The organism is Lactiplantibacillus sp. 3062 (assembly GCF_055413545.1).
Genome location: NZ_JBVAYE010000001.1, coordinates 173,014 through 288,045, shown reverse-complemented (window position 1 = coordinate 288,045; position 115,032 = coordinate 173,014). Strand labels below are relative to the sequence as shown.

Genomic DNA, 115,032 nt, shown 5'->3' with positions numbered 1-115,032 from the left:
GACAAATTATGCAACGAGATTTAAAGCCGTATCGTGATGAGCTCGTCATCACGACTAAAGCCGGATATCCGGCCTGGTCAGGGCCGTATGGGGCTTTCGGCTCACGCAAAACGTTGATCAGTTCATTGGATCGTAGTCTTAAGCAAATGCATTTAGATTACGTCGACATTTTCTACTCACATCGTCCAGACCCTAACATCGATTTGTATGAAACTGCCGCGGCCCTTGACCAGTTGGTTCGTCAGGGGAAGGCGTTGTATGTCGGAATTTCAAATTATGACCGCGACCAAACAGCAACGATGGTTAAGTATTTTAATGAGATGCACACGCCGTTTACGGTTAATCAGTACTCATATAACATGTTGAATCAACAGGCTCAAACAACGGGCCTGATTGACTATCTCGGCCAGCATAATGCGGGCTTGGTGGCATATGGTCCATTAGCTGAAGGATTATTGACGCAGCGCTACTTACAAGGAATTCCAGCCGATTTTCCGATTCATCGAACGAATAAATATTTATTTGATCAGGGGACTGCAGCCGTTGTCAATCAGTTGAATGCCCTGAACAGAATCGCTGAGCAACGGGGACAAACCTTGGCCCAAATGGCTTTGGCTTGGCTACTACGGTCACAGGTCGTCACGAGCGTCATCATTGGTACGACCAATGTCGACCACTTGCACGCTAATCTTGAAGCAACGCACAATTTAACCTTTAGTGATGATGAAGTAAAAGCTATTACCGCGATTCTAAAGTAAATTGCATTAAAGGCCACTCCCCCAATATGCCGGGGAGTGGCCTTTTTATTAGCGCGTCCTGTTTATTAAGGTCAAAAATAGCTCACTCTTAGGCTCGTTAGGTAGACTCCTGTTCTTCAGCAATAATCGCCCTATTTCCGACCTCCGGGGCGGAGCGACAATTGCTGGAACGTAAACCGACATCGATTTGAGCCCGAACCCGCCCAGTCTCAAATACGAGACTTATTCTAAGCTGGCGGCTTTTGAATTTAATGACGGTCATGTTTTGAACTGAGCCATAGCCGTGCGCTAACTTCAACTGACCGAATCCGGGCAATTTTAAAATAATTTGGGCGAATGTTCGGTAACCTCGGTAGTTAACGGCATAATTAGTTAGCTGGTGAAATTACTGATTGGTACAAGTGACCGGTTTATCAACGTCATCAAAATGTAATAGTTTTTATCGAACGTACGTTCTAAAAATGTGCTATGATGGAGCTACTATTTCGATGAGGTGATCTAATGGAACAGCTGAAACCAATTGAAGCGTCGTTATTGCAAGCTTATGAGTTAAACTGCGTGGTTCGGTTAACTTTAAGTGATGGTCATCAGCCGAGTGGCTTAATTGCGGCTGTGGACGACCAGCAGCTTTTTTTGAATCAACAAGCGGGAGTCGTTAAGCCGATTGCGTTGAGTGACGTAACCGCCATTGATTTTCTTAAACAGTCTTGGTGGCAGCGGTAATCCTAAAGGTCGTATTTCGCTATGATTTCGTGACGACGGAATTCGGTAATAGCAGTAATCAATTCAAGTGGTAGGGGCTGATCCAGCGGAAACTGGATGGCCCCTTTGCTTGTTTTATAGGTGATTAATTGATCATGAAAAGTCTCAATTGCACTTGACGTTGGGTACAAGCCAAAGTGATGTTTGAATAAAGCAAAATGGATGACGTTTTCGTGCCAATAGAAGGTCGGCATCTGGTACTTTCACTGCTCTTGCGCCTCTGGTAAGACCGTTGCAATGGTTTGCTGTAAGGCTATTAATTGCGATTGATAGGCTTGTGGTGTGTTAGCAATATAGGCCTCAATCGGCGTCATGGTGAATATCTTCCTGGTCACGTAATTCAGCGGCTAAAGTAGCATCAGGGACAACGGTGATCGTGCGTGCAGGACCACTAAAGGTGACAAGCCCAGCCTTAGCACCCTTGGGTTTACGCATCTGGCCAACGGTGAGCACATCAACAGGTACGCGGTTCATCTGACGACCCTTACTGTAATAGGCCGTCAGTACGGCCGCTTCCTGCAAGGTTTGTTCACTCGGATGATTACTGTGAATAACCACGTGTGAACCGGGAATTTCACCACCCGCGTGCATCCAGTAGTAATCTTTACGGGCCGTCAATGTTAGGTGGTCGTTTTGAAGACTATTTTTACCAACTTCAACCAGCACGTGGTCGTGCGTGTAAAAGCGGCGGGGATGGGCGGGTGTTGGGGCCTTAGATGAGTGTAAAACGTGGGTATGAATCGCGCCCGCAGCAATCAGTGTTTGCTTAAGCGCGGCGACCGCTTGTGGATCATTAGGGTCGAAAGCTGCTTGAGTTGCTAATTGCTGGTATAGTTCGGTCTTGGCCGTCGCCAAATTTTGTTGAACGGTCGCTTGACCGCGTTTGCTTTTGTGATAACGATGAAAATAATCCTCGGCATTTTCAATAATTGATTTTTTAATATCGAGTTTAATACTGAGTTGGTGGCCTTGATAGTCGGGCAATTCGACGAAATGATGGTGCCCCTCAATCTGGCTAGCATACGTCTTCAATAACGTGCCCTTGAGTTGTAAATCACTGACATCAGGCAGGTGGTCTAATGCTTTAGTTAATGATTCGATTTGTTTACGCGTGTGGTGAATTAAGTGCGCTAATCCAGTTTGGACTAGGTCGACATCGGTTGTGGTCGTCATTAATGGGTTCCTCTAATCTGTAAAAGTTAACGTCTTAATAATAACATGTTCTGGTTAGTTAACAGTGGAAGATTGGGACTAGCGAATGAATTAAGATGTCAAATGACACGATTGAAAAAAGTTGAGCAATTTTCAGAAAAGTTCGGTATTCTATTACATGGGAGTTGATTGAGAAATGCAAAAAACATTAATTATTAACGCAGGTAGTTCATCATTGAAATGGCAATTATTTGCTATGCCTGCTGAAACGGTGGTTGCTAGTGGTCTCGTTGAACGGATTAGTATGCCCGGTTCAATTTTCACCATCAAGTATGGTGACCATCAAAAGTTTGAAACGACAGTCGATAATTTAGATCAAAATCATGCGGCGCAGATGTTATTGGCTGAATTACAGCGATTAGCAATTATTGACTCATTAACGGAAATTACGGCAGTTGCTCACCGAGTCGTTGCGGGTGGCGAAACGTTCAAGCAAGCAGTTGAAGTGACGCCAGCGGTACTCGAGGCCATTAAGGGGCTTAGTGACTTTGCACCATTGCATAATCCGATGGAGGCACGTGGTATTGAGACGATGGCTCAGGCTTTACCGACCGTTAAACAGTACGCGGTATTTGATAGTCAATTCTTTACCGATTTACCAGAAATGAATGCAATTTACAGTTTGCCATATGAATTGACCCAAAAATACCATATTCGCCGTTACGGTGAACATGGTATCTCGCATGGTTACTTAACCGGTCGGGCTGCAGAACTGCTGGCTAAGCCGAAAGATGACCTCAACCTGGTGACGTTACACTTAGGTAGTGGTGCGTCATTAGCTGCCGTAAAAAATGGCCGGGCCTTCGACACATCGATGGGCTTTACGCCATTAACGGGTGTCACAATGGGAACGCGCGCGGGTGACGTTGATCCGGCCGTATTGCCATTTCTCATGAAAGCTTTAAAGATCGATGATCCGAATGAAATCATGATGATGCTTAACAATCAGTCTGGGTTGTTAGGAATCTCAGGAATTTCACCAGATATGCGTGAAATCCGTGCGCAAGAAGCCACGAATCCCCAAGCCCAACTAGCTGTTGAAATTTTTGTCAATCGGATTGTTAAGTATGCCGGTAGCTATTTGACAGAATTAAAACGGGCGGATGCGCTGATTTTTGCGGGCGGCATTGGCGAGCATAATGCGACCTTGCGCCAGCAAATTATTGATGAACTGAGCATCTTTGGTGTGACCCTGGATCCGAAATTAAATGAAGCGGGTCAAGAAGGACTCATCAGTGGCGCAGATTCCAAGATTAAAGTGATGTTGATCCCAACTAACGAAGAATTAGCGATGGTGCGACAAGTTGCGGCGTTGCAAAATTAAGCTTCTCTTAATTTACGACTGCAATCAGTCTGCCGCTGCATAGCGCGTGCTATACTAACTGGCAAGGTACCCATGATGGGACTTGTAAGGAGGGAAGCTCTCTTCGCAGAGCGCATAGATGATCGGTTTATTGATTGCTTTAGTAATTGGTTTATGGTTGCTCAAAGTTATCTTTAAAATTGGTTTTAAAATTATCGGTTGGGTGTTCATGATTGTGATTGGGTTGTTTTTATTTAAAATCGCATTATGGTTAGGCCTGATCGTCGTGGCGATTGCCGGCGTTGCATTATTCGGAAATGCCACCACGTAATTTGAAAGATAAAGATGAGCGTTGTTAAAACTAGTGTCATCGGCACGCTAGCCGTAAAGGCGGCTTGTTGGAACTAAATAGTCATTGAACAAAAACAGGAAATCTCAGTTAGTTTTGTGAGACTTCCTGTTTTTTGAGTTAGATTAAAGTTCCGAGATAAACCATGACTAGGCCACCGACGAGACTCAAGCCAAAGTATTCCAAGGCGACCCGTTGATGGTGGTTACGGCCGAGCAACACGAGTTCGTTGATCATTGTTGAAAAAGTCGTATAGCCACCCATAATCCCAGTTCCTAGAAAAATCTGCCAATTGGGCGGTAATGAGCTGGTTAAAATCCAACCGAGCAATAAAGCGCCGGTTAGATTGATAAATAACGTGGCAATTGGTAACGGCCATCGATTGAGAGGTAGTGCTAAGCGCATGATGCCGTAACGACTTAAGGCCCCTACAGCTGCGCCGGCACCGGCCAATCCGACTAGGACTAACATTAAAATTCCTCCTTTGGTAGCCAATAGGTGCTAAGGAAGTTTCCAGCTAGCCCCGCTAGCAAACCCAACCCTAAGCTAGCAGCGACATAACTTAAAGCTAAAACGCTATGACCACTTTGAAACGATTGTAGCGTTTCAAAAGTGAAGGTGGAAAAAGTAGTAAAGCTACCAACGAACCCGACACTCATACCGATAACAATATCTTCAGAGACGGGTAACCGCGCTGGTAACAAGTTAGTAATCAGGCTAAGAACAAATGCTCCCACAATATTAATCAGACACGTTATCCAGAAATGCTGTGGCCAAGTGACGAGCAAACTAAGCCCCTCCCGGAGACCACCACCTAGCATTGCGAAGCCGGTAATTGCAATGATCTTTTTCAAGCTGACACCTGCTTTCTGAAAGTAATTTTAGTTTACTGAAAAAACTTTTAAAAAACAATGGTTCTTGCAAATTGAAATTAAACATGCTAATCTACAAAGTAACTTATAAAACACGAGGTATTCAGCCAATGCGCAACTAATTAATTCTAGTAACTGAACAGAGCCATGCCTAGCATAGGGGTGGACTGTCCGTTTTGGGATTAATTAGGGTGCTGGTGGAATCAATTGCCAGCGTTCTCATTTTGAGGACGCTTTTTTGTGCCATAAATTAGTCCCTGCAACTAAGGGGATGCTTATTAATGACAATGATTAATTTAAAAAATATTCAAAAAGATATGGCGGGACGGCCACTATTTACAATTGACCGGTTAGTCGCCAATGCCGGGGATAAAATCAGCGTGGTTGGCCGGAACGGTGCTGGTAAATCAACACTGGCCCATTTACTGACGGGTACTGATCGTGATTATACGGGGCAAATTATGGTGGACGAGCCAGTCAGCTATGTCGCCCAAATCGCACCGACTTTTGACCAAAGTGGTGGTCAAGCTATGCTAACCAGAATTCGGCAGGCTTTGAGCGCCCGGCCAACAATTTTAATTCTAGATGAACCGTCATCTAATTTGGATGAAACACATCAGCAATGGCTTATTAATCAGTTACAACGTTTTCGTGGGTTGCTGTTGTTGATTTCACATGATCGGCAATTATTAAATGCTGTGACGACACAGACTTGGGCGGTTGAACACCAAAAATTCACCGCATATGCAGGCAATTACGCATATTATCAGACGGTAAAAGCGCAGCAACTCGCAACTCAGGAAGCCGCGTATCAGCGCCAAAACACTCATCAGCGTGAGTTACTAGCAGCGCAGCGTCAACGTAATGAAAAAGCCCAGCGGATTCGAAAAGGCAATCGGCGAATGTCGCAAGTAGAGCGTGCCAAGACGAAAACGACTAGGGAAGCTACTGCGGCCAAGATGGAACGAACGGCTAAACGCATGGTCGCCCGAGGACAACGGGAACCGCAAGTTGCTAAGCCCTTTACGACTTCAGGCTTTAAGTTAGTCGCGACAGATTTTCCGACGTTTACAGGTAAGACCGTGGTAACTGGTCTTAATGTCACATTGGCTGAATATGGAAAAACGTTGTTAGCACACGCTGACTTTCAAATCAGGCCACATGATCGGGTCGCTATCGTGGGGCCCAACGGTAGCGGTAAGACCACATTACTGCGTGCAATTTTAGGTGGCCGGGTGTCAGGATTACGATTGGCTCCGGCGGCACGAGTCGGAGTATTCAACCAAGATATGACAGTGCTCGACGGTAAACAGTCAGTGTGGCAAACGGTGCGGCAAGTCAGTCAGCTACCGGATCAAACGATCCGTAACGTCATGGGCGCGTTGGGCCTGCCAGCACGATTTTATCCGCAACTAGTATCGGCGTTAAGTGGTGGTGAACTAGTTAAATTACAGCTAATTTGTATTTTAGTCGGTCAATATAACGTTTTAATGTTAGATGAACCAACCAATTATTTGGATGTGGACGCGCTGGATGCGTTGGCCGATTACTTACAAAATTATCCTGGAACCGTAATTTTTGTTTCACATGATGAACCGTTTCGCCAGGCCGTTGCTACTCGGGTGTTGCAATTCGAGACGCACCAATTAGTTGATCCTGACAAAGTTGTTAAAGCGCCGCAACCGGTAGAAGCTGACTTAGCAGTACTTCAGTTCAAGTATGATCAATTAATGGCAGACCCGACGTCTTCTACAGCTGCTATTCAGGCGTTACGGCAACAAATTGATCGGCTGAAAGCATGAATTAAGGTCAACTTGTTATTGTTGTGTCCCGACCTAAGTGGGGAATATTACCCAAAAACAGGTTTTCTCATAATTGAGAAAACCTGTTTTAATTTAGTGTTTATTCAGTGAATGAGACCACTAGCGCCACGGAATGACGAAGGCGCCGACTTGTAAAAGCAAGACGCCGCTAATCACAATGGTCCAATCCAACTTAGTCAGTGGAATCTGACGATAGTGAGTGCGGGGTGCATCTTCGACAAAGCCATGGGAGCGCATGGCCCGGGCAAGGTTCTGCGACCAATTGATAGAGACCAAAATTGCTTTAAAGTAGAGCTGTGGCGACCAGAAGGACAGGACCTGCCCACGCATCAGACCAGCAGCCCGAATCACTTGAACTTCGTGCTGAATCCGTGGTACCAAGTTATACGCGGCGAGGACGCCATATGAAAATTTGGCGGGTAAATGCCAGTTTTGCTCAAGCGAATCGGTTAATTGTAAGACGTCAGTCGTGAGCGTAAAAGTAGCGCCCGTAAAAACAAACGCATAGATTCGTGTGAACAGGACCCAGGCCATCAAAGTCTTGTCACCGCTACCGTTAATGTACTGGGTACTCCAAAGTCCAATTGCTGGTAGCAACGGAATGAGTAGCAACCACCCTAATGTTCGAAGCCGAGTTCGGTGACCGAGCAGGTAAATCAGTGCCAGAATAATCAGTGCCACGTTCAAACTTACAATTGTCGTGAATGAAATTTCTAGCGCAATGATGAGTAGTAATAATAATTTCATGCTAGGATTCATGATCGCACCACCCAATCTAAATGGTGATTTTCAAAGTGTAGCTGATAGTCAATCAATGGCATCAGGCCGGTTAACTGGTGACTAATAATAATCAGCGTCTGCTTAGTTGCCGCTTGGGTGGTCTGTAATAACGCGACCAGGGCATTGATCGAATGCAAATCTAGCCCTTTTAAGGGTTCATCCATGAGTAGAACTGGTGACTGCATGATTAACATGAGCAGAATTTGTAGTTTCTTTTTCTGTCCCTCACTCAAAGTATAGATGACTTGTTCATCACGACCGGATAAGTTGAGTTGCACTAAGGCCGTTTGAATACGGTCTGCGGTAAAGTAGTCGCCATACGCATAGCGTTTACTTTGAGCCAGTTCTTCAGCGACCGTGATGTTTAAAAACTGGGTCTCAGCGTCCTGAAAAAGCAAGGCGACGTGGCGAGCATAGCGTTTGCGTTTTAGCTTGTCGATAGGTGTCCCTTCGTAACGAATTTCGCCAGTATAAGGGTGCAGACGGACGAGGGCTTCAAATAACGTGGATTTACCGCTACCGTTAGGACCCGTGATCAGCGTATTGTGTTGTGCTAACAATTGACGCGTTGTCGGTACTAATAGTTGACGATCACCTGCCTGTAAAGTGACGTGATCAAGTTGAAAACAAGGGCGTTCAACGCGTTGCGGTGCTGACCATGACCGTTGTGGCTGCTCAGTAAAGGCTGCAAATAACTCAGACCAGGTGGTGCGATCAATGAGCTGTAAGTGCTGGTCCTTGATTTGGACGACTTGATCGACGAGCTGTTCGTAACCTGTTAGGTCATGATCCGCCAAGATGATTGTCTTCCCATGTTGATTGCGTAGTTCCACGAGTCGGTCTAACAAGACGGCTCGTGCGGTCGGATCGACACTGGCAAAGGGCTCATCTAGTAGGATGACATCGCTATCCATAGCGACAATGATTGCAAGGGCCACTTTCTGTTTCTCGCCACCGGATAAATGATTTAATAGTCGTGACTGTAAATTTCGGATACCAACAAAGTCAAGCGCACTAAGTAAGCGGGCCGGTATTTGGTCACGGGGCACTTGTAAGTTCTCAAGTGCGAAAATTAGTTCATTTTCAACGGTATCCATGGCAAACTGCTGATTAGGATTCTGAAACATCATGGCAACGTGCTGAGCGCGCTGATTAGCGGTGCTAGCAGTTAATGACTGACCATCAAAGGTAATGGTGCCGTAATCTGGAGTCAGGGGTAGTAAGCCTGCAATCAGCTTTAGGAGCGTCGACTTACCTGTTCCCGATGGCCCTGTCAATAGGATGAAGCTTTGCCGTGGTAGTGTTAGGTTAACGCGATCCAGAATGGGTGTCGACGCCTGTGGATAGGTGTAAGTTAAATTATTCAGCGCGATACTAGCCATTCGAGAAAGCCTCCATTTTATAAAGTGTATTAATGCGTTGATTTTAAAACATGACTGCGATCAAGTAGGTCCGTGATGGTTTTAGTTAACAGACCCCCGAAAACAAACATCGAAATAAAGCGAACGACCACGTATAAAATCAAGAGCCATAGCTGTAATTTATAGTAACCATTACGGGCAAGGTCCCAGCCAAAGGTGACCACAGTAGTTGTTGCGGCCGCAGCCGTTAAGCCTAACCAGTCATAGTGTTTGTAGCCAGTGACGATATAACCTAGTTCGGCCCCAAATCCTTGCACGACACCAGAAATCAATGTGGTGATTCCCCATTGACCACCGAAAAACATTTCGACGGTTGCTGCGAGGAGCTCACCTAGCGTTGCCGAACCCTTTAGTCGAATGAGGTAGCCAGCTAACATGCCGGGCATGCACCATAAGCCAAGTAGTAGTTCATTAGCCAGACCGCTTAGACCAAATGGTGTCAGGGCCGCACTTAAAATGTTATAAACAAAATTAGTCCCCATAAAGATGGCACCAAAGAAAATACCAATTAGTGCCAGTAAAATAATATCGTTCAAGTACCATGATTTAACCCATTTCATTGTTAAATCCTCCCAAAAGTAGTTTGTCATTCACGCATCCAAGCGACAAAAAACGCCTACCACGATTATCGGTGGCAGGCGGCTAAGTCTGAATTGATGGTTCCCCAAATAAAAGCATTGCTCCCTGCGCTGGCATTGTCCAGATTCAGGTTCAATGGGTATTATCTCAGCCGTGATGGCACCCCAGTTGCTATGAATGATACGTTTAGTGTAACGGATAATGACATTCAGTGCAATCAATTTTCCGGAAACTAAAGCAAAGTATGATGAAAAGTCACAATTTTGTGGTTTACTATGGATAAAGCAATGTATTTGGTTAATATTCTTAGGAGGGATCTCGATGGCAGAATCAGTGTATGATTTTACAGAAACTGAGATGAGTGGTGCGCCACTTGACTTGTCACAATATCGCGGTCAGGTCTTGCTAATCGTGAATACGGCTAGCAACTGTGGCCTGGCGCCACAGTTTAAAGGATTAGAAGAACTTTATCAGAAGTATCAGCAGGAGGGCCTAGTGGTCTTGGGATTGCCATCCAATCAATTTCATCAAGAAAAGGCGGATGACGATGAGACCCATGACTATTGTCAACGGCACTACGGGGTAACGTTTCCCATGACCAAACGGGTGATGGTTAATGGTGATGACGCTGATCCGTTATTTACTTACCTCAAACAGGCGGCGGGACATGGTCGAATCAAGTGGAATTTCACAAAATTCCTGATTGGTCGTGATGGCCGTGTGCTCGAACGCTATGCCCCAACGACACGGCCGGCAACATTTGAAGCAGCGATTCGTGATGCCTTGGCTGATCGTTCAGAAGATTAACGATAAATTTAACAATGATCGTTTAATTTAAAAGAAAGAAGTGGCTTAAGTTGGAAACTTATACGTTACGTGATGGTTTAACAGTACCTAAAATTGGCTTTGGAACATATAAACTGAATGGTGCTCATGGTGTGCAAGTGATCGACTCAGCGATTGATCGCGGCTACCGATTATTAGATACGGCCTTTAACTATGAAAATGAAGGTGCTGTTGGTGAAGCGGTTCGGCGTTCGTCAGTACCGCGTTCGGAACTCTTGATTTCATCAAAACTTCCTGGTCGCCACCACACCTACACGGAAGCTATCAATACGATTCAAGAATCATTATATCGAGCTGGCCTGGATTATTATGATTTATATCTAATTCATTGGCCTAACCCTAAGGAAGATCATTATGTTGAAGCTTGGCAGGCACTGATTGATGCCCAGAAGTTAGGCTTGATTCGTTCGATTGGGGTCTCAAATTTCTTACCAGAACATTTAGAACGATTAAACAAAGAAACGGGTGTTTTACCCGTCATTAATCAGGTCGAATTACATCCGTACTTTAACCAGCAGGCACAACGGGATTATGATCAAGCACACGGTATTTTGACGCAAGATTGGAGTCCCCTTGGCCGGGCCAGTGAGATGCTTCAAAATGAGACGCTCAAAGAGATTGCAGTGCACTACCATAAAAATGTTGGTCAGTTGATTTTACGGTGGGAACTACAGTTAGGGACCTTGCCGATTCCAAAGTCGTCAACGCCGAGCCGTCAAGCAGGTAATATGGACGTGTTTGATTTTGAAATCAGTGCAGCTGATATGGCAACAATTAATGGTTTGAGCCAAGTGGATGGTCGCTTGAATAATCAAGATCCAGCAGTGTACCAAGAATTTTAATTTGAATGATATAAAAAGATAGCGACGTTGTGATGATAACTCGTCGCTATCTTTTTATGGGCAACTGCTTGTTGATGATTGGTTTGTGATATCAGCGTAATCGCAATACATGGTGCAGTAGCGATTGGCTGTTTTCATCTTGAAAGGTCGTGGTAGTATGACAAATACGTTTCCCACACTAGGAAAGGTTTTCAGCCGTGGTCACTCTACCTGTTCGGTTTGCTTTCTTGCAAATCATTTTGAGCATCGCACTAGCGATGTATCAGGTATGGAACTCCAGAAACAAAAAATAGCCACCCCAAAACTTTGGCCGGTATTGGGTGACTGTTCTTTGATTATCTAAATTTAAAGCCAACTGCTCTTAGAGCGGGCCTTGATTCAAGTCGGTATTAACGTACCGGCTTTTTTACTGCCTTTATTTTAGCACGTATACGCTTCAGAAAGTGTATTTTTGATTCAAAAAAATAAAGATAAGCTTCCGATCGATTGGCATAACTATTTTATTACGCGCGCTTAACCGCGATTACCTTAACTTGATAAGCCCCGTTCGGTGCGTTCACAGTGACCACATCGTCAACAGTATGATTAGCGAGCGCTTGACCGATGGGAGATGTGAATGAGATTTTTTGTTGTTCGAGATTGGCTTCCTGTTTTCCAACTAATTGATAGGTGATTTGGTCATGATCATCCAGAAATTCGATGGTCACGAATTTACCGATATCGAGTTGATTGTTGTCAGCTGGTTGAACGATTTGGGCGTATTGCAACTGCTTGTTGAGATAACGCAGGCGGCTTTCTAAGCGACCTAAGTCCCGTTTGGCACTACTATATTCGGCATTCTCAGAACGGTCACCTAGTGCCGCAGCCGCAGCCAGAATTCTGATTCGCTCGGGCCGTTGTTGCTTTAAGTCTTCAATTTCCTGTTCGATGGCATGGTAACCAGTCGCAGTCATTTTGTTAAAAGTTGGTTCCATAGCAAAAACCTCGTGTCCGTTGAATTTCTGGGAATAGTTTACCGCAAATGTGATTAGAATGGTACCGTCTAGGTGATATCTGATGTTAATCACGATCGCGCAGGTGGTTGCTATACAGCATGATACCGCTAGTGACGGTGGTCAGGGCGATACCAGCGATCAGACTAATGAACGGCTGATTTATCGCAATCAGGAAGTAGAATAGGGCGGTGAAACCGATTAGTTCAATGAGTGCCCACAGGCCAAGGTAGCGCCATAACCGTTTGGGTTTGTCTTCTATTGGGGTGCTGACATTAACAGACAAAATGATCATGGTAAAAACGGCAATCATCAGGACAATATACAACGGATTGTCGTACGTAAAGGCTTTCTGAAGATTGTTTTTTTGCCAGCCTTGCCAAAATAAAATCAGTAAGATAGCACTATTTTCAATTAACAACGTGGTACGGATGTTCTTGAAATTTTGTAAAATTAAACGTTCGTCACGAATCTTTTTCATGGCAGGGATCTCCTAACTGGGTTCGACCCAAAAGACAGTATCGAGTGTTTGGTTGAGTGCGTGACAGAGGTTGAGGCAGAGTTTCAGTGATGGGTTATAGGTGCCCTTTTCAATCAAACTCAGGGTTTGACGGGTGATGCCAGTCTTGCTGGCGAGTTCTTTTTGTGAGAATCCGGCCATTAACCGGTATTGCTTGACATGATTCGCGGTTAACATCTCCCTTTATGTAATATATATCTTCCATACAAAGCTAATTTTAGCAGTTACCAATTGCAATGTAAATGTTGGATAGTTTGATTGAAATGTGAACAAATAAATGGTTGGCGTAGAGGTATGAGCGCAAAAAAATAGCCAATGACTTTGCAGCCTTGGCTAGTCGTGGAATTTCTCACGTTCCACGGAGTTACGAACATGTTAAGTATAGGCAAAATTATCGAAAAATACAATTAATTTATTAAAGGAGTTTGGCTTGACAGTTTAACAATGATAACGATTGCAAAAAATAAAAGTGAAATATTTCAGACAAACCTCTTGAATTTTAGTCTAGACCAATATACAATTGGACTATACCAAACAAAGAGGGAGTCAGTTAATTATGAAAGTTATCGTAGTAAAGGATCAAGCTGCCGGCGGAAAAGAAGGTTTCAAAGTATTTAAGAATGCTTTAGACAATGGTGCGAAAGTATTTGGGTTGGCAACTGGTTCGACACCCGTTACAACTTACAAAGAAATCGTTAATAGTGACTTAGATTTCAGTGACTGCACATCCGTTAACTTGGATGAATACGTTGGGATTGCACCAGACAACGACCAAAGTTATAAATACTTCATGCAAACTCATTTATTCAATGACAAGCCATTTAAGGAATCATTCTTGCCAAACGGTTTAGCTTCAGATCCAGAAGCTGAAGTTAAGCGTTACGACAAAGTGATTGACGAACACCCAATTGACTTACAAATCTTAGGGATTGGCCGTAATGGTCACATTGGTTTTAACGAACCAGGTACTCCTCGCGATATTACGACGCACGTGGTTGATTTAACTGAATCAACGATTGAAGCTAACGCGCGGTTCTTCGCCAGCGAAAATGATGTTCCTAAGCAAGCCTTCTCAATGGGCTTAGCTTCCATCATGAAGAGCAAGCACTTATTGCTCGAAGCATTCGGCGAAAACAAGGCTGATGCGGTCAAGGGTATGATTGAAGGCCCAGATACCCCTGAATTACCAGCAAGTATCTTGCAAAACCATCCAGACGTTACCGTTATCATTGACGAAGCGGCTGCTAGCAAGTTAAGCAAGAAGTATTAATTTTAATTAAGTTAAAAATGAACTGAAAGCCGTGCTTCATAACGATTGCGTTGTGAAGCACGGCTTTTTAATTGTGTCGGTCAAGTCGGTTATTGTGCCGCCGTTACTAATTTTTTCTGGAACTGAAATCCCATACATAGTACACCTAGGATCAGCGCAATAACGCCGCTGACTACGAAGACGTTAATACCCATACCAGCAACTAATTTAGTCAATGGATTAACGATGAAAGGACTGACCACACCCCCGATTGAGTAAATCGCGACGTACACACCTAGGGCCATCGAAACACTGTTTTTGCCAACTGAAATTGAGATCAAATATGGAAATTGTCCCATGGCGATACTCATTGCGGCACCCACGATGAAGCTACCTACAAAGGCTAACCATAGCGAATGTCCAAGACCGATTAACAGGTAGGACAGGCCGTATAAGATAAACGAGATTGTGATGGATGAGTATTTGAACCGCTTGCCGATAACGCCAACAATCAAGCCGCATAGCATCCCCCCAATTAATGAAACGGTTGACGTCAGAGCGGCTTGTGAGGTTGCGCCAAGTTCTTCTTCAGCAACAAATAGTGAAATGTTGTTGTTCAAAACATTATTTAAGAGTAACGTGCAGAATCCCCAGAAGGCACAGTAAAAGACGTATTTGTTGAGCTTAATCTGTTCACCGGTGTCCTGATCGTTGGCTGCATTGACTGCTGCCGGATGCATCGGCACTAATGTTAAGATCACAATCAAAATAAGTGCTGAGAATAAGTAAATCCAATAATTATTTACCCAACCGTTCGTTGCAGCTAGCTGGCCGCCACCCATGATGAAGACAATACCACCGAGATTGGTGAAGGTGGTTGTTAAACCCATAGTGGACTGGCGTTCGGTTTCTGGTAGCATTTGAGAAATTAAGACTTGTGATAAATTGGTGCAGGCGCCTTGACCTAGACCGACTAAGCACGAGCAAAATAACAAAAACATAAAGTTTGTGTGAAAGGCTAATGGTAGAAAACCACCGATAATTACTAAGATTGCCGCACTAAGGGTTAATGTTTTGAGATTGAGCTTGGTTGCCGTTAGTTTGCCAATAATCAACCCTGCTAACATCATAAATAGATTAGGCAATGATGTTAGCATCTGGACACTCGTATTACTGAGTGAAAAATTGGATGCGATTGCTGCATAGGATGGGGTAATTGCGAGTGCCGCCATACCCATTGAACTGACTGCAAGAACCCCAATCCGGGTCTTAGAAACGTAGCTTTTACTTGGTCCCGATATCGATTTTGTTGTTTCCATGCTGGACATCCCCTTAAATAAAAGAATCAATATTGGATTTATGATTTAGTTGACAGTGGCGAACTTTGCTTTGACGTAAGCCGCGGCACTTGTTCCTGCAATTCGGCCCGACGTCCAAGTAAAGCCAGAGGCAAGTCCTTCAAATGCAGGATAGCTGTGTCCCTCATAGTAACCGCCAGCATTGGCGCCACCAGTATAAAGACCGGGAATAGGTTTGAAATCGTCATCTAAAACGGCGAGATTTCGATTGACCCGAACACCACCGACCGTACCAAGATAAGCGGCTTGGCAGATGAAGGCGTAGAAGGGACCATCACTAATTGAATAATCCAAAGACTGCAAGCGCTTACTAAATTCACTGTCGTTTTTAGATGCGACAGCTTGATTATAAGTAGCGACGGTCTGGCTCAATGTTGAAGGATCCATACCAGCATTAGTGGCTAGCTCAGTGAGTGTGTTCCCCTTAAAAGCTGTTTTACCAGTGACAGCTTCTTCAGCTAATGCGGTAAAGTCACCACTGCCAGTCGCTGCGCCCGGTCCTGCTTGAGAAACTTCTTCGCGATTGCGGTTGGTGGTGAATGTATTGAGCGTGGCCTGATCCACGATAAAGAGATATTGACCACCCTGAGACCAAGCAGCGTTCGCCCATTCAACGGTATCGTAGACCACATCTTCGTTGGTGAATCGTTGTCCCTGCATGTTGACCCATAGTTGAGGGGTTAATAATAATTGGGTTAATGGATTACCGGAAAAACCAGCAAGGTGTTGCTGAGAAGCCTTTTGAGTGACTTGGGATTTAGCTAGTTGCGCAGCATGAATGAGCGCATGGCTGTCGATGTCAGTACCGCCAGCTTTAACCATAGCAGCCAGACCTTCACCGTTATTTGGAACACCTAAGGTTCTTAGATGCGTGGTGTGCATGGTTCGAGCAACTTTTTCACGATCACCACCGTACCCACCGGTTGCCACAACGACTGCGTGGGCGGTGATTGTTAGCTGGTCACCTGAAGCGGTCATGGCTGTTGCACCAGTGACTGCTCCGTTGGTGATTACCAGGTCAGTAAAGGTCGTATTAAAGTGAAAATCGACACCGGCAGTCGTTAATGTTTGTTGGATGCGCTGATAGCTCTCGTCTTTATGTTGGTACATATGGTAGGAACCCCCACGATAATCATTATTACGATGCGCAAACTGAGTCGTATTGGCAGTTGGGTTGAGTTTGATTTCCATTCCCATTTTTTCCAACCAGGCTAAGGTATCTGCCGAGCGGTTAACGATCCGCGCAAGTAGGGTACCATTGGACAAATAGTGATTGTAGTCGGCTAATTGTGCAATGGCCTCCTGAGTTGTTAGGTGCATACCGGCTTTCCGTTGTTCACGGCTATTAATGGCGAAAAATCCACTTGAGATTTTTGTGTTACCGCCAATTTGTGATTGCTTTTCAATAACGGTGACTTTAAGTCCATGGGTCACGGCTGCGTACGCAGCGGCTAGTCCTGTACCACCTGTGCCTGCAATGAGGACATCAGTATCAATTGTTTGATTAGTCATAATAGTTGCACTCCCTTATTCGAATTTACAAAGTTAGTATAAAGCTAAAATATGCACAAGTTGATAGTGTATAATATCCTTATTAATATGTTTATATATCTTTTAAGGGATTGACAGGTGATAGTGATGGCTTCTATAAAGACGGTAAATAGCAATTATCAATTGAAAGAAAGCGATTTTATTGGTCTACGCCGTAATGATCTTTCAAGTTCACCAAATTGCAGTTCAGAGTTTCACATTCGCTTTATCGTGAGCCACGATTTCGCTGAATTAACATTAGCCGGAAAGTACGTGGCACTGTCCCCAGATGATATTGTAATGGTTTCATCTGCGCAGCCAATTAATATTATTAATAGGGGGGCACCAGTAAAGTTAAGTGTTTTTTCGGAACGTCTGCATGCGCCCACGCCATTAAACTTGGTGGTTGTCGGTGATAACCCAATGGTTCATGATTTAATGAATGCGGGTGAGCGGACATTGCGGTTTATTGTTTATCGCCAATTGCGAAATCAGATAACCCAACGGTACTTTGATTTGTTGACGGAGTTAGAACGGCAAGATTTGCAAGATGTTTTTATTGATTATCAACGAGAGATGACGGTGGGATTGTTAATGACGGAACTATTGCGGCATCATGAGGAACGCATCTCGATTACGGATTCTTATTTTCCTGGTAAAAATATTCGACATGTTAATGCTGATACGCAATCAGGGATGATTTTTACGTATTTAGTCGCACATAACGCAGATGCGACGTTAAAAGAAACGGCATGTTACTTTGGATATGACAAAAATTATTTTTCAAGGCTGTGTCGACGACTGTTCAACAAGAGCTTTTCGGAACAATTAACATTTATTCGTATTGAACTGGCCAAACGAATGCTGGCATTTTCTAATAAGCGAATTGAACAAATTGCAGCTGAATTAGGCTATAAAAATAATAGTAGTTTCTTTACTGCGTTCAAACGCGAAGTGGCGATAACTCCCAATGATTATCGTGAGCAGCATGGGTATCGGTTAGCACATCAGCATATCAATGATAATTAAAAATACAAAACGGCGTGCTACTGAAATGTTCCAGTAGCACGTCGTTGATGATTTTTTTATAGATTTTGTCCTTTTTCCCAAGTCGTTTTCGATAACAACAGCCCTTGCTTAACTAAAGTATCAAACAACGCATGGGTCCGGTTGGAAATTTCGGCGGCGGTTTCGCTATTGGCTTTGGTCAAGAAATCGGTCGGATTGCCGGTAATGGCTGCGTCGGTTGCGGCAACCCGGCCACGGGCATATGATTGGCACCCGTCGCGATAGGCATTGACCGTTTCAGAAAATTCATGCCAGTGTGGTTCAATCAAGACGGAGAGCGTTTTTGATAACCAGTAGACGTTATCAACGCTGACCGTGCTAGTTGTATTGCGATAATCAATCGGCGTGTCATTGATGTTGGTAAAGAAGGGCACGTATGGGGCGTAAGCGAAGAAACCTAGTGCGATCCATTGAATGGCGGCTTGCTTAGCAGGCACGTCATTCCGGATTTGCAGAATAGATGAGCACTGATTGCGATCCATCGCGATAGACCGGTAACGTGTTTGTTCACGGGCGTTACCAGAAGCGAAAGTGCCAAATGGATCGTAAGGCGTCCCGTTATAGTGTGAAGATAAGAAGAACTGGACGTCTTCAATAGCCAATTTTTTGCTTGGTTGTCGGAATAGCGGCATGTTTTGATCAGTGGGATTCTGTTCGATTTCGGGATTAAATAGTTTTTGACCATACCATGTTCGCGGAGTGTTGTAATAAGCATCCGCCTCACTTTGGGTACCGAAGATTTCACGGAAATTAAAGTGACCGGGTGTTGGGTTGAGGTGATACTTTTCAACGAAGTCCATTAAATCACTGGCACCTAGGAAATTGTCGGTATCGTTGAGATCCATCTCTTGCACCACGGTTTGGTTGGGAACAATTGCGTAGGTGTCTTCGGGCATCCGAACTGCCCCCCAATGGTGACCACCAGCGGTTTCGAACAACCAGATATCGTCGTGATCGTTAAAGGCGATACTGTTGCTTTCACCAGTTCCGTATTTTTCAATTAGGGCACCTAAGCGTTGGACACCTTCCTTAGCACTTTTAATGTAGGGTAAAACGAGGGTGACCATGGCTTCTTCATCTACGCCATCATGGACGAGCGGATCGTAACCGAGTACGCGGGCATTGGTGGCAGTGGTTTCAGTTGCGCTCATCCCGACATTTAATTCGTTGATCCCAGCTTCTTCGTACTGCCCATCGCTTTGATCGGCTTGGGGGGTTGCGGTGTAGCGGTAGGCATGGTCAGGCAGCGGAACGGTGACGCCGGTAGTTACGGAAGTGTAGCTGGCGTTAGTTTGGTCGTGGGCTTCGTGCACAATAAACTTAATCGGATTAATTGGGCCGTAGCCATCTTCGTTGCGGGCAACGATGGTCGAACCATCCATGCTAGCAGCTTTCCCAACCAATATTTCGGTACAATCAGTGTCTTTTTTCATTACATAGGTCACTCCTTAGTTAATTATAAGTATAGGAGCTTGCGGGGGGATTTCAACGTTAAATCGTATTCGTAATCATTTAAATAATAAAATGATGAGAGAATTGCCAGGTGTTTTCTGCATAAAATGTTGAATTTGATTGTGAAAATTAAATCATAGCTGACGAAAAAAGTTTAATTAGTCTGCTGGTATTGCCGATATAAAAGTTTTTATCGATACTGTGCCAAATTTTAACTTTGTGAATTAGTGAGTTTAATTGTGGCACAGTTTCCTGTGCCACGGGTCTAACTAGAAGTTCTTGAAACCGCTTACCCCGATGGATATGATTAAGTTGTTAAGAAAAAGGAAGGAGCTTTACCTAATGAGTGAAAATGTAAATACGAATGCAACCCAAAGCGCTCCTGTTGCGAAAAAGAAACTGGGCGTTAAGGCACGCGTTCAAAAATTTGGGAGTGCACTAAGTAATATGGTTATGCCGAACATCGGCGCCTTCATTGCTTGGGGCTTAATTACCGCCATCTTTATGGCTGGTGGTTGGTGGCCTAATGCTGGATTAGCTAAGATGATTCAACCAATGGTCCATTATTTATTGCCATTATTGATAGCGTTTACTGGTGGGACTTTGTTTGCCGGTCATCGTGGTGGGGTCGTTGGTGCGATTGCCACTATGGGGGTCATCGTTGGTTCTTCAATCCCAATGTTTATCGGTGCCATGATTATGGGGCCTTTAGGCGGTTGGTGCATTAAGAAGTGGGATGACGCCATTTCCGATAAGATTAAGAGCGGGTTTGAAATGTTGGTTAACAACTTCTCCGCTGGGATTATCGGGATGTTACTAGCAATCCTGGGTTACTTTGCAATCGGCCCATTGGTTGCTGGTGCAAGTGCTGCTATGGCTGCCGGTGTTGACTGGATCATTAAGATGAAGCTATTGCCATTAGCCAACGTCTTCATTGAACCAGCCAAGATTTTATTCTTAAACAATGCGATTAACCAAGGTATCTTAACACCGCTTGGGATTCAGGCTGCATCTAGTGCGGGTAAGTCAATTCTGTTCTTGCTCGAACCAGATCCAGGTCCAGGTCTTGGGGTCTTATTAGCCTTTGCCTTGTTTGGTAAAGGGACTGCTAAGGCTTCTGCACCCAGTGCGATTATTATTCATTTTCTTGGTGGGATTCATGAAATTTATTTCCCATACGTATTAATGAAGCCAGCATTGTTCCTAGCTGTTATCGCTGGTGGGGTTACTGGGACAGCCACATTCAGTTTACTAAACGTTGGTTTACGTTCAACACCTTCACCTGGTTCCATTATTTCATTACTATTAATGTCACCAAAGAGTATTTCTAACTACATTGGTTTAATTATCGGGGTAACGTTAGCAACCTTAGCATCATTTATCGTTGCCGCAATTGTCTTGAAACGTGACAAGTCGACCAGTGATGATGACTTAGCCGCTGCTCAAGGTAAAATGAGCGATATGAAGAGTGGCAATGCTGAAGCTGCTAGTGCGACTGACGCTGAACCAGCTGATGTGATTGCTTCATACAAAGATGTTGACCATATTATCTTTGCCTGTGATGCCGGAATGGGATCATCCGCAATGGGGGCTTCCTTATTACGGGATAAAGTCAAGAAGGCTGGCATTAGCATGTCCGTCACCAACACGGCGATTAGCAATTTGAAAGACGAACCTGGTTTATTAGTGATTACGCAAAACGAATTAGCTGATCGGGCGGCTCAAAAAGCACCACACGCCTTACGGTTAGCCGTTGACAACTTCTTGAGCAGTCCAAAGTATGACCAAGTTGTGGTTAACTTAAAGGCTCGTGATCAAGTTAGCGATGCTGCACCTGCATCCGCAGCACCACAAGCAACGACGGCTGCACCCGACGACCTACCAGCTAACTTAGATTTGAGTGTTGTTGATGAAATTGTCTTTGTTCACCACGATGGTCATTTAGGAACAGCCACAATGGCAACGTCCTTGATGAAGGATCGGGTCAAGAAAGCCAACAAGCATGTGAGTGTTAAGAACTTAGGAATTGACGAATTGGCTGATAATAATAGTTTATTAGTTGTTTCAAGTGCAGAAGCAGCTAAAAACTTAAAGACCCGTTACACGCAGGTCCAAGTATTAATTACTGACGATCTATTGAGTTCACCTAAATATGATAAGATGGTATCAGAATTGAAATAAAATGATATTATTACCATTATCGTATGAGGTGGCATCATGGTTAAGTTTACACAACGTCAAGATGAGTTGCTACAGCTGCTACTAGCGAATCCCGCCGGCCTTTCAATGAGTCAGATTGAAACCGGTCTCAATAGTAGTCGCCGAACAATTTATCGCGAGTTCAGTAATTTGGAATTGGTATTAGCCAATGCTGATTTGAAAATTGTTAATGAGAAGCATCACTTTCAACTAAGTGGATCACAGACGGCCCTGGCCAAGTTTCAAAGCCAATTGACAGCAGAGCGGAAGATTGCACCGGCGTTTGACTCACAAACGCGGCAAAACGCCCTAGCTTGTCGGTTACTGATGACGGGCCATTCCGTAAAATTAAAAGAACTTGCGCTTGACTTTGATGTGAGCGTTGCAACGATTTCAAACGATTTGACGGCATTAGCAACGCCATTCGCCGACTACGACTTATCAATTGAACGGTTGAAGTCCCGGGGGATTCAGGTGGCGGGGACTGAGGGTAGTATTCGCAATCTGTTTGCCACCATTTTGAATAATGAAATCAACGACTACGAGTTTTTTAAAACAATCGGGAAGTTGAACCAAGGCTTAGCAATATCAGCAAGTGATGAGCAATCGTATTTTTTGAACTTACTGGACGCCCAAACGTTGATTATCTGTTATCAAGCAGTGCGAAGTTTGAAGAAAAAGTACTTTTCTTCGGTGCCGGATGGTCAGCTACAACAGTTGATCATCACGTTGACGACGGGAGTAATGCGGTTACAGCATGAACGTCGGGTCACATATTTGCGCGGGATCAATCGGGATGATTTCTTGAAATATCAACGGATTGCTCTGGCAATTATGACCCAACTACCCGCTGAGATTAAGACGGTGGTGACGGGAGCTGAAATTGATTTTCTCGCCCAGCAAATTAAGGGCTTGACGTTTCGAATCGATCAAGACGCGTCGCTATCGAATTATGATTTGCAACTAACGTATCGGGTCAAAAAGTTTATTGACGCGGTTGCGACTAACTTTAACTGGTCGTTTGGGACGGATGACCGCTTGTTGAATAACTTGACGGCACATATGCAAATTGCCCTACAACGTAACGGTGTTAATGGTCCCGTGCCGCCAACCACTGAGTTACAAGAGGTCCGTGAACAGTATCCTAAGCTGTATTCGGCGGTGGTGCGCGGCTTCGCAACGATTTTTAAAGACCAGGATTTTACAACTGATGAGTTGACGTACTTGTTGATTCACTTTGCTAGTACGTATGAGCAACAGTTGAGTCACCAAGCACTCAAGGTTTTGGTCCTGTGCCCGAATGGGATGACGACGGCGCGAATTTTGAAAACGCGACTGATGCGGTTAGTACCTGAAATCACGGCTATCGAGGTTGCGCGGATTGGTAATTTAGGCCAAGTTAATTTACAAGACTTTGACATGATTTTATCCACGACAACGTTACCGGGATTTAAGTTGAATTACCGCGTTGTCAGCCCACTGTTACTAGAAAACGAAGTCACTGCCTTACGGGAATATATTCATCAGTATTTTCCAAGCACCAAAGTGATCGATTCACCGGTTGATGAGCCGACGAAAATCAACTTGGATTTTGACACCGTTTACCAACAGATGACGATTGCTAAACAGATCTTAGACCGTTTCACTATCACGCCGATTCGCAACGATGATGAGACGGTGGCCGAGATGCTGGTTAAGATCACGCGGCATATTGATTCGAACTTGATTCATGATCCGCTAGAAGTTGCGGGCCGGTTGTTACACCGCTTAGGACTGGCGCCGGTCGGTATTCCCAATACGAACTTGGCGTTGGTGCATACGTTAAGTCAGGAAGTCACCGCACCATATTGTGCGATTTTCGAACTTGACCAGCCATTACCATTTAAGAGTATGGACAACCAATCGATTCGGTTGCAGCGAATCGTCCTAATGCTCGGGCCCGCCAATATCAGCGATTTTGAAAATCGGTTGATGGGTAAGTTAAGCGCACTAGTCATTGAAAGTCAGGCCAATACGCAGACGTTTATGACTGGCGATCGCCAGCAACTTTATCAATTAATTAGTAAAGCATTTTTGAACGAACTAACGAAATAGCGTAGGTGAAAACAATGGAAGCTTTAGATAAGAAAATGATTGCGTTGAACCAGCAAGTGGCTACGCAAGAAGAAGGCATCCGCTTAGCCGGTCAACTATTGGTCGATGGCGGTTGTGTCGAACCAGAATACATTGATGCAATGCAGGCTCGTAATCAGGATGTCTCCGTATATATGGGTAATTTCATTGCCATCCCCCATGGTACTGAAGATGGCATGAAGTATATTAAAAAGACCGGGATTTCCGTGGTCCAAGTACCAATGGGTGTGAGCTGGGGTAATCCAGATGATAACGATGATGATAAGACTGTAACGGTTATCTTCGGGATCGCTGGGTTGAACGGTGAACACTTGAACCTCTTGTCTCAGATTGCCATATACTGCAGCGACGTTGCCAACGTTGCTAAGTTAGCGGACGCTCAATCTGAAGATGAAATCATAAATCTATTAAAGGAAGTTGATTAGCATGTTAGACGTACATTTTGGCGCAGGGAATATTGGTCGGGGCTTCATTGGCGAAACCTTGGCTGACAACGGGTTTAAGATTACTTTCGTTGATGTTAATGATACTTTGATTGACGAATTAAACAAACGGAATGGTTATACCATTGAATTGGCTGCAGAAGGTCAAAAACATATTGAAGTTCACGATGTTAAGGGTATTAACAACGGTAAGGATCCTAAGGCGGTTGCTGAAGAAATTGCCCAAGCCGATATGGTTACGACTGCGATTGGACCTAAGATCTTGAAGTTCATCGCGCCATTAATTGCTGACGGGTTAAAGTTACGGCAAGCTAACAACAATACGACACCAATTGATATCATTGCTTGTGAAAACATGATTGGCGGGAGTCAGTCATTAAAGAAATCCGTTTATGAATCATTAAATGAAGACGAACAAGCTTGGGCTGACCAAAATGCGGGCTTCCCTAATGCCGCTGTTGACCGGATCGTACCGCTTCAAAAGCATGATGATCCATTGTTCGTTTCAGTTGAACCATTCAAGGAATGGGTTATCGACAAGTCCCAGATGAAAAACCCTAAGATTCAATTAAAGGGTGTTGATTATGCTGACGACTTGGAACCATACATTGAACGGAAACTCTTCTCCGTTAATACTGGTCATGCCACCGTAGCCTATACTGGTAACATGAAGGGCTACAAGACGATTGGCGAAGCGGTCAAGGATGACAGTGTTGTTGACCAAGCTAAGCACGTTTTAGGTGAAACCGGCGACTTGTTGATTCAAAAGTGGGGCTTTGATCCTGAAGTACACCATGCTTATCAAAAGAAGATTTTGAGTCGGTTTGAAAACCCATATATCTCTGATGATATTGAACGGGTCGGCCGGACACCAATTCGGAAATTAGGTTTCAACGAACGTTTCATTCGCCCAATTCGGGAATTGAAGGAACGTGGTCGCGATTACAGCGCCTTAGTTGATACAGTTGGTGAAATGTTTTTCTTCAACTATCCTAATGATAGTGAAAGTGTTAAGTTACAACAATTATTGAAGGATGAACCAATCGAACAAGTCATTCGCGAAACAACTGACTTGAAAGATGAAGATTTAGTTAATGAAATCAAAGCTGCGTACGAAAAGCACTTAGCTGCAGCAAAGTAGTTCGATAAAAAAACTAATTACTAACCGCCATGGTAATTAGCTACAAAAGGCGCCCAGAAATTTAATTCTGGGCGCCTTTTGCGTCTTGCCTGACAAAGAGCCACTTGATAGCAGCCATCGCTGGGCGAGTTAACTGGAACGATGAACGTGTAGGTAGCTTATTTTTAAGACTGGCAGCACACGTTAATTTGGATGGTAGGTAATGCTAACTGTTGCCCTACCGAAGTAAGTCTAATGAGCAAGTATGTTGACCAGCATACGGCTACTTTTCCCAGAAATGCCACCAAGGTTTGGCCGCTTGACTGGCTTGTTGATCAAGTTGGTCAAGGACTTGGTTTAAGCGGTCACTGAGTGAATCTAAGCGCCGGATGATCATTTCTTGCTGCTTATAGAGCTCAGCATTAGTCGGGCCATCTGGCTTGGCCGCTGGTGCCATTTTGCTGGGATCGACGGTGGTTGTCGTGATGAGGGGCGACTTGGTGGTAGTTGCAGGCGCTGGTTTCTCAGACTGAGTCGTCGTTGCTGCCGGTTGTTTGGATGTCGGGACCTTAGCACCAAACGCCCGTCCTAGCGCAGTGGCTAACGTTGTGCCCTGTTCGGCGAGTTCGATGGCCGCCTGAAAAGTTTTTAAATCAGCGGCTGTATATAAGCGATGACTGTTATCGGCCGGGCGGAAGCGATTTTCATCGTTAAGCTGTTTTTCAACCATGGTGCTATATTTGCGCAACGTCACGGCTTTAATACCGAGTTGTTCAGCGGCGACGGAAGCGACTAATTCGGAGTCCTGTTCGGGACTGATTGTTTGTGTGGACACAAAAATTCCTCCTTTAGGTTATATCGTTTCTATAACGCTATTATATCGAATTTTTGATTGGTAGAACACCGATATACCAAGATTTTGTGACCTATGTACGTGATTCAGACCCGGAAGTCATAATTTTGTGGGAAAACATGCTATGATAGAACGGAAATTAATTGGAAATGAGGATTAGATATGATCGAACCAGTCGATAAGACGACTTTTGCGACGGTGGCTGATGGTACCGCGTTAACTGTGGTTGACTTTTGGGCGGATTGGTGTGGCCCTTGCAAGATGCAGGAACCAGTGCTTGAAGCGTTAGATGAACTGTACGATGGGCAAGTGAAATTTGCTTCGCTCGACGTTGATCAACATCAGGAAATTGCGCAGCAATTTGAGATTATGAGTATTCCGGCGTTAGTGATATTCAAGAATGGCCAGCCCGCTGAAAAGGTGGTTGGTTTTCATCCCCAAGCAGCATTGAAGAAATATCTGGATCAAAAACTAGCCGAAGTGAAGCCTGCCTAACGAGCGTTATTTAACGGTAGCTGTTGAAGCAATCAATAAGTCCCCCAGAAACGGTTACCGCATCTGGGGGACTTATTTTTCTTGGTGAGTAATTTACGCGTTATGACGTAATTGATAAGCTGCCCATGTGCTGAAAATGGCAATGCCAAGAATTGCGAGGTTAATGAGAATCGTTTCTGTCAGTGGCTGGGTTGATGGGGAGAAATACCTTTGTTCTAGTAAAAAAGTGTACAAAAACACGGGTGCGTAGAAGAAGCGGAGCCATCGTTGCTGGCGGTGTAACCACACCAGCGTAATTCCCGACAACCATATCAGTACTGATATAACAACCGTTGTCAGTGGACTAACTAGCATCGTCAGTGTGGCGATTATGGCTAGCAGATAGGGTGTTGTCATAAGTGGGTTCTTGAATGAGTTCATCAGTAGTGCCTCCTTATTGAAAAAGCTAATGCTCGTCTAAGTATATCGCGATAATCAAAATGTTTGTATTGCCATCATAAAATAAAATATTTAAATAGTGATTTTGACAATAAATCAGTTTAGCTGTCAAGTTAGAAATCGTTAATAGTTTAAGGGGAAGCGCAACTAGAAATGGCGAGTTGGTGCGACTGCCCTATTAATAATTAAATTATTACCGGCTTTGCCAATATAATTAGCTAAGACCATGTTAAATTAAGTAGCGTAATTATGGTAAAGTGGGGGGCTAATCATTGAAAAAATTGATTTGGGCATTACGGGTCGGTATCGTCCTCTTTGGTGCTTGTTTGGTGTGGGAACAAGTGCAGCTTGAACGGCATACAAGCCAGCGTCGGACCTATCATCAACGTCGGCTGCAGCGTAGTACCGCAGCAACGTTTAAGGCAATCCGTCAGCCACAACTTAGTGATTTTCCGGCAGCTAAGGTGGAAGCCGCACAAGTTTGGCTACACCTGAAGGGGACTCGGGTCATCAACGAGGCAACCCCGTTACATATCCGCAAAATTGCGGCCGGACAGCGAATTCAGCCAGACGATCCGCACAGCGCGGTCTATCATCACCAAATGACCCAGATTTATAGTGATGATTTACAAGATGCTACTAATAGTGTGATATACGCGCGGAATGCGGATAATACCGTATTGGTTGCGCATAGTCGTTCGGGGCAACGCTCGCAAGTGGGTCCGGTCGCCCAAAATGTTCACACAGCAATGCCAGCCGTTCAAAAGATGAAGATTCCGGCTAAACCATCCGCGACACTGCTTAAAGTCGTTCAACTGATCATTTAATATGGGGCAATTTAAAAGGCTAACCCACACGGTGGGTTAGCCTTTGGTGCGTGATGCTGGCCAGCTAATAGTGGTCATAGAGTTGCTCAATTAAGTCATCACTATTGGTAATGAGCTGGCGATTTAGTGAAATCAGATAGTCTGGTTGTGCTGGGTGAACGGCGTTGTAGAGCGTGTCTTCAATGAGACAGCCAGTCAGCGTGAACGACCGCTGCCGACCTTGAACAATGATGGTGAAGGAACGTCCACGACTAGTTACGATGACATTCAATCCCATTAAGTGGGTTAGGTTCAAACCTAACGTTGCAGTTGAATCAATTAATCCTGGTGTGCCAGTACGTTTAATCAAGACTAGGCATTCATCAATCCGTCGTAGCGAATTAAACATCGAAAATTTACTGGTGTTGCGCGGGTCCGATTTGACAGCCCGCGGCCGCCGTACATATGGTCCAACGACTATGTTCATAATGATTCCCCCAAACCATTTAGTTGATTGGTTTAATCATAACTAGTGCGAACGATTAGTGCGAAAATTTCGGCGCGTGTTGGTAGTTAGTGGGGCCAGTTTACGAGTTATCTTTGGAAGCTTTACTAACGTTGTGACGGAAAACACCCAGTGTATACAAATTCGCAATTACTGGACGCAATGGCGTTCAGACCATTGATCAGTAATTGCGAATTGAGTAATCGTGATGTTAAAAATGAAGCTAGGCTTTTACTTTGTTGTCTGCTTTTCGTGCTTTGACAGCTAATTCGGGAAACCAAATTGCAATTTCGTGATGCGCATTTTCACGGCTATCTGAGGTATGGATAATATTTCGTAAAATACCGTCTGGATATTCATGAGAGAAATCCCCCCGAATTGTGCCAGGTTGTGCTTCGGCAGGCCGGGTGCTACCAGCTAAACGATGCACCGCTTTGACGATGCCAGTACCACTTACGATAATGGCGACGAGTGGACCTTCCATCATGTAGGTCTCGATTTCCTTAAAGTAAGGCTTACCAACCTTCTCACTGTAATGTTGTTGAAGTTGCTCCGCGGTTGCTTTAATAACCTTTAAGGCGGCAATTTGATAACCCTTGCGTTCTAACCGGGTGATAACCTCACCAATGTGTCCTTCACTGACACCATCGGGTTTAACTAGGACCAATGTTTTTTCAGAATTTGCCATAATACGTGACCTCCTCGCTTTTTGAAAGCGGTATCATTTATAACTTAAATTGTAGGTGACTTTGAGGGGTACGTCAACTAGAATCGCCGTTTTATCATGAAAATTGCTTGTAAATTGGCGTCAGCTGGTCAATAATTGGGACGCGAGAAGCGGGCTCAACTAGCTGAATTATTTTCTATCGTTGGAAGATATCGCTATAATAAAATTAGTAAATCATAAAAGGATTTGATACTCATGCCACCACTTGATTTAACTCATATTCGACAACATCATACGGTTGCTGAATTAATTGCGCTAGGAAAGGCGCGGCGCCAAGTCACCCCATTTGAAAAATTAGGGACATTTACACCGGTGAAGCGAAACGCCAGTGATTATCTGAAACATGTGCGGGAGATGCTGGTACCAGAACTATTACCATTGCGGCGTGAACGAATGTCCGCTTCGGCTTTTGCATTCTTCCGGGGATCAGTTGAGTTAATGGATTACGATTTGGATTACCAGTCGTCCACTGAAATTCCCGCCGTAGTTTGTGGCGATGCTCATATTGGTAACTTTGGATTCTATGCGTCACCAGAACGGCGACTGGTATTTGACTTAAATGACTTTGACGAAGCTGGCGTCCATCCGTGGGAATGGGATTTACGTCGGTTATTAGTTAGTGTGTTGCTAGCTGCTCGTGATTCTAACTTTAAACCAAAAAAGGTCGAAAAATTGATACAGGCGGCGAGTGCGAGTTATCGGGAAGCACTCAAACGGATGTTTGATCAGACGACGTTAGACCGTTTTTATCGCGATAACGAAGTTCAGGCTGTCTTGAACTTCGGTGGTGCTCCCGAAGATACGGCCGATTTAATTGCATCCTTGGTTAAAAAGGCTCAAAAACGTAATTCAGAACAAGTTGTGCGTAAGTTTACGGTCACTAATAGTCGCGGTGAACGGCAATTTAAGGAGAACGCGCCCCGTTCTGTCCATATTGATCGGCAAACTTATCAAGGGCTAAAGGCCGGAATTAGCGAGTATTTATTGAACGTACGGACCGATGTCGCTTTGCTGTTGTCGCAATATGAAGTTACTGATATTATTCGGCATAGTGTGGGCGTCGGGAGTTTTGGGTCACTATGTTACTTGGTTCTTCTGACGAGTACGGATGGTAGCCATATGGTGTTACAAATCAAGGAAGCTTTACCAACGCGGAAAGTCGGGAGCCAGTCGCGGCCAGCGTTAACGGCCGCCATGGAATTGACGGAAGGGCAACGGATCGTCAGTTCGCAACGCATTTTACAAGCAACCTCGGATGCGTTCCTGGGCTATTTCCAAATGGAAAATAAGAGTTTTTATGTCCGTCAATTTCGGGATATGAAGGAATCCATCGATATTCCAACCCTAGACTGGGGTCAATTCCAAGCCTATGCAAATACGTGCGCAATGATTTTGGCAAAGGCTCATGCGCAAAGTCCAACGGCGGCCATGATTCGGGGATACGTTGGTAATTCGGCGAAGTTTGATGAAGCCATGGCTAAATGGGCCACGGCGTATGTTGAACAAGTTGATAATGATTATCAAGATTTCTTAGATGTTTGATGGTTTAAACGAAGAGTTGATCAAATATCGCGCTGAAACGCGTGACGATTAGACGTGTATTGAAAATAAAGAAAGGGTCATCGGAATCATTGATACTCCGATGACCTTTTCTGTCGGTAATTAGACATAGACTAAAATATTTTTCTGGAGCGTAAGTCTTGATTTAACAACGTTTTTTGGCGATTGAACAAGTGATTTTGAAAATTGATAGGCTAAAATGGTTGCACTTTTTCAGCAACTTGATATACTTACTATTAGTAAGTGAAACGAAGAAATTAGTTTTGAAAGGATTGTTTGATATGACAAAATATGGTGTAATTGTAGGTTCTATTCGTAAAAATTCTTATTCTAAAGGGGTCGCTGAAGCCATCGTTGCTGGGTTACCGGACGACGCTGAAGTAACGTACTTAAATATCGCTAAGTTGCCACTATATAACCAAGACTACGATGCGGATTCACCCGTAGAATATACAGAATTTCGTCAGGCCGTTGCGGCTCAAGATGCGTTCATCTTTGTCACACCTGAACATAACCGTAGCATCCCAGCAGCCTTGAAGAATGCTTTGGACGTTGCTTCACGTCCATGGGGTCAAAGTGTTTGGGGCGGCAAGCCTGCTTTGGTTGCTTCCCAATCGATCTCTGGTATCTCTGGCGTCTTAGCACACCATGTTTTACGTCAATCCTTGGTCTTCTTAGACATGCCAACGATGCAACAACCAGAATTGTACATCGGTAATACTGATAAGTTGGCTGATGAAAATGGGCATATCACAAATGAAGGCACCCAATCATTCTTAGCTGGTGCTGGTAAGCAATTCAGCGAATTTGCAGCGAAGTTTATTGGCTAAATAAGTCGTTAAATATTTATGAATAAGGTCTATCAGTGAAAGCACGTTTAGCCACTGATAGGCCTTATTTTTTATTAAGACTTTGTGCGTGGCACTCAAAAAAATTATTTATACAAATAATTATGAAGTGCTGACAGAGTCTGACGGCCAAACTTGATTGTTAAGTCCGCTTAATAAACCGATTTTGACAGTTTTGTAATCTGGTGTTTTAGATCGAAATGTAATAGAGTTATATTAATAATTTATGTACGTGAAAGGTAACGATAGCATGGAAACAAAAATTCTATATCAAAAAGTTGCCGCAGATCTTAAACGACGGATTCTAGATGGTGACTATGAAGTAGGCGGCTTAATTCCAAGTGAAGGGGAACTTGAACGTTACTATCAAGTCAGCAAGATTACCATTCGCAAGGCGGTCGAAGTTTTGGTCAGTGAGGGCTACTTGGAGAAGAAGAGTGGTATTGGCACGCGCGTTATTAGTAACGATCTATTTAACAAGTTGACGCAGACGCAGTCGTTTACGGCAACGGTCGGCCAGCAAGGAAAGTTGACCAAAGAGTTGATCAAAATTGAACGCGTGCCAGCTGTCCCTGCATTGCTACCCAGCGAGTCTCAAGGGACGATGTTACGTATTAAGCGCCGTTATTTATTAGATGGAAAACCATTTGCGGTTGTCGATCATTATTTACCGAATACTTTGGTTCCTACTAAACTAACGGCCCTTCGGCATCGTTCACTGTATAAGATTTTACAGGAGAATGGTCAGACGATTACACATTTTCAAGATAAATTCAGTGCTGTCACCCTGGCGGATAGTGAGCGGGCGTTGCTTGAAAGTCAAACGCCATTAGCGATTCGGCGCGAACGTAAGGGGTATGATGGTCACCAGCGGCTAGTTGAATTTTCTATTGCGACTTATCAAACGGATGTTGTCCCGTATCAAATAAATTATGACGTTTTATAAATTGAACCGATACGCGGTCTGATATGCGCTGATGCACTGTGGTGGTCAGCGCATTTTTATCAGGTCGGAAGTTCAGGCGGATGCTATGCAGATAACAGTTGCCGAATATGTTGGGTGAAGTCTGGGGCCTTGCCGTTAATGTTGGGGCAATGGCCTTATTTCAGCGGACCTTAAAAGGTGTGTTCAGACATTTAGAGATAGGCGAGGGATAAAAATGGTGTTTATATCAGTTGGCCCAACCAACAAGTTTAAAATACGATTGGGTTTCACTATTTTTTACATCATAACATTATAATGTTATGATGTTTGCCAAAAGGAGGGAACGCCATTCTGAAAATAATACGTGAATTTTGTCGAAACCAGCACTGAATCTGTTCCATGAGAAAGTAAATATGGGGTGGAACGGATGTTGATTATTAGCTCAGCGACCGTAGCAGCATTGGTTGGTCAGGATTGCTGATGTTGCGTAATTAACAATACACTCATTGGTAAACTCATGAAAGGAAATGTACAAACTTTCTTGGCGCGGAGGACACTAAGACTTCTACGCATACCATATTTGTATGACTGGTGTAATATGGATAACTTTATCAACATGTTAAATGCTAAAGTTTTGCCAGTAGCGAATAAAGTCGGCACGCAGCGGCATATGACCGCGATTAGAAAAGGAATCATCTCAACGCTGCCATTAACGATTGTCGGATCGTTCTTTACCATTCTCAATAATATGCCGATTGAAGCGGTGGCTAACTTTTTGGCGCCTTACGCTGAAATTTTGGACGTGCCGTTTCGTTATACGGTTGGAATCTTGGCCTTGTACGCAACGTTTGGAATCGCATCTTCACTTGCCGAAAGTTATCAGTTAGATAAATTAACTAATGGTGTTTTAGCCGTCTTAGCATTTCTCGTGTCGACCGCAGTACCAGTTCACGTGACTAAAAATGTTAGCGGTGTCATTAGCAGTGGGCGATACATTAACATTGCTAACTTGAGTGCCTCGTCGTTGTTCGGCTCGATTATTACGGGATTATTGACGGTAGAAATTTTTCGTTATTTAAAGAATCGCAATATTACCATTAAAATGCCAGAAGGGGTACCACCAGAAGTTTCTAATTCCTTCGTAGCCTTAGTCCCAGCTGCCGTTATCCTAGTGTTGTTTTGGGGCATTCGCTATCTTTTGGACTTTAATATTTCCTCATTTTTAAGCACGCTACTGATGCCCCTCAAAGGTGTTTTGGTCGGCAATAGTTTGTTTGGTGGTCTACTGACGATTTTTCTCATTACTGGATTTTGGACATTAGGAATTCATGGGGCTGCGATTATGGACCCTGTTATCCGGCCGTTCTGGGAAATGTCGATTGCCCAAAATATGAGCGAGTTCACTAGTGGCACGAGCGCCCATAATCTGTCGACCATTTTTACTGAACAATTTTTGCAATGGTTTATTTGGATTGGTGGAGCCGGAGGGACGTTAGCGTTGGTTGTGTTGTTTATGTTTTCTAAATCGACCTATTTGCGCGATCTAGGCAAGTTGTCCTTGTTACCCGGTCTGTTTAATATTAACGAACCGATTATTTTTGGGGCACCCATCGTGATGAATCCGATTCTAGGGATTCCGTTTATTATTGGTCCTTTAATTACTGGAAGCTTAGCTTACGTGTTGACAATCACCGGCGTCGTTCCGATGATGATGGCCAGGTTACCGTTTACTGTTCCGGGACCACTCGGTGCGTTTATTAGTACAAATTGGAGTGTTCCGGCGCTGATACTCTCTTGTGTTAACTTTGTCATTGACCTTGTTATCTATTATCCGTTTTTCAAAGTGTTTGAGAAGCAACAGCTTAGCAAAGAATAGAGGGATAGCATGTTTGGAATATTGATGTTAGCAGCATTCGTAATCGGCAGTGAATGGTTAGTGAGTCGGGGGGTGATGCCAGCATATTTGATCAAAGCACGAACGGGTCAGACTTTGTGGCGTGCTTTACTGAGTATCCTTGTAACGGTCGGGCTAGTCGGCTGGCTTCATTTACCAGCTGTGATTGCCATAGTAGTGACGATTTATTTTGCAACAATTATTGCGAACCGCTACCTGCAAGTTTTTGAAGCAATGGAACGGGGGAAACGCGGATGACGAAGCGGACATTAGGAATTTCGTTGTACCCAGATCACAGTGTCTTTGAACGCGACCAGGCTTATTTAAAGGTCGCTGCCAGTTATGGGTTTACGCGACTGTTCGTCAGTATGTTGGAAGTACAAGACGGTAAAGAACGAGTTACGGAGAAATATCAGCGGATTATTCAGTCGGCGCATCAGCTGGGCTTCACCACGACCCTAGATGTGTCCCCGAATATTTTTGACCAACTAGGTGTGTCCTATCAGGATCTAAGCTATTTTGCGTCATTAGGAGCGGATGCAATCCGATTAGACGCCGGCTTTGATGGGCATCAAGAAGCCTGGTTATCGTATAACTCACAGGGACTTAATCTTGAACTGAACATGAGTAACGACGTTGAGTATTTGTCTAATATTTTGTCATACAGTGCCAATCGACCGTTTCTTTATGGCTGCCATAACTTTTATCCGCAACGTGGGACGGGGTTGCCCTTTGATTTTTTCGTTGCGTGTTCACGCCGGTTCAAACGAGCTGGAATTGAAACGGCAGCGTTTGTCACGGCGCCAGGCGCAACAATCGGTCCATGGGATATCAATGATGGCTTACCAACTTTAGAGATGCACCGTGACTGGCCGCTACAAGTACAGGTACAGCACCTCTTTTCGACAGGATTAATTGATAGTGTGCTCATTGGTAACGCCTATGCGAAGCAGGAAGATTTGCAAAAGCTCGGCGCGCTTAACCGCTATCAAATCACGTTTGCGGTGACCCTTAGTGCGGACATCCAGCCCGTAGAACGCCAGATCTTACTCGATAATTTGCACGAGCGGCGTGGCGATATCAACGATATAACGATTCGGTCAACAGAGGTTCGCAAACGCTATCATGATTTTAATCGTGTCAACGATGACCGGCACACTTTTCAACGCGGTGATGTTGTGATTGGCAATGAGCAGTTCGGTAAATATCAGCATGAATTACAAATTGTGCAACAGCCACACACAGATACTCGGAAGAATCTGGTGGCAACGATCAATCCTGACCAACTCGTATTATTGGATGCAATCGGGCCGTGGGCGAAATTTTCCTTTGAGGTCGCTCATGACTGAGTTATATATTCATAATGGCCGAGATGTTAGCGGTGCGCCCGTGGCAGTTTTAATCACTGACGGAGTCATTGCGGAAGTGGGGACTGAACTGACTGTCCCAGTCGGCTGTCCAACTTTGGATGCCCAGGGATGCTATATTACAGCTGGCTGGATTGATGATCATACGCACTGCAATGCGCACGCGGCGCTTTATTATGACGACGCCGATGCAATCGGTTATCGAACGGGTGTGACCACCGTTATTGATGCGGGCTCCACCGGTGCGGATAATGTGGCTGATTTGTACCAGCAGGCGCATCGGGCGGCTACTAATGTTTATGCCTTGCTTAATATTGCGCGTACGGGCATTGTGGCTCAAGATGAGCTGGCCGATTTGAACCAGCTTTCATTTTCAGCCCTACGAACAGCGATTAAACGTTATCCAGACTTTATTGTAGGACTGAAAGTACGGGTCAGTAAATCAGTAGTTGGCGACAATGGTGTCGAGCCACTCCGAGTAGCGAAACAATATCAAGCGGATCTGACGGCTCAGTTGCCGTTAATGGTTCATATTGGTAGTAATCCCCCTGAATTGGCGGCTATTATCGCGTTAATGCGGCCTGGCGATGTCTTAACACACTGTTTTAACGGCAAGCCGAACGGTATTGTGAATTCCACGGGTGAAGTCGCACAGTATGTTCGGAAGGCGTATCAAAAGGGCCTTATTTTTGATGTCGGTCATGGGACCGATAGCTTCAGTTTTCGAACAGCAGCGCTTGCCCGTACCGCACACCTATTTCCACAAACATTAAGTTCAGATATTTATTATCGTAACCGTCTGAATGGACCAGTTTATAGTCTAGCAGTTTGTGTGGAAAAGCTACTATTGCTAGGATATCGGCTTGAGGAAATTATTCCTATGATTACCACCAATCCGGCACGTATTTTCAAATTAACCCATAAGGGGCAGCTTTGTCGGGGTTACGATGCTGATCTTACAATCTTTCAGACAGTGACGGCTCCCCAGATCGTTGTTGATTCAACGGGAGAAGAGCGAATTGCGCCCACCCAAGTCATACCCACATACAGTGTTATTGCCGGAAGGGTCTACACGTGTGGTGTAGACAAGTGAAACTAATTATGACGAAAGGAAACCGTGCCATCGGTGAGATAGTTACTCACTGGGGACGTTAGTGAATACATGGATATTTATGAGAAATACGGGTTGAAGCCCGTAATTAATGCGGATGGGAAGATGACGATTTTAGGCGTTTCTCAAGTCAGTGATCAAGTTGCGGCCGCCCAAAAGCAGGGCGCCCAGAACTTTTTTGAAATGGCCGAACTGACCGTTCAGACGGGTCGTTATTTGGCAGATTTAATCGGCAGTGAGGACGCGTTGATCGTCAATTCTGTTTCGGCCGGTATTGCGCAAGTGCTGGCCGGTATTATTGGTCGTGGTAATGCCTATCATGTGACTCATCCATATACAACGCAGATCACGCAACGGGAGGTTATCATGCCACTTGGACATGATGTTGATTATGGGGCCCCTGTTGATGTGATGCTCGCGGTTGCGGGAGCCCAACCCGTGTTGGCCGGTTATGCTAATCGATGTACGGCTGAGCAGTTGGCAATGCAGATCACGCCACAAACGGTCGCAATCCTTTACATTAAGAGTCACCATACTGTTCAAAAGAGCATGCTAACGATTGCGGATGCCCTGCAGGTGGCGCATGATCATCATTTACCGCTGGTGTTAGATGCAGCGGCAGAAGGCGATCTTCGTCGGTATTTACAATTAGGCGTGGATGTTGTGATTTACAGTGGCGCTAAGGCAATTTCGGGGCCGGCATCTGGGCTGGTTCTAGGACGTCAAACGTACGTCGAATGGGCACGACAACAGAACTACGGTATCGGTAGGGCCATGAAGATCGGTAAGGAAAACATTCTTGGTTTGGTAGCTGCCGTCGAACAATATTTAACAACCGGTCCCGAGAGTGGCGCATCGATGAAAGCCCGCTTAGCCCCCTTTATTGCGGAATTACAAACGCTACCGAATGTCCAGGTTGAAATGGTTCAAGACGGCGCTGGGCGTGATATTTTTAGAGCGAGTGTGCGGATTGCTGAAGCGGCCAAAATCTGTCAGGCGTTACGGAAAGGTCGACCAGCCATTTATCCACGAGAATATCGTGTTAACGAAGGACTGATTGAATTTGATATCCGCGCTTTGACAAGTGCTGAAATGACACAAATTGTTGAACGATTACGAACCATTATTGAGGAGGAAAGCACATGCAACTGACACCTAATTATTTACCAAATGGGATTTGTTTGAACGTATTGGCTAATTCAGTGACGAACGCGGAAGCTTGTTATGCAGCTGCGGAAGGACACGTGGTGTTGGGTGTCCTCACGAAAAACTATCTGAGTGATGAGTTTGCCATTACTGATATGCGGCGTTACCAAGCCGCAGTGAACAATGCAGTTTCGGTTGGTTTAGGTGCTGGTTCACCGCAACAAAGTGCAATGGTGGCGCGAGTTGCCGCAGAAATCTAGCCACAACATGTTAATCAAGTCTTCACTGGTGTGGCGACTAGCCGGGCGTTGCTAGGTCAAGCCGATACTGTGATTAATGGGCTAGTCGCGCCGAGTGGTGAAGTCGGTTTGGTCAATGTGGCAACGGGGCCACTTAGTTCGCAGTCAGCAAAAGCGAATATTCCCGTTGCAACCGCAATTACAATGCTCAAGGATATGGGCGGGACGTCACTGAAGTACTTTCCAATGCAAGGAACGGCTCACCTGGAAGAATTTAAAGCAGTGGCTGCGGCGTGTGCTGACAATGAATTTGGTCTAGAACCAACCGGTGGACTGGATCTCACTAATTTCCAACAGATTGTACAGATTGCGGTCGCCGCTGGGGTACGGCAGATTATTCCCCATGTATACAGTTCGATTATCGATGCAACTACTGGTGAGACGCAACCGGAAGCGGTCGCCCAATTGCTGACGATAATGAAACAATTCTAATGGGCGGTGACTTATGAAAATCCTAGCGTTTGGGGAAGTGTTACTTCGCTTGACTGTGCCCGAACATTTAATGCTGACACAGACTGATGAGCTGAGAATGAGCACCGTTGGCACTGGCGTCAATCTATTAAGTAGTTTGACACACTTCGGTTATCGCACGCGACTACTGAGTCGTCTACCAGACAATGCACTTGGTCAACGAGCAGCGGGCGAACTTCGACGATATGGCATTCAGGATGACTACGTTACCTTTGGTGGACAACATATGGGTGCTTATTTCGTCGAACTTGGGTACGGGTCGCGGCCGGAGCGGGTCACTTATCAGGACCGGCTCAGTAGCGCATTCTGTCAGCAGCCTCCTGATGATCAGGAAATTGCGGCGGCGTTGGTTGGCTGTCAGTTTGTGCATATCTGCGGTATCACGCTGAGTCTGACTGCGCCAGTTCGCCAAGCCGCGCTACGGTTAGCACAACAGGCTCATGCGAACGGACAACGCGTTTGTTTTGATTTCAATTATCGTCAGCAGCTCAATACGGGAGTCGCCCATGAGACGCTTAAAGCGCGATATCAGGAAATTCTGCCATATGTGGATATTGTATTTGGGAGTAAACGAGACTTGACGGCGTTATTAGATTATCCCGATGATGAAGATCGCACTCAATCTGCAAATCGTGAATCCGAGGCAGCACTCTATGAACAATTTGTGCGTGATTATCACATTGACTATTTTGCGGGAAGTTATCGTTATCAAGTTGGCCAGCAAAAGTGGTTTGCTGGTTTTAGTTATCAGCACCAACAACTAGTTGTCGGCAAAGCTCGGCCATTGATGATCTTGGATAGAATCGGCAGTGGTGACGCCTTTGCAAGTGGCATTATTACTGGCCTGATTGAGGGGTGGTCACTACAAAAAACAACGGATTTTGCAATTGCTACGGCGATACTAGCGCAAGCGACAGTTAATGATGCGCCCGAATTCACTAAAGAAATGGTTTTGGCGGATATGGCTAGTGACGGACAATTAGAACTAATTCGCTGATGACGGTGGTTGTCACTTGATAAGCAACATGAAATTAATGAATTTTCAAAGTAACGTAAAAACGTACTTATAAAATCAATTTTGATTTTATAAGTACGTTTTATTGTTGATACAATAACTGATACCAGCAACCGGTTATTATAAGCTGCAGTTTTGATAAGAATCAAGCTTGATTGCTGGTTGCTTCATGATAAGCATGTAATTGAGTGGCAACTAGATGGGCCGGGTTACCGACCGCAGTAACGTGGGCGGGAACGCTGTCTAAAACAATCGCACCAGCACCAATTTTACTGTTGGCGCCAATCTTAATAGGGCCCAAGAGTTGGGCGTGGGCACCAATGAAAGCACCGCGACAAACATAGGGATGCCGGCGCCCAGCTTGTTCGGTTTTACGTGCGCCTAAAGTGACGCCGTGTAAAATTGTAACGTCGTCTTCAATGACCGCCGTTGCACCAATGACAGTACCAATACCATGGTCAAAGAAGACCCGGTGACCAATTTGCGCGGCCGGGTGAATCAGAATCCCGGTACGCCGGGCCGCATGTTGGCTCAGCAAGGCGGCCAATAATGGTAAACGGTGTGTTTCAAAATAATGGGCAACCCGGTACCAGGCGAGCGCGTGAATACCAGGATAGGTCAACATAACTGTCCGCAAATTGATCGCGGCGGGGTCACGATTGAGAATGGCACGAGCCGTCTGAAACACCAGCTTAATCTGCCTGAATGCTAGCGAACCCGCGCTCAAGGTCTGCTAACAAATCGTCACTGGCTTCAACACCGACTGATAAGCGAATCAGCTCGTCTTTGATGCCATTCTGTAGCCGAATTGTGCGTGGGATGGCACCGTGAGTCATTAAGGCTGGAATTTCAATTAAACTTTCCAATGCTCCGAGACTTTCGGCGAGCGTGATGACTTGTAAATGTTCAACGAAGGTCTGGGGGTTCATTCCTGGTTGTAATTCAAACGAGATCATTGCGCCGAAGCCATTCATCTGTTGCTTGGCAATCGAAAAATCGGGATTATCAGGATCGCCTGGATAGTAAATCTTAGTAACTGCTGGGTGAGACTTTAAGTAAGTAAAGATTTTAGCGGCATTATTCAGGTGGGCTTGCATGCGCAATGCCAGAGTCTTCATACCACGTTGTAATAGCCAGCTTTCTTGCGGGGCCAAAATACTACCGATGGCATTTTGCAAGTAGCCGATTTTTTCGCCAAGTGCTGGCGTCTTGGTGACAACCAAGCCACCGATAACATCACTGTGACCACCGAGATACTTGGAAGCACTGTGTAAAACAATGTCAACGCCTAAATCCAGGGGCTTCTGGACGTATGGGGAGGCGAAGGTGTTGTCGATGATACTCAGTAAATCGTGTGCTTGCGCGAGCTTCGCAATGGCAGCAATATCCGTAATGTGTAATAACGGGTTCGTCGGTGTTTCCAAATAAATCGCCTTAGTTGTGGGGGTAATTGCGGCTTCAACGGCGGCCAAGTCACGCGTATCTACGGCTGTAAAAGTCATGCCAAAGTGTTTCAAAACGGCGTCGATCAAGCGGAAGGTGCCACCGTAGACATCATTTCCCACAATAATGTGATCACCAGCCGAGAATAGTGAGAAGACGGTATTAATGGCAGCGGAGCCAGAAGCAAATGCGAAGCCAGCGCTGCCATGTTCGAGGGTGGCAATTAATGCTTCGACGGCGGCCCGGGTTGGATTTCCCGTCCGTGAATATTCGTATTGATTTTGACCGATTTTTGTTTGGCGGAAGGTCGAGGCCATGTAGATGGGTACCGAAGTCGCGCCAGTAGTGGCGTCCTCACTGATACCACCGTGAATTAATTGGGTTTCAAATTTCATTGTTAAAGTCCTCATTTCGTATAGATTTTTTGGCTCAGATAACGCTCACTACTGTCTGGAAAGATGGTCACGATATGACTATTGGCAGGCAGGTTGGTGGCAAGTTGTAAACTAGCGGCTAGCGCAGCGCCGCTAGAACTGCCAATCAGTAAACCGTGGTCACGGGCTAGGTGTCGAACTTGGGCAAAGGCATCATTGTCCGCGATGGTCAGTGTCTGGTCGATGCGAACCTGATCGAAAAATGGTGGGATGAATTCGACGCCGATTCCCTCGGTACGATGTGCGTGAGCTGGTCCACCATTTAAAATGGAACCTTCTGGCTCAACGACTACGGCTTTGGTTGCTGAATCTTGGGCTTGAAGATAAGCCGCTACTCCGGCAAATGTCCCACCGCTACCGGCTCCAGCGACGAAGGCGGTTATAGGTGCAGGCATGTCCGCCAGAATTTCTGGTGCCAGTGTGTGGTAATAAGCCGCGGGATTAGCCGGATTCTTGAATTGCATGGGGACGTAACTGTTGGAAATCGTTGCGGCTAGTGCCTCAGCTTTGCGAATGGCACCTTTGATTCCTTCCTCGCTAGGTGTATGAACAATTTCAGCACCCAATGCTTGCATTAAAACTTGTTTTTCCATACTGAACTTTTCTGGGACGACTAAGATGGTACGTAGGTGGTGCGCTTGAGTTGCTAAGGCTAAACCAATTCCGGTGTTACCAGCAGTTGGTTCAATAATCGTTGTCTTGGCGTTAACCCGGCCCCGTTGCAAGCCGTCTTCAATCAGATAGGCTCCCAGCCGGTCCTTAATACTGCCGCCGGGGTTGAACATTTCAAGCTTGGCATAGATGTGACTGTGATTTGGAACCTCGATGGGTAACGCCATCAGGGGGGTGTGGCCGATAAGTTCTTGAACGTGCTGAATGAGCATATAAATTCCTCCAATCGCTGCGGTGGGGTGCCAAAAGCGACAAAAAAGGCGCGAGAATTCGAATGAATTCCTCGCGCCCAGTACAATATCCAGCCATGCTGGACATTGATTTTTAGGATGACACTCCTCAAAAAGTCAATGCTTAACAGGCCGAACATCGCGATAAGCGCGCAGTTCGGCAACAACAGTTATTCAAAGCACTACTTGTTAATTGAGTCATGTCTGATCCTCCTCTGGATTGATTGGGACTAACTATACAAGATGATTTTGAGCGCGTCAAGTGGTGAATGACGATTTGCAATAAGCGGTAAGAGATGAAGATTGGCTGAGAACGTTATTGAATCAGCGTTAGTTTTGCCAAACGGTTGTCATTAAAATAAATATATTAGGTGGTTGAATCAGTTGATTGTGACCGAGGATAAAGATGTTAAAATTTATCCAATATCAGTTTTTCATGTCTTATAATCAAGACGTTTTCCAAGACACATATAACTAGTTTTATTCTGACAATAGCTAGTGAACGTGCTGTTGATAATAACTAAAACAATCCCACCCTGATTAGCAAGTGACTAAACTAGGGTGGGATTGTTCGTGATTATAATTTAAATGATATTACTTATTCCATAAGTATTTAGCATCAAAATCATTATCGAATGATGATAAAATCTTAGGACCGTCATCGGTAACGACAAGGGTGTGCTCGTATTGGCAGCTAAGACTGCCATCTAAAGTGCGAACAGTCCAACCGTCATCGGCAGTTTCGCCAGAACGCCAGTCACCAATATTGACCATTGGTTCGATAGTAATGGTCATACCAGCTTTTAGACGGGTGCCGTGACCAGCTTCGCCATAATGTGGAACATCAGGCTTTTCGTGCATCGTCGGTCCAATACCATGACCAATGTATTCGCGTACAACGCCGTAACCCATTTCGTTTTCAGCGTAATTCTGAATAGCCCAGCCGATATCACCAATTCGGTTGCCAACAACGGCTTGGTCAATACCGAGGTATAGCGCTTTATGGGTCACTTCCATGAGTTTTTTAACTTCGGGTGATGGTGTACCAGCAACAAAGGCGTGGCAAGAGTCACTAAGGTAGCCATGGTAGTTAATAACGGTATCAACTTTTAATAAGTCTCCATCTTTGACCAAGATATCTTTACTAGGACAGCCGTGACAAATCATGTCATTGACGCTGACACAAGTTGAGTACTTATAACCTTCAAAGTTGAGTTCGCCAGGAGTAGCGTCGTGTGCAACGATGTATTCGTAGGCAAAGTGGTCAACATCCCAAGTCGTAATTCCGGGCTTGATGTAGTCTTCAAGGGCGTGAAACAGGCCAACCATGATGTCACCGGCAGCTTGCATCCCTTTGATTTCGCGATCTGATTTAAGCGTAATCATGAGGTTCCTCCAAAAAAATTAATTATATTGTGATGCTAAAAGTTTGTTCCTCTCCAGTATACTGCAAGCATTGTATTGCGACAAAACGCATTGTTTTGACCTGATATTGATAACGCTATCAGTAGGCCGAAATCAAAAAAATATAAAAAAATCAGCACGCCAAAAATACCAAATTGCCGGGGCGCAGTTGGATTAATTGTAAACAATTCAATATAAATTTGGAATTTTACCCTTTTCATCGGCCAAGATAATGATACAATATATTGTGTTGTTTTAAACGGAAACACTACATGTAGTAGTGTGACGTGACTGGTTGGCCAACTAGATACCTACAACCGCATATGAAAACGGAAAGAGGAGCATGATTTTGAGTAATTATTTTAAATTCTTATCACACCAACTAAAAGGTTGGCCACAACAGAACTACTATCTATTCTATTTTAGCCTAGGATGTCAAGTAATGACGTTAGTAAGTGCGCCAATTACAGCATTGTCTATTTTAACATTTATTGGGACCACTTTGGGTGTTCTTTGTGTGTTAGCCATTAATGCGGCTAAGTCAGTCAATGGATTATTAGGCGTCATCTCCGCCGCTTGCTTCATCGTAGTTGGTTTTTCAGCTAAGAACTATTTAAGCATTGGGGAACAATTAGCCTACGTCGTAACGCTTGATATTCCAGTACTATTAAGTGCTAATTGGAACGTCAACATGGTTTCAAAGATTCGGAAGTTTACGGGTAAGACGTGGATCGTCGCAATTGTCGCAACTTTAGTTGTTTATGCCATCTCCGGCTATCTTATTGGTGCCTTAACTGATGATCCCCGGCCATGGGTCGATGCCATTAGTTTTGCGATTTGTTTAACGGCCGGCGTTATTTGCTTCCTCCGTTACAACAACCAGTATTTCTGGTGGATTGCCTCTGGTTTAGCACAAATGGTCCTCTGGTTCATCTCGTTCCGTCAAGGTTCGGCGACACTAGCAATGTTCATTAATAGTTCCGTTTATCTGATGAACGATGTCTTGGCTTTCACTGTTTCACCTTGGTATAACAAACATGAACGCGCTCGGTTGATGGCCGAAGAACAAGCAGCTAGTGATGCAGCTAGCGCGGATGCTAGTGATAATCAGGCATTTGGATTGAATCACTAAAGGTCAGCTAATAAATTTACTGAGACTAGTAGCGTTAATATTCTAAATAAGGCGAGTACTGTAATTCTTTTGGATTAGAGTACTCGTCTTTATTTGAATAGCTCCGGATTGTATCAGTTATCAAATATATGCTTTTTTATTGACATTATAATAAACAATGTTAAAGTTTAATAAACAATATTAAAAAAGAGGGATGCTATGGACTGGTTTGTGAATTTAGAACGTGAGGATCAGGAATTTGTTAAACAATTGGTTATTGCCTCAGGTTCTCTAAAACAACTCGCTAAGATTTATCAAGTGAGTTATCCAACCGTGCGAATGCGGTTAAACACGATTATTCAAAAAATTAACTTTATTGAGGACAACGGTGCAAATACGTTTGAAACGAAGGTTATGAAATTGGTAATCGATGAGAAATTATCGTTAGAGGTAGCAAAACAGATTATTACTGACTTTAGGGAGGAACAACATGAGTGATTTTAAAGGAATTCTGATTGGTATGTTGGTCGTTGCAGTGCTCTATATGTTAGATCGATACTTACCAAGGTGGTTTGGGGCAATTCCGGGAGCTGGCTTTTTAGGCTTTATTATTTACATTGTTTTTACAAAAGAGGTCTCTTTATTATCAATAGTAACCGTATTGTTAGTTGGCGAAGCCGTGCTGAATGGTATCTGGATAGATGCACTCGTGAACCGAAAGAGAAAAATGAAAAAAGAAGTAGCAACAATGAAAGCGAAAGATTTATTGCGAAAATAGTAATATTAATGAAATCATCAGATATAGAATCGACATTGGTTGGAGATTGCTGTTAGCGCTCTGCGAATGTCGATTTTTTATTGTGGTGCGGACTATCCTGCTAGTTCAACCAATACTGTATAGGTGTTGGCACTTATTATGAAGCAGTTATTGAATACTGAAATATAAGCTCGAATTTTGTGAACTCTAGACATGTCTAGACTTGATCTGTCTGGTATAATCTACAAATTTAATTGGGTTATTACTTAAATATTGACAACTTGTCTAAACAAGTCTATATTCATAAATGAAAACGATAACAAAGGGGTGGTTGCCGTGAATAAAGCGGCCTTAGTTTATCAAGATTTGCTCCAGAAAATTGATGCGGAGGTTTACCCGATCGGGAGTTATTTGCCGAGTGAACATCAACTTTGTGAGCTATATGGGATTTCACGTGAGACTGGGCGCAAAGCATTAGCGACATTGGCTGAGGATGGCTATATTCAAAAAATTCGTGGTAAAGGGTCCATTGTGATTGAGCATCGACAGTATGAATTTCCAGTTTCTGGCATTGTGAGTTATAAAGAGTTAGCCGAAAAGTTACACATTAAGACGCAAAATATTGTTTATGACTATCAACCGGATGCAACGTTACCGGTTGCTGACTTTACGTCACTTGGTACCGAATTGACGGAAGCGCCAGTGACGGCCATCAAACGAGTCCGAGTGATCGATGGCGAACCAGCTATTATTGATAAGGATTATATTTTGAAATCGATCGTTCCGAAAGTTCCCAAGCAAGCGGCGGAAGACTCACTGTACGCGTATTTTGAAAATCAGCTTGGGTTGACGATCGGTTACGCGACGAAGGAAATTACGATGGCGCCGGCAACTGATGAGGACCGCGAACACCTCGCTATTAGTAAGGGCGCCTATGTGGCAGTTGTTCGAAGCGTGACGAGCCTCACGGATGCGCGAGCGTTCCAGTATACGGAATCACGACACCGGGCGGACCGCTTTAGTTTCCGCGATTTTGCTCGGCGAACTAAGAAATAAGATGTGGCATGAGAGGGATAGCGCATGAAATTATCAGAACAAGTGATTTATCAGATTTATCCGAAGTCGTTTTACGACAGCAATGGCGATGGCGTCGGTGATTTACGAGGTGTTATTGAAAAGATCGACTACCTCAAAAAGTTGAATATTGACATGATTTGGTTTAATCCGTTTTTTGTCTCACCACAAAATGATAACGGTTACGATATTGCAGATTACTACCATATTGACCCCATGTTTGGCACGATGGCTGATTTTGAAGAACTCGTTGCAAAGCTGAAGGCAAATGGTATCGGGGTCATGTTGGATATGGTTCTTAATCATACTTCAACTGAACACGAGTGGTTTCAAAAGGCTTTGGCGGGTGATGAGAAGTATCAGAAGTTTTACTATCTCCGTCCTCCCAAGGCTGATGGTAGTCTACCGACCAATTGGGAATCTAAATTTGGTGGTCCGGCCTGGGCGCCGTTTGGTGATACTGGTTTGTACTATTTACATTTATATGATCCGACTCAGGCCGATTTGGATTGGCATAATCCGGCCGTACGACAAGCGTGTGCCGCCGTTGTCAATTTCTGGCGGCAAAAGGGCGTGCAGGGTTTTCGTTTCGATGTCATCAACGTTACCGGTAAAGCTGAGAAGTTGGTGGACGCACCTAAGGGGGTCCCTAGCAAGACGTTGTATACTGACACCCCCGTTGTTCATGATTATTTAAAGCAATTGAACGCGGCAAGCTTCGGCCAGGATGTAGATAGCGTCACAGTGGGGGAGATGTCTTCAACAACCGTTGCGAACAGTGTTGGTTATACTAATCCGGCTAATCACGAACTCTCAATGGTCTTTAATTTCCATCATTTGAAGACGGATTATGTTGATGGACGGAAGTGGTCCCGAATGGCCTTCGACTTCCCACGATTGAAGCAATTATTAGATAGTTGGGCCGGTGGAATGGCAGCTGGTGGTGGCTGGCAGGCTTTGTTTTGGAATAATCATGATCAGCCACGAGCGCTGAATCGCTTTGGTGACGCCGGTCGTTATCGTGTCAAGTCCGCTGAAATGCTGGCGACGGTCATTCACCTCTTGCGTGGGACACCATTTATCTATATGGGTGAGGAACTCGGCATGACTGATCCGGACTATGACAATATGGCTGATTACGTGGACATTGAGGCATTAAATGCTTATCGGGCTTTAATTCGTAGTGGGTACAGTCATCACGATGCGTTTACGATCGTTAAGACCAAGGCGCGCGATAACTCGCGGACGCCGATGCAATGGGATGATAGTGCCAAGGCTGGTTTCACTACTGGTAAACCGTGGTTGACACCGACTAATCAGGCGACGATTAACGTGGCCCATGAATTGGCTAGTGGCGAGATTTTTGACTATTATCAACGGCTCATTAAGCTAAGAAAAACGATGCCGATCGTCGCGGATGGTGGTTATCAATCGTGGCGCTTAGATGATCCGCAAGTCTTCGGCTATTGGCGGACATATCACCAACAAAAGTTATTAGTGCTTAATAATTTTTATGGTCAGTCAACAATGGTGACACTTCCGGAAGAAATGGTCGGTGCACAGGTGTTACTTTCCAATTATCAAGATGTTAATGTCACAGCACAATTGACGATGCAACCCTATCAAGCGGTTGCGCTGTTGTTAGGTTAAGAATGGAGGAATGGGTATGGCAAAGGCACAAACAGTAACAATTTTGTCGCCGGTCAATGGGGACGTTATTGCGTTAAATAAGGTTAAAGACCCGGTCTTTTCAGCCGGTATGATGGGACTGGGCTTTGGCGTTCAACCTTCAAGTGGAGAAGTTGTTGCACCAGTCAGTGGTCAGGTCACGATGGTGGCTGAGACGAAACACGCGATTGGGTTCACAACGCCTGATGATCATTTGGAAGTATTAGTGCATCTCGGAATCGACACGGTCGACTTAAAGGGTGCCCCGTTCACGGTCAAAGTGGCCGCGGGCGATGATGTTCAGGTGGGGGACGTGATTGCCACCCTGGATTTAGCTGCTATTCAAGCCGCTAATCGTCAGACCACAGTGATTTTAGCAGTGACTAACACTAGTGATAAATTAGAATCGTTGGACGTCGTTACGGGGGCAAAAGCTGCCGGTGACGTGACAGCTACGGGCCGTCTGAACGCCAACACATTTAATGCTAAGCGGCAGAATCGATTACCAAAAGCGGGTAAATATGATCAGTTAGCCGCGGACATCGTGGCTAATGTTGGTGGTGTCGAGAATGTTAGTAGTTTGATTCACTGCATTACTCGCTTGCGTTTTTATTTGAAAGATGAGAGTAAAGCCAATGATGACGTCGTGCGGGACTTAAAAGGGGTCATCGACGTAGCAAAAGCGGGCGGTCAATATCAGGTCGTGATTGGTCCTGCTGTCACGGATGTCTATGATGCGATCATCAAGCAAATCGGACCGGGATTTTCAAATGATTCGGAGACGGCTAAAGCTGTTGCTGAGACTGCCGCAGCAGCTCAGCGGCCAACGACGCCGTGGGGCAAAGTTAAATGGGGTATCAGTAATTTAATTGGTGTTATCACGGGTTCAATGATTCCCGTCATTGGATTATTAGCAGCCTCTGGTATTTTAAAAGGAATTCTTGCGTTACTTACCACGTTTAATTTAGTTAGCCCGACCGCACCAACGTACGTGATTATTAATGCGATGGGCGACTCGGTCTTTTACTTCCTGCCAATCTTCGTCGGTTTTACGGCTGGTAAAAAGTTAGGGGCAGATCCGGTGATTATGGGAATCATCGGTGGGGTGCTGACTTATCCAGCTATTGTAACGATGGCAAGTGGTAAAGCGACGAGTACGCTTTTAGGAATGGGAATCAACGCGAACTTCTTTGGCTTGCCGGTACACGTTGCCTCGTATACGTATTCAATTTTCCCGATGATTGCGGGGGCCTGGCTAGCAAGTAAGTTGGAACCATGGCTAAAACGGGTGATTCCAACGGTATTACGAATGATTTTTGTGCCATTATTTGAAGTTGTGATTGTTTCCGGTGCGATTCTATTATTCCTTGGTCCAATTATTACTGTGCTTTCAACGGGATTGGCAAATATTATTGTGTGGGTCTACAATTTGAGCCCTGCGATTTCTGGCTTAATCATTGGTGGCTTCTATCAAGTATTGGTGATCTTCGGGTTGCACTGGGCGGTTATTCCGATTGTGGCCAACGATATTGCAACGACGGGTCACAGTTACTTGAACGCGATTGTTTCAGCGACGATGGTTGCCCAGGGGGGCGCAGTATTCGCAATCGCCTTAAAGTCAAAGCTGGCTAACATTCAAGAACTTGCTTGGCCAGCAACGATTTCAGCCTTCTGTGGTGTTACCGAACCAGCCATGTACGGGATCAACTTGAAATATGGTCGGGCCTTTGTGACTGCCAGTATTGGGGCGGCAGTTGGTGGCTTCTTGACCGGCTTGATGAATGTCAATATGTGGGGCTTTACGGGTTCACTGATTGGCTTCACGTCCTTTGTTAATCCGAAGGGCTTGGACTTTAGTTTTTATGGTTTCTTGATTGCATCCGCAGCCACGATTGTCGTGTCCTTCGCCTTAACTTGGATGTTTGGTTTTAAGGATGAGGATGCAAATGCAGTTAAAGTAGCGCCTAAAAAGCGACACTTAGGTGCAACCGCCTAGTTAATGGCGACGTCAAATAATTAATCAACGTTAGGATAAACAAGTATTTTTCCGATTCGGAAAAATACTTGTTTTTGATATTTAGTCGCCCTAACGAAGTGATGGTAAGTGATGGAGATTGGTCTAATTGTGATGATAGAATTTTAATGGATCATGATTGGACGTGAGACGGTCGTCTTAAGGATTTTTGAAGGTTAGGTTAAGGGTTTTACATGGGGGATGACGATTATGGGAAAAATCGATGAAGTATCCATTTTAGCACCAGTTACTGGTCAAGTATTGTCATTGGCAACGGTTCCGGATCCTGTTTTTGCGGCGGGAAGGGTAGGGCCGGGATTTGGTGTTCAGCCGACAGCTGGTCACATCTTGGCACCAGTTAGTGGTCGAATCACAGTAGTCGCAACAACCAAACATGCAATTGGCATGGTGACTACGACTGGCCTCGAAGTGTTGGTACATCTGGGTGTCGATACGGTGGCACTCAATGGGGCACCGTTTGAAGTTCACGTGAAGGTCGGTGATGAGGTGACGGCTGGCACACTACTAGTCGACATGGATTTAGCTGCTATCGAGCAGGCCCACAAACCGACCACGGTGATCATTGTCGTGACGAACGCTCAGCGGGTACTCACTGACTTGACGCTAGCCCCACTGCCACAAGCTGTCGCGGCCGGTGCAGTCGTCGCAACGGCTCACTTGATAACAGTGACAACAACCGCGTCACCGGTAGTGGCAGCGGTACCGCAGTCAACGACGCGTTACTCGGCATTAGCCACGGCAATTGTAGCTAATGTGGGCGGGCAGCAAAATATTAATAGCGTGATTCATTGCATAACACGGTTGCGATTTTATTTGAAGGATGAAGCACTAGCGCACGATGCGGTTATTGCGAACTTGGACGGCGTCATTGATGTTGCAAAGGCCGGTGGTCAGTATCAAGTTGTGATTGGTCCGGCAGTCAACGATGTTTTTGATGCAGTGATCGCACAACTAGGGCCTGAATTTGCGGACGGAGTGCCAGTACCACCGGTTCAGGAGGCATCAAGTGACGTTAATTGGCTAAGCCACGTGCGTAATGGCATTAGTGGTGTCATTGGTGTTATGACCGCGGCAATGATTCCGGTGATTGGCATTTTGGCAGGTTCAGGGATTTTAAAAGGAATCTTGGCCGCGTTAACGGGCTTCAAAGTCTTGGCGGTCACGAGTGGGACGTACATGGTATTGAACGCGGTAGCTGATGCAACGTTTTACTTTTTACCAGTTGTCCTAGGCTTTACTGCTGCCAAAAAGTTAGGTTCAGATCCAATCGTGCTGGCGATTGTCGGTGCTATTCTTATCTATCCAAGTCTGATAACGGCAGCTAGTAAGGGAGCCACGGCCCAAATCACGTTCTTAGGTGTTCCGACGCATTTAATGTCGTATTCGGCATCCGTGTTCCCGATGATTGTGGCCGCATGGCTAGGCGTGTACGTTGAGCGGGGGTTAAAACGAGTTGTTCCGCTGTATTTACGGAGCGTCTTTATTCCGATTATCGAAGCCCTGATTTTGGCGATAGTGGTATTAGTGGTGGTCGGTCCCTTAATTACGATTATCAGTAAGGGCTTGGCCAACGGTTTGGTCGCCGTCTATAATTTTAGCCCGGCCTTATCAGGATTGGTTATTGGTGGTTTATACCAGACGATGGTCATTTTCGGGCTCCACTGGGGCATTATTCCCATTGTGATCAATGATATTGCGACGAATGGGCACAGTTATTTGAATGCAATCCTCTCGATTACCATGGTCGCTCAGGGTGGTGCGGTGTTGGCCGTCTTCTTAAAGTCTAAGGATAAGCACCTAAAGGAGATCTCACTGGCAGCTGCAATTTCAGCCTTTTGTGGTGTTACCGAGCCGGCGCTATACGGGGTCAACTTGAAATACAAACGGGTCTTTGTCGTTGCTAGCATTGCGAGTGGTCTAGGTGGCTTACTGACCGGCCTGTTGCGCGTTAATAACTATGCTTTGTCAGGGTCGTTGATCGGTTTCCCCGCGTTTATCACCCCGGGTGTCGGCATCGGGTCAAACTTTTATGGTTATTTGATATCCCATTACGGGACACTAGTGATTGCAACGATGTTAGTTTATGTATTTGGTTTTTCGGATAAGTTGTTAGGTCCTAAGGAAAACTTAAAAGCGACTAATAGTCAGTAACTAAAATAAGGCTCCTGCTGAACGTAGCGGGGGTCTTATTTTTATGAACTAATCGCTTGCAAGCGTGCTTGTTGTCGAATCGCTTCAACATAAATGCGGACAAAGTCGGTGCCATACAGGACTGCTAGTTGCTGTTCCAGATTTGGTGTGGGTGGCAACACCTTTAGTAAGGGTCGAATCCATTGATTGGTGGGCAATAGTCGCAATAGATGGTGGCTGGTGAACTGTGAGAATAGGAGATTGCGGCCGAAGTATTGTCCAAGATGATTTTGGAAAGCTGGTTGCTTAACTGGCACCAGTTGGAGACTACTGTTATTCATGTTGCCTAGTAACAATTTGGCCTGACCAAAGTCGTCACGAAGGTCAAAATGCTGATTCTTGTAGGCCTTAGCGATTTCAGGTGCTAATTGGACCAACCAAATGAGCTGATGTTGTTCCAAATGCAGAATCAAGCGCAGTGTCATAATATCAGTTGTCGTGAGTTGATAACTGTATTGTTGCAGAGTGGCTGGTGTTAATTCTTGACGCAAGGTCCGTTGAACGGCGTCAAAATTACCAGCCTCCCAACTAATGGTTAATTGATCATGGTTCGTCAGCCATAGCAAATGATCCGCGATCCGCAAGGTCAAAAAGCGCGGGGCAGCCGTCCCCGGCGTCTTTAGCATTAGTAGCCAGTAAGAGCTGGCACTAGAACGCGCAAAATTGCGTGCTAAGACGTGCGCACAGGTTGGCAAGGCTAATTGGACAGCCAATTGTAAGCGTCGCCGGTCAGTAGCAGTATTAACAAACTGGTGTGGGTCGTGTGTGATTCGTCGTTTTGCCATAGACATCCCTCCCTCATTAATACACTACCTTAATTATAGGCCAAAAAACGTGGTGTGGCGCATTGAATGTCTGGTTTTAACGATAAATCATTGTGGATTAGCTTCTTGGGAATTTATGCGGATTGCAACATAAAAGGCACGGGTGAATAAATGACAAATTGCAATGATGATTACCGCAATCCGGGCAAGTCTTTGCGCGATATATGCATTTCGCTTGTTTTAAAATATAAAATATACAAAGCGCGGCTCATTAAGAATTGTATAATGATGGGTGTAGTCAATCTTTTCATGATATAATAGCCTTGTTTACATTCAGGTGTGTACATTGAACTTAATAAAAATTAACGAAGGAATTTTAGGAGGAGTTTTACTATGAAGCGAGTTATTACGTACGGAACTTTTGATTTATTACATTATGGGCATATTGAATTACTTAAGCGTGCCAAATCACTAGGGGATTACCTAATTGTGGCCCTATCAACGGATGAGTTCAACTGGGACAGCAAGCAAAAGAAGGCCTATTTTTCATACGAAAAGCGCAAGGCATTACTAGAAGCAATTCGCTATGTTGACTTAGTGATCCCTGAAAAGTCGTGGGATCAAAAAGTGAGTGACGTGAAATTATACCAAATTGATCGCTTTGTAATGGGTGATGACTGGACTGGTAAATTTGATTTCGTGGGTGAACAAACTGACGCTGAAGTCATCTATTTACCACGGACTCCTGAAATCTCAACGACTAAGATTAAGCAAGACTTGAATTTCAATCAAAAATAAACGTGTGACGGGGAATTCAATAAAATGGCATTAAAAGATATTATCAGTCAGGTTTATCGCCGACTGTTCAATGTAATTGCGACTGTGTGCCCAGTGAGAAAACACGTTATTTTATTTGAGGCGTTTAATGGTAAAGTTCCAATGGATAACCCGCTATACGTTTACGAAGCACTTCAGACCGCGCATCCAGATTGGAAGCTAGTCTGGGGTGTTAAGCGTCAGTTGGTTGCGGAAGCCCAGGAAAAGTATCCTAAGTTGAATATTATTCCACGCTTTTCAGCCAAATGGTTATTAGTGGCACCGGTTGCAGAATTCTGGGTCCTGAACGCGCGGATGCCGTATTGGTTGAAGAAGAATGCGAAAACGACCTATATTCAGACTTGGCATGGTACGCCGCTCAAACGTCTGGGGATTGATATTCCAAAAGTTTCAATGCCTGGTACCGATACAAGTCAGTATCGTCAGAATTTCACGACGGAGAGTAAACGGTGGGATTATTTAATTGCACCCAATCAGTTTTCAAAAGACGTTTTTCGACGAGCGTTTGATTTTAACAACCAGTTCTTGGATTATGGGTATCCCCGCAACGATCGGTTAGTGCATCAGCGCCAGGATTATGATGCGATTGCAGCGATTAAAAAAAGAATTGTTGGCAATAAAATGGGCAAAGTAATTTTATATGCGCCGACTTGGCGAGATGACTTTTTTATCCGCAAAGGTATGTATAAAATGAACTTGCCTTTTAGTTTGGCCGCTATTGTTAAAAGGCTTAATAAGGAAGATGTGCTTATTATTCGGCCACATTACCTAGTAGCTGAGTCGATCAATATCCAAGGCTTTGAGGACAATGTTAAATTATGTGTGGATGAAGATATTAATGATTTGTACTTAATTAGTGATTTATTGATTACGGATTATTCTTCGGTCATGTTTGATTACGCTATCTTGAATCGACCTATGCTATTTTATCCTTATGACTTAGCGCATTATCAGGGTGATGTTCGCGGATTCTACTTTGATTACAACAAGGTTCCTGGTCCAATTGTCACCAATGAGCAGGATTTTCTGGCCAAGTTAGATCAGTTCTTGATTAATGATGGTTATCCAAACGAAAAAGCCAAGATGATGGCATTTCGGACACAGTTCACGGAATGGGAGCAAGGAACGGCTAGTCAACGAGTTGTGAAGTTGATTACTAGCATAGATCAGAACGCAAATAATTATACAGGCTAATCCATTAGGGCTAGAGTACTGTAGTCAAGTACAAGGAGTAATGATATATATTATGGGAAAGATGAATACCATCAAACTCGCGTGTAAGTTTGTTGCACGGCCAATTCGGGAGTTTGTAACTAAGCCGGCAATTCGTCAAATTAATGTTTATTTATACTATGTGAAACATAGCAAAGTTCAAGAAAAGGCTGTTTTCTTGGAATCGTATCATGCTGTCAATTTGACTGGAAATGTGTATGCGATGTATCAAAAGATGGTACAAGAATATCCGGATTATACGTACTATTGGGCATACAAAGACAAAGATACAATTCCTGCGGATATTATGGCGGATACCAAGAGACATCGGGTATATTTAGTTAAGTACGAATCACGTCAGTATATGAAAGCCTTAGCTACCTCAAAGTATTTAATTAACGATACTTCCTTCATGCCCTATTTTATTAAAAGGGATGGGCAACGGTATCTGAATACTTGGCACGGGACACCTTTAAAAACACTGGGATTAGATATTAAAGGTTCAGGTAGGGCAGACCATAAGAATATTCAGCGTAATTTATTGGCGGCTGATGTCTTAGCTATGCCTAACAAGTTTACGGCTGAGCATTTAATTACGAGCCATGATTTAAACGGTATTTTTCCAAATGAAGTCTATATTACTGGTAATCCACGAGTTGATAACTTACTAGGGACACTAGTTTCAGAGGATACGCAAGCGTTGAAAGAGCGCTTGGGGCTTCCAGCTGAAAAGATAATCTTGTATGCGCCAACTTGGAAAAAAGATGTGGAATATACTACTGAAGCTGATATTTTACAGTTGTTAAATGAAGTCCAACGATTGCAGGAACGTGTTCCATCTGGCTACAAAGTATTTTTAAAAGTACATTATTTTATTTATGATAAATTAGTTAAAATGGGATATGGTGATCAATTGATTTCAAATGCCATTGATACCAACACATTGTTACGTGGTGTGGATGTATTGATTACGGATTATTCCAGTATCTTTTTCGACTTTTTGCCGATTAAACGGCCCGTTATGTTTTATGTTCCTGATAAGGACAGCTACGCACAGAACCGAGGCTTTTACAAGCCGCTTGATACACTTCCGGGACTGGTCACGGATAAGTTTGATCAATTGCTTAATGACTGTAATCAAAAATACTTTGATTCGTGGGCCAAGACTTACGAACAACAGTACAATGATTATCAAACCGAATTCTTGAGTTATGATGACGGACAAGCGACTGAACGTGCAGTGCAAGTATTGTTTGAAGAGTCGTCATCGGTTGAGCAACTTAATTTCAACAATAATAAAAAGAAGTTATTGATTTATGCCGGAGGTTTCTATAATAACGGGATTACAAATTCTATTATTAATTTGTCTAGAAATTTTGACACTAATAAATATGAATTAGTGTTTGTTGATTATCCGCGGATGCGCCCTGAAAAAGAATATAATATGAGTCGTTTACCCGGCAGCGTACACTTTATTTTTAGTTTTTCATGGGCAACTAGAACATTCTTTGATACTTATAATCAGAACACTAGCTACCACTTCGGATTTAATTCAAAGTTAGTTAACCAAAATAAGATGAAGGCAACGTATCAGCTGAATTTTAGGCGTATCTTTGGTAATTTTATGCCATACGAAGCTATTGACTTTGGTGGCTACAACAAAGCTATTACTGGATTATTTGCTTTATCACCAGTTCCAAAGAAGGTTGTCTTTCTACACAATACTATGTGGGATGAATATAATAAAATTGTTAATGGGCGATACAAGCATCGTAAGAATCTGCGTGTTACGTTTACTTATTATCAATATTTTGACAAAATCATTTCAGTTTCCCAATCAGCTGATAAACAAAATCGAGAAGATCTGAGTCAGTATGCTGATTCTGCTAAGTTTACATGGGTTGAGAATCTAGTTAATGGCGCCGAAATTGAAAAAGAATTATCTGAGGTAAAGCAACAAGTGGATAATGGTGATTCACTGATAGAGCTTACTAAAACAGAGACACCAAGCGGAATTATTACAACTCAATTATTCCATCCTGTAGATCAGAATTATTTTAATTTTGTGACGGTGGCAAGACTGTCTCCTGAAAAGAATCATTTAGGATTAATCCAAGCATTTAAGTTAGTACATGATAATTATCCGAAGACGCGATTATATATTGTCGGGGATGGTCCAATACGACTGGAAGTAGAGCAACTTATTTCCGGTTTAGGATTAGATGAATCAGTGTTCATGATGGGATTTTTGCAGAATCCAATGAAATTTGTGTCATTTACTGATTATGTTGTACTGCCATCAGTTACAGAGGGGCAAGGGCTTGCTATTATTGAAGCTTTGCTTGCACACAAGCCGGTTGTTGGAACAGATGTTGCTGGTATTCAAGATGTAATCAAGGGTGGACGTTTTGGCTTGCTGAGCGGTAAAAATGCCGTAGCAAATCCAAATAGTTTGGCGAATACTTTAGCTCTCTCAATTGAGACCAAGGACAGTATCAAGTATGTAAAAACTGTAAAAGAACCATTGAAAATCTTTCATGCTGAAACTCAAGTTGACGGTCAATGGATTACTAGCTCAGATGACTGGAAAAATCCAGATATTATTTTAGGAAATGATAACAATGGGCGTGCATTCGTTGAAATTAAACACGTTGAAAGCTATCCGAATTACGCGGTGTTTATTGATGGAAAGCGTGCCGCTCAGAACAGTCAACTTGCTCATTATGATGTACAAAGTGATGTAGCAATAATGGTTGTGCTAGATATGGAACAACAGGTTTGTTTTGAACGCTTTGATTGGCGTGATTATAACCGTAATGCTTTAAATGAATTTGAAACTAGGGCAATTCTTTGAGATTCTACTTGTTTATTAATTTTATGAGTGTGATTTACGTTATAGCGCATAGAAAGAGACTCGAACCTTCTCATTTTGAGGCAGTCGTGAGCCTCTTTTTTTGAAAATAATTACAAGTAACATTCAGCAAGATATAGTATCAATATTGCGTCTTAGTTTAACTTGTTCCCAATAAAAGTATTTCAGCCCGCTGATTCTATTGAATTTAACCGGGTGTATTCTTTACAAAGAAACTATTAATGTAACTTTCGACTTAGTTACACTAGTTTGGATATATTAATCATATTAGCTAAGGAAGGGCTACGCATGTTTCTCAAAATGAAAAATAGTCGTTACTTCGAAGCAACCTTAACATTAATAATTATTTCTCTATTGGCTCTCATTTCGACTTATCCAGCCTTTAGTGGACATTTCTTTGAACTCAGTAATGACGGTGGTGTTCATCTGGCCCGCCTGGAATCATTATATCAAGCATTTAATGCCGGACGGGCTCCGAGCCTCATCAACTTCATCGGCTTTAACAATCAAGGGGTTGCGATGAATGCGATGTATCCCTGGATAACTTTGTTAATCTATATAATACCTCGGCTCATTATTGATAACCCCATGCTTGCACTAGCTATTGGTTTCTGGTTGATGAATTTTTTTACAATCCTTAATTCATACTGGCTAGCAAAATCATTGACTCGTAATCGGTTAATCATTTTGTTAAGTGTCTCTATCTATCAATTTAGTGCTTATCATCTTCAGCTAATGTATACTCGTGTGGCACTTGGGGAAGCGCTCGGCTATACATTTCTACCTTTGATTATGTTGGGATTGTTTCAGATTTGGAATCGAAAAAAACAAGGCACAATAGTCCTTGCAATAGGTATGGGTCTAGTTGCCAATTCCCACATCCTTTCATTAGTGCTATTTACAGTCTTAATTAGTTTTCTTGAAATTATTAGGTTACTTTGTCGAAATCTATCTTGGCATGAGTTGCTTCAGTTACTAATCGGCGCTTTTATCAGTATAATTATGTCAAGTTATTCCCTATATAATATTGTTGACTGGCTATTACACAATAAGATGGTAGCACCTGCTCGACTGCTTATTAGTCTGGACCCTTTAACGAGTTTGAATCGCATGTTAACTAATAACATTGGAGAGTTAGCTAGAGGGGCTCATTTAGGTATTATAGTGACCTTTATTTTTCTCTACTTAATTTCACAGCTAATTTCAAATCAAACAGGTTCATGGCGCTATTGGATCATTGGTGCCGCAAGTATTTGGGTGTTATCACAGAACTGGATTGATGGTGATTTTTTAGCTAACACCCCAGTAAGTTTATTTCAATTTACAATGCGTTTTCTAACCATTGTCGTGTTATTACTCATGATTGGTTCTATCTTGTTCTTAGTCCAAATTAACTGGCACTCATACTCAACGACTCTTTTTATCAGTTTTGCTTTAATCACAGTTGGCATGAGTGGCGTAATATCTGCTCATAATCAAACTAAACAAAATTATTTCTGGGCACTGAAACAATCGAAGTCCAATTCACTTGCACAACAACGTCGAAATCAATATTTAACTAATGCTAACTACCAAAAGCGATTAGTCGATACACAAGTGCCTGATTACCATATTAAAAAGGCTGAGTCTGTTCAGTCTTTGAAGAAAGTGAGTGCTGCGCTTAATTTTGCCACAGCATCACGTGCAACCAAAAAAACTGTGCAATTTGATGCTGATAATTCTCAAAAGTTCAAAAACACATTTGCAAATGATCAACTAGTAACTTTTAAATATCATCAGAAGAATATGAAATCAGTTAAGTTACCTGTTATTGGCTATAAAAATGTAAATTATTCGGTTAAGGTCAATGGTAAAAAGAAGAACTTTAAATATTCTGAGGGACAATTAAAAACAGCTTTACCGGCCGGGGACTCTTATATTGATGTCTCTATAGCTCGTCAGTCCAAACACATTGGATTGTTATTGCTAACGGGCATTACGTTCATTGGTAGTCTGGTTTATCTAGCAACTAACTGTTTTAAACCAAAATACAATTAAAACGATTCCAAGGAAAACTTGATTTTCTTTCGAAAAATTGACTTAACTAGTAAATAATTGGAGTGTATTTATGTATTAATAATGTATTTGTTTGATTTTAGTTCACCCATTAGTTGGCTTTTAACATTTAAACTGATGGATATATTCTTTGTAGTTAATATGATGAAACAATTGGTTCGTCGCGGAATGAATAGCCAATTCATCGTCAAGTTAAGTAGGCAAGCTGTATTACGTCTGACTCGTAATCAGCCCTCTTTATTAGTGGCTAATATTCTATTTAAGAATATTAGCCAGTCAAAACTCGATTTGTTTCAACCGATAGTGCAGGTTAATATAAGGATGAAGACTTAATTGGATCACATGTTATTAATCTGTAGAAACGGGGCGATGTTGTCATGAAACGAATTGTTGTGGGAATCACGGGAGCGTCCGGTACGATTTACGCGGTCGACTTATTAGAAAAGTTACATCAGCGGCCAGATGTTGAAGTTCACCTGGTAATGAGTGCGTGGGCTAAAAAAAACTTGGAGTTAGAGACTGATTACTCGCTCGCGCAGCTGACGGCGCTCGCGGATGCTACTTATCGGGCTAATGACCAAGGCGCAGCGATTGCCAGCGGTTCGTTTTTGAATGACGGAATGGTCATTGTCCCAGCTAGTATGAAGACGGTAGCGGGGATTGCGTACGGCTTCGGTGATAATTTAATATCGCGGGCTGCTGATGTCACGATTAAAGAACAACGTAAACTTGTGATTGTTCCACGTGAAACACCGTTAAGCGTGATTCATTTAGAAAATCTAACGAAGTTGGCAAAACTCGGTGCCCAAATTATTCCACCGATTCCCGCTTTTTATAATCATCCGCAATCCATTCAGGATCTGGTCAATCATCAAACCATGAAAATTTTAGATGCGTTTCATATTCATAATGAAACTGATCGCCGTTGGGAGGGGGATTAAGTATGGCAACTTTTACGACTGAGCAGGCCGGGTATCAAATGCAAGCAACACTCCAAGTGATTGGATATGACTTGTTGATCGTCGTTACCGGTGGGACCAATCCCCATATTGGTGACGTGACCACACTAACTGCCAGCACGGTTCCCGAAACGGTTAAGTTTCCCAGCCATGATGGTCGCTTCCATAAAGATAACTTTATTTCGGAACGAATGGCCAAGCGGATTCAGCGTTATCTAGCTGGAAGCTGTACAATTACTGCGGGAATTCATGTCAACCAAATTACTAAAGCACAAATAGCAGCTGCGGCACCAATGACGGATGACCTCAGCCGCCAGATTATTAGCTGGTTACAGGCCCATCCCGTCCAGGCTGAAAAGCCGGAATATTATGGACAAGATGAGCAACCGCGGTAGATTCGTGACGCATGGGGCGTCGAAAACAGCGCAATATTGTCTTTGCGCCCTATTGCTGGATAATATGCACCGAGCTGGCCGTTTATTGTTATTAAAGTTGTACTAGATGAAATAATTCAACAAAAAAATTGCGCTTCAGATGTTGATTCTGAAGTGCAATTTTTTGTCCAAGTTAGGCATAAACATACTAGCATGTTTGTATTTAAACGGAGTGGCTTGCAGGGTGAATTATTTAGTATCGACATGCGCGCTGGCTTCCGCAATCGCACACCGTCAGCTAATCTGGCAGCTTATTTGTGGGCATCTTTCTTTGCTTGTTCCACTAAAATGTTATCGACCACGTCTTGTAAGCTAGTCTTAGCTAACCGTGCTTCGGCTGCCGTTTGCGCGTCTTGATAGTATTGTTTCAGAACGGTTTGAATATTGCCACCAACAATACAATCCGGATTGGTCTTAGGATCAACGGCGAGTAGTGGCTTATCGCCCTCAATTGCGTAGAAGACGCTGAGCAGTGAAATTTGACTTAAAGGTTTGGCGAGTGCCGGTTGAGCAGTACCGGGCGTTGTTGTGATTAGTCCGGCTTGTCGAAGCTTGCTCATCAAGCGGCGAACAACGACTGGACTAGTTTCAATGCTGCGGGCAATGGCGTCACTTGTTAATTTAGTATCTGCGTAAATTTTAATGTAGGCTAGTAAATGGATCGAGTCGCTAAAGCGGGTTGAAACACGCATATAATCACTTCCTGTAACTTAATTGGTTACTATGATTATAAATAAATCCACTTATAAAAGCAATTAACGAGTTTAGTTAAGCTAATGATGTAACTTTTATAAAGATGGTTGTTTTGGGGGACCGAATCAGTTATGATGTAAATGCCAAAATTGAGCAGTTACTGCAAAAAAGGAGCTTATCATCATGAGTGAAATTGAAACCATCCAGGCCTATTATGCGGCTTCATTGGGGAAGGATGGTCGTATTACCCGGACCCAACGGCAAATTTTAGCCGCCGCGCTCGACTTATTTGCAGAAAAAGGTTATGAAGAAGTTGGCACTCGGGAGATTGCAGAGCGGGCCGGTGTCGCTGAAGGAACTTTATTTCATAATTTTGTTAATAAGAACGGTATTCTGGACGCTATTATGCAGCCGATTGTGCAGAATATTTTGCCAACGATGTTGAACACTTTGGATCAGGCAGTTTTAGATAGTCCTAACCAGACTTTGCAAGCATTTGTTGTCGCCCTTGTGCGCGATCGGGTCGCATTTGTCACACGTAACCGAGCCTCCTTAGCCGTCATTTTGTCCCAATTTTTCAATAATGCTCAGGATCGAGCGGCTGTCTTAGGGATGGTCTCACCTAGCATTTTGGCGCAGGCGAATGAAGCGATGGATCGCTTGAAAGCCGCTCGAGAATTAGTTGATTGGCCGAATCGCATGATTTTACAATTGGTGTTTTCAACCATTGGGGGATATTTAGTCGAACAGGTTCTCTACCCACAACTGGATGATTTGAGTGATGAGCAATTGATTCACTATCTCAGTGATTTTTTAGTTAATGGTTTGAGCCCACGGAGAATCCCCTTACAAGATGATAATACCGCGTCATAACAAGCTTTAGGGATGCCAAAGTAATAATTAATAATAGTTGACTAATAGGTTAATGGTGCTATACTACCAATTGGAATTAAAGTGAGTGCTCAATTAAGGGGACGCACTGTTGAGGATCACGTAGTAGTCCACAACCTGAATTCTAAACCAATAGAAGAGAGGGTTTCATAATGAAATCAGCAAAAACGAAGGATCACGCTAAGATGAAAGCTGCCGAAGAAAAGGCGATTCATTCAACGGGTGCCGATAGTAAGAGCTTGGACGAAGTCAATGGGAGTGTCCGGGTCCCTAAGGATGCCAGCTTCTGGCGAACTTTAATTGCCTACACTGGACCGGGTGCACTAGTTGCAGTTGGGTACATGGATCCTGGGAACTGGATCACATCAATCGCAGGTGGATCACAGTACAAATATGCATTACTTTCTGTGATCCTGTTATCAAGTTTAATTGCCATGTTGCTACAAGCCATGGCCGCTCGTCTGGGAATTGTGACGGGTAAAGATTTAGCACAATTGACGCGGGAACGAACGTCAAAAGGAATGGGGATTTTTCTCTGGATTATTACTGAACTAGCGATTATGGCGACCGATGTTGCTGAAATCATTGGTTCTGGGATTGCTTTGAAGTTATTATTCGGATTTCCATTAATTGTCGGTATTTTGATTACCACTGCCGATGTCTTGATTCTGTTATTATTAATGAAACTTGGTTTCCGGAAAATCGAAGCAATTGTGGCAACGCTGGTTGCCGTGATTCTCTTCGTCTTCCTGTATGAAGTTATTATTTCACAACCTAATATTCCAGAAATGTTAAAAGGGTATGTCCCAACTAGTCGGATTGTCAGCAACCGTTCTATGCTATTCCTAGCACTCGGAATTGTTGGGGCAACCGTTATGCCACATAACTTGTACTTGGGATCATCAATTTCACAAACACGTCAAGTTGACCGGAGTGACGAAAAAGAAGTTGCCAAGGCTGTTAAGTTCACGACAATTGACTCCAATATTCAATTGTCAGTCGCGTTCGTTGTTAATAGTTTGCTATTAATTCTTGGCGCCGCACTGTTCTTTGGAACTAAGGGGGATCTTGGCCGGTTCGTTGACTTGTACAATGCACTTGGCGATAGTAAGGTCGTTGGCTCGATTGCGAGTCCGTTACTCAGTATGCTCTTTGCCATTGCGCTGTTGTCTTCTGGTCAAAGTTCTACGATTACGGGGACGTTATCTGGTCAGATTATCATGGAAGGGTTTATCCGTTTGAAGATGCCACTCTGGGCACAACGGTTACTAACTCGGTTAATCTCGGTTACACCAGTGTTGGCTTTTGCGATTTATTATCATGGCAATGAAGCGAAAATTGAAGATCTGCTGACGATGTCGCAAGTCTTCCTGAGTATCGCGTTACCATTTGCCATGATTCCGCTAGTCATGTTCACGAGTAATCGGGCGCTGATGGGGAACTTCACCAACCGTGTCTGGGTTAAGTGGACGGCTTGGATCGTGACGGTGATTCTAATCATCTTAAACATTTACCTTATTTTACAGACTATCGGTCTGGTTAAATAATCAAACATTAAAATGAGCTTTCCAGGGATTGCAAAGAATTCCTGGAAAGCTCATTTTGTGTTTTGGGAACAGCTGCAATGCAAGATACCGATTCAAAGCGCCAAGTGCTAATACGTACCAGTAATTGGCGATTAACCGACTTTGGATGGCCAGTCTTGCTTAGTTGGTATGATGGTAAACGGGGTCGCAGTGATGAGGTCCGTGAGGCAGGGGAGCAATCCGGTCTCAAGGTTATATAAATCGTGAACGTGTGCGCTAGTTTGACCGTGCTCAGCCATCTTAAGTAGTTGAGGCTGGGTGAACTGGAGTTGACTGGCTGGTAGAATCAGGTCCGGTTGGCTGCGGCGTGTCAACGGTTGGGCGTGGTCGTGAACCAGGTAAGCAAAATTAGGCGCCGTATTGAGAATTAGCGTTAAAACGCTGATTTCATGGGGATCTAATTTGGTTGCTAACTGGTTCGTTTGACTAGGGGAATAAACCATGGCGGCGTAGATTTGAGGCGCCAGCTCGGGTAATTGGCGGCTAGGCGGTGTCAGGGTGACCGTCAGTCCCAATTGCCAGCTGGCGAGCAACAATCCCGGAATCGTTACGACTTGTGCGGGGCTCAGTAGAATGGCTTGTCCGGCATGCACGTTCTGTTGTTGCAGACTAGTTTCACACAGTGCGAGGTCTTCTAAAACATCGGCCCCGGTATACCAGTTGCCATTTAGATCTTTCAGAACTGGTTCGGCATATTGACGTTGTAATTGGCGGGTAATGGCCTTAGTCAGCTGACTCATCGCGGGGCCTCCTTTAAGGGTTTAAGTGACGGGGCGGAAATTAAGGGTGGCAGTACTACTTTGCGTTAGTGAGATACTTCATCTTAGTGATACTCTGGCTACTAGCGTCAATGGTTGCTAACACTTGATTTTGGGTGGATTTAACGACAAGCTTAGTTGGCTGTGGTGTTAAATCATGTTTCGGCTGGTGGGTCGTGGTACCCGTTGCGAGTTTAGTATCACGAGTAACTTTGTTGACGAGTGTGGTGGATGTCACTTCAGGATTTGTTGTCGTCGTGTCAGCAGAGGCGGAAACGGAAGTCGCAAAGAGGGTTCCGGCAGCCATTAGAGTAAGGGTTAGTTTTTTGAATGTGTTTTTCATAATAATCGAACTCCTTTTAGTTGTTATTATTAGTGAATGATTATTGGGCAGCTGGCATTAACCAGTCGTTAGAGAGTAGTTGATGGAAGTGACGACCAAGTGGGACCCATAATTGCGAACGGCGGATGTTTTTTAACGTGTCCCAGAATAATGGATCTTGTAGTTGTTCATCACTAAGTTTGACTTTAACGAATTCGCCCTCTTCAGTTTTCGCAATCACCAGTGGGTAGGTCACCTTAACCAATTGAACGGCGGTGATATTTTTAATTTTTGGATCAGTATCTAATAACATATCTACATAGCTCCTTAGTTGTTGTGAGTCATTCTATTTTTATGAGTTAATTTTTAAAGTTGGTTTGTTTAATTGAATGACTATAGTTTACCGGCATATCGCCGTGGGAACTATCGACTTTCCATAAACTTTATCTAAGAAATTCTTAGATTCAGACTTAGAATATAAAAAATACCATGAAAATTGAATCTGAGCAGGTAATACTTTGGCAGGATCAAGTACTAGTTAAATTAACAACCGTTTCAAGACTGTTAATGTCCTTAAAACGGTTGTTAAGAGTTTATTTGTAAATGAATTAGCTTAGTGTGCAGGGCGGTTAATAATACTAATGGCAAAGCCTAATAAAGCACAAATAAGAGAAACACTAAAGGACCAGATTAAACCATGGGCAAACCAAGCAGGATGTGCTGGCAAGTAAGTACTAACTCGATATCCAGCATCGATGCTCATTGTTGTAAATAGTGCAAGAGAACCAAGTGCGACGCCTAAAATATTGCCAATATTATTTCCCAAAGACTGTAGAGAACCCGCTACTCCTAGCTGATTTTGTGGGACGACTGACATTAGTAATGTGTTATTTGGTGCAATGAAAAATCCAGTGCCGATACCGTTGGAAATTAACAAAGAAATAATGAGGGTTAATGAAGTATGTGAATCTAGGAATAAGAAGCCAATTTGCGTAATTATAATTAGGACTAGGCCGGTTAGTAGAACAAGCTGTTGAGAGAAAAGATCACTCAACCAGCCACCAAGTGGGGCAGCAATAGCCATAATAAGTGGAAAAATCAGCATTAATATTCCAGTAGTACCAACTGACCAGTTCAAATAATCTTGGAGATAGAGTGGGAATATAAAGCTGAACAGTGCATTAATAAGTGGTATCAGCATTCCGACTAGCAATGCTAAGCTGAAGGTACGATTCTTAAAAATGGATAGTGGTAATAGCGCATTTTTTCGATGCTTTTCCAAATAAATAAAGTATAGTGTAAGTGCTAATGTGATAATGAAGCCAATGATAATTAGCGGCTGCCTGAAACCAATAGTCTGCCCTGCTTCTAATACAACAAAGAATAGTGTGATGATAATGAATAGAATCCCTGCGCCCCAACCATCAAGTTTAGTGGCTTGTTGCCGGCCATGATTTTTGGGAAGAAATAGGTGGCCTAAAATAATGGCAATGATTCCAAGTGGAATGTTAATCATAAAAATAGCATTCCAAGCAAACTGCTGTAGTAAAAAGCCACCTAAGGCAGGTCCGGCAACAAAACCAGCGGAAATAAACATTGTATTGATACCCATGGCAGTTCCCCGGGTGTGATTATCAAACAGTTCCGAAATTAAACCATAGCTGTTTGAAAGCGTTGCGGCAGCGCCAACTGCTTGCACAAAACGAGCCAATAGTAGAAACTCAAAGCCGAAGTTGACACTGGCCATTAGTGAGCCGATAGTAAAGCTATACATACCTAAAGTAAAGATTCTACCTTTACCCCAAATATCACCAAGTTTACCGAATGTTACCAGTAAGCCTGATAGAATGACCATATAACCCATCACGGTATATGTGATCTGACTAATTGGAACCGCAAGTGATTTTGACATGATAGGTAGTGCGATATTAATGATTGATGCATCGAGATTAGCCATAATTGTAAAAATACCGATGACAATCATTGCTAACCAAGAACGAGTTGTTGTTTTCATGATAAAAATTCAACCTCCTATTTTTTGAACATTTGAAAGTATAACAAGTTCGTGTTACACTAACGCAAGCAAAATTTAGGAGGATACGAGTATGTTTACAATTACGGCGACCGCTCAGAAATATGGTGTGTCGAATAATGCACTACGTTACTATGAAAGTGTTGGTCTAATTGGCCCGATTAAGCGTGATCAAAATGGTATCCGACAATTTTCGGCTAGTGATCAAGAGATGGTTAACCGAATTGTACATCTCCGGCAATTAGGCGCGTCAATTAAAGAGATTCAGCAATACAGTTTCCGTCCTGAAGAAGTAACACTAGAACGTACAGTTGCACTAAAAAAATTTCTGTTACGTTTAAACGGAGATCTAGAAGCACAAGAGGCGCAAATTAAAATAGAAAAACAATATTTAAAAGCAAAAATAGAACATTTGGATGGTGATATTTTGAGTATGAAATCTCATAAAACCACGCAGATGGGTTAGTAGTAATTAGTTTCTGAATATCAATTCAGAATAGTCTTGGAGGTATCTTTGTGATTGGGTGGCACAAGACCAAAAGCGAGTCCTAGATTTTTCTAGTGACTCGCTTTTTTATGAGAGTAATTATTAGAAAATAAAATAATAGTACTTGTTACTATAGTTGCCAGCTGACCGTAAAGATACTCCCGGATGGCTGGTTGTCGGTAATTTTAATGTTGGCCTGATTCAATGTGACTAACTGTTGAACGATTGCTAAGCCTAGGCCACTGCCTTCGATTGCTTGTGACCGAGATTGGTCAACGCGGTAAAAACGCTGAAAGACAGCCTGTTTTTGGTCGTCTGGAATTCCCTCACCATGGTCGGCTACAGCTAGTTCGACTGCTTGATCAGTCTGGTGCAAACTCAAGGTAATCGGTTGATCATGTGGCGAGTATTTATGGGCATTATCGAGTAAGGCCACAACGATTTGTTGTAACATTTCCGCATTACCTTGAACGTGGATGTTCGGATCAATTGCGAGCGTCAATGGTTGATCAATTGATGGCTGGTAATGTTCAGCCAGTGACAACATTAATAGTGATAGGTCTTGGTCAGTTAAGACTAGCTTAGCGCGATCAGCTCGTGAAAGGTGAAGTAGGTTCTCAATCAGATGTTGCATTCTTAGTGATTCTTCATCAATAAACTGTAATGATTCTGGAATCACTTCGGGGTGGGCGTCACCCCGCCGCTTGATTAGACTGAGATTACCGCGAATCGCAGCAATCGGGGTTCGCAGTTCGTGCGAAGCATCAGAAATAAATTGACGCTCATGCTGCAATCGTTGATTTTGCGTGACCAACAGTTCATTAAAGGCCCGACCGAGGTCGTTGATCTCGCGGGGGCTAGCAGGCACGTCTAAGGTGGGCTGGTCGCTATCCGGATTGTTCGATGTGTACTTGGTTGCGTGTAACAGTTTAATGGTTGGGTCACTCAGTCGCAGTGCTAAACGATGGGCCCACCAAGTCCCCAATGCCAGGGCGGCACAAGTGACAGCCAGCATGAGCAGAATCAAAATAAGCAGACTGTTGAACAATCGCCTTAAGCTGACCCATAGTTGGTAAGTGTTATGCCCATCTTTTTCACTATAAGATAAGAAGAAACCAAATCCGCGAACGTAGACTAACGGCCCTACTAGCTTAGTCTGTTGCTTGGTGAAAAACGATTTGGACGATGGGGTAGTGATGATCGTCCGCTTCGTTTTAGTGGCGGTCGTCAAGGTTGCTTTCTTGGTGGTTACCCGGATAAATGCCGGTTGTTTCGTATTGCGTGTCGTCGTATTGTTCCATTGAATAAAACTGGGGACGTCTTTGATATTCGCCTGGTTAAGACTGCTCATCAAGTCACGGGCTTCCCTAGTCGTATTGATCGTTTGCTGAGTGCCGACCATCAGAAGGGTGATCAAGCTAACCAACAACGTAATTGTCAGCATTAGTCGGCGGATGGCCTTATTGATCAGCTGTTCATAGGTCGGAGTGGTGTTATTTTTGGGCATCAGACATCGGCTCCCTTAGTTTATACCCGACGCCGCGCACCGTTTGAATGAGTGGGGAGGCGCCGGTTGTCGTGATTTTATTACGTAAATAACCGACATAAACGTCAACGACATTTTGCTGACCGAGAAAGTCGGCGCCCCAGACTTGGTCAAGCAAGTCATCACGGGTAAAGACTTCGTCGGGATGAGCGAGGAAGAATTGCAGCAAATCATATTCACGGTGAGTTAAGGTAACTTCTTCCTGCCCGTTAGTAACGCGGTGAGCTTTAGTATCTAGCTGGACATCATCCAGTTGGTAGACTTGATTGGGTTCAACTTGATTTTCAATGCGTCGTTGGATAACCCGGATTCGGGCCAATAATTCTTCGATTTCAAATGGTTTGGTGATATAGTCGTCGGCACCATTATCTAACCCGGCGACTTTATCACCGACATAATCTCTAGCGGTCATAATAATGACTGGTACTTGATCGTGTTTGCGAATGCGGCGAAGAACTTCCATACCATCAAGTTTTGGCAACATCCAGTCTAGCAGGATGAGGAGCAACTCGTTTTGATGCGCTTGGTAGGTTTCCATAGCTGCCAAACCGTCAGCCGCTACCAAAACGTTGAAATCCTCAAATTGTAGTTCTTTAGTCAAGTAACCAGATAGGCTACCTTCATCCTCAACAATTAAAATCGTTTTTTTCAATGTTATGCTCCTCTCAATAACCCTGGTTTATGTCTAATTATAGCGAATAATTATGACGCTTTTCCGATATTTTGACTTATTTTTATGGATTTGTGTGAACTAAATGAAAGCGTCACCGGACTTATGCTAAAATTGGACTATGAAAATGGAAGGTAAGTGAGTGACATGGGACTTTTTCGTGACGCCATGCAGGCACTGTATCACAGTGGTCATTATGGTTACAACATCAATGTAAAGAAGTCGGCTCCCGCCGTTGATCCGAAGGAAGTACCAGCGATTGCGGCGTTAGGACGTATTAATCGAACGCCCAACTTTAAGACGTGGTCCGTTGATTCGCCATATAAAACGGCCGAATTTACGGCTAAATTAACTGACGCAGTAGCAACTTGTGATTTGGAAATGCAGGATCTTGAGATCAAACCGCAGATCGATGGTCGGTGGGGCGATCAATAAGCGGAATTTGTTCCCATAAATTCTAATGGTCATATTAATTTAATGATAGACCAATTAATCAATAGTGACGGGGTGAGTCAATGTTTTCGTACGATCAGGTCCAGCAGTTAAACCGCTTGGAAATTGAAATTTATAAGTATATTGTGGGTCATCCCGCTGAAGTAAGTACTATGACGATTCGACAATTGGCCGACCATAGTCACGTCTCAGCAACGACTATTTTGCGTTTTCTAAAGCACATGGGCTATGATGGCTACGCAGAATTTAAGTTCACATTAAAAGAACAGTTACGGCAAGATGCCACACAACCGTTAGCTCAGACAGTTGTACCGATGCGGACGTTTTTTGACCGCATGAACTTACCCGATATCACGGCTAAACTTCATCGGGTCGCAGAACTGGTTCATCAAGCTCGAATGGTCGTACTGATTGGGTCAGGGACGAGTGCTGGCCTGGCCGCGTATGGCAGCCATTTATTCGCTAACTTTGGTTTATATAGCTTGATGATTAGTGATACGAGTCAGCCCCATCCGGTTCAGCAACAGGATTTATCGGATACCGTCTTTTTCGCACTTTCAGTATCTGGAGAGTCTGAAGATATTATTGAACAAAGCGTTTATTATCGGCAGAGTGGCGCGAAGGTGGTCGCTATTACCGCTAGCAGTCATTCGACGTTAGCTGGGATTGCGGACGTGGTGTTAACTTACGATACCCCGGAAGTTCAAGCAATCAGTGGTGGTAGCACCTTGTCCCAGTTGCCCGTCGTTTATTATCTGGAACAATTAGCTATGATTATTCAGCCATTAACGTAAAGGTAATTCAAACCAATCTTTGGAACATGTTCTAAAAATAGAACAAATTCCGATGGATGGAACAACACCCATTTTAGAGTGAAAGGGTATACATTTTGAGAATGACAGGTATAATGAATTTTGTAGGAAGCGTATTCATGGGTACAAATGTCAGATGACAGGACTACTTTGTAACGGACGAACTCAATTTTATGTAAACGGTTAACTATTGATTGACCGTTAGCTTACTTAAATTATTCTGATTGTTTGAGAATGTTCGTTAAATGAATATGCACAACAAATTATTTTAGGGGGTCACGACATGAGCGAAAACAATAACAAGTCGAGCTTTGTTAATGACCGACTTGTCCCTTTCTTTGGCAAGATTGCTGGTTCTCGTCACTTAATTGCCTTACGTGATGGGATGACATTGGCAGTGCCAATGATTATTATCGGGTCGGTCTTCATGATCATTGCGCAATTCCCTATCAAGGGTTATCAGACCTTTATGGCCAATACCTTTGGTTCGAATTGGGCAACGATCGTCCAATATCCAACTAACGCCTCGTTCCATATCATGGGCTTGATTGCGGTTATTGGGATTTCTTATAACTTGGCAAAGAGTTATAAAGTCGATCCAATCTCTGCCTCAATTGTTTCGTTAGGCGCTTGGTTCTTAACGATTCCATTAAACACCGATAAGGCAGGAGCACTGTGGGTACCATTAACCCAACTTGATTCGGCGGGGTTATTCACGGCGCTACTGATTGGGTTGTTTATTACTGATTTTTACGTTTTCATGGTGCATCGCAATTGGACGATTAAGATGCCTGATAGCGTGCCACCGGCAGTTAGCAACTCGTTTGCAGCCTTAGTACCCGGTTTCGTCATCTTATTCTTGATGTGGTTACTGCGGTTGGCTGTTGAAGCATCACCAATGCAGAGTATTCCTAACGTGATTTCATTCGTCTTAGCTAAACCATTAGGCTTGTTGAGTAACACGTTACCAGGGGCCTTGGTTGCTGAATTCGTTGTATGTATTCTTTGGATTTTCGGGATTCACGGTGCCAACGTGGTTTCTGGGGTCATGCAACCAATCTGGTTAGCTGCGATGTCTCAAAATGCGGAAGCGCTTAAGGCTGGTAAGGCTTTACCAAACGTTGTGACACAACAATTCTTCGACAACTTTGTCCACATGGGTGGTTCCGGTGCGACCTTGGGACTGGCTTTCATGATTGCCTTTGTTGCCAAGAGTGCCGAATTCAAGACATTAGGTAAGCTGGTTATCGGACCCGCATTGTTCAATATCAATGAACCAATTGTCTTCGGGTTGCCAATCGTTATGAACTATCGGATTGCCGTTCCGTTTATCTTGGCACCGTTAGTTAATGTTACGACGACTTACATTGCAATGTCGACGGGCTTAGTTGCAAAGACGGTTGGGGTCATGGTTCCTTGGACGACGCCGCCAATTATCTCTGGTTACTTAGCAACGATGCACATCTCAGGTGCGGTATTACAAATTGTTAATATTGTGCTTGATGGTGCCATCTACTACTTCTTCTTCAAGGCCTTAGATCGTGATAAGGTTAAGGAAGAAAAGACCTTTGCTGCTAAAGAAGCTGCTGGCGAAACGGTCGAAGCTTAAGTTAAATCATTAATGTAGTAATCGTATAAATACCACCATTAGCGACTTGCTGAAAGTCTGTTGATGGTGGTGTTTTAATGTCGATTTTTGAGAAGCGCGTGCAGATTAAAGCGAACCGAGTGACTTGGAATTGTCACCGGGTTCGCCTTTTATTAACGGGTATGAAATTGTGGGTGCAACATTCGGGGGTGACCATGGTCAGTACCCTTGTACTGCAATAGCCAATAAGCGTTTTGCGGCAAAGCGCTACGGGCAATGACGTGTGCAACGGTGTAGCGAATCGTGTCGGCATTAGCGTCAGTCCATAAACGCCAAGTTGGTAACTTAGCTGCTTGAACCGGTTCCCAATCGCCCAATTCTTGTTCACTAGTAGTTAGTGCGGTGAGTAAATCAGGCCGTTCGGAACCAGTCAGTTCGATGTAGTAGCAATACGCTTGCGGATGCAGGGTGTTGGGCTGGCTCATGATGAGATTGCTCCTTTGGATGGTTTTAACGAGTTATCGTTGACTTAAATAACCTTATCATCAATCATAGTACAACCGTTTGACTAAATTGACTAGCTTTTTCGCTTACTGTTATTAAAATGTAATATTCAAACTTGCAATTAAAAATAATTGAGTGTTGCGCCTTGACCTGGAACGCGTTTCAGCACGTATATTAAGTGGTGAAAATAACGAGGGGGTGCAGCACGAATGGAAACGGGAATTTTAAAACAGATTGATTTAACAACGACAACGGAACGGTATTTCTTCGTGCAAGTACAACGACTGGCCGACTATGTCTGGATTCGCTCAGTTCAAAACTTTAAGCCTTTAGAATTAACGGTTCGGGTGAGTGATTTACAGGTGAACAAGCACCAGGCCGTTGCTGACCGGGGGAATATCAAATATGAGTTTAACGACGATACCGGGGGACTGGTGACGCAACTTGCTGGCTGGGTGCACTAAGACGGTGACAGACAAGCAGTAACTGTGATACTTTAGGCAATCAACAACCAATAATACTAATGGCAGCAATCAATTTTAACTAGGCTAGGACTAAATCAGGCGCGCCACTGAAGGCTATAATGCTTCAGTGGCGCGCCTGATTATCATTAAAAGATCACTTGGTATTATCACTGTAAGTGATTTTATCTAAACCTTGGGTGTCATAATTGAGATTGGTTTTGCCGTCATACACGGTATTCTTGGCATTTAGCTTGGTTTCCATGTTGGTAAGGGTCTCAGTACTGAGCCCCAGTTGGGTCCGAAGGCGGTCCGACGTTTGCTGCAAGGTCTTTGTACTTAAAATCTGATAGGAACTCGTATTGATCCAAGCGGGTGAGCCAATGACTTGAGTCGACTGGATATGTTTCATATTGGCACGATCATGCGTCGCTAACCCAACAAGGTCGTTAAAGCTAAGGTCAGTTTGTAAATTACCCTTCAGTGAAGCGAGTAATTGATTGTAGCGACTATAGGTCTTAGTCTCGGCGAGTTTGGCGAGAACCGCCCGCATGACTTGTTGTTGCCGTAATTGACGGCCGTAGTCGCCCCGGGGGTCCTGATAACGCATCCGTGTATAAGATAGCGCCTGTTTACCATTGAGATGGTGTTTGCCCTTGGTTACTGTGATGTGGTCGAATGAAACGTTGAGTGGACTGGTGATCGTCACGCCTCCAACGGCATCCACGATTTGTTTGAGACCGCCCATATTGATAGTTGCATAGTAATCGATAGGCACGTTGAATAGCTTGCTAACACTAGCCTTGGCCATCTTGGAGCCACCAATATTGTAAGCGGCGTTGAGTTTTTGAACATTTGTGTCCTGATCACCGACCATTTCTGCTAATGAATCGCGTGGAATGCTGGTAATGAGCGTTTTCTTGGTCTGCGGATTGATCGTAACGACCATAATGGTGTCAGAATTTCCCTTATCAATACGACCGTCTGCCCCGGTGTCAACACCTAGTAGTAAGATGCTGAGTGGCTTAGTCGTATCGATTTTAGTACTGCTGTTTCCCGTATAGATCGTCGATTGGTAGCGCGCCTGTGCCTGGCGAATAATTAAGCCAATCGCCACGAATGCGATAACGATAATGATGCCGACCGCAATTAACACTGGCCGTAATTTTGAAGATGCTGAATGCCGCATGTTCAAATCCTCCCTTAATTAAAGGCGTTAAGATGGTTCCCCGGATAACGTCTTTGTCTTGAAATCACTGTTTCTAGCATACCCGGTCAGTACGATCCCGGAAAATACTTATTTTGAGTGTACTTAATTTAAAAAATAGATACCACCTAAAAGAATTAGATTGGAAACTGAGCAAATTAGGAGCGGTCACTTACGGACAGTATTACGGCAGAAAACGGATTCTTGGCTTATACTGACAGTGAACTTAAATATATGAAGTGAGGTTTGGTAATTTGACAGTCTTTCGCGCATTTTCTAACCAAGAAGTTTTAGATTATTTAGCAACGCAAGTCACTGACGGGCAGGTCTTCACTGACGAGGAGACGCTGAAAAAATACTCTTTCAGTCCGCGGTTGACCGATGACGATAGTGGCCTTGCCTTAGCCTATGTTGAAGCACATACGACCAAGGACATTCAAGGAACGTTGAAAACGGCCCGTAAATACCACATCGCAGTGATTCCCCAAGACCAAACAACGAGCACTGTTATCGGTGCGGACGGGTTAACGGACAGTCTGATTCTTTCAACCGCCAAGATGAATCGAATCATCGAAATTAGCAAGGCTGATTCCATCGCCGTGGTTGAACCCGGCGTCGTTAACGGTGATCTGGATAAAGAAGCACGCAAGCAGGGTATGTTCTACGCGCCGGACCCTGGTTCTAAGCCCATCTCTGGGATTGGCGGTAATGTGGCGACAAACGCCGGCGGGATGAGTACGGTCAAGTATGGGGCTACTAAGGACAATGTCTTAGGCGTTAAGGTCGTTTTAGCCGATGGTCGCGAAGTTAAGTTAGGCGGTCGGACGCTAAAGCAGGCCTTTGGTTATGATTTAACGCAATTGATGATTGGTTCGGAAGGCACGTTAGGAATCATTACCGAAGTAATCGTTAAACTGTTGCCGATTCCGCTAGGGACCCCCGTGATGGGCGTCGCCTTTTTCGATAATATGACAGCCTTGGCTAAAGCAGTCACGGCGATTCGAATCTCCGGTGTTTATCCAACGATGCTAGAGGCATTGGATGGCAATACGGTTGCGGCACTCGATCGCTACGAGAAGACGCACTATGCTAAGAATAGTGCGGCGATGTTGATCTTTAAGCTTGATAATGGTGGTCAGGATAGTATGGCAGTCGTTAAGAAGATACTGGCCGAACAGCAAGCCAACGATGTTAAGATTACGACCGAGCCTAAGGAACAGGCAGCGCTAGAACAATTACGGCGCGATATGCTGCCGGCAGTTTTTGCTGGTCAGAATCATATTATGGAAGATATGGCCGTGCCATTATCGCAATTAGCCCCATTAATGGACTATATTCAAGAACTATCCAAGCGGTTAGACGTCGAAATCTATACGGCTGGACATGCTGGCGATGGTAATGTGCACCCGACCTTAGTGTGGCCAACGTCGGTAACCGAAGTGCCTGAAAAAATCATTATTGCGCTACAAGAAATGTTTAAGAAGACGCTGGCACTTGGTGGGACGATTTCGGGTGAACACGCAGTCGGAATGTTGAAAAATCAATGGAACAATGCCGAATTAGGCGAAGATGTTGATATGTTGCAACATCAGATCAAAGCACTCTTTGACCCGATGAATATTTTGAACCCGAAACGTAAAATCAATTAACCCAACGATTACAAAGCGCTTAAGTTTTGATAGCAGTTGTTGGTCAGATATTGCGTAACTTGGTCATCGTGTCTTATTATTGAGATAGTCCCAAAAATGAGTTGTTGGTTAATGAGTCACTAAGAATGTGCAGTGTGGATTAACCGATGCGAAGGAGGCCCCAAGTGATACCTAAGAGTGCGCGAATCCGAATTGAATTTGATGCCGAAGTACTCCGCAACGAGATTTTTGATGTGCATGACTTCGCCAGTTTTCAAAGTTTCTGGCAGCGATTTGAGAATTTCTTGGCCGATCGCATGGTCGTTGGTCACCTGAACGTGTTAGAGGGCCGCGGCCTGATTCCTAGTGATTTTGCAGATGTTGACGGACACTTAGCTTACCAAGTTGGTGAAGATGCGCACCAAATTGCGTATGACCAAATTGCGCGTGAGTGGACCATCACGATCCGTTAAGGTAGATTGAGAGAGAATAGAGTCTTATATTGGAGCGATATTGATTGAGCACAACAAATTCCCAAGCAAGTGCAGATAATGATCAGCTTTTGCCAGCACCCCCGGAACTTTTGCAAGCTGTTGATCAGTTGAAAGCTTATTCGTTACGTTATGAAGTTGCGATGAAGCTCGTTTTAGATAAGTTAGATTATATTAGTCGAGAGTATGAGCTTCGTTACGGCTACGCGTTAATTGATAGCAAGCAGTCCCGGATCAAGTCGCCTGAGAGCATTGTTGGTAAGATGCAACGTAAGCATTTACCGTTAACGTTAAATGCGGTGTTTAATAATTTGCATGATATTGCGGGTATCCGGTTGATTGTTCGTTTCCTAAGCGATGTCAAGACAGTCGAGAATTTATTGGCGACTCAGGCTGACATTAAAGTATTACGAGTGAAGGATTATATTCATCATCCTAAAGCTAATGGCTATCAGAGTTTGCATTTAATCCTCGGGGTGCCGGTCTACACTGTTGATGGGCCGAGCATCATTGAGGTCGAACTACAAGTACGGACGATTGCCATGAACTTTTGGGCGTCGTTGGAGCATGAATTAAATTATAAGAAGAACGTTCCGCATCAGGACGCATTGCGAGCGTCATTGACTAAGAAGGCGCAGTTAATTACGGAGCTGGATCAGGAAATGGACGATATCAAGCAACGGATGTATGAACCTAAGACGCCCCCAAAAGAAGTCTAAAAAATGCCCGATTATTAGCAGGTAATTGCTAATAATCGGGCATTTTGGGGTTTTCTTGACGCGAATCAAGTCCATCCATGCACATGACTGGTATCTTATATAGAAGAAAGTAATTAAGAAGTTAGATTGCTTTTGCAATTAAAGGGTTCATGTTACTTTTAATATGCAAGATAATTTCCAAGGCATATTGATAATAATTAATTTAATGGGAATAGCTAGATTAATTAAACTAACAATCGAATAGTGGGGTTAAATTCAGTGTTCAGCCAAATTTTTGACTGGTTTTCCTCGGTACCACCAGTCGTTGATAAAACTGGCCAGTTCTTCCGGTGATTCATGTAGTCCTGTTTTTAACCAATAACGGACAACACCAACGATACCATTGAGATAATACTCAAACATGTACTCTTTTTCGCGATTGCCAATACCAGTGATCTCAGCTTGGTTATGTGCTAAGATCTCACGCTTAGTTGTTGCGATAAAGCTCATCAGAAAATCCTGGTCGGTTGTTAAGATGAAGGAAGTAACGGCGTGGCGTTTCTTAACCACCTCAAAAATTCCCGTCAGAATGGCTTGTAAAGAGTCGGGATTAAGATGTTTATCAATAACAGCTAGCAGTTCTTCCGTGGCATCTTGTTCCATCTTCTGCATGCAATCTTTGACGTCTTCATAATGGGCGTAAAAGGTGCCCCGGTTGATATCTGCGGCCTTGCAGACAGCAGTGACCGTAATCTCATCTAGCGACTGATGTTGGAGTAAGTTGATTAGACTATCTTGAATTAGGCGTTCGGTCATTTGCGAACGACGGTTGTTTTTAGTACCTACCACTGAAGTTCACCTCATTATTTGAACAATATACTATTGTTTGTTTATTTAATGACGATTTTATGAAAATTGTTGGTTGAAATTACACCGGTTTTCATTTAACATGTTGTTATTATTTAAACACATTGTTGATTAAATGTCACGATGTCGTTTTAAGAATCTGAATTAGGGAAGGGATATAACGTGAAAGGGAGCCGTAGACGTTTTACAATCCAAGCGATTGTTTGGCTAGTTGTGATGGTAGCGGCCATCATCTTCCTGCCAAATATCAGCAGTCTGGTACGTGATAAGGGCCAGACCAAGTTGCCAAGTAGTGCTAAGAGTCAAGTCGCACAAGTCATTCAGAATCATTGGGGGCGTAATCAAAATAATACGCGCCAAGTGGTGGTGGTCTTCAATAATGGTGATTCACCGTTAACGAGTGACCAGAAGCAAGCAATCGATGGGACGATTCAACGCTTCAAAGTGCAAAAATCAAAATATCACGTGAAATCAATGACGGCTGCCAGTGATAATGCTGCTGCCAAAAAGCAATTGATTTCAAAAGACAAATCCACCCAATTACTACAATTAATGGTTGGTAAGAACCAGACCGTCACGAACATGACCAAGAATATTACGGCCGGTGCTAAAACGGCTGGGGTTAAGACGTACGTGACGGGGAGTGACATCTTAAATGATGACTTCACTCAGGAAACGGAAGCAGGGATTCAGAAGACTGAAATTATTACCGTTATTTTCATTTTCATCGTGTTAACGTTAGTCTTCCGTTCGCCGATTACGCCGTTAGTTTCACTGTTGTCAGTTGGGGTGTCGTTCATTATCTCGCTGAGCGTTGTGATGAACCTCGTTAATAAATTTAACTTTCCATTGTCGAACTTTACCCAAGTCTTTATGGTCGTGGTCTTGTTCGGGATTGGGACCGACTACAATATTCTACTGTTCGATCAATTCAAAGAAGAACTCAGTCATGGCGATAGTCCGGTCGCCGCGACTGGGCGCGCGTTAAAGATTGCCGGACGAACGATCCTATACAGTGGATCGTCACTATTAATTGGGTTTAGTGCCCTTGGGTTAGCGAACTTCTCAATTTACAAGTCAGCGGTTGGGGTTGCCATTGCGGTTGCTATCCTATTGCTCGTCTTGTTAACGTTGAACCCATTCTTCATGGCGTTATTAGGACCACGGTTATTCTGGCCAACGAAGAAGTTTGCTGGTGGTAGTACGAGCAAGATGTGGCACGGCATTGCAGCGTCATCAGTTCGTTACCCAATCATCGCCCTGGTCGTTGTTTTAGGGGTTTCATTGCCATTTATCTTAACGTATAACAATGAGTTGAACTATGATACGTTGGCTGAATTAAACGACACGATTCCAGCGAAGAAGGGCTTCCAAGTTGTTCAGGATCACTTCTCCAAAGGGACGGCTGAACCGTCAACGTTATATATTAAGACGGATCATGCCTTAAACAATGAAAAAGATCTAAAAGTCATCGACAGCTTAACGAAACAGTTACAAAAAGTTAAGGGTGTTAAAACCGTGGCGTCTGTCACCCAACCCGGTGGCTCACAAATCGATCAATTATACGTTGGCAACCAATTAGGCACCGTCACTAGTGGAATGAAGTCTGCTAGCAAAGGGCTAACTAAGATTGGTAGTGGGTTAGATAGCGCCAATAGTAAATTGAAGAGTGCCAATATGTCGGATAGCGCGAAGTCGGCCAAGAAGTTGGCGGATGGGGCGGATGAAGTTTCATCAGGACTCAATACTTTAAATGGTAAGACTGGAACCCTTTCAAGTGGGGCTAGTCAGTTGGCAAGTGGTTCGAGCTCGTTAGCGAGTGGATTAGTTACTTATACTAATGGTGTCTACACAGTCAATAATGGTTTGAACCAGTTGAACAGTAAGACTGGAACGTTGGCTAGTGGAGTTAATCAGTTGTTAAGCGGCACACAGAGCTTGTCAAATGGACTTGATACGTTAAATAATAATAAAACAACTATTTCTCAAGGAACTGCAAGCTTAACCTCTAGCGTAGCACAATTGCAAAGTGGTTCGAGTCAACTTTCAACCAAGCTAGCTGAACTGGAAGCAAAAGTGAAAGCTGGAAGCACGGACGTTAATGCGTCACAATTGCAGACATTGATTGATGGACTCAATACACTCAATACAAAGATGGAGACAGTGGCTAACAGTTCTGGCAAAGTTAAGTCTGGAATTGCATTGTTACAAGACAGTGCTAAGAATGCTAATTCTGCGCAAACTAAAATGACTAATGATATGACGACTGTTCAAAGTGCGCTGGAAAGTGCGGCTAAAACTGATGCTGCTAATGCAGCCGGTACATCGTCCAGTTCAACGGCAACTGTGAATGCTGATACGGTCGCTTCTGCAGCGGTTGCTGCTGCAGGTTCAAGTGTGACTGATGACCAGAAGGCTGCTATTAGTTCGGCAGTAACTTCGGCCGTGAACGCGCAAAACAGTTCGAACGCTAGTGCAAGTACTTCGGCGACAAAGGCAACAACGACGACCACGTCGGGTGCAAAAGCCGGGCTGGAAGCATTGTCTGATTTGAGTGCGCAACTCAAGACAATTGCGGATCTCAACAACCAGTTACAAACAGCGAGTTCTCAATTGAGTGGCTTGTCAGGCCTTGGTGACTTGGCAACGGCAAGTATTTCAGCAAATAATAATTCAATCACAGCAATTAAGGGATTACAAACGGCGGTTACAGAAATGCAGACGCTTGAAACTGCGACTGAACAATTGTCAGCAGGCTCTGACCAACTCACTTCAAAGCTCGGTCAGTTGCTAAGTGGTACCAATACACTTGCGTCAAAACTGGATACTTACACAGGTGGTGTGACTAAGCTTGCTTCTGGGGCAAACACGGTTAATAATGGAATGAGCAGTTTAAGCGCGCAAATTCCAACGCTAACGAGTGCCATCAGTGCGCTTGATTCTGGGACTAACCAATTAGCTGCCAACTCTTCAACGTTAAATAGTGGTGCTTCACAATTAGCCAGTGGGACTGCAAGCTTAAACTCGCAAGTACCTACCTTAGTAAGTGGTGTCAACAAGCTTAACAGTGGTGCCTCGCAAGTGGCCTCTGGTAATGAACAAATGTACACCAGTATCCAAAGCTTAGTAGGTCAGATGCAGACGCTCCAAGATGGTTTGAAGACTGCCAGCGACGGAACTAAGACGATCAACACTGGTGTTGGCTCAGCTAACAGCTACTTGACTGGCTTAAAGGATTCCGCGGCTGCGAAGACGTATTACGTGCCAAAGAGCACTTTGAAGGGTAAGACTTACAAGTCTGCTTTGAAGGCTTACATGTCTGGTAACAACCACGCAACGAAGTTAACAATCGTCTTGAATGAAAATCCAAGTTCGAAGTCAGCGATGGATAAAGTAACGGCAATTCAAAAGCAAGCAACGAACAGCTTGAAGGGAACTGCGTTAGATGGTGCCACCATTGCGATTGGTGGTCAAACGTCTGAAACGAACGATACCCAAGCAATTGCTTCTAGTGACTTCGTTCGGACCGCTGCAATTATGTTAGTCGGAATCCTGATTGCCTTGATGGTTATCACGCGTTCTGTCTTACAACCGTTCTACATCTTAGGGACTTTGTTATTGGCTTACATTATGTCCTTGAGTATTACACGGATCTTGAGCAACTGGTTCTTGGGTCAAAGCATGTTAACTTGGAACACACCGTTCTTCGGGTTCATCATGTTGATTGCGCTTGGGGTCGACTACAGTATCTTCTTGATGATGAAGTATCGTGAATTTGATAATTCGGCTGCGACACCAAGTACTCGAATTGTCAGAGCTTCCGCCGTCATTGGGGCCGTGGTCTTATCCGCTGCCTTGATCTTGAGTGGGACGTTCGCCGCCTTGATGCCATCCGGTGTCTTGACGTTGATTCAAGTGGCGATGGTTGTGATTATCGGGTTGATTATCCTGGTATTCGCCATCCCAACGATTATTCCAAGTTTGATTCGCTTAACTTATCCGTTGACGGATCGTATGGAAGACGAAACCACTGCTGAAAAGCAGACGAAACGAAATCGTCAATAAAATAAGTCAGTTATGCGATAATAAGTGTAACCAACTGGCGCCGTCTAACGATTCAAGTTGGACGGCGCTTTTTTAAGGGGCTGCACTTAGATTTTAAAACCAGTGTTAGTTTTAGTCTGGGAGTATGCGGCGAGTATGAGATAGCCGGGTTGAATAGCAGCAATAAGGAGATGTTTTTAATGCAACGATGTGCATGGGCGGATTCATCACCAGCAATGCAAGCGTATCATGACAACGAATGGGGGCGGCCGCAACATAATCAGCAACGACTTTTTGAACTGTTGTGCTTGGAGACTTATCAAGCAGGACTGAGCTGGCAGACCGTCCTGAATAAGCGGGCGGCTTTTAATGAAGATTTTGTGGATTACGATGTTGACCAGGTGGCCGCTATGACGACTGCCGATGTTGAGCGACTACTAACCGATGCTCGAATTATTCGGCATCGTCAGAAGTTAATGGCAACGATCAACAATGCTCGTGTGATTCGAGATTGGCCGGCCGGGGAAGACTTTGCCACTTGGTTATGGGCGTTTGTTGATAACCAGCCCATACGCCAGGCGTGGGCGTCAATCGATGAGGTTCCAGCAACAAACGACTTGGCGCAACAAGTGTCTAAAGAGATGAAACGCCGCGGCTTCAAGTTTGTCGGACCGACAACCATTTATTCTTATCTTCAAGCGACTGGTCTCATTAATGATCATGTGGTGGACTGCCCATTTGCTCCAGAAAATTTACCGGCCTAACGCGCTTAATTCCTGGCGCGGTGAGTAAGTGAGCCGTCAATTTAAAACCAGCGCGATGACAACTGTCAGGCGCTGGTTTTTATTAAAATCAATATGTTTTGATATAAGTGCGATTGCTTAAATTTTATGTATAAATAAATACTTATTATAACCATAAAAATAATTGACATGATGTCGCTTAATTTGCTAAGAATAGCTGCGGAAGGCAAGTGATGGGAGCGACGTTAGGTGAAAGAAGTAAGGTTTTGGGGACTCTTGTTAGGACTGTTTGTCTGTTTAGGGGCAGTGATACCGTTAGTTAGTAAGGCTGACGTACTTGATACGGCACCCGCTGGACTGAATCTGGAAGGCTTATTTGAACCGGGAAAGTTTGACCGTAATTCGGCCACAATGCAGACTGTTTCAAAGAATGGCCATTCGCAGCATGTTATCGAATTAACAAATGACGATAATCAAGTTGGGGCAATGTGGTCGACCCCTGTTAATCGCTTTAACATGCGGGTCGATAACCAAGTCTCAATGTGGGTGAACTTTGGGGACAAAGCCGTGAGTGAAGGACTGGCCGTTGTTTTACAGAATGATCCCCGCAAAATGAGTGCGATTAGTCGGTATGGAAAGAAAAGCATTATTGGTGAGAACTTGGGTGTTTATGGGACGGATACCTATACACGGCGAACGGCGCCGGCCACGATTGCTAAGACGGCGATTCAAAAAAGTTGGGCGTTGGAGCTGGATACCAAAGTGAATGACGGTGGTTTTTGGGGATTGTATCCCCGGGGGAATTCTTTCGATGAAAAGCCTAAAAAAATGCATATGGCCGCGAGCTACCCTGCAAGTCCGGATACTTATACGCAACGGGGTGGTTTAACGTCCTCTTATCGTTTTGAACAGAACCATGGGAGTATCGCTGATAAATTACCACTCGCGGACGGTAACTGGCACCATCTTGTATTGAAGTGGGTCGCCAGTAAACAAATCATGAGTTATACCCTGGATCAGGGACCAACACGAATGACCACAATTGATACAACAGTCTTTGGAAAGGATATCCGGAATGTTACTTGGGGATTAACTAGTACGGCGACAACCGCTAATGCCAGAACACTGGTCGTCTTTGACCGGTTGCCACAACCGATTGAAATCGAGTCAGATTTAAACGTAACCAATCTGACTCAAGAGCGAACTGTCCATGAAGGAGACTGGGTTCATGGTGGGGATGAGTTGGAATATGAGTACGTTCTGAGCTATCTCAATGGTGACAATGAATGGCAACAGGTTAAGGCCAGTCTACCATTACCCGAACAAGTTCACTTTAGTCACGCGAAGATCCGCTATGCGGATGGTACCGAGGAAGAGATCAATTTACCAGCGGACGATAACGAATCGTCGGTGGCCCGCTTACAACACGATTTGCAGCGGACACTATCAATGAAAAATCCGCACGCTTATATTACGCTGATTGGTGAGGCTGCCAAGGTCGATCGGGATACTTTTGTTGATGATGACATGAGTTACTTTGAGGGTCACGAGATGAAGACCGCAACGGCCACACCGCACTTCACCATTACGACCAATAAGACCGTTAACCTGACAATTGAACCGTTGACACAAGTGAAGAAAGGCGAGCCCGTCATCATTAAGGGCCAAATTAAGCTAAATGATGGGTTAGACTTTGACAATGATGGCATGCGTATCGAGTACCGGGTCAATGGTGAAGCGGGAGAAGACTATCAGTTGAGCATGGACGATCCGGTTGGTTATGTCGAATTTGAAGTGGATGCCGAAGAACTACAAATCGGTGAAAATCAGATTACGTTACGGGCTCATAGCAAAGATAACGCCTACTCAGAACCAGTGACAGTAACGGTCACGGTCATTGGTGGGGAGTTACAGCTGAAAAAAGTCAGTACTGAAAGTGTGTTTGCACCAATCAAGCTGACGGGAACGGCTCAAGTCAGTCGGCCCGAGGGACTTGAAGTAGTTGTCAATGATGATACGGGCTCGAAAGCCGCTTGGCGCTTAGAGGCGACCGCGACCCCTCTCGTGACTAATCAGGGCCGCACACTAGCGGGAAACTTGTATTATCAGGATGGTGCCAAGCTGACAATGTTGGGAGAGGATGCCGTGGAAATCGCGCGCCAAAAGACGGCCCCAGGGATCGACTATGACGTGACCGCCCACTGATCATCGCAACAAGGTTTGGTGCTCAAAACAACGCCCGCCGCTGTTCCTGGAAGTTATCAGGGTACGATCACGTGGCACTTAAGTACCGTACCGGAAGAGTGAGTTTACGATTGTGTAAGTAATTCGTTTAATCAATAAGTTCAATAGTCGCGACAAGAATTAATTGCTAATTCTTGTCGCGACTATTTGGTGTTCAGCGAAAGTGCTGACTAACGCATTTAAACGGGCCTCCGATACGGTGCAATGCTAGTAGTAGCAAGCACAACCAGCCTTTCAGGGGCTTAGCTAGCAAATTGAAAAATCTTCGGTTTCAGACCCATAAATAAACCCAGCAAGTTCACAAATTAGTCAGATTTCCCGTGTAGGTTAAAAGCAGTGCAAAGCAATTGTCATACCAATACTTTATCTGAAGGAGGGTTTAAGCGTGAATTTTTTTAAACGCGCATGGCTCAATCTAACGGCAAAAAAAGGCCGTTCAATTCTATTAGTACTTGTTACATCAGCAATCATGCTGTTTGTATTGGCCGGGTTATTGATTAGAAATGCTGCTGATACGGCAACTAGTAATGCCAAGAAAAGTGTCGGGGCTACCGTCACTTTATCTGCTAACCGGGAGGCGGCTTTTAAGAAGATGCGCAGCGCCACGTCGACGAGTAAAAGTAGTCGGCCTAAGTTGACGACATCGCCCGTTAAACTGAGTGATGCGAAGAAAATCGCCAAGCTTAGCAACGTTTCAAGTTACAATGCGACCGTCTCAACTTCCGCTAATGCGAAGGGCTTTGATACGATTTCAACATCAGGTAGTAGTACCGGTGGTGGGATGAAAGGTATGGGTGGCTCAAGTAGCAGTGGTACTGGTGATATCTCGATTACTGGGGTCACTAATACGAACAGCGTCTCAACCTTTGAAAGTAGCTCAAGTAAAATTACGAAGGGCCGCGGTATTACAGCTAGTGATGAAGGCACTAACAACGTTGTCATCGAAAGTGAATTGGCTAAGGAAGATAGCCTGAGCGTCGGTGATACGATTAAGTTAAAAGCAACGACCGGTGATAAGAAGACTTACACGATGAAGATCGTTGGGATCTATAAAGCGTCATCTAGTGCAAGTACGCAACAAGGTCCTGGTAGTACCGATGTCAGCAACAGTGTTTACACGTCATACACGTTCGCTAACACGGTCAAGGGTTCTAAGTACAAGAACACAGCTGATTCTGTGACTTTTGCAATCTCAGACCCCGCTAAAGTTAGCAGCGTCAAAACGTCTGGTAAACAGTTGATCAATACATCGAAGTATTCGTTGTCAACGGATGATAGCAGTTACCAAACGGTTAAGAGTTCGATGAATAACGTTAAATCATTTGCGGATAAGATTGTCTGGCTCGTTGCGATTGCTGGAACGATTATCTTAGCTTTAATCGTTATCTTGATGATTCGTGAACGCCGCTATGAAATTGGTGTCTTGTTATCATTAGGTGAGAGCCGTTGGAAGATTGTCGCTCAATTCTTTGCTGAAATGGTGATGGTCTTGATCGTCTCAGTTGTCTTAGCCGGATTCGGTGGTAAGTTTGTTGGTAATAAGCTGGGTGACCAGTTAGTTTCACAACAAACGACGACTGCAACGACTACGACGAGTTCAACTAGTCAGCAGGGTCAGCCTGGTGGCGGTGGCGGCGCCCCTAGTGGTAACACTGGTGGTAGCAAGCCAAGCGGCAATATGCCTAGTGGCGGCGGTCAGACTGGTAATGCCAGTGCCACGACCGACACGAACTTAGATATTAATGTCACGGTAATGGATTTAGTTGAACTCGGCGGCTTTGGCTTAGCCATCATGTTCCTGTCGATTATGCTGGCTTCTGGTGGCATACTACGACTACAGCCGAAGAAAGTTTTAATTGATTAGGAGGGGCGGCAATGTTAAAAGTAAATGATCTTGGTTACTGGTATGACCGCCAAGAAAATAGTCTATTTGAGAATGTAAACCTTGAATTTAAGTCGGGGACTTCGTATGCCATTGTTGGTCAAAGTGGTTCCGGTAAGACGACCTTCCTCTCACTGCTGGCGGGTCTAGATAAACCGCGGGCTGGGCAAATTGAACTCAATGGTGAACCAATCAATAAGATTGGTCTGACGAACTATCGGAAGTCCAAAGTGGCAATCGTTTTTCAATCATATAATTTGTTGACGTATATGTCACCATTGAATAATCTGATGACTGCCATGGCAATTACGAACTCGGAACACCGTGGTGACAAGGATTATGCGATGAAGATGTTACGACGGTTAGGTATTACAGATGATCAGATGAAGAAGAATGTTCAACGCTTATCTGGTGGTCAGCAGCAACGGGTGGCGATTGCACGGACCATGGTGTGCGATGCTAAACTAGTGGTTGCGGATGAACCAACCGGTAATTTGGATGAAGAAAATACGAAATATGTGATTGACCAATTTCAAAAAATTGCGCATGAACAAAAGAAGTGCGTCATTATTGTCACGCATGAACCGGATGTTGCGGACGTTTGTGACCACTCCTACCGATTAGAAAAGCACAAATTTGTGGCGGAAACCTAGGGTGCTCTTACGATTGAATCAGACGTGAGTTGACGCGTACAATCGCATTTTTGTCAAGATAAGTCACTAAAAATGAGTTCTCAGAATGATTTGATTCTGGGGACTCATTTTTTGATTACTGTGAATTGCTAACGAGACAACAATCGTTTTTGAGGGCGAACTTGCCAGCGAACGATAAAGGCGATGATGATAAACAAGACGAGATAGAGCACCGAGATGCCAATCGCGTAAGCAACCGGAATACTCAACTTGGCCGCGGTGTGGGTATGCGTGGCCAAACTAACGACGACGGATACGTCCGATAAGGCGTGCAAGAAAATCGGCCAGACTAAGTTATTGGTTCGTAGATAAAGGCCGCAAAAAATCAGGCCACCCGCTGCAGCATAAAAGACTTGTGGGATGACGTAGCTGAGGGTCAGCTGGCTGCTGTTAATGAGTAGGTGGGTAAGACCAAATAGTAAACTGTCGATACAAATGGCTAGCATGAGTCGGTGAGGGAAGCATTGTCGTAGTAGTGGCAGGAGCATGCCCCGATAGATATATTCCTCAGTGATCCCGATAACTAGGGCGTAGCCAATATAGAGAATTAACGTTGGGGTCCAAGCAAGATGACATAGCTTGATGAAGTTGCTCGTCATTGGTAGTAATAAAATAATGATTCCCGGGATGAGCTGCAAGCATTGTCGTACGAGTGATTGCGATTGCCACCACTGAATCGATATTTTAAACCAAAAATGATTTAATAGCAGGAAAATAAGTAATACAAGCAAGTCTTGGACCAGCCCACTGTATAAAGTTGGTACTGGTAGCCAGGCAATTAATTTAAAAAGAATTGGTACTAAAATGAAAATACTAATAGCGGCTCCCCAGCCGCGTTTGGTTGATGACATCGAAATCCCCTCCAGAAGTTAATGCTAACTTTAGTATAGGTCACATTGAAGGTGTTGGTTATATTAATTACGGATCGATTAGTTGCCGGTGGTCATTATGACAGCCACTGGTGATTTTGGCGTAGAATCGGCAGTATTAATAGGATAATGACCGCGATTTCGATGATTTGAAAACTAGTCGTCGTTATACCGGGCAAATTGATTGGAGGTTCCATCATGCTAAAGAAGTCATTGACGGTGTGAATCAACAATGGCCATAGTAGCGATGTTGTCTGTGCCGTGATTAAACATAATAGTAGCCCCAGTACGAACGTAAAGCCCAATTGCAATAGGGTTAAACTAAGTGTTTGGTGACCAAGATTGATTAGATGGGTCAAACTGAAGAGGATACTAGTGAAGACTGCAGCTCTACCTACACCCAATGTTGACTGGCTGGCCTGAAACAACATTCCGCGAAAAAAGGTCTCTTCGAACAGGCTGATCAATATGGCAACGAATAACAGGGTCAGGGTGTTTGTCAGTTGTTGGGCGGTTGCTAACGTATATAATCCAATTAGTGCGGCTACGATTAAGGTTGGAATGATGGGCCGGATTTGCCGACGCCAAGTTGCCGATACCCCAAATTTTAAGGTTTGCCGTAGCCAGTCACGATTTAATATGAGTGCAATTGCTAAAAAGAACAGCTCTTCGACCCCAGTTGTTAATGAGGATGGGAGTTGGGTTAAGCGTGGTAGCTGGAAAATCAGGCCAATCAACAACATACTGCCTAACATGCCACCCCATAGTGTGATGACTAATTTGGTTTCGTGGCGCATCTCCTCAGATCCTTCCTCGTATTCTCGCTACTAAGCATACGCCTTTTAAATGAATCTGAGCATAAAAAAACAGCGTAACGACAATTAATGTCATTACGCTGTTCGTTAGTAATCAGTTATTTTATAAAGCCCAAGCAGCCATGCCTTGTGCGTTGTATAAGCTAACGGCAGCGTTAACTTGGTCTTCAACAGAGCCACTGCTGATGTGCATGTTTTGGAATAAACCATAGGCACCAGAAGTACTGTTCTTGACCGTTGAGTTCCAGTTTGATTCACGCGTGATGATCGTGTTCCAAGTTGAAGCTGAAACGCCAGTCCGTGATTGCATTTGGCTTAATACGTAGCTCTTTAAGTTACTACCAGTGTAGCTTGAAGTCGTTGAGGTTGTTGAAGCTGTTGATGATGCAGCTGAGCTAGTAGCACTTGATGAAGCTTGACTAGTGGTTGCAGCAGAACTTGAAGCTTGGCTAGCAGCTGATTGCGTTGAGCTTGCTGAAGAAGCAGCACTCGTTGCAACACTTGAAGTAGCTTGGCTAGCAGCTGAAGAAGTAGTAGCAGAACTAGTAGCTTGGCTAGCAACTGATTGTGAAGAAGCACTAGTAGCACTGGCACTCGTTGCAGTTGAAGCAGCTGAAGAAGTAGCTTGGCTAGTTGCTGATTGTGGTGCAGCACTTGTAGCAGCAGAAGTCGTGGTTGTTGTAGTAGTACCATTGACTTCAAGCTTATCACCAATGAAGATTAAGTTAACATTAGCTAACTTGTTTGCCTTTTCAATGGCTGAAACTGAAGTGTTGTGAGCTTGGGCAATTGCTGAAACAGTATCGCCGGCCTTAACAGTATAAGTATCAGCGTTGGCAACCGTTGTTGAGATAGCGAATAAAGCTAATGCAGCAGTTGATGATAATACAAGGTTTTTGATCTTCATAATAATTAATACACTCTCCTATAATTTGCGTGTGTTCGATTATTTACATATATTTTCTATTGGTCGAGCAGTTGATGTCTCAACCAATCAACAGTGACTAGTATAACTAGTGAGTGTTGCAGTGCAATAATCAGAACATTACGTTTTTAGGGGGTGCTTGTAATATAAGACCGTTTTTGTAATGAATTGTAATATTTGAGCCGGATTTCATGTAAAATAGCGCTACCAATCCCGATTAACTAGCTAGAAAATCAATAACGACAATGATTAAGCGGGGAAACTAATGATGAAAATTAGCCGCTTTATCCGATAAAAGTGATCACTTTTGGTCGATTTATGAAAAGTCAACGAGGATTATCTATAATTTTAAGCACTTAACTAGTGAATTTTGACGGGTTAATTTGTCGGGAAGTCTGATTATAGTGACACTTAACTAGTCATTTTATTGCTTGGAGACGTGGCACTGACTAATTATTTTTCGGTAAAGCAGATAATTGATAGAAGTTGCGCATCGTGTAGTCAATTGTGGTTGGTTAACGAAGGCGTCGATTAATTAAGTATTACTATAGTAGGTTTATGCCAAAAGTAGCCCATGACGATCGCTACTAAAACGTTACTGGGTTAGTATTACGCCATAGCTGAATGGTATGTGGTTGTCGTTGTGGACTAGTCGTCAAACTGTCGGGGGTTCGGGACTGTACTTAGTCAGGAAATTAGTTGGATTTTCTCCGTTAAGGTTGGTGAATTGTTAAATAAAAACATGTGGTATTTTGGTTGGGAGAGTGGGTCGTCGATTGGGGGGGGACAACTAGCAGGGCTGGATCGTGTCCGTCTTAAAGCGGTTGCCAGAATAAGCATATCGCATATCTAAATAACGGGTTGTCAGCATGCTCTAAGGCCCATTATAAAGTCACTTAGCAACTGAGTAACTTTATAATGGGTATTGGTGGGGGACACACGTGCTTCAGCACGGATTTAATAGTAGAAAAAAAGATTGCGAATCAGAAATGATCCGCAATCTTTGCATTTGTTTATTAATTTAGAGTGGCTTCTTAGTACCAGCCATTAGCAAGCCAGTGACTCTTGGCGTTGCTCCATGAGCCATAACGTGAAGCAACATAACTGTTAGCAACACGTTCTTGGTTGGCAGCGGAGTAGTCACCGTTTAAGTATGAAGCACTTAATTGGTACTTACCGATGTATTGACCGTTACGAGCAGAATATGAACCACCAGATTCTTTACCAGCAATCCAAGCCTTAGCAGCACTATCAGAACCATTGTTGCTATAGTTTGATGTTGAACTAGACGTTTGAGTCGTCTGAGCAGCAGGTTTGCTAGTTTGTGTTTGACTTGATTGGGTCTGGCTAGCTTGGCTCGGTTGAGCTTGAGTTTGACTAGTCTGAGCTGATGATTGTGTCGTGGTCGTTTGTTGAGTCGTCTGTGTTGAAGTCGTGGTAGTGCTATCACCATTTACTTCAAGTTGTTGACCAACTAAGATCAAGTTAACGTCTTTTAAGTGGTTAGCTTGTTGGATTGCATCAATCGTCGTGTTATGATCAGCAGCAATGGCAGAAACCGTGTCACCGGCTTTAACAGTTACCGTAGCAGCTTGAGCGGTAGCACCAATGGCAAAGAGACTAGCAGTAGCGGCAGCAGTTGATAATAAAGCATTCTTAATCTTCATTTGTAATGTACACTCCTATTTTTTAGTCCGAATTTGGCTTGGCCCCGCGAATCTTCCAAGCACTCAATGGTACCTAGTATAACTGGCGATTGTGACAGGGAAATAGCAGGAGTTTTACGAATTACCCTAATTCTTGTAATAAACGGCGTGTTTTGTAATCTTTTGTAATATAACGCGCGGCGCAATTGTTTCTGAGCGGGTCAATCAAGGCTGTTTACAAATGAAGACGGTGTCTGTTGGTTAACATAACCAAATGTTGTGATTAAAGTTCGAAGCGTGATATCACTGGGACTGGCAACCGCTGATGTCGTGACTAAGCTTAGTTAAGCCAATTTACGAGTTCTTTTAGTGGAAATGTAAGCGTTTGTTTGAATGTCAGCCAACTTACTTTTGGTAACTCGAAATTAGTCGGCCTTTAATTGGACCAGCCAGTTGTCGGTTTGTTTATTGTTAATGAGCGATTGGGGTGCCGCTTGTAGGTCTTTGTTAAGCTTCTGAACGGTGCCACTAAAGGGTGTTGACACCAGATGCGCCCCTTGATCGTCCGTAATCGTGACGAGCGGATCACCTGCCACGAGGTGCTGGCCCTTAGTTGGTAAATCGAGTTGATGAACGACACCCAGATTGTGTTGTCCTTGGTCACTTAACCCCAGTAGAAGCCGGTCATGTGATTTGGTCTTCAGCCAAACGTCGCCGTATAACATCGGAGCATGTTGCTCTTCGTAATCATGACGATAGAAATGGATCATTTGTTTCCAAGCAGATTCTTGTTTTGCCATCATTTCTCCTCAATTCAGTGCTAGTAGTCGGTGCATCAATTGAAAGTGGTGCATGATTGCTAATTTCTTAATTATTCCTAACCCTGGGAATTTATCACCCTCAGCGTAGGCCAATAGGGTGGCAAGCGCGGGGGTGCGATTGAGTCCCGTCAGGTGTGCGGGTGCCCAGTCGGTGAGCTTTGTTAATGCTTCAAAAAACTTTTGCTTTTGACCACGCATATTGGCATTGCTGTCCGAAACAAAATGATGGATGCGCAGGTCACCGTTAACCGTAACATAAATAAGATGTAATGCAATTGCGCGTGATGGCATACCGTGGTCAAAATAGGGTCGGCCCATGAGTGAGTAATCGCCAAAACCATCAAAGCCAACCGGTGTTTGGTGCCAGTTAGCGGGGGCAAAATAGGCGTCAGTTATTTCTTGATAGTCCGCAACGTGCGCTGGGGTTGCCACGGGATCAGTCAATAAGACCGCGTGTTGTGGTAATAGTTGGTGCAAACGCGCTTCATCAGGGATTAGGACATGACCAGCATGCTGTAAAGTGGTCGTATGCTGATAGGCCTTAAGCAACGGATAGTTAGGCGCGATGAGCAAGCTTGTTTGACTAGGAGTGGTTGTCAGAAAGTCGCGACTAAAATCAGCCGCAAGAATTGCGCCCGGCCGGTAAAATGGGTAGGGACGCAGATCCGGAAGTGGATGGAGCTTAACGGTATTAAGACCATAGACACTCACTTGGGGATTCGCAATAATGCTAAATGGTTGTTGGGCTTCAATAAAAGTCGTGACTATTTGTTGTAATTCTTTGGAGTCACGGACTGGTTCAATTACTGGGATGATGTGTGGGCCAAGTTGGTGTTGCTCGCACAATGTTCTTAAGGCTAACAAATCATACATCCGTCCACGTAGATAGGGGTAGTAAGTGCTCATAACTGGTCACGCAGATCTGGTGCCGTTAGCGCCTGATATTTTAGTTTGAGTGTCTGATATTCGGCATTGCGGGCATCTAATTCTGTTTGTAGCGCAGTCACCGCGTCATTCTGGGTGTCATCAATGAAGCGATCGTACAAGTTTTGTTCAGGATCATAAACGTCGTAGCCGGTGCGGGCCCGTTTGCGTAATTCTTTGAAGAGTTGATCATCAGAGTAGAGCTGTAGTCCTTTCTTCACACGCTTGGCTTTATCGACCTCACGAAAGAGCGATGTGATAAAGTGACTGATAAGGGGCGTTTGCTCGACTTGTAAGTCTTGGCGTTGGGCTTTCTTAGCGACAGTTAGGAAACCAGGCGTTCGCAACGGTTGGGGTGCGAGCTCTAGGGCCCGCTGATCAAAAGCACGGTAGATCAATACACCAATATGGTCTGGAATTTCCGATTGAACTTCTAGGTAAAGTTGTTGCGGCAAGACAAAGTAATTGTAATGACCGATAAATGAAAGTTTGGCCTTTGAATGAAAATCTGCTTTGGTGACTTTCAATTCGTAGCAACGCCATTCAATCTGACCATCGGGGAGTTGTTGATAGCTTAATGTATCAACGATCCCTTTATCAGCGGGCATCGCAACTTCTTCAACCACGTAGGCGCCCTGTTCTAGACAGTACTGATAGAGAGTACTTTCAAGTTGTTTAGTTAATTTAGTCTTCATTAATGAGTCACCTCCATTTGGTGCCAAAAGTTGGCAATCGTTGCTTCGAGCTGCGGGACTGATTGGATCGTCTGATAGTACTGCCAATGTGCTGGAAATAAATCTGTGTAGCGCCGACTAGCGAAGCGTTGGTCTAACAAGAGAACGATTCCGGTGTCCTTGGCACTGCGGATCAGGCGGCCAGCAGCCTGTAAGACGTTGTTCATGCCTGGCAGTTGGTAAGCGTAGGCGAATCCTAAGCCGTTTTGATGGTCGTAGTAGTCACGAATCAAGTTCGTTTCAGGGTTGATACCCGGCAGACCGACACTGACGATAGCGACTCCAATCAAACGGTCGCCACGTAAGTCAATGCCTTCGGAGAAGATACCACCCAGTACGCAGAAACCGAGTAAGGTTTGCGAGGGGGCTGACTGAAACTGGTTCAAAAAGGTCTGCCGGGCAGTTGCATCCATCGTCGAGGCTTGGGCGGTAGTTGCCACATCAGGGTAGGCGGCTTCAAAGGCAGTTTTGATCTGCAGCAGATAGCCATACGACGGAAAGAACACGAGGTAGTTGCCATGTTTAGCCGTCAACATGGCGTGCAAGCTGGCAATAATCCGGGGCACGTTATGTTCGCGTTCGTGATACGTTGTCTGGACGTACTGGGTGACGAGAATGGCCTGATGCTTTGGTGGAAATGGTGATGGAAGCTGGTAGGCCAAACTGTTGGCTTCACCGCCAAGCACCCGCTGGTAGTAAGCCATCGGGGTCAGCGTCGCAGAAAATAGGACAGCACCACTGCCGAGCTCTAATGACCGATTAAGAAAGTCACTGGGATCTAGGCAGAGTTCCTTGATCGTTAAGTGATGACCGTCAAGGACGAAGCGCGTCTGGTAGCTGCCATCATATAGGTCGCCAATTTTAACAAAGGTCAGACAGGCGAAGAAATAGTCACGGACGGCGTCGAGCAGTGGCCCCGGCTTTTGTTGCGCCAACCAGTCAGTCACAAATTCATTAAATGTTCTGAGGGTGCGTAATAATTTGTCCGGGGGATCAGGTAGCACCTGTTCCGTTACTTGGTCATCAATCAAGGTTTTACTGATGCGCGTAAAACTACGCCGGACTTTCTTGAGTTCGCGTTGTAAGTCGTCACTTGGCTGACTTTTATCGGGCTTGGCTAATTTTAGCAACGCACTGATTGGCTGGTCACTAACGGCTGCAGAGTACATATCACGGGAGCGACTAACAAGGTTGTGGACTTCATCGATAAGGAAAAAGTTGTCGTCATCACGTTCGCTAAAGAATCGTTGTAAATAGACTAATGGGTCAAAAAGATAGTTGTAGTCACAAATAATCACATCACAGAAGAGCGACGTGTCGAGTGAAAATTCAAACGGATCGACAGTATGCTTGCGAGCATACTGTTCAATCACGGAACGGGTAATCTGGTCTTCATGGGTCAACAGATCCTTGAGTGCTGGTTTAAGTCGGTCGTAGTAGCCAATCATATAAGGATTATCTTCCGGAAGTACATCTTGTTCCTCGGGAAACCGAATCTGATCCTTGGCAGTTAGCGTAATGCTTTTCAGTTTGAGTCCGTCATGACTCATTAGCGTGACCGCTTCTTCAGCAACGTGGCGCGTACTTTGCTTAGCGGTCAGGTAAAAGAGGCGCTCAATCACGTCTTCGCCCATTGCTTTGATAGCCGGAAATAGCGTTGAGATCGTTTTCCCCGTCCCAGTTGGTGCTTCGACAAAGAGGCGTTTTTGCAACCGAATTGTCTTATAAACAGCGCCAGCCAATTCATGTTGGCCCGGCCGAAAAGCTGGAAACGGAAATGGCAAGTCTTCAATAGAAGCGTTTCGTTGTCGTCGTAAATCGGCTCGTAATGTCAACCAGTATTCATATTCTGTAATTAAGTCGTGGAAGAATGCGTCTAGTTCAGCCCGGTGAAGGATTTGCTGGGTCTTCGTGATTTTTTCATTGATGACTTGAAAGTAGGTCAGCTGCAACGTGACCTGCTCAAGATCGGGATGTTCTTGCAGTAACAGGTAACCGTAGACTTTGATCTGCCCCCAGTAAAGTGTCAACGTGTTGGTACTTAAGTCCTCGAAGACTTGATCGGATGTTTTGATTTCTTCAATCAACGCCCCATCATCATTTAACTGAATCCCGTCTGCCCGACCCGCGATAATGTAATCAGTATCGTTCATCGTCACAATTTTTTTCAGGTAAACTTCGCTATCATAGTCTTCACCACGACTACTCTGGAGCTGACGATGAATCTTAGCACCGTTCAATGCAGTGTTCTGGCTATTCTTTACTTCATTTAAATCGCCTTGTCGCAAGACGAATTCTACCAATTGTCGAATTCCAATCTTAGTTGCCATCGGAGCATCCCTTCTGAATTTAGTCGCTTCCTATTATAAAACATCTGTTCGTGTTTGTCTGCTGTTGATTGATGATGCCGGGCAAGGCTCTGTGATGTGGCCTTAAATGATTGTTAAGCCGCGGCAGACCAGTATTTAAGACGCGGGCTTCGACGGCTTGGATCTGGGCTCATCGTGTTCCAGCAATTGGCGGAAATGCCTGGGAGTCAATGTAGGACGAACTAGCCAGACAGGTTCACGCCATTCCGAATTTTTTCCAGCGAATCTTAGCTGGTCACTTTTGCCTTTGAAAAACTGATACGGGTTAACAATCTGGATTGAAAGCTAAATAAAAAAGCATCGCGATAAGGGCGCCGATGCCTGTTGCGATGTTTAGATTGACGATTTTGATTTAGAAGAAAATGGATCAGACTAGGAAGTTAATCGTACCAATGGCTGTGGTGTTGGCGAATGCTCTTGCGGAGACTAAAACCGTAGCTGACGATGCTGGCTGTGATAATGGTCGCTAAAATCGCAAGCAACCATGAACCGGACGTGCTAAAGTAGGTGGCGTAACCAAGGCTGAGACTGACTAATGTGATGACGGGAATTAGAATTCTCACAGGGGCTGGATGTAAGAAGACGACACCGGCTAGCCACAGAGCCGCTGCTGTGACCATGGCGTCGACACTGATTGGTGAACCAAAGCTAATACCAAGAGTGGTGATAGCAAGAATTGTTCCCACGGTCAGGAGGAGGACGGCAAAGCCGTTGCTGACGGACCAAGTAAACGTTTTTTTCATCATGATCGCCTCGCTTTCTATTAACTATATTATAGGCTAATTTCGCCTTATGAAAGAAATAATATGCCGACAATTAAGTTTGCAATGTTATGAAAATTGAAAGTTTGTGAACAAATCCTTGAAAGCGTATCCACTATTAGTTAAACTGGCATTAGGCACACTTGATGATGGATGGAGGAAAAATAGTCATGGCAAAAATTTTAGCAATTAACGCCGGCAGTTCAACTTTAAAATGGAAGCTTTTCAGTGTTCCCGAAGAAACGGTAATCGCATCGGGAATGGTTGATCGGCTGGGATTGCCAGATTCCGTTTTCACAATTAAGAAGGCGGATGGTAGTAAATATTCTGAAACTAAGGACCGAATTGATGCAAAAGAAGCCGCTGCAATGGTCTTAACACGGCTGAAGAGCGATAATATTGTGACTCATCTTAGTGAAATCACTGGGGTTGGTCATCGGGTTGTTGCGGGTGGCGAAGATTTCAAAGACTCTGTCGTTATTACCTCGCAAACCTTGAAAAAAATCAAAGATTTATCTGAGTATGCGCCGCTACATAATCCAACGCAGGCTTATTATATTGAAGTATTCCGTGATTTATTACCAAAAGCGACTCAAGTAGCCGTGTTTGACACTTCGCTGTATGCGGATATGCCTAAAGTTAATTACCTATATAGTATTCCTTACGATTATTATGAGAAATTTGGCGCGCGGAAGTATGGGGCACATGGCACAAGTCATCGTTACGTTGCTAATCGGACGGCCCAACTATTGGGGAAACCATTGGATTCGCTTAAATTAGTGACATTACATTTAGGGTCGGGTGCTTCGATCACGGCTTTTGATCATGGTAAAGCCGTCGACACTTCAATGGGCTTTACGCCGCTAGCTGGGATTACCATGAGTACCCGTTCCGGTGATATTGATGCCTCAATTATTCCATTCTTGATGCGCCATTTAGGGATCTCTGATGTGGAAGACTTTGTTGACATTCTGAATCATAAGTCCGGGTTACTTGGTATTTCAGGTTTGTCACCTGATATGCGTGATCTTGATAAGACGCAAGATACCCGTGAACGGTCAAAACTAGCAATTGATATTTTTGTTAACCGGGTTGTGAAGTATGTCGGCAGCTATATTGCTGAAATGAACGGGATTGATGCTCTTGTCTTCACGGCTGGTGTAGGTGAAAACTCATGGATGATCCGCGAACGCGTCACTAAAGCTTTAGGATACTTTGGCGTGACAGTGGATGATGAAAAGAATCATATGCACGGTAAGGAACAAATTATTAGCAAAGATGACGAACCGGTAACGGTCATGGTTGTCCCAACTAATGAAGAGTTGATGATTGTGCGTGACGTTGAACGGTTATCTAAAGCAGAATAAATGAGTCAATTAAAAACGCGTGATTCGGATTGTGGTCCGAGTCACGCGTTTTGAGTTTTGGATTCTAATCAGCATAGCGCTAAGTCAGCTCTTGTCCCCGCATATGTGCCGATGTGATGTGCTCAGCTATTGGCGTTGTCGCGCAGGTTTAGTCATTTTGATGTGGGGCGTGTGGTTGAATAGAAAAGGGGTACCGCTCGAAGTGAAGCCGAAATGCTGGTAAAATCCTTGTACTGGCACTTGGGCTTCAATTTGAATTGGCAAATCAGCATAGTGTTCCTGTACGACCTGTTCGATATGGGCCATTAAATCAGCGCCCAAGTGTTGTCTGCGTTGGTTTTTGTCCACCACGACCCGGCCGAAGGAGAGATGGTCATCTTCTGTAAAGATTCGTGCGTATGCAACAATATTTTGATTGACGGTTTTAAAGACATGATAAGCTTTTAAATCAGTATCATCGACTTCCTGATAGATGCGCTGTTGTTCAACAACAAACGTTTTGACGCGCAATTCATAAATAGCGTATAATTCAGTTGTTGTTAGTTCTGAGAATGTTTTAATCGACCACATGGTGATGCCTCCTTAGCATAGTGCTAAGTTTATCATCAAATAATTGCATATGCAATAATAAAAAGGAGCTTCTATGATACCAACATTAAGATTGATGGGCACGTTGTCGCGAATCGTCACGAACGAGGGTAATCAACGTTTTGCGAAATACGGCCTCAATAACAATCAGTTTATTTATTTAATTCGAATTTGTGAGCAGCCTGGCCTATTTTTTAGTCAATTGGCTGACCAAATGAAGATGGATCGAACCACGAATTATCGCGCCGTTCAGAACTTAATAAAAAAAGGTTACGTGATTAAGCAGACACATCCAGAGAATAAAAAGGTCCGGTGTTTGTACCCAACGAGCGCTGGGCAAGCGTTGTACCCGGAATTGCATGCTTATGAGCAGTGGTGTGCAGACTTGGTTGGTGAGCAGTTAACGCCGGGCCAACAACAAGTTTTGTTTGAAAGTCTGTCGTTAGTCACGGCTAATGTCACCCAGCATATTGAGTAAGTTTAATCACTAAACTAGATTAATTGTGAACAATTAAAATGGCGTGGCGTTTTAGCTGAATTTTAGGCGTGAAGAGTATACCATGTAGTTATCAAGTTATAACTGGATTAATGTGATCAACGCAGGTTAGCACAATTGCTGGACAGGCGGCATTAGTCAACAGGAATAATGAAAGGGGTTAATAAATCATGGCAACAACTTTGGTGTTAGGTGGGGGTTACGCAGGGATGCGAGCCGTCAAGTTTTTACAGAAGAGTCTACCAACTGAGGATGAAATCATTCTTGTTGATCAGACACCGACGCATACGGAGAAGACTAATTTACACGAAGTCGCAGCGGGGACGATCGCACCTGATCGAATTACTTATCAGATTCCGGATATTATCGGTAAGCGGGTCCAGTTCGTTCAAGCAACGGTCAAGAACGTTGATATTGAACAAAAACAAGTGACCTTTGAAGATCATCCTGAAATGACCTATGACTACTTAGTATTAGCATTGGGCTTCCAGTCAGAAACATTTGGGGTAGCTGGCGCCGATGAAAATGCCTTGCCAATGGATGATTTGGCAACTTCACAGGCTGTTTATGAACATTTGGAAGAACGGTTTAAAGCCTACCGTACCAGTAAGGACAAAAATGATTTGAAGATTGCGGTCTGTGGTGCTGGGTTCACTGGAATCGAATTATTAGGTGAACTGACCCAGACGTTACCAAGATTGCAGGCGAAGTATCAAACACCTGCTGCTAAGTTAGTTTGTTTGGAACGGATGCCATCAATTTTACCGATGTTTACGCAGGAATTGCGGGACTACGCTTTGAAGTTTATGGAAAAGAATAATGTCGAAATGCGGTTAGGTGCCGTTATTGAGGCCATCAAACCGGGTGCTGTGGTTTACAGTGACGCGGACAAGAACGAACATGAATTTACGGCTAACACTATTATTTGGACGGTTGGTGTCAGTGGTTCACACGTCATTGCTGATTCCGGTTTTGATCAGCGCCGTAACCGGGTCGTAGTTAAGCCCGACTTATCACTGGAAGGGCATCCCGAAGTATTCATTGTTGGGGATGTCGCTGCAGTGATGGATCCCGAAAGCAATCGGCCATATCCAACCACAGCTCAAATTGCACTGGCAGCTGGCGAACAGGCTGCCAAGAATATTGGCGCTTTGCGTCATAACCAAGCAACGGCGACGTTCCACTATGAATCTAGTGGGACCGTGGCCTCATTGAGCGATCGTGACGGTATTGGTGAAATCTTCAGTAGTAACAAACCGGTTCATGGCTACGCGGCATCAGCATTGAAGAAAATTATTACTGACCGCTCACTTTTGGAAAGTGCGCATTTAGGAACGGTCTTCAGTAAAGGGCGTTTTGACTTATATCATTAATCATTAAATTAATTCCAGTAGTATGATAAATAGCCACCACAGAAATCGAATTTCTGTGGTGGCTATTTTGGACTAGTTAACCGTCGAATGGCTCAGCTGGTTGCTGATTCGGGCAATTAAGTAACCAGCTGTTGGGACTAACGATACTTTACGGGCACCCCTTACAATTAAGGCATGATAAGGGGGCGGTCAAAATGACGACTAAATCAATACGAACACCAATTCAACCGTGGTTTACCCTAGTGGTAGCGGGCAGCTTACTGATAACCTTGTTTTCTACCGCACTTTGGTGGTTGGCTAGCAGTGCGTTTTGTGCGCTACTCATTTTAAACTTACAATTTATCGTCTTTCCAACCACCGCGGATCGTTATTGGCTAAATCGGCTCAGTTTAGGATTAGTGCTAGCGCTAGTAGTGCTCGCGAATATTAAATTTTTACTCATTAGTGGTCTGACATGGCGGTAAGCGCCTAGACATTAAACGACCTGACTTGAGGCACTCTGTTTCAAGTCAGGTCCTTTTGTCTAATGATGCCAGTCATTTGAATCAAGTAGGCTGATCCGATTAGTGATGCATCTTAAATTCCAAATAACGGTCATTATACAAGCCGACTTTGGCTGGTGATAAATCTTGATAGATTTGAAGATGCTTGATTGTGTTATTGTCTGGGTAAAATTGGCGATCGTTGCGAATGGCCTTAGGTAATAGCGCCTTGGCTTTCCGATTAGGTGTTGCGTAACCGATATATTCCGCATTTTGGGCGGCGTTCTTGGGTTCACTCATAAAGTTCAAGAAGGCGTAAATCGCCTTAAAGTGTTTGGCCGTTTTAGGAATGACCAAGTTATCAAACCACAAGTTACTCCCTTCGGATGGGACAACGTAATGCAAGTGTGAATTGCCAGCCAACATTTCACTAGCCTCACCGGACCAATCGACCGCGATTGCGGCTTCGTTTTGGATCATGTACATTTTAATTTCATCCGCTACGACGGCCTTGACGTTTGGTGATAGCCGGTTAAGCTTGTTTCGCGCAGCCAATAGAGTGGCTGGATCGGTCGTGTTCATGGACTGATTCATTGATGCGAGGGCGAACCCCATTACGTCGCGGGCGCTATCAATCAGCATGATTTTGTTATGGTATTTTCGTTGCCACAAATCATTCCAGTGTTGAATACTGCCCGGCTGAACGTACTTGTCGTTATAAATGATACCAAGCGTTCCCCAGAAATATGGGACTGAGTAACGATTGTGTTGATCAAAGGCCAAGTTCATGAAGCGCGGATCGTAATTCTTCATTCCAGTCAGTTTACTTTTATCGAGCGGTAAGAGTAAGTGCGCTTTTTTCATTTTTTCAATCATGTAATCACTAGGTACGGTCAGATCGTAACTGGTGCCGCCTTGCTTGATTTTCGTATACATAGCTTCGTTGCTATCGAAAGTTTCGACGTTAACGTGATAGCCAGTCTGTTTTTGAAACTTAGTGAGCAGACTAGGGTCGATGTAGTCACCCCAAGTATATAGGTTCAAAACCTTTTTGCCAGTACTACCAGAGCTCGTCTGCAAGCGTTGCGCGCCAAAGGCCAGTAAGCCACAGACGACTAGTAAGCTAACGATAATGCTTAATAATTTTTTCACTTCCGCCGCCCCCTAACTGCTGGCCGCCGGTGCCGACTACTGTATTGGTTAATGAAGTAGTAGCCAATTACTAACACCAGTGCCATCAGGAACATTAGACCGGACAGGGCGTTGATTTCCAGGTTGATGCCTTGACGGGCCCGTGAGTAGATTTCAACCGACAGCGTGCTAAAGCCGTTTCCAGTCACGAAGAAAGTGACGGCGAAGTCATCGAGTGAGTAGGTCAGGGCCATGAAGAAGCCAGAAAAGATCCCGGGCATGATGTAGGGCACGATGACTTGGCTGAGTAATTGCCAATTGTTGGCACCTAAGTCAGCCGCGGCATCCAGTAAACTGGTGCTCATTTCTTGAATTTTTGGTAGCACCATCAAGACCACGATTGGAATTGAAAAAGCAATATGGCTTAACAAGACTGAGCCAAAACCGAGCGGAATTTTAAGGGCAGTAAAGAAAATCAAGAAACTGGCCCCGATGATGACGTCGGGTGAAACCATCAAGATATTGTTCAACGATAACAAAGTGTTGCGGGTAATCGGTTTGGTCATACTATTGATTCCGAGTGCCCCCAGCGTGCCAATGACAGTTGCTAATAATGATGATAAGAGCGCAATCAAAATGGTGTCGAGAAAAATGGCAATTAAACGGCTATCCGCGAATAAGTCTTGGTAATGTTGCCAGGTAAAACCATGAAAGTTGTTCATAGTCGTACCTTGGCTGAAGGAGTAAACGACTAGAAAAATAATTGGCGCATACAGCACGATGAAAACAAGCCACAGGTATAAGTTGCGCCACTTGAAGTTACGTAAGGTCATTATTTCGTCAACCCCTTTCGTGCGCGCTTTTTACTGCTGCCAGTGAGCCACATGATGATGACCATCGCAATAATCAGGACGACCCCGATCGTCGAACCCATGCCCCAGTTCATTGTCGTCAAGAAGTGTTCCTCAATCGCAGTCCCGAGTGTAATCACCTTATTGCCGCCAATTAAACGGGTCAACATGAAGAGTGACAGTGAGGGAATGAAGACGGCTTGAATGCCAGCCTTCACACCGGGGAGGGTCAGTGGGAAAATTACCCGATTGAAGGTCTGCCAATTTGTGGCACCGAGATCCCGACTAGCATTGACGTAAGATGGGTTCAGTTCGCTAATCGAGTTGTAAATGGGCAGGACCATGAACGGAATCTGAATATAGGCCGCGACAAAGATGAAGCTGAAATTAGTAAAGAGCAATTGCTTGGGCCCGATTCCGATGAAACTTAAAAACTGGTTGGCGATGCCAGCTTGACTAAAAATGCCGATGAAAGCGTACGCCTTAAGTAATAAGTTGATCCATGTTGGCATAATGATTAAGAGCAGCCACAGCTGCGGATGCTTCGTTTCGTTGAGTAAATAAGCCGTCGGATAACTGATCAATAATGTTGCGAGTGTGATCAAGAAGGCGTACCAGACAGAGTTGAGCGTCATCATTAAGTAGGTATTTGATGAAAAATACGTTTGGTAGTTGCCCAGTGTAAATTGCCCGTTAATGTTGAAGAATGATTGATAGATCAACAATAGGACTGGGGCAATGACGAAGAGGATGATCCACAACATGTACGGGATAAAGTAGGCGGTGTTACGACTTAATCGTTGTTTTGGTTGCATGTTGACACCTCCTAATCATCTTCGTATTGTTCAAGACGAGCATCAAAAGCAGCTTCGCTCTCGTTTAACCGCATGACGTGAATGTCTTGTGGGTCAAAGGTCAGGCCGATCGGTTCGCCTTCTGCGGCAGGGTTAGTTGAATGAACGAGCCATTCGTTATGATCGGTATCGTAAGCGACGATTTCGAAATAATTGCCTCGAAATAGTTGGGAGTCGACAGTGACGACTAATTTGCCTTGATTCGCGGCCACAATATCGAGATCTTCAGGCCGAAGAACGACTTCGACAGCTTCATTAGGCTGCATTCCCGCATCGGCGCATTCGAATTGTTTGCCGACAAATTCTACTTCAAAATCTTTGAGCATTTTACCCGGAATAATGTTACTTTCACCGATGAAGTTCGCCACGAAATGGTTGATCGGTTCATCGTAAATATCAACTGGGGACCCACCTTGTAAAATCTCGCCAGCGTTCATGACAAAGATTTCATCACTCATGGCCAAGGCTTCTTCCTGATCGTGGGTGACAAAGAGAAAAGTGATGCCCAGGCGTTGTTGAAGGTCCCGCAACTCATACTGCATATCCTTACGCAGTTTGGCATCGAGAGCCGATAACGGTTCGTCGAGTAAGAGGACTTTAGGCTGCATAACGAGTGCCCGGGCAATGGCAACTCGTTGTTGTTGTCCACCAGAGATCTCACTGATTTCACGTTCCCCAAGATCGGCTAGTTGGACCATCGCGAGTGCTTTTTGGACCCGCGCCTCGATTTCATCCTTGGGAACTTTGTGTAATTTCAAGCCAAATGCCACGTTTTCCGCGACATTCATGTGTGGAAAAAGGGCGTAATCTTGAAAGACCGTGTTGACTTGCCGCTGATTGGCCGGCAGGGTGTTGATGACCTGACCGTCAAAGTAAACTTGACCGGAAGTGGCATCCGTAAACCCCGCAATGGTACGCAGAATGGTTGTTTTACCACACCCAGACGGACCGAGTAACGTATAGAATTTGCCCGCTTCAAGATCTAAGTTGATGTTTTTTAAAACTTGATGTTCCCCGTAACTTTTAGTGACATTTGTCAATCGAATGATTGGTTGTGTATTAACCGCCAAAGTAAAGACCTCCTTAAAACGTGTACCAAGCTAGTGTAACCTAATACCAGCTCGATTGGTTGTGACATGATTATAAGTAGGACGCGGTCGTAACCAAGGTGAACGTGCAGGACGTGGTGCCAAGATTACGAATCTGATGCGTCTTAGTCGCATGGAAGTACAGCGTATCTCCCGCCGTGGCAGCATATTGCTGAGCTCCGAGCTGTAAGCTTAAAGTGCCGGTTTGAACCATAATAAAGGTCTCTGCCGGCGACGGCTCAAAAGTTTTGAAGCGACCACTAGGTGCCAGTGTGACGGTGACCGGTTCTAACTGATTTTCGTTAGACGCGGGTACGAGCCATTTCACACGGTATCCTAAGGCTTCATCGTCATACGTGGTCTGATCTGCTGGATGGTAGACCACTTTGTGAGTGGGCTGCTCAGCCGCAAAAAAATCAGCGGGGGCACAACCGAGTACTTCAAGAATCGCGAAGAACGTCTCCATTGAAGGCGATGACTGATTGTGCTCTAACTGTGATATGTACCCCTTGCTAAGGTCAGTTCGTTCGCCTAATTCTTCTTGCGTGAGTTGCTTTTGAATCCGTAAGTTGCGGATGCGTTGACCAATGTCCATGACATTCACCTCGAATCGGTAGTTTTGTTAAACTAAACAATAAGTTTAGTACGAGCTTTAATTATAATGAAAAATGACGTGGTGACAAGCATTTTTTACAATTGGCAGCTTCTTTTTTTAAGTCTGCCAGCTTGTCTGGTCAAATCGCCCAGAAACAGTGGTGTTGAGGGGTTGGAACTGTCGTTTGGTTAGTGAATAAATTAGGTGCGTTGTGGACGGACTTTTCGTGGCGTGCCGCTGAAGCCTGCGCTGGCTAGGCAATGCTCAGCCTCAACCCGCGGCCCCTCACACTCTAATAAAAAAGCCCAAGACATCCGTCTTAGGCCGTTAGCGTTGTTGATTAATCCGCGCGGTAAACGACTTCAAAAACTTCACTGACCATCGGTGTGTCCGATGAGAGGTTTTTGCCGTGTTCTTCTAACGTCGGGGTGAATTCTGCCGTCTTACGCTTGCGCCAATCACCAATTGTGCGATCACCATCGCCTTCATGGTAAGCGTGTTCTGCCGAGATGCGATAAAACGGAATGAGTTCAGACACCACCGTTTTCAGAATCGCGACCGGTTTCATGTCACCATTTAGCAAGACGTTGTAGTCGCCAACTTGTGGAATGGCAATTTGTTCCGCGGTATAACTGTCCAGCGGCGTGGTTGTCGCTGTCTTCGTCCCAGCCAGAATTGCGTCGGCTAAAGCAGTCACTTCGGCAGGGTTATTTTGTTGACCGAACCAACGTGTTTGATAAGAAGCCCCGTTTGTGTCGGTGCTTTCGTTATAAGCATGCCATAATTGTTCTGCTGATTGAGCGGGCATAAAGGTCACCTAATTTCGATTAGAATTATTGAATTCGAATGCATGTAACCGAATTCACAATTCAAGTATAGCATGACATTTCTGAAAACGACACGTTCGACACTGGTTTTTCGGGGAAAATTAAGTTAGTCAACTATTGACCGACATTTGCTATAATATACGTACGAATTGGAGGGCGAAAATCAATGGAAATTACACCTGTTAAAATGCTGGATTTACCACAAATCATGGCGATCGAAAAATCTGGTTTTTCAGAAGCAGAGGCTGGCAGCGAGGCTGCTTATCGCGAACGCATTGAGAAATTAGCGGATACTTTTCTGGTCGCCCGCGATGGTGCAGTCGTACTTGGCTTTATCGTGGGACCAGCTGTCGGTGCCCGCTATATTGAAGATGAGATGTTTGTAGAGACACCGACTAACTTGCCACGTGGCGGCCATCAGCTGGTTTTCACGTTGGCAGTTTCGCCACTAGCACGTCACCAACAGATCGGTAGTCAATTATTGACCGCGCTAGCTGAGAAGGCTCAAGCAGACGGGCGGACAAGCATGGCGTTGACTTGTTTGGAACGACTAATTCCGTTTTATGAACGTAATGGTTTTATTAATCAAGGTGTGGCGAACTCCGAACATGCTGGTGAAACTTGGTATAATTTAGAGAAAGTCTGGGATTAAATCATGAAATTAGCAACATTACAAGCACAATTACCGGATTTTGAGATCCGATTACTAACTTTAGCTGACCAGGAAGCATTGCTAAAGCTGGAACAAAGTAATCCGCGCTATCACCAATATTTCTCACCGGAACCACTAACGATGACTGAGGTACAACATGATTTGACGGCCCACCCGGACGAGCTAGCGGCGGCACAAAAACAGGTTTTTGGTTTTTACTTAGCACACCGTTTAGTAGCCGTTTTAGATGTACTCAATCAGTATCCACAAGAACAATTTTTATTCGTTGGATTACTCATGGTCAATAAGGCTTACCAACGTAAATCAGTGGGCCGAGTTATTGTAACCGGACTGATGCAAGCGGCACTTCAAGCGAATATAACGGCGATCCAACTAACGCGCGTTACTGCTGATGAAGGGGTCGCAAGATTCTGGCAGAAACTCGGGTTTGAAGATGGTAACCAGTTGTTCTTACCTTTAAAAGCCGGTGGCCGGTTAGCGGTGACGACGATGACACGGCTACTCCAATAGAATTCTCATGGAACTCTTAGCAATAAGGCCTAGTAAGCGATATCAGACATGTTAAACTCGTGATGACTAATAAATAGAAATGAGGTTAACACGATGATTAAGCATTGGGGAAAAGCCGAAACTGGCATGTTGATTGCAGCCGTATTGTTATTAATGGTAATTTTTACCTTCTTTGAAATTACGGCTAGTTTAACAGTTAGTGTCATTGCTTTTCCGATTAGTTTGATTGTGTTGATGGCGATTATGGAATTCGCCGCAACGGAATTACGGCGCAAGTAAGTGACTCGCAAATAGATCGTAACCTAATATCGTGCTTGTTTAGCAGGAGCACGTATATATAGAAGCCCGTATTTACCACGATTGGCAGATACGGGCTTTTTTCGTGACGGCTGAGGACTATTCCTACTAGGTCTAAAGGACACTGTTTGGACTGTACAAGTGGCCTGATTTTAACGTTTTCTTAGCTTGTTTATAACTGTACTATACTGTACTATTTAACGTAAGCGAAGTAACGACTGTGTATTAAATGGAGGTGGGCCATGCAAATTGATCATGGAAGCCGACAACCGTATTACGCTCAGATAGTAACCGGTATTGAACAAGATATTGCTCATGGTGTGTTACAAAGTGGTGAACAACTGCCGTCGGTGCGTGAAATGGCTCGTCAACACTTGCTGAATCCGAATACGGTCAGTAAAGCCTATAAGCGACTGGAGACACAGCAAATTATCGAGACGGTTCCGGGAAAAGGCACGTACGTTAAAGTGGTGGATTCAACGCTGTTCCGACAAGAATTACGGGAACAGTTTACACAAATTGTCAGGCTAGCGGGTCAAAGAGGCGTCAGTATTGCTGAATTGCATGGCTGGCTTGATCAAATGGGGGAAAAATAATGAGTTTAGTGATTAATCAGTTAAGTAAGCGCATTGACCATCACCAGACGTTAGATGGCATTAGTTTTGAGATTGGACTTGGTCAAATTGTCGGTGTTGTTGGCCGTAACGGGGTTGGGAAAACAACCCTTTTTCGGACAATCAATGGGCAGTACCTCACGGATCATGGTCAGGTCCTGGTTGATGGGCAAGAGGTTGTTGATCAACCGGAAATGCGGACGCAACTGTGTTTTATTGATCCACTGGCAAATTTTTTTAAAGGCGCGACGATTGCGCAAATCCAGTGGTATTATCAAGCTGCTTACCCGGACTTTGATAATGCCAAATTTGCGCAATTGTTAGACCGTTATCATCTGACGTCCAAACAAAAATTACGCCATTTCTCTAAGGGAATGTTTGGTTTGTTTACAATCATTCTCAGTGTTGCGACGCAAGCGCCGTATCTCTTTTTGGATGAGCCGCTAGATGGTTTGGATGTCCTAATTCGAAAAAACATTCTTGGTATTCTAATTGATGAAGTGGCTACGGGAAACCGTTCAATCGTGATTGCGTCACATAATTTGGCTGAATTAGAGGGGGTTATTGACCGCGCGTTGATGCTTAAACACGGTCGCATTGTCAATGACTATCAATTAGAAGCCATGCGACGAAGTGCACGAAAAGTTCAATTAGTGTATCGTGACAAGCAGATCCCAGCCGTTGTTAAACAATTAGGCCATATTGTACACGTTTCTGGTCGGGTTATCGTGGTAGTGTTTGAAGATTATAATGCTGAGGTCCAGGCGCAATTAGCGACAACTAACCCGGTATTTCAAGAAGATTTACCACTCTCATTAGCAGACTTGTTTATGGCTAATCTGACGGATGAAGCTGACTTTGAATTATTATCTTAGGGGGACGATAAAATGACGAAACGAAAGTTATGGCAGTTGTTATGGCGCCACTATCGCACGTTGTTATTAACGGCGGGCGGTGTCTTACTACTAGTAGGCATAAAGGAAGGCTACAGTATTGCCCATAATCCGTCACGGTATGTTGCACAAAATGTCAGTAGTTTTGCGTTGATGGAAGCCACTCATCTTCGGATGGAAACGGTGGTCGCCATCATCGTTAGTCTGGTGCTAGGAGTCGCACTATTCTTAAGCGATAATTTCACGAATTTTAATCAATATTTATTTAGTTTGCCGGTCGCTCGAAAGCAAATTTATCGGCGTAAGATCGGGTTACTTATTGGGATGTTGGTCAGCGCATACATGTTGGCGGAAGCTGTTTTTGGACTGATTGCTTGGCGCGTGTTGGCTAAACAGCAGGTGCGGATTGATTGGCTTACGACATTGTATGAAGAACTTGGAATCCTGGCAGTAATGTTAGTGTTTGGATTATTAGCCGCTACGTTTGGGTTATGGGTTGGCCATATCTTTGCGAGTGCGCTTGCGACATTTGTCTTCGTTTGTAGCTTGCCCTTTGCATATGATGGCTTGATCAATCTTGCTGCAGGATTAACGAAGCTTAAATATGAGCAGGTGGATGTTTTAGGTCAGCTGCCGAGCTGGAAACCCGGGGGCTTACTAACCACTTGGGTGATTTGTGGTGTTATCGGTGGCGGCCTGTATTTGCTTAACCGCTGGGCGTTTGAGCATTTATCTTTGGAAAATAGTGGGGATTTTTTCCGCTTTCCGCAGTGGCGCGGAGCCGTCCTGGGCTTTTCAATTATTTATCTAATTGTTGCAATTTGCTGTTCACAATTTGGTAACGGTGTTTTAGGGTTGCTAACGGATAACTATCATGCGCATATGCCATTATCGACTGGGATTATAATGGCGCTGGTCGTTGCCTATCTAACTTGGAGTTTGGGGCGGTGGTTTCTGTACCGACCGGATCGTTTTCGCGATGCGTGGACGGTTAAGAAGTTGGCTTAACTTGGTCATAAATCTAAAATGCGCCCGTTGAAGTTAAGCAGACTGACTTCAGCGGGCGCATTTGTTAGCGGCAATTTTAAATTTATTATCCTGATTGATGAAACTTTAGCGAATCTTAGTTAAGCGTTTTGCAACGGTCTTAATATTTAATAGATCCCAATCTTCCAAGTTGTGTGAAATCGAGTTATGCCCCCATGTTCCACAACCGAGTGTTAAGGATGGTGCGACGTTATCATATTTATAACCAATGGCACCTTGTGAAGACGGCACGTTGATCAATGCTCGACAAGCAGTCATTTCTAAGGCAAACTTGTTCATAACAGCTTCGTCAGTCGTATGCAAGGCGGCCGTATGTCCCAGTCCGCCAAGTGCTAGGCTGCGTTTCATCAGGTTGAAGCCGGCCTCAGTATCCTTGGCATGAACGACGGCGAGGACTGGTGATAACTTTTCTCGTGATAAGACTTGGTCACCACCGATGCTAGGCAACTCAACTGCTAATACTTTGGTATCGGATGGGACATCAAAGCCAGCCCACTGAGCGATTTGCCATGGCGTTTGCCCAGCTACTTTCGGGTCAACAGCCTGTTTATCCAGGTTCATGACAGTTGCTTCTAAGGCCTTGAAGTTCTCGGTACCGACAAAGTACACACCGTTGTGACTTAATTCACGTTTAACTTGATCATAGATTTGATCAGCAACGATTAAGTTTGATTCGGAAGCACAGATCATGCCGTTGTCGAATGACTTGGAAGTGACGACATCACTGACTGCCTGTTGAATGTCTGCGGTTTGCTCGATGAAGCATGGCACGTTACCAGGGCCAACACCGAGTGCCGGTTTACCAGTTGAATACGCGGTCTTGACCATGCCGGCACCGCCAGTTGCAATAATGGTAGCGACGCCCGGATGGTTCATCAAGGTGTTGGTTGCTTCAAGGCTAGGCGTCTTGATCCACTGAATCCAATCCTTAGGAGCGCCAGCGGCAATAGCAGCATCGCGGATGATTCGGCCAGTTTCAACACAAGATTTTTGTGCAAAGGGATGGAAACCAAAAATAATGGGATTGCGAGTCTTTAATGCTAACATGGCATTGAAAATGACGGTTGATGTTGGGTTGGTAACTGGGGTGACCCCCGCAATAATTCCAACTGGTTCAGCAACTTTCATCACGCCACTGACTGGATCGTCATTAATGATACCGACCGTCTTGTCATCCTTGATGTAGTTATAAACGTTTTTGGCTGCAAAGTCGTTCTTCGCAACTTTATCACGATAATTTCCGCGACCCGTTTCTTCGACGGCCATAGCGGCCAGCATGCCACGAGCAGCGTGGGCAGCGCGGGCCATGGCAGCGACAGCCTGATCAACTTGACTTTGGTCCATGACTTCAAGACGGTTGGCAGCTAACGAAGCATTTAAGACTAACCGATCGATTGAACGTGATACGGTTGTTTCTTCCATTTCTTTCAGCATTCACGGTTCCTCCTATGCAAAATCAACTTGTTTCTTATTTCACAATCACTATTATAAATACTTTTTCACAAATGTAAATAGCTAATATTTAATTTCATAAATTGCTTTTAAAACACTATAATTATTGATTTAATAGCGTATATAAATGTAAATAAACTGTTCGCTTACATTTTCATCGAACGGATTGCTGTTATAATATTCACAATTAATTATTGATTAAATTCGAAGCAACTTTTGGCTTGATCTGTAACTGATTTTATATAAATGGAAGGGTTTACAAACGGGCGGTTGTCAAATAAGCAAGAATTGACGGGGAATCGTTGGTTAATAAATATGACAAATCGGTTATCACTCCTATGTAAAATGTGCTAAAATGAATGTGATTCAAAAATCGTATCTCTTAATTAACCTAGGAGGGTTATTTTATGTCATTTGTAAATGCTGTTGATATGACACAAGACGCATACAAGAACCATTATGCTATTGGTGCGTTCAACACAAACAACCTTGAATGGACTCGTTGCATC

The 115,032-nt window shown here is 44.2% G+C and carries 111 protein-coding genes, 2 pseudogenes and 1 riboswitch (2 of these 114 cut by a window edge); of the genes and pseudogenes, 64 read left to right on the top strand and 49 right to left on the bottom strand.

All coding sequences use genetic code 11. The features are described from left to right. Positions 1-758, top strand: partial view of an aldo/keto reductase gene (locus tag ACWQAU_RS01335; protein WP_003643690.1) — the 3' portion only. 232 nt of this gene lie to the left of the window's left edge; 758 of the gene's 990 nt are visible here — the last part of the coding sequence; its start codon lies beyond the left edge, outside the window; its stop codon occupies positions 756-758. Between the two features lie 501 nt (positions 759-1,259). Then, on the top strand, positions 1,260-1,481 hold the full coding sequence (locus ACWQAU_RS01330; protein ID WP_003641799.1) for a hypothetical protein: 222 nt from the start codon (positions 1,260-1,262) through the stop codon (positions 1,479-1,481). A 2-nt stretch (positions 1,482-1,483) separates the two neighbouring features. Here the strand turns inward: ACWQAU_RS01330 and ACWQAU_RS01325 are convergent. Both ACWQAU_RS01325 and ACWQAU_RS01320 read right to left on the bottom strand, forming a co-directional pair. Further along, positions 1,484-1,834: pseudogene (locus tag ACWQAU_RS01325) on the bottom strand (iron chaperone). Beyond that, positions 1,821-2,693, bottom strand: a complete 873-nt coding sequence (locus ACWQAU_RS01320) for an NFACT RNA binding domain-containing protein (RefSeq protein WP_027821558.1) — start codon at positions 2,691-2,693, stop codon at positions 1,821-1,823. Before ACWQAU_RS01320 ends, ACWQAU_RS01325 begins: the two are co-directional and overlap by 14 nt. A gap of 175 nt (positions 2,694-2,868) precedes the next feature. Here ACWQAU_RS01320 and ACWQAU_RS01315 point away from each other — a divergent pair, with 175 nt between their 5' ends. Both ACWQAU_RS01315 and ACWQAU_RS01310 read left to right on the top strand, forming a co-directional pair. Beyond that, positions 2,869-4,056, top strand: a complete 1,188-nt coding sequence (locus tag ACWQAU_RS01315; RefSeq protein ID WP_003641803.1) for an acetate/propionate family kinase — start codon at positions 2,869-2,871, stop codon at positions 4,054-4,056. A gap of 118 nt (positions 4,057-4,174) precedes the next feature. Further along, positions 4,175-4,366, top strand: a complete 192-nt coding sequence (locus ACWQAU_RS01310; protein WP_003641804.1) for a hypothetical protein — start codon at positions 4,175-4,177, stop codon at positions 4,364-4,366. Between the two features lie 138 nt (positions 4,367-4,504). Here the strand turns inward: ACWQAU_RS01310 and ACWQAU_RS01305 are convergent, their stop codons facing one another. Together ACWQAU_RS01305 and ACWQAU_RS01300 are read right to left on the bottom strand one after the other, a co-directional pair. Further along, positions 4,505-4,855, bottom strand: coding sequence for a fluoride efflux transporter FluC (locus ACWQAU_RS01305; RefSeq protein ID WP_027821557.1), 351 nt, complete (start codon positions 4,853-4,855; stop codon positions 4,505-4,507). Beyond that, positions 4,855-5,238 carry a CrcB family protein gene (locus ACWQAU_RS01300; RefSeq protein ID WP_003641806.1) on the bottom strand — a complete coding sequence of 128 codons (384 nt, stop codon included), beginning with the start codon at positions 5,236-5,238 and terminating at the stop codon, positions 4,855-4,857. Before ACWQAU_RS01300 ends, ACWQAU_RS01305 begins: the two co-directional genes overlap by 1 nt. Before the next feature lie 299 nt (positions 5,239-5,537). Between ACWQAU_RS01300 and ACWQAU_RS01295 the strand changes: the two genes are divergently transcribed. Next, entirely contained in the window at positions 5,538-7,058 is a 1,521-nt protein-coding gene (locus ACWQAU_RS01295; RefSeq protein ID WP_027821556.1) for an ABC-F family ATP-binding cassette domain-containing protein, read from the top strand. 120 nt (positions 7,059-7,178) lie between these two features. Here the strand turns inward: ACWQAU_RS01295 and ACWQAU_RS01290 are convergent, their stop codons facing one another. The 3 genes from ACWQAU_RS01290 to ACWQAU_RS01280 are packed head-to-tail and all read right to left on the bottom strand — an operon-like array spanning position 7,179 to position 9,840. After that, positions 7,179-7,838: an energy-coupling factor transporter transmembrane component T family protein gene (locus tag ACWQAU_RS01290; protein WP_024002169.1), complete on the bottom strand. Its 660-nt coding sequence runs from the start codon at positions 7,836-7,838 to the stop codon at positions 7,179-7,181. Further along, on the bottom strand, positions 7,835-9,241 hold the full coding sequence (locus ACWQAU_RS01285; protein ID WP_013355130.1) for an ABC transporter ATP-binding protein: 1,407 nt from the start codon (positions 9,239-9,241) through the stop codon (positions 7,835-7,837). The genes ACWQAU_RS01290 and ACWQAU_RS01285 overlap by 4 nt, the downstream gene beginning before the upstream one ends. A gap of 29 nt (positions 9,242-9,270) precedes the next feature. Continuing rightward, positions 9,271-9,840 (bottom strand): ECF transporter S component, encoded by a 570-nt coding sequence (locus tag ACWQAU_RS01280; protein WP_003643692.1) that lies wholly within the window; start codon positions 9,838-9,840, stop codon positions 9,271-9,273. Between the two features lie 102 nt (positions 9,841-9,942). After that, a riboswitch (TPP riboswitch) is annotated at positions 9,943-10,036 on the bottom strand. A 144-nt stretch (positions 10,037-10,180) separates the two neighbouring features. Here ACWQAU_RS01280 and ACWQAU_RS01275 point away from each other — a divergent pair. Together ACWQAU_RS01275 and ACWQAU_RS01270 are read left to right on the top strand one after the other, a co-directional pair. Then, positions 10,181-10,666: a glutathione peroxidase gene (locus ACWQAU_RS01275; protein WP_003646371.1), complete on the top strand. Its 486-nt coding sequence runs from the start codon at positions 10,181-10,183 to the stop codon at positions 10,664-10,666. Between the two features lie 50 nt (positions 10,667-10,716). Beyond that, positions 10,717-11,547 (top strand): aldo/keto reductase, encoded by an 831-nt coding sequence (locus ACWQAU_RS01270; protein WP_003646372.1) that lies wholly within the window; start codon positions 10,717-10,719, stop codon positions 11,545-11,547. 503 nt (positions 11,548-12,050) lie between these two features. Here the strand turns inward: ACWQAU_RS01270 and greA are convergent. From greA to ACWQAU_RS01255, 3 genes are all read right to left on the bottom strand, one after another. After that, positions 12,051-12,521 carry a transcription elongation factor GreA gene (greA, locus tag ACWQAU_RS01265; RefSeq protein ID WP_013355131.1) on the bottom strand — a complete coding sequence of 157 codons (471 nt, stop codon included), beginning with the start codon at positions 12,519-12,521 and terminating at the stop codon, positions 12,051-12,053. Positions 12,522-12,606: 85 nt separating this feature from the next. Further along, a complete protein-coding gene (locus ACWQAU_RS01260) occupies positions 12,607-13,020 on the bottom strand; it encodes a hypothetical protein (RefSeq protein ID WP_027821555.1) in 414 nt (137 codons plus the stop codon). A 12-nt stretch (positions 13,021-13,032) separates the two neighbouring features. Next, positions 13,033-13,236, bottom strand: coding sequence for a helix-turn-helix transcriptional regulator (locus ACWQAU_RS01255; RefSeq protein ID WP_003641816.1), 204 nt, complete (start codon positions 13,234-13,236; stop codon positions 13,033-13,035). A gap of 379 nt (positions 13,237-13,615) precedes the next feature. Between ACWQAU_RS01255 and ACWQAU_RS01250 the strand changes: the two genes are divergently transcribed. Further along, complete coding sequence (locus ACWQAU_RS01250) at positions 13,616-14,329, top strand: glucosamine-6-phosphate deaminase (protein WP_003641817.1); 714 nt, start codon at positions 13,616-13,618, stop codon at positions 14,327-14,329. A gap of 89 nt (positions 14,330-14,418) precedes the next feature. On the opposite strand, the gene ACWQAU_RS01245 is transcribed toward ACWQAU_RS01250, so the two are convergent. Both ACWQAU_RS01245 and ACWQAU_RS01240 read right to left on the bottom strand, forming a co-directional pair. Then, positions 14,419-15,627, bottom strand: a complete 1,209-nt coding sequence (locus ACWQAU_RS01245; protein WP_027821554.1) for an MFS transporter — start codon at positions 15,625-15,627, stop codon at positions 14,419-14,421. Positions 15,628-15,672: 45 nt separating this feature from the next. Further along, positions 15,673-17,178, bottom strand: a complete 1,506-nt coding sequence (locus tag ACWQAU_RS01240) for an FAD-dependent oxidoreductase (RefSeq protein WP_027821553.1) — start codon at positions 17,176-17,178, stop codon at positions 15,673-15,675. Positions 17,179-17,304: 126 nt separating this feature from the next. Here ACWQAU_RS01240 and ACWQAU_RS01235 point away from each other — a divergent pair, with 126 nt between their 5' ends. Then, positions 17,305-18,225 (top strand): helix-turn-helix domain-containing protein, encoded by a 921-nt coding sequence (locus ACWQAU_RS01235; protein WP_027821552.1) that lies wholly within the window; start codon positions 17,305-17,307, stop codon positions 18,223-18,225. Between the two features lie 56 nt (positions 18,226-18,281). Here ACWQAU_RS01235 and ACWQAU_RS01230 read toward each other — a convergent pair whose 3' ends face one another. Continuing rightward, the gene (locus ACWQAU_RS01230) at positions 18,282-19,697 is read right to left on the bottom strand and encodes a C69 family dipeptidase (protein WP_027821551.1); all 1,416 of its coding nucleotides are present in this window, start codon (positions 19,695-19,697) and stop codon (positions 18,282-18,284) included. A 361-nt stretch (positions 19,698-20,058) separates the two neighbouring features. On the opposite strand from ACWQAU_RS01230, the gene ACWQAU_RS01225 reads away from it, so the two are divergent. Genes ACWQAU_RS01225 through ACWQAU_RS01210 form a run of 4 tightly spaced genes read left to right on the top strand, consistent with a single transcriptional unit; the run spans position 20,059 to position 25,632 of the window. After that, entirely contained in the window at positions 20,059-21,897 is a 1,839-nt protein-coding gene (locus tag ACWQAU_RS01225) for a PTS mannitol-specific transporter subunit IIBC (RefSeq protein ID WP_003646378.1), read from the top strand. Between the two features lie 36 nt (positions 21,898-21,933). Continuing rightward, positions 21,934-24,009: a BglG family transcription antiterminator gene (locus tag ACWQAU_RS01220; protein WP_003643698.1), complete on the top strand. Its 2,076-nt coding sequence runs from the start codon at positions 21,934-21,936 to the stop codon at positions 24,007-24,009. A gap of 14 nt (positions 24,010-24,023) precedes the next feature. Then, a complete protein-coding gene (locus ACWQAU_RS01215; protein WP_003641824.1) occupies positions 24,024-24,473 on the top strand; it encodes a PTS sugar transporter subunit IIA in 450 nt (149 codons plus the stop codon). A gap of 1 nt (position 24,474) precedes the next feature. Beyond that, complete coding sequence (locus tag ACWQAU_RS01210; protein WP_011100927.1) at positions 24,475-25,632, top strand: mannitol-1-phosphate 5-dehydrogenase; 1,158 nt, start codon at positions 24,475-24,477, stop codon at positions 25,630-25,632. A gap of 262 nt (positions 25,633-25,894) precedes the next feature. On the opposite strand, the gene ACWQAU_RS01205 is transcribed toward ACWQAU_RS01210, so the two are convergent. Continuing rightward, entirely contained in the window at positions 25,895-26,446 is a 552-nt protein-coding gene (locus ACWQAU_RS01205) for a MerR family transcriptional regulator (RefSeq protein ID WP_027821550.1), read from the bottom strand. Positions 26,447-26,626: 180 nt separating this feature from the next. On the opposite strand from ACWQAU_RS01205, the gene trxA reads away from it, so the two are divergent. Next, complete coding sequence (gene trxA, locus ACWQAU_RS01200) at positions 26,627-26,959, top strand: thioredoxin (RefSeq protein WP_003641827.1); 333 nt, start codon at positions 26,627-26,629, stop codon at positions 26,957-26,959. 93 nt (positions 26,960-27,052) lie between these two features. On the opposite strand, the gene ACWQAU_RS01195 is transcribed toward trxA, so the two are convergent. Continuing rightward, on the bottom strand, positions 27,053-27,379 hold the full coding sequence (locus ACWQAU_RS01195) for a hypothetical protein (RefSeq protein ID WP_013355135.1): 327 nt from the start codon (positions 27,377-27,379) through the stop codon (positions 27,053-27,055). A 290-nt stretch (positions 27,380-27,669) separates the two neighbouring features. Here ACWQAU_RS01195 and ACWQAU_RS01190 point away from each other — a divergent pair, with 290 nt between their 5' ends. Beyond that, positions 27,670-28,224: a hypothetical protein gene (locus ACWQAU_RS01190; RefSeq protein ID WP_003641829.1), complete on the top strand. Its 555-nt coding sequence runs from the start codon at positions 27,670-27,672 to the stop codon at positions 28,222-28,224. 64 nt (positions 28,225-28,288) lie between these two features. On the opposite strand, the gene ACWQAU_RS01185 is transcribed toward ACWQAU_RS01190, so the two are convergent. Both ACWQAU_RS01185 and ndk read right to left on the bottom strand, forming a co-directional pair. Beyond that, positions 28,289-28,690, bottom strand: a complete 402-nt coding sequence (locus ACWQAU_RS01185; RefSeq protein WP_003641830.1) for a hypothetical protein — start codon at positions 28,688-28,690, stop codon at positions 28,289-28,291. Positions 28,691-28,931: 241 nt separating this feature from the next. Beyond that, a complete protein-coding gene (gene ndk / locus ACWQAU_RS01180) occupies positions 28,932-29,396 on the bottom strand; it encodes a nucleoside-diphosphate kinase (protein WP_027821549.1) in 465 nt (154 codons plus the stop codon). Positions 29,397-29,630: 234 nt separating this feature from the next. Here ndk and ACWQAU_RS01175 point away from each other — a divergent pair, with 234 nt between their 5' ends. The 10 genes and pseudogenes from ACWQAU_RS01175 (at position 29,631) to ACWQAU_RS01130 (ending at position 40,053) form a co-directional block, all read left to right on the top strand. Then, positions 29,631-30,977, top strand: coding sequence for a DUF2252 domain-containing protein (locus ACWQAU_RS01175; RefSeq protein ID WP_003641832.1), 1,347 nt, complete (start codon positions 29,631-29,633; stop codon positions 30,975-30,977). 299 nt (positions 30,978-31,276) lie between these two features. Further along, entirely contained in the window at positions 31,277-31,825 is a 549-nt protein-coding gene (locus ACWQAU_RS01170) for an NADPH-dependent FMN reductase (RefSeq protein ID WP_011100931.1), read from the top strand. A 268-nt stretch (positions 31,826-32,093) separates the two neighbouring features. Further along, complete coding sequence (locus tag ACWQAU_RS01165) at positions 32,094-32,789, top strand: GntR family transcriptional regulator (RefSeq protein ID WP_027821548.1); 696 nt, start codon at positions 32,094-32,096, stop codon at positions 32,787-32,789. Between the two features lie 577 nt (positions 32,790-33,366). Further along, positions 33,367-34,644 carry a PTS sugar transporter subunit IIC gene (locus ACWQAU_RS01160; RefSeq protein ID WP_011100933.1) on the top strand — a complete coding sequence of 426 codons (1,278 nt, stop codon included), beginning with the start codon at positions 33,367-33,369 and terminating at the stop codon, positions 34,642-34,644. Positions 34,645-34,653: 9 nt separating this feature from the next. After that, positions 34,654-34,920, top strand: a complete 267-nt coding sequence (locus ACWQAU_RS01155; RefSeq protein ID WP_027821547.1) for a hypothetical protein — start codon at positions 34,654-34,656, stop codon at positions 34,918-34,920. After that, a complete protein-coding gene (locus tag ACWQAU_RS01150; RefSeq protein ID WP_033608019.1) occupies positions 34,917-36,011 on the top strand; it encodes a DUF871 domain-containing protein in 1,095 nt (364 codons plus the stop codon). Before ACWQAU_RS01155 ends, ACWQAU_RS01150 begins: the two co-directional genes overlap by 4 nt. After that, positions 36,004-37,122, top strand: coding sequence for an amidohydrolase/deacetylase family metallohydrolase (locus ACWQAU_RS01145; RefSeq protein WP_027821545.1), 1,119 nt, complete (start codon positions 36,004-36,006; stop codon positions 37,120-37,122). Before ACWQAU_RS01150 ends, ACWQAU_RS01145 begins: the two co-directional genes overlap by 8 nt. A 69-nt stretch (positions 37,123-37,191) precedes the next feature. Further along, on the top strand, positions 37,192-38,292 hold the full coding sequence (locus ACWQAU_RS01140; protein WP_027821544.1) for a DgaE family pyridoxal phosphate-dependent ammonia lyase: 1,101 nt from the start codon (positions 37,192-37,194) through the stop codon (positions 38,290-38,292). Beyond that, positions 38,283-39,017: pseudogene (dagF, locus tag ACWQAU_RS01135) on the top strand (2-dehydro-3-deoxy-phosphogluconate aldolase). Before ACWQAU_RS01140 ends, dagF begins: the two are co-directional and overlap by 10 nt. 13 nt (positions 39,018-39,030) lie before the next feature. Continuing rightward, a complete protein-coding gene (locus ACWQAU_RS01130) occupies positions 39,031-40,053 on the top strand; it encodes a sugar kinase (RefSeq protein ID WP_027821543.1) in 1,023 nt (340 codons plus the stop codon). A gap of 163 nt (positions 40,054-40,216) precedes the next feature. Here ACWQAU_RS01130 and epsC read toward each other — a convergent pair whose 3' ends face one another. From epsC to map, 4 genes are all read right to left on the bottom strand, one after another. Beyond that, complete coding sequence (epsC, locus tag ACWQAU_RS01125; protein ID WP_016511223.1) at positions 40,217-40,759, bottom strand: serine O-acetyltransferase EpsC; 543 nt, start codon at positions 40,757-40,759, stop codon at positions 40,217-40,219. Between the two features lie 4 nt (positions 40,760-40,763). Further along, complete coding sequence (locus ACWQAU_RS01120; RefSeq protein WP_011100941.1) at positions 40,764-41,909, bottom strand: trans-sulfuration enzyme family protein; 1,146 nt, start codon at positions 41,907-41,909, stop codon at positions 40,764-40,766. 11 nt (positions 41,910-41,920) lie between these two features. Continuing rightward, positions 41,921-42,832, bottom strand: a complete 912-nt coding sequence (locus ACWQAU_RS01115; protein WP_003641836.1) for a PLP-dependent cysteine synthase family protein — start codon at positions 42,830-42,832, stop codon at positions 41,921-41,923. Positions 42,833-43,444: 612 nt separating this feature from the next. Next, on the bottom strand, positions 43,445-44,236 hold the full coding sequence (gene map, locus ACWQAU_RS01110; RefSeq protein ID WP_003641837.1) for a type I methionyl aminopeptidase: 792 nt from the start codon (positions 44,234-44,236) through the stop codon (positions 43,445-43,447). 361 nt (positions 44,237-44,597) lie between these two features. Between map and pnuC the strand changes: the two genes are divergently transcribed. From pnuC to ACWQAU_RS01075, 7 genes are all read left to right on the top strand, one after another. Next, positions 44,598-45,386 (top strand): nicotinamide riboside transporter PnuC, encoded by a 789-nt coding sequence (gene pnuC, locus ACWQAU_RS01105; protein ID WP_003641839.1) that lies wholly within the window; start codon positions 44,598-44,600, stop codon positions 45,384-45,386. Positions 45,387-45,584: 198 nt separating this feature from the next. After that, positions 45,585-45,863 carry a DUF2089 family protein gene (locus ACWQAU_RS01100; RefSeq protein WP_003641840.1) on the top strand — a complete coding sequence of 93 codons (279 nt, stop codon included), beginning with the start codon at positions 45,585-45,587 and terminating at the stop codon, positions 45,861-45,863. Continuing rightward, on the top strand, positions 45,856-46,143 hold the full coding sequence (locus tag ACWQAU_RS01095; RefSeq protein ID WP_003641841.1) for a hypothetical protein: 288 nt from the start codon (positions 45,856-45,858) through the stop codon (positions 46,141-46,143). The genes ACWQAU_RS01100 and ACWQAU_RS01095 overlap by 8 nt, the downstream gene beginning before the upstream one ends. Positions 46,144-46,458: 315 nt before the next feature. Next, complete coding sequence (gene treR / locus ACWQAU_RS01090; protein ID WP_003643703.1) at positions 46,459-47,178, top strand: trehalose operon repressor; 720 nt, start codon at positions 46,459-46,461, stop codon at positions 47,176-47,178. A 24-nt stretch (positions 47,179-47,202) separates the two neighbouring features. Continuing rightward, the gene (treC, locus tag ACWQAU_RS01085) at positions 47,203-48,846 is read left to right on the top strand and encodes an alpha,alpha-phosphotrehalase (protein ID WP_027821542.1); all 1,644 of its coding nucleotides are present in this window, start codon (positions 47,203-47,205) and stop codon (positions 48,844-48,846) included. Positions 48,847-48,862: 16 nt separating this feature from the next. Continuing rightward, complete coding sequence (locus tag ACWQAU_RS01080) at positions 48,863-50,860, top strand: glucose PTS transporter subunit IIA (protein WP_079111764.1); 1,998 nt, start codon at positions 48,863-48,865, stop codon at positions 50,858-50,860. 219 nt (positions 50,861-51,079) lie between these two features. Further along, positions 51,080-53,050: a glucose PTS transporter subunit IIA gene (locus ACWQAU_RS01075; protein ID WP_162551027.1), complete on the top strand. Its 1,971-nt coding sequence runs from the start codon at positions 51,080-51,082 to the stop codon at positions 53,048-53,050. Positions 53,051-53,091: 41 nt separating this feature from the next. On the opposite strand, the gene ACWQAU_RS01070 is transcribed toward ACWQAU_RS01075, so the two are convergent. Further along, complete coding sequence (locus ACWQAU_RS01070; protein WP_003641846.1) at positions 53,092-53,874, bottom strand: hypothetical protein; 783 nt, start codon at positions 53,872-53,874, stop codon at positions 53,092-53,094. 372 nt (positions 53,875-54,246) lie between these two features. On the opposite strand from ACWQAU_RS01070, the gene tagD reads away from it, so the two are divergent. The 6 genes from tagD (at position 54,247) to lpdD (ending at position 62,183) form a co-directional block, all read left to right on the top strand. Then, entirely contained in the window at positions 54,247-54,651 is a 405-nt protein-coding gene (tagD, locus tag ACWQAU_RS01065; RefSeq protein WP_003646390.1) for a glycerol-3-phosphate cytidylyltransferase, read from the top strand. Positions 54,652-54,675: 24 nt separating this feature from the next. After that, complete coding sequence (locus ACWQAU_RS01060) at positions 54,676-55,884, top strand: CDP-glycerol glycerophosphotransferase family protein (protein ID WP_027821539.1); 1,209 nt, start codon at positions 54,676-54,678, stop codon at positions 55,882-55,884. A gap of 52 nt (positions 55,885-55,936) precedes the next feature. Then, positions 55,937-58,756, top strand: coding sequence for a glycosyltransferase (locus ACWQAU_RS01055; protein WP_027821538.1), 2,820 nt, complete (start codon positions 55,937-55,939; stop codon positions 58,754-58,756). A 306-nt stretch (positions 58,757-59,062) separates the two neighbouring features. Next, positions 59,063-60,811 carry a glycosyltransferase family protein gene (locus ACWQAU_RS01050; RefSeq protein WP_027821537.1) on the top strand — a complete coding sequence of 583 codons (1,749 nt, stop codon included), beginning with the start codon at positions 59,063-59,065 and terminating at the stop codon, positions 60,809-60,811. A gap of 395 nt (positions 60,812-61,206) precedes the next feature. Further along, a complete protein-coding gene (locus tag ACWQAU_RS01045) occupies positions 61,207-61,770 on the top strand; it encodes a UbiX family flavin prenyltransferase (protein WP_003643707.1) in 564 nt (187 codons plus the stop codon). A 2-nt stretch (positions 61,771-61,772) separates the two neighbouring features. Continuing rightward, positions 61,773-62,183 (top strand): gallate decarboxylase subunit LpdD, encoded by a 411-nt coding sequence (lpdD, locus tag ACWQAU_RS01040; protein WP_015825081.1) that lies wholly within the window; start codon positions 61,773-61,775, stop codon positions 62,181-62,183. Positions 62,184-62,473: 290 nt separating this feature from the next. Here the strand turns inward: lpdD and ACWQAU_RS01035 are convergent, their stop codons facing one another. Further along, a complete protein-coding gene (locus tag ACWQAU_RS01035; protein WP_003641849.1) occupies positions 62,474-62,914 on the bottom strand; it encodes an Rrf2 family transcriptional regulator in 441 nt (146 codons plus the stop codon). Positions 62,915-63,098: 184 nt separating this feature from the next. Between ACWQAU_RS01035 and ACWQAU_RS01030 the strand changes: the two genes are divergently transcribed. Next, positions 63,099-63,788: a TetR/AcrR family transcriptional regulator gene (locus ACWQAU_RS01030; RefSeq protein WP_003643709.1), complete on the top strand. Its 690-nt coding sequence runs from the start codon at positions 63,099-63,101 to the stop codon at positions 63,786-63,788. A 203-nt stretch (positions 63,789-63,991) separates the two neighbouring features. Next, positions 63,992-65,353: an Nramp family divalent metal transporter gene (locus tag ACWQAU_RS01025; RefSeq protein WP_033608073.1), complete on the top strand. Its 1,362-nt coding sequence runs from the start codon at positions 63,992-63,994 to the stop codon at positions 65,351-65,353. 131 nt (positions 65,354-65,484) lie between these two features. On the opposite strand, the gene ACWQAU_RS01020 is transcribed toward ACWQAU_RS01025, so the two are convergent. From ACWQAU_RS01020 to ACWQAU_RS01005, 4 genes are all read right to left on the bottom strand, one after another. Further along, positions 65,485-66,132, bottom strand: coding sequence for a hypothetical protein (locus ACWQAU_RS01020; RefSeq protein ID WP_011100948.1), 648 nt, complete (start codon positions 66,130-66,132; stop codon positions 65,485-65,487). Positions 66,133-66,187: 55 nt separating this feature from the next. Beyond that, entirely contained in the window at positions 66,188-66,493 is a 306-nt protein-coding gene (locus tag ACWQAU_RS01015) for a hypothetical protein (protein ID WP_003641853.1), read from the bottom strand. Between the two features lie 40 nt (positions 66,494-66,533). Next, entirely contained in the window at positions 66,534-66,785 is a 252-nt protein-coding gene (locus ACWQAU_RS01010) for a hypothetical protein (protein ID WP_003641854.1), read from the bottom strand. A 300-nt stretch (positions 66,786-67,085) separates the two neighbouring features. Next, the gene (locus ACWQAU_RS01005) at positions 67,086-68,486 is read right to left on the bottom strand and encodes an MFS transporter (protein ID WP_027821535.1); all 1,401 of its coding nucleotides are present in this window, start codon (positions 68,484-68,486) and stop codon (positions 67,086-67,088) included. Positions 68,487-68,577: 91 nt separating this feature from the next. Between ACWQAU_RS01005 and ACWQAU_RS01000 the strand changes: the two genes are divergently transcribed. Then, positions 68,578-68,970, top strand: coding sequence for a MerR family transcriptional regulator (locus ACWQAU_RS01000; protein WP_003641856.1), 393 nt, complete (start codon positions 68,578-68,580; stop codon positions 68,968-68,970). A gap of 151 nt (positions 68,971-69,121) precedes the next feature. Here ACWQAU_RS01000 and ACWQAU_RS00995 read toward each other — a convergent pair whose 3' ends face one another. Then, positions 69,122-70,498, bottom strand: a complete 1,377-nt coding sequence (locus tag ACWQAU_RS00995) for a sensor histidine kinase (RefSeq protein WP_003643713.1) — start codon at positions 70,496-70,498, stop codon at positions 69,122-69,124. Continuing rightward, the gene (locus tag ACWQAU_RS00990) at positions 70,485-71,189 is read right to left on the bottom strand and encodes a response regulator transcription factor (protein WP_003641858.1); all 705 of its coding nucleotides are present in this window, start codon (positions 71,187-71,189) and stop codon (positions 70,485-70,487) included. Before ACWQAU_RS00990 ends, ACWQAU_RS00995 begins: the two co-directional genes overlap by 14 nt. A gap of 165 nt (positions 71,190-71,354) precedes the next feature. On the opposite strand from ACWQAU_RS00990, the gene ACWQAU_RS00985 reads away from it, so the two are divergent. The 3 genes from ACWQAU_RS00985 (at position 71,355) to celB (ending at position 74,081) form a co-directional block, all read left to right on the top strand. Next, a complete protein-coding gene (locus ACWQAU_RS00985; RefSeq protein WP_003641859.1) occupies positions 71,355-71,642 on the top strand; it encodes a hypothetical protein in 288 nt (95 codons plus the stop codon). Positions 71,643-71,722: 80 nt separating this feature from the next. Then, a complete protein-coding gene (locus ACWQAU_RS00980; protein ID WP_003641860.1) occupies positions 71,723-72,454 on the top strand; it encodes a MurR/RpiR family transcriptional regulator in 732 nt (243 codons plus the stop codon). A gap of 301 nt (positions 72,455-72,755) precedes the next feature. Next, complete coding sequence (celB, locus tag ACWQAU_RS00975; protein ID WP_003641861.1) at positions 72,756-74,081, top strand: PTS cellobiose transporter subunit IIC; 1,326 nt, start codon at positions 72,756-72,758, stop codon at positions 74,079-74,081. Positions 74,082-74,233: 152 nt separating this feature from the next. On the opposite strand, the gene ACWQAU_RS00970 is transcribed toward celB, so the two are convergent. Next, positions 74,234-74,545, bottom strand: coding sequence for a hypothetical protein (locus ACWQAU_RS00970; RefSeq protein ID WP_003641862.1), 312 nt, complete (start codon positions 74,543-74,545; stop codon positions 74,234-74,236). A 228-nt stretch (positions 74,546-74,773) separates the two neighbouring features. Between ACWQAU_RS00970 and ACWQAU_RS00965 the strand changes: the two genes are divergently transcribed. Continuing rightward, the gene (locus tag ACWQAU_RS00965) at positions 74,774-75,028 is read left to right on the top strand and encodes a hypothetical protein (RefSeq protein WP_003641863.1); all 255 of its coding nucleotides are present in this window, start codon (positions 74,774-74,776) and stop codon (positions 75,026-75,028) included. 154 nt (positions 75,029-75,182) lie between these two features. Here ACWQAU_RS00965 and ACWQAU_RS00960 read toward each other — a convergent pair whose 3' ends face one another. Beyond that, positions 75,183-76,214 carry an LCP family protein gene (locus ACWQAU_RS00960; RefSeq protein WP_015825085.1) on the bottom strand — a complete coding sequence of 344 codons (1,032 nt, stop codon included), beginning with the start codon at positions 76,212-76,214 and terminating at the stop codon, positions 75,183-75,185. A gap of 272 nt (positions 76,215-76,486) precedes the next feature. On the opposite strand from ACWQAU_RS00960, the gene ACWQAU_RS00955 reads away from it, so the two are divergent. From ACWQAU_RS00955 to ACWQAU_RS00945, 3 genes are all read left to right on the top strand, one after another. Continuing rightward, positions 76,487-77,881 (top strand): FAD-binding oxidoreductase, encoded by a 1,395-nt coding sequence (locus ACWQAU_RS00955; RefSeq protein WP_011100951.1) that lies wholly within the window; start codon positions 76,487-76,489, stop codon positions 77,879-77,881. 146 nt (positions 77,882-78,027) lie between these two features. Beyond that, on the top strand, positions 78,028-78,333 hold the full coding sequence (locus ACWQAU_RS00950; RefSeq protein WP_003641866.1) for a hypothetical protein: 306 nt from the start codon (positions 78,028-78,030) through the stop codon (positions 78,331-78,333). Between the two features lie 44 nt (positions 78,334-78,377). Continuing rightward, the gene (locus ACWQAU_RS00945) at positions 78,378-79,070 is read left to right on the top strand and encodes a GTP pyrophosphokinase (protein WP_003641867.1); all 693 of its coding nucleotides are present in this window, start codon (positions 78,378-78,380) and stop codon (positions 79,068-79,070) included. Between the two features lie 255 nt (positions 79,071-79,325). On the opposite strand, the gene ACWQAU_RS00940 is transcribed toward ACWQAU_RS00945, so the two are convergent. Next, positions 79,326-79,898: a TetR/AcrR family transcriptional regulator gene (locus tag ACWQAU_RS00940; RefSeq protein ID WP_003643718.1), complete on the bottom strand. Its 573-nt coding sequence runs from the start codon at positions 79,896-79,898 to the stop codon at positions 79,326-79,328. A 180-nt stretch (positions 79,899-80,078) separates the two neighbouring features. Here ACWQAU_RS00940 and ACWQAU_RS00935 point away from each other — a divergent pair, with 180 nt between their 5' ends. From ACWQAU_RS00935 to ACWQAU_RS00915, 5 genes are all read left to right on the top strand, one after another. After that, positions 80,079-83,981, top strand: a complete 3,903-nt coding sequence (locus tag ACWQAU_RS00935) for an MMPL family transporter (protein ID WP_079111765.1) — start codon at positions 80,079-80,081, stop codon at positions 83,979-83,981. Between the two features lie 179 nt (positions 83,982-84,160). Beyond that, positions 84,161-84,724, top strand: coding sequence for a DNA-3-methyladenine glycosylase I (locus ACWQAU_RS00930; protein WP_027821532.1), 564 nt, complete (start codon positions 84,161-84,163; stop codon positions 84,722-84,724). 228 nt (positions 84,725-84,952) lie between these two features. Continuing rightward, positions 84,953-86,908, top strand: a complete 1,956-nt coding sequence (locus ACWQAU_RS00925; protein WP_228403038.1) for an L-type lectin family protein — start codon at positions 84,953-84,955, stop codon at positions 86,906-86,908. Positions 86,909-87,332: 424 nt separating this feature from the next. Further along, positions 87,333-88,811 (top strand): ABC transporter permease, encoded by a 1,479-nt coding sequence (locus tag ACWQAU_RS00920; RefSeq protein WP_003643721.1) that lies wholly within the window; start codon positions 87,333-87,335, stop codon positions 88,809-88,811. 11 nt (positions 88,812-88,822) lie between these two features. Next, positions 88,823-89,482 carry an ABC transporter ATP-binding protein gene (locus ACWQAU_RS00915; protein ID WP_003641873.1) on the top strand — a complete coding sequence of 220 codons (660 nt, stop codon included), beginning with the start codon at positions 88,823-88,825 and terminating at the stop codon, positions 89,480-89,482. A gap of 128 nt (positions 89,483-89,610) precedes the next feature. Here the strand turns inward: ACWQAU_RS00915 and ACWQAU_RS00910 are convergent, their stop codons facing one another. The 9 genes from ACWQAU_RS00910 to ACWQAU_RS00870 all read right to left on the bottom strand — a co-directional run bounded on the left by ACWQAU_RS00910 (position 89,611) and on the right by ACWQAU_RS00870 (position 99,370). Continuing rightward, positions 89,611-90,372: a CPBP family intramembrane glutamic endopeptidase gene (locus ACWQAU_RS00910; RefSeq protein WP_011100955.1), complete on the bottom strand. Its 762-nt coding sequence runs from the start codon at positions 90,370-90,372 to the stop codon at positions 89,611-89,613. A 95-nt stretch (positions 90,373-90,467) separates the two neighbouring features. Continuing rightward, positions 90,468-91,187 (bottom strand): CPBP family intramembrane glutamic endopeptidase, encoded by a 720-nt coding sequence (locus tag ACWQAU_RS00905; protein WP_003646412.1) that lies wholly within the window; start codon positions 91,185-91,187, stop codon positions 90,468-90,470. 121 nt (positions 91,188-91,308) lie between these two features. Beyond that, the gene (locus ACWQAU_RS00900) at positions 91,309-92,112 is read right to left on the bottom strand and encodes a LysM peptidoglycan-binding domain-containing protein (protein ID WP_013355152.1); all 804 of its coding nucleotides are present in this window, start codon (positions 92,110-92,112) and stop codon (positions 91,309-91,311) included. 1,052 nt (positions 92,113-93,164) lie between these two features. Continuing rightward, positions 93,165-93,797, bottom strand: a complete 633-nt coding sequence (apf, locus tag ACWQAU_RS00895) for an aggregation-promoting factor (RefSeq protein WP_027821531.1) — start codon at positions 93,795-93,797, stop codon at positions 93,165-93,167. A 404-nt stretch (positions 93,798-94,201) separates the two neighbouring features. Beyond that, positions 94,202-94,576, bottom strand: a complete 375-nt coding sequence (locus ACWQAU_RS00890) for a glycine cleavage system H family protein (protein ID WP_011100958.1) — start codon at positions 94,574-94,576, stop codon at positions 94,202-94,204. A 9-nt stretch (positions 94,577-94,585) separates the two neighbouring features. Further along, positions 94,586-95,503: a sce7725 family protein gene (locus tag ACWQAU_RS00885; protein WP_033608018.1), complete on the bottom strand. Its 918-nt coding sequence runs from the start codon at positions 95,501-95,503 to the stop codon at positions 94,586-94,588. After that, on the bottom strand, positions 95,500-96,216 hold the full coding sequence (locus tag ACWQAU_RS00880) for a hypothetical protein (protein ID WP_021356465.1): 717 nt from the start codon (positions 96,214-96,216) through the stop codon (positions 95,500-95,502). The genes ACWQAU_RS00885 and ACWQAU_RS00880 overlap by 4 nt, the downstream gene beginning before the upstream one ends. Further along, positions 96,216-98,585 carry an ATP-dependent DNA helicase gene (locus tag ACWQAU_RS00875; protein WP_016511441.1) on the bottom strand — a complete coding sequence of 790 codons (2,370 nt, stop codon included), beginning with the start codon at positions 98,583-98,585 and terminating at the stop codon, positions 96,216-96,218. The genes ACWQAU_RS00880 and ACWQAU_RS00875 overlap by 1 nt, the downstream gene beginning before the upstream one ends. A 419-nt stretch (positions 98,586-99,004) precedes the next feature. Next, complete coding sequence (locus ACWQAU_RS00870; RefSeq protein ID WP_225868582.1) at positions 99,005-99,370, bottom strand: hypothetical protein; 366 nt, start codon at positions 99,368-99,370, stop codon at positions 99,005-99,007. A 185-nt stretch (positions 99,371-99,555) separates the two neighbouring features. Between ACWQAU_RS00870 and ACWQAU_RS00865 the strand changes: the two genes are divergently transcribed. Continuing rightward, positions 99,556-100,752: an acetate/propionate family kinase gene (locus ACWQAU_RS00865; RefSeq protein ID WP_003646419.1), complete on the top strand. Its 1,197-nt coding sequence runs from the start codon at positions 99,556-99,558 to the stop codon at positions 100,750-100,752. Positions 100,753-100,878: 126 nt separating this feature from the next. Here the strand turns inward: ACWQAU_RS00865 and ACWQAU_RS00860 are convergent, their stop codons facing one another. Beyond that, positions 100,879-101,322: a GNAT family N-acetyltransferase gene (locus ACWQAU_RS00860; RefSeq protein WP_027821529.1), complete on the bottom strand. Its 444-nt coding sequence runs from the start codon at positions 101,320-101,322 to the stop codon at positions 100,879-100,881. Between the two features lie 73 nt (positions 101,323-101,395). Between ACWQAU_RS00860 and ACWQAU_RS00855 the strand changes: the two genes are divergently transcribed. The 3 genes from ACWQAU_RS00855 (at position 101,396) to ACWQAU_RS00845 (ending at position 103,673) form a co-directional block, all read left to right on the top strand. Next, positions 101,396-101,818 carry a MarR family winged helix-turn-helix transcriptional regulator gene (locus ACWQAU_RS00855; protein WP_003641885.1) on the top strand — a complete coding sequence of 141 codons (423 nt, stop codon included), beginning with the start codon at positions 101,396-101,398 and terminating at the stop codon, positions 101,816-101,818. Positions 101,819-102,006: 188 nt separating this feature from the next. Next, positions 102,007-103,209 carry an NAD(P)/FAD-dependent oxidoreductase gene (locus ACWQAU_RS00850; protein WP_011100962.1) on the top strand — a complete coding sequence of 401 codons (1,203 nt, stop codon included), beginning with the start codon at positions 102,007-102,009 and terminating at the stop codon, positions 103,207-103,209. A 131-nt stretch (positions 103,210-103,340) separates the two neighbouring features. Then, the gene (locus ACWQAU_RS00845; protein WP_027821528.1) at positions 103,341-103,673 is read left to right on the top strand and encodes a hypothetical protein; all 333 of its coding nucleotides are present in this window, start codon (positions 103,341-103,343) and stop codon (positions 103,671-103,673) included. 99 nt (positions 103,674-103,772) lie between these two features. On the opposite strand, the gene ACWQAU_RS00840 is transcribed toward ACWQAU_RS00845, so the two are convergent. The 6 genes from ACWQAU_RS00840 to ACWQAU_RS00815 all read right to left on the bottom strand — a co-directional run bounded on the left by ACWQAU_RS00840 (position 103,773) and on the right by ACWQAU_RS00815 (position 109,018). Beyond that, positions 103,773-104,843, bottom strand: a complete 1,071-nt coding sequence (locus tag ACWQAU_RS00840; protein WP_003641891.1) for an ABC transporter substrate-binding protein — start codon at positions 104,841-104,843, stop codon at positions 103,773-103,775. Beyond that, positions 104,840-105,655, bottom strand: a complete 816-nt coding sequence (locus tag ACWQAU_RS00835; RefSeq protein ID WP_003641892.1) for an ABC transporter permease — start codon at positions 105,653-105,655, stop codon at positions 104,840-104,842. Before ACWQAU_RS00835 ends, ACWQAU_RS00840 begins: the two co-directional genes overlap by 4 nt. Beyond that, entirely contained in the window at positions 105,655-106,488 is an 834-nt protein-coding gene (locus ACWQAU_RS00830) for an ABC transporter permease (RefSeq protein ID WP_003643740.1), read from the bottom strand. The genes ACWQAU_RS00835 and ACWQAU_RS00830 overlap by 1 nt, the downstream gene beginning before the upstream one ends. Positions 106,489-106,499: 11 nt before the next feature. Then, complete coding sequence (locus ACWQAU_RS00825) at positions 106,500-107,597, bottom strand: ABC transporter ATP-binding protein (protein WP_021356473.1); 1,098 nt, start codon at positions 107,595-107,597, stop codon at positions 106,500-106,502. A 70-nt stretch (positions 107,598-107,667) separates the two neighbouring features. Then, on the bottom strand, positions 107,668-108,210 hold the full coding sequence (locus tag ACWQAU_RS00820; RefSeq protein WP_024521222.1) for a helix-turn-helix domain-containing protein: 543 nt from the start codon (positions 108,208-108,210) through the stop codon (positions 107,668-107,670). Positions 108,211-108,550: 340 nt separating this feature from the next. After that, entirely contained in the window at positions 108,551-109,018 is a 468-nt protein-coding gene (locus ACWQAU_RS00815; protein WP_003641896.1) for an ASCH domain-containing protein, read from the bottom strand. A 185-nt stretch (positions 109,019-109,203) separates the two neighbouring features. On the opposite strand from ACWQAU_RS00815, the gene ACWQAU_RS00810 reads away from it, so the two are divergent. From ACWQAU_RS00810 to ACWQAU_RS00785, 6 genes are all read left to right on the top strand, one after another. After that, positions 109,204-109,689: a GNAT family N-acetyltransferase gene (locus ACWQAU_RS00810; protein ID WP_003641897.1), complete on the top strand. Its 486-nt coding sequence runs from the start codon at positions 109,204-109,206 to the stop codon at positions 109,687-109,689. 3 nt (positions 109,690-109,692) lie between these two features. After that, positions 109,693-110,220 (top strand): GNAT family N-acetyltransferase, encoded by a 528-nt coding sequence (locus ACWQAU_RS00805; protein ID WP_003643743.1) that lies wholly within the window; start codon positions 109,693-109,695, stop codon positions 110,218-110,220. A gap of 93 nt (positions 110,221-110,313) precedes the next feature. Further along, on the top strand, positions 110,314-110,499 hold the full coding sequence (locus tag ACWQAU_RS00800; RefSeq protein ID WP_003641899.1) for a hypothetical protein: 186 nt from the start codon (positions 110,314-110,316) through the stop codon (positions 110,497-110,499). A 260-nt stretch (positions 110,500-110,759) separates the two neighbouring features. Then, entirely contained in the window at positions 110,760-111,113 is a 354-nt protein-coding gene (locus tag ACWQAU_RS00795) for a GntR family transcriptional regulator (protein WP_003641900.1), read from the top strand. Then, the gene (locus ACWQAU_RS00790; protein WP_003641901.1) at positions 111,113-112,006 is read left to right on the top strand and encodes an ATP-binding cassette domain-containing protein; all 894 of its coding nucleotides are present in this window, start codon (positions 111,113-111,115) and stop codon (positions 112,004-112,006) included. Before ACWQAU_RS00795 ends, ACWQAU_RS00790 begins: the two co-directional genes overlap by 1 nt. Before the next feature lie 12 nt (positions 112,007-112,018). Next, complete coding sequence (locus ACWQAU_RS00785; protein ID WP_003641902.1) at positions 112,019-113,032, top strand: ABC-2 transporter permease; 1,014 nt, start codon at positions 112,019-112,021, stop codon at positions 113,030-113,032. Positions 113,033-113,137: 105 nt separating this feature from the next. Here ACWQAU_RS00785 and ACWQAU_RS00780 read toward each other — a convergent pair whose 3' ends face one another. Then, positions 113,138-114,505: an aldehyde dehydrogenase family protein gene (locus tag ACWQAU_RS00780; RefSeq protein ID WP_003641903.1), complete on the bottom strand. Its 1,368-nt coding sequence runs from the start codon at positions 114,503-114,505 to the stop codon at positions 113,138-113,140. 425 nt (positions 114,506-114,930) lie between these two features. On the opposite strand from ACWQAU_RS00780, the gene fba reads away from it, so the two are divergent. Then, positions 114,931-115,032: the 5' end (the start) of a class II fructose-1,6-bisphosphate aldolase gene (fba, locus tag ACWQAU_RS00775; protein ID WP_003641904.1), read on the top strand. The gene runs 762 nt beyond the window's last position; the window shows 102 of its 864 coding nt (coding positions 1-102); its start codon is at positions 114,931-114,933; its stop codon lies off the right edge, out of view.

What these genes read in the sequence shown, in the direction of transcription:
- ACWQAU_RS01175 (WP_003641832.1), top strand. Translation starts at nt 29,631, where the DNA reads ATGCCACCACTTGATTTAACTCATATTCGACAACATCATACGGTTGCT.
- ACWQAU_RS01015 (WP_003641853.1), bottom strand. Translation starts at nt 66,493, where the DNA reads ATGAAAAACACATTCAAAAAACTAACCCTTACTCTAATGGCTGCCGGA.
- ACWQAU_RS01145 (WP_027821545.1), top strand. Translation starts at nt 36,004, where the DNA reads ATGACTGAGTTATATATTCATAATGGCCGAGATGTTAGCGGTGCGCCC.
- ACWQAU_RS00915 (WP_003641873.1), top strand. Translation starts at nt 88,823, where the DNA reads ATGTTAAAAGTAAATGATCTTGGTTACTGGTATGACCGCCAAGAAAAT.
- ACWQAU_RS00950 (WP_003641866.1), top strand. Translation starts at nt 78,028, where the DNA reads ATGCGAAGGAGGCCCCAAGTGATACCTAAGAGTGCGCGAATCCGAATT.
- ACWQAU_RS00865 (WP_003646419.1), top strand. Translation starts at nt 99,556, where the DNA reads ATGGCAAAAATTTTAGCAATTAACGCCGGCAGTTCAACTTTAAAATGG.
- ACWQAU_RS01280 (WP_003643692.1), bottom strand. Translation starts at nt 9,840, where the DNA reads ATGAAATGGGTTAAATCATGGTACTTGAACGATATTATTTTACTGGCA.
- ACWQAU_RS01185 (WP_003641830.1), bottom strand. Translation starts at nt 28,690, where the DNA reads ATGAACATAGTCGTTGGACCATATGTACGGCGGCCGCGGGCTGTCAAA.
- map (WP_003641837.1), bottom strand. Translation starts at nt 44,236, where the DNA reads ATGATTACGCTTAAATCAGATCGCGAAATCAAAGGGATGCAAGCTGCC.
- ACWQAU_RS01000 (WP_003641856.1), top strand. Translation starts at nt 68,578, where the DNA reads ATGTTTACAATTACGGCGACCGCTCAGAAATATGGTGTGTCGAATAAT.
- ACWQAU_RS00790 (WP_003641901.1), top strand. Translation starts at nt 111,113, where the DNA reads ATGAGTTTAGTGATTAATCAGTTAAGTAAGCGCATTGACCATCACCAG.
- ACWQAU_RS01070 (WP_003641846.1), bottom strand. Translation starts at nt 53,874, where the DNA reads ATGGCAAAACGACGAATCACACACGACCCACACCAGTTTGTTAATACT.
- ACWQAU_RS00815 (WP_003641896.1), bottom strand. Translation starts at nt 109,018, where the DNA reads ATGCCCGCTCAATCAGCAGAACAATTATGGCATGCTTATAACGAAAGC.
- ACWQAU_RS01130 (WP_027821543.1), top strand. Translation starts at nt 39,031, where the DNA reads ATGAAAATCCTAGCGTTTGGGGAAGTGTTACTTCGCTTGACTGTGCCC.
- ACWQAU_RS01305 (WP_027821557.1), bottom strand. Translation starts at nt 4,855, where the DNA reads ATGTTAGTCCTAGTCGGATTGGCCGGTGCCGGCGCAGCTGTAGGGGCC.
- ACWQAU_RS01155 (WP_027821547.1), top strand. Translation starts at nt 34,654, where the DNA reads ATGTTTGGAATATTGATGTTAGCAGCATTCGTAATCGGCAGTGAATGG.
- ACWQAU_RS01150 (WP_033608019.1), top strand. Translation starts at nt 34,917, where the DNA reads ATGACGAAGCGGACATTAGGAATTTCGTTGTACCCAGATCACAGTGTC.
- ACWQAU_RS00905 (WP_003646412.1), bottom strand. Translation starts at nt 91,187, where the DNA reads ATGCGCCACGAAACCAAATTAGTCATCACACTATGGGGTGGCATGTTA.
- ACWQAU_RS00860 (WP_027821529.1), bottom strand. Translation starts at nt 101,322, where the DNA reads ATGTGGTCGATTAAAACATTCTCAGAACTAACAACAACTGAATTATAC.
- ACWQAU_RS01230 (WP_027821551.1), bottom strand. Translation starts at nt 19,697, where the DNA reads ATGAAAAAAGACACTGATTGTACCGAAATATTGGTTGGGAAAGCTGCT.
- ACWQAU_RS00800 (WP_003641899.1), top strand. Translation starts at nt 110,314, where the DNA reads ATGATTAAGCATTGGGGAAAAGCCGAAACTGGCATGTTGATTGCAGCC.
- apf (WP_027821531.1), bottom strand. Translation starts at nt 93,797, where the DNA reads ATGAAGATTAAGAATGCTTTATTATCAACTGCTGCCGCTACTGCTAGT.
- greA (WP_013355131.1), bottom strand. Translation starts at nt 12,521, where the DNA reads ATGGAACCAACTTTTAACAAAATGACTGCGACTGGTTACCATGCCATC.
- lpdD (WP_015825081.1), top strand. Translation starts at nt 61,773, where the DNA reads ATGGCAACTTTTACGACTGAGCAGGCCGGGTATCAAATGCAAGCAACA.
- ACWQAU_RS00900 (WP_013355152.1), bottom strand. Translation starts at nt 92,112, where the DNA reads ATGAAGATCAAAAACCTTGTATTATCATCAACTGCTGCATTAGCTTTA.
- ACWQAU_RS01245 (WP_027821554.1), bottom strand. Translation starts at nt 15,627, where the DNA reads ATGGAAACAACAAAATCGATATCGGGACCAAGTAAAAGCTACGTTTCT.
- ACWQAU_RS00795 (WP_003641900.1), top strand. Translation starts at nt 110,760, where the DNA reads ATGCAAATTGATCATGGAAGCCGACAACCGTATTACGCTCAGATAGTA.
- ACWQAU_RS00820 (WP_024521222.1), bottom strand. Translation starts at nt 108,210, where the DNA reads ATGGACATTGGTCAACGCATCCGCAACTTACGGATTCAAAAGCAACTC.
- ACWQAU_RS01220 (WP_003643698.1), top strand. Translation starts at nt 21,934, where the DNA reads ATGGTTAAGTTTACACAACGTCAAGATGAGTTGCTACAGCTGCTACTA.
- ACWQAU_RS01210 (WP_011100927.1), top strand. Translation starts at nt 24,475, where the DNA reads ATGTTAGACGTACATTTTGGCGCAGGGAATATTGGTCGGGGCTTCATT.
- ACWQAU_RS01260 (WP_027821555.1), bottom strand. Translation starts at nt 13,020, where the DNA reads ATGAAAAAGATTCGTGACGAACGTTTAATTTTACAAAATTTCAAGAAC.
- ACWQAU_RS01320 (WP_027821558.1), bottom strand. Translation starts at nt 2,693, where the DNA reads ATGACGACCACAACCGATGTCGACCTAGTCCAAACTGGATTAGCGCAC.
- ACWQAU_RS01275 (WP_003646371.1), top strand. Translation starts at nt 10,181, where the DNA reads ATGGCAGAATCAGTGTATGATTTTACAGAAACTGAGATGAGTGGTGCG.
- ACWQAU_RS01060 (WP_027821539.1), top strand. Translation starts at nt 54,676, where the DNA reads ATGGCATTAAAAGATATTATCAGTCAGGTTTATCGCCGACTGTTCAAT.
- ACWQAU_RS01250 (WP_003641817.1), top strand. Translation starts at nt 13,616, where the DNA reads ATGAAAGTTATCGTAGTAAAGGATCAAGCTGCCGGCGGAAAAGAAGGT.
- ACWQAU_RS00780 (WP_003641903.1), bottom strand. Translation starts at nt 114,505, where the DNA reads ATGCTGAAAGAAATGGAAGAAACAACCGTATCACGTTCAATCGATCGG.
- ACWQAU_RS01120 (WP_011100941.1), bottom strand. Translation starts at nt 41,909, where the DNA reads ATGAAATTTGAAACCCAATTAATTCACGGTGGTATCAGTGAGGACGCC.
- ACWQAU_RS01165 (WP_027821548.1), top strand. Translation starts at nt 32,094, where the DNA reads ATGGAAACAAAAATTCTATATCAAAAAGTTGCCGCAGATCTTAAACGA.
- trxA (WP_003641827.1), top strand. Translation starts at nt 26,627, where the DNA reads ATGATCGAACCAGTCGATAAGACGACTTTTGCGACGGTGGCTGATGGT.
- ACWQAU_RS01160 (WP_011100933.1), top strand. Translation starts at nt 33,367, where the DNA reads ATGGATAACTTTATCAACATGTTAAATGCTAAAGTTTTGCCAGTAGCG.
- ACWQAU_RS01045 (WP_003643707.1), top strand. Translation starts at nt 61,207, where the DNA reads ATGAAACGAATTGTTGTGGGAATCACGGGAGCGTCCGGTACGATTTAC.
- ACWQAU_RS01140 (WP_027821544.1), top strand. Translation starts at nt 37,192, where the DNA reads ATGGATATTTATGAGAAATACGGGTTGAAGCCCGTAATTAATGCGGAT.
- ACWQAU_RS00850 (WP_011100962.1), top strand. Translation starts at nt 102,007, where the DNA reads ATGGCAACAACTTTGGTGTTAGGTGGGGGTTACGCAGGGATGCGAGCC.
- ACWQAU_RS00855 (WP_003641885.1), top strand. Translation starts at nt 101,396, where the DNA reads ATGATACCAACATTAAGATTGATGGGCACGTTGTCGCGAATCGTCACG.
- ACWQAU_RS01055 (WP_027821538.1), top strand. Translation starts at nt 55,937, where the DNA reads ATGGGAAAGATGAATACCATCAAACTCGCGTGTAAGTTTGTTGCACGG.
- celB (WP_003641861.1), top strand. Translation starts at nt 72,756, where the DNA reads ATGAGCGAAAACAATAACAAGTCGAGCTTTGTTAATGACCGACTTGTC.
- ACWQAU_RS01310 (WP_003641804.1), top strand. Translation starts at nt 4,175, where the DNA reads ATGATCGGTTTATTGATTGCTTTAGTAATTGGTTTATGGTTGCTCAAA.
- ACWQAU_RS00810 (WP_003641897.1), top strand. Translation starts at nt 109,204, where the DNA reads ATGGAAATTACACCTGTTAAAATGCTGGATTTACCACAAATCATGGCG.
- pnuC (WP_003641839.1), top strand. Translation starts at nt 44,598, where the DNA reads ATGATTTTGAGTAATTATTTTAAATTCTTATCACACCAACTAAAAGGT.
- ACWQAU_RS00870 (WP_225868582.1), bottom strand. Translation starts at nt 99,370, where the DNA reads ATGATGAAAAAAACGTTTACTTGGTCCGTCAGCAACGGCTTTGCCGTC.
- ACWQAU_RS00970 (WP_003641862.1), bottom strand. Translation starts at nt 74,545, where the DNA reads ATGAGCCAGCCCAACACCCTGCATCCGCAAGCGTATTGCTACTACATC.
- ACWQAU_RS00835 (WP_003641892.1), bottom strand. Translation starts at nt 105,655, where the DNA reads ATGACCTTACGTAACTTCAAGTGGCGCAACTTATACCTGTGGCTTGTT.
- ACWQAU_RS01170 (WP_011100931.1), top strand. Translation starts at nt 31,277, where the DNA reads ATGACAAAATATGGTGTAATTGTAGGTTCTATTCGTAAAAATTCTTAT.
- ACWQAU_RS01240 (WP_027821553.1), bottom strand. Translation starts at nt 17,178, where the DNA reads ATGACTAATCAAACAATTGATACTGATGTCCTCATTGCAGGCACAGGT.
- ACWQAU_RS01005 (WP_027821535.1), bottom strand. Translation starts at nt 68,486, where the DNA reads ATGAAAACAACAACTCGTTCTTGGTTAGCAATGATTGTCATCGGTATT.
- ACWQAU_RS01035 (WP_003641849.1), bottom strand. Translation starts at nt 62,914, where the DNA reads ATGCGTGTTTCAACCCGCTTTAGCGACTCGATCCATTTACTAGCCTAC.
- ACWQAU_RS01050 (WP_027821537.1), top strand. Translation starts at nt 59,063, where the DNA reads ATGTTTCTCAAAATGAAAAATAGTCGTTACTTCGAAGCAACCTTAACA.
- ACWQAU_RS01095 (WP_003641841.1), top strand. Translation starts at nt 45,856, where the DNA reads ATGAGTGATTTTAAAGGAATTCTGATTGGTATGTTGGTCGTTGCAGTG.
- ACWQAU_RS01080 (WP_079111764.1), top strand. Translation starts at nt 48,863, where the DNA reads ATGGCAAAGGCACAAACAGTAACAATTTTGTCGCCGGTCAATGGGGAC.
- ACWQAU_RS01290 (WP_024002169.1), bottom strand. Translation starts at nt 7,838, where the DNA reads ATGAATCCTAGCATGAAATTATTATTACTACTCATCATTGCGCTAGAA.
- ACWQAU_RS01030 (WP_003643709.1), top strand. Translation starts at nt 63,099, where the DNA reads ATGAGTGAAATTGAAACCATCCAGGCCTATTATGCGGCTTCATTGGGG.
- ACWQAU_RS00890 (WP_011100958.1), bottom strand. Translation starts at nt 94,576, where the DNA reads ATGGCAAAACAAGAATCTGCTTGGAAACAAATGATCCATTTCTATCGT.
- treC (WP_027821542.1), top strand. Translation starts at nt 47,203, where the DNA reads ATGAAATTATCAGAACAAGTGATTTATCAGATTTATCCGAAGTCGTTT.
- ACWQAU_RS01330 (WP_003641799.1), top strand. Translation starts at nt 1,260, where the DNA reads ATGGAACAGCTGAAACCAATTGAAGCGTCGTTATTGCAAGCTTATGAG.
- ACWQAU_RS00995 (WP_003643713.1), bottom strand. Translation starts at nt 70,498, where the DNA reads ATGCCCAAAAATAACACCACTCCGACCTATGAACAGCTGATCAATAAG.
- ACWQAU_RS01285 (WP_013355130.1), bottom strand. Translation starts at nt 9,241, where the DNA reads ATGGCTAGTATCGCGCTGAATAATTTAACTTACACCTATCCACAGGCG.
- ACWQAU_RS00785 (WP_003641902.1), top strand. Translation starts at nt 112,019, where the DNA reads ATGACGAAACGAAAGTTATGGCAGTTGTTATGGCGCCACTATCGCACG.
- ACWQAU_RS00830 (WP_003643740.1), bottom strand. Translation starts at nt 106,488, where the DNA reads ATGCAACCAAAACAACGATTAAGTCGTAACACCGCCTACTTTATCCCG.
- ACWQAU_RS01215 (WP_003641824.1), top strand. Translation starts at nt 24,024, where the DNA reads ATGGAAGCTTTAGATAAGAAAATGATTGCGTTGAACCAGCAAGTGGCT.
- ACWQAU_RS01025 (WP_033608073.1), top strand. Translation starts at nt 63,992, where the DNA reads ATGAAAGCTGCCGAAGAAAAGGCGATTCATTCAACGGGTGCCGATAGT.
- ACWQAU_RS00980 (WP_003641860.1), top strand. Translation starts at nt 71,723, where the DNA reads ATGTTTTCGTACGATCAGGTCCAGCAGTTAAACCGCTTGGAAATTGAA.
- ACWQAU_RS00885 (WP_033608018.1), bottom strand. Translation starts at nt 95,503, where the DNA reads ATGAGCACTTACTACCCCTATCTACGTGGACGGATGTATGATTTGTTA.
- ACWQAU_RS00880 (WP_021356465.1), bottom strand. Translation starts at nt 96,216, where the DNA reads ATGAAGACTAAATTAACTAAACAACTTGAAAGTACTCTCTATCAGTAC.
- ndk (WP_027821549.1), bottom strand. Translation starts at nt 29,396, where the DNA reads ATGGCAAATTCTGAAAAAACATTGGTCCTAGTTAAACCCGATGGTGTC.
- ACWQAU_RS01075 (WP_162551027.1), top strand. Translation starts at nt 51,080, where the DNA reads ATGACGATTATGGGAAAAATCGATGAAGTATCCATTTTAGCACCAGTT.
- ACWQAU_RS01195 (WP_013355135.1), bottom strand. Translation starts at nt 27,379, where the DNA reads ATGAACTCATTCAAGAACCCACTTATGACAACACCCTATCTGCTAGCC.
- ACWQAU_RS01295 (WP_027821556.1), top strand. Translation starts at nt 5,538, where the DNA reads ATGACAATGATTAATTTAAAAAATATTCAAAAAGATATGGCGGGACGG.
- tagD (WP_003646390.1), top strand. Translation starts at nt 54,247, where the DNA reads ATGAAGCGAGTTATTACGTACGGAACTTTTGATTTATTACATTATGGG.
- ACWQAU_RS01100 (WP_003641840.1), top strand. Translation starts at nt 45,585, where the DNA reads ATGGACTGGTTTGTGAATTTAGAACGTGAGGATCAGGAATTTGTTAAA.
- ACWQAU_RS01315 (WP_003641803.1), top strand. Translation starts at nt 2,869, where the DNA reads ATGCAAAAAACATTAATTATTAACGCAGGTAGTTCATCATTGAAATGG.
- ACWQAU_RS00930 (WP_027821532.1), top strand. Translation starts at nt 84,161, where the DNA reads ATGCAACGATGTGCATGGGCGGATTCATCACCAGCAATGCAAGCGTAT.
- ACWQAU_RS00985 (WP_003641859.1), top strand. Translation starts at nt 71,355, where the DNA reads ATGGGACTTTTTCGTGACGCCATGCAGGCACTGTATCACAGTGGTCAT.
- ACWQAU_RS00960 (WP_015825085.1), bottom strand. Translation starts at nt 76,214, where the DNA reads ATGCGGCATTCAGCATCTTCAAAATTACGGCCAGTGTTAATTGCGGTC.
- ACWQAU_RS00805 (WP_003643743.1), top strand. Translation starts at nt 109,693, where the DNA reads ATGAAATTAGCAACATTACAAGCACAATTACCGGATTTTGAGATCCGA.
- ACWQAU_RS01115 (WP_003641836.1), bottom strand. Translation starts at nt 42,832, where the DNA reads ATGCTCATTCAGCACGTTCAAGAACTTATCGGCCACACCCCCCTGATG.
- ACWQAU_RS00965 (WP_003641863.1), top strand. Translation starts at nt 74,774, where the DNA reads ATGGAAACGGGAATTTTAAAACAGATTGATTTAACAACGACAACGGAA.
- ACWQAU_RS01010 (WP_003641854.1), bottom strand. Translation starts at nt 66,785, where the DNA reads ATGTTATTAGATACTGATCCAAAAATTAAAAATATCACCGCCGTTCAA.
- ACWQAU_RS00910 (WP_011100955.1), bottom strand. Translation starts at nt 90,372, where the DNA reads ATGTCATCAACCAAACGCGGCTGGGGAGCCGCTATTAGTATTTTCATT.
- ACWQAU_RS01255 (WP_003641816.1), bottom strand. Translation starts at nt 13,236, where the DNA reads ATGTTAACCGCGAATCATGTCAAGCAATACCGGTTAATGGCCGGATTC.
- ACWQAU_RS01225 (WP_003646378.1), top strand. Translation starts at nt 20,059, where the DNA reads ATGAGTGAAAATGTAAATACGAATGCAACCCAAAGCGCTCCTGTTGCG.
- ACWQAU_RS01235 (WP_027821552.1), top strand. Translation starts at nt 17,305, where the DNA reads ATGGCTTCTATAAAGACGGTAAATAGCAATTATCAATTGAAAGAAAGC.
- ACWQAU_RS01020 (WP_011100948.1), bottom strand. Translation starts at nt 66,132, where the DNA reads ATGAGTCAGCTGACTAAGGCCATTACCCGCCAATTACAACGTCAATAT.
- ACWQAU_RS00875 (WP_016511441.1), bottom strand. Translation starts at nt 98,585, where the DNA reads ATGGCAACTAAGATTGGAATTCGACAATTGGTAGAATTCGTCTTGCGA.